Annotated in this window: 103 protein-coding genes (2 of these 103 cut by a window edge); 51 read left to right on the forward strand and 52 right to left on the reverse strand. The window is 64.1% G+C overall.

What is annotated here, in order from left to right; all coding sequences use genetic code 11:
* From J0H39_10990 to J0H39_11020, 7 genes are all read right to left on the reverse strand, one after another.
* Positions 1 to 339 carry the 5' end (the start) of an ABC transporter permease gene (locus tag J0H39_10990; protein MBN9497267.1) on the reverse strand. The gene continues 528 nt to the left of window position 1, outside the view, so 339 of the gene's 867 nt are visible here — the first part of the coding sequence; its start codon is at positions 337 to 339; its stop codon lies beyond the left edge, outside the window.
* Complete coding sequence (locus J0H39_10995) at positions 336 to 1,310, reverse strand: ABC transporter permease (GenBank protein MBN9497268.1); 975 nt, start codon at positions 1,308 to 1,310, stop codon at positions 336 to 338. The genes J0H39_10990 and J0H39_10995 overlap by 4 nt, the downstream gene beginning before the upstream one ends.
* The gene (locus tag J0H39_11000; protein ID MBN9497269.1) at positions 1,310 to 2,911 is read right to left on the reverse strand and encodes an ABC transporter substrate-binding protein; all 1,602 of its coding nucleotides are present in this window, start codon (positions 2,909 to 2,911) and stop codon (positions 1,310 to 1,312) included. The genes J0H39_10995 and J0H39_11000 overlap by 1 nt, the downstream gene beginning before the upstream one ends.
* A 24-nt stretch (positions 2,912 to 2,935) precedes the next feature.
* On the reverse strand, positions 2,936 to 4,057 hold the full coding sequence (locus J0H39_11005) for a mandelate racemase/muconate lactonizing enzyme family protein (protein MBN9497270.1): 1,122 nt from the start codon (positions 4,055 to 4,057) through the stop codon (positions 2,936 to 2,938).
* Positions 4,054 to 5,232, reverse strand: coding sequence for a mandelate racemase (locus tag J0H39_11010; protein ID MBN9497271.1), 1,179 nt, complete (start codon positions 5,230 to 5,232; stop codon positions 4,054 to 4,056). Before J0H39_11010 ends, J0H39_11005 begins: the two co-directional genes overlap by 4 nt.
* A 383-nt stretch (positions 5,233 to 5,615) precedes the next feature.
* Positions 5,616 to 6,134: a hypothetical protein gene (locus J0H39_11015; GenBank protein ID MBN9497272.1), complete on the reverse strand. Its 519-nt coding sequence runs from the start codon at positions 6,132 to 6,134 to the stop codon at positions 5,616 to 5,618.
* A gap of 20 nt (positions 6,135 to 6,154) precedes the next feature.
* Positions 6,155 to 7,768: a GMC family oxidoreductase N-terminal domain-containing protein gene (locus J0H39_11020; protein ID MBN9497273.1), complete on the reverse strand. Its 1,614-nt coding sequence runs from the start codon at positions 7,766 to 7,768 to the stop codon at positions 6,155 to 6,157.
* A gap of 153 nt (positions 7,769 to 7,921) precedes the next feature.
* Here J0H39_11020 and J0H39_11025 point away from each other — a divergent pair, with 153 nt between their 5' ends.
* The 7 genes from J0H39_11025 (at position 7,922) to J0H39_11055 (ending at position 15,382) form a co-directional block, all read left to right on the forward strand.
* Complete coding sequence (locus J0H39_11025; protein MBN9497274.1) at positions 7,922 to 9,349, forward strand: NAD(P)/FAD-dependent oxidoreductase; 1,428 nt, start codon at positions 7,922 to 7,924, stop codon at positions 9,347 to 9,349.
* Positions 9,350 to 9,535: 186 nt separating this feature from the next.
* Positions 9,536 to 10,537, forward strand: coding sequence for a D-2-hydroxyacid dehydrogenase (locus J0H39_11030; protein MBN9497275.1), 1,002 nt, complete (start codon positions 9,536 to 9,538; stop codon positions 10,535 to 10,537).
* A gap of 3 nt (positions 10,538 to 10,540) precedes the next feature.
* Positions 10,541 to 11,488 carry an ABC transporter permease gene (locus tag J0H39_11035; protein MBN9497276.1) on the forward strand — a complete coding sequence of 316 codons (948 nt, stop codon included), beginning with the start codon at positions 10,541 to 10,543 and terminating at the stop codon, positions 11,486 to 11,488.
* The gene (locus tag J0H39_11040) at positions 11,485 to 12,357 is read left to right on the forward strand and encodes an ABC transporter permease (protein ID MBN9497277.1); all 873 of its coding nucleotides are present in this window, start codon (positions 11,485 to 11,487) and stop codon (positions 12,355 to 12,357) included. Before J0H39_11035 ends, J0H39_11040 begins: the two co-directional genes overlap by 4 nt.
* A gap of 46 nt (positions 12,358 to 12,403) precedes the next feature.
* On the forward strand, positions 12,404 to 13,477 hold the full coding sequence (locus tag J0H39_11045; protein ID MBN9497278.1) for an extracellular solute-binding protein: 1,074 nt from the start codon (positions 12,404 to 12,406) through the stop codon (positions 13,475 to 13,477).
* Between the two features lie 33 nt (positions 13,478 to 13,510).
* A complete protein-coding gene (locus J0H39_11050; GenBank protein ID MBN9497279.1) occupies positions 13,511 to 14,578 on the forward strand; it encodes an ABC transporter ATP-binding protein in 1,068 nt (355 codons plus the stop codon).
* A gap of 24 nt (positions 14,579 to 14,602) precedes the next feature.
* The gene (locus J0H39_11055; GenBank protein ID MBN9497280.1) at positions 14,603 to 15,382 is read left to right on the forward strand and encodes a class II aldolase/adducin family protein; all 780 of its coding nucleotides are present in this window, start codon (positions 14,603 to 14,605) and stop codon (positions 15,380 to 15,382) included.
* Here the strand turns inward: J0H39_11055 and J0H39_11060 are convergent.
* The 3 genes from J0H39_11060 to J0H39_11070 are packed head-to-tail and all read right to left on the reverse strand — an operon-like array spanning position 15,372 to position 17,688.
* Complete coding sequence (locus tag J0H39_11060; GenBank protein MBN9497281.1) at positions 15,372 to 16,772, reverse strand: amidase; 1,401 nt, start codon at positions 16,770 to 16,772, stop codon at positions 15,372 to 15,374. The two genes, J0H39_11055 and J0H39_11060, sit on opposite strands and share 11 nt — an antisense overlap.
* On the reverse strand, positions 16,769 to 16,963 hold the full coding sequence (locus tag J0H39_11065) for a hypothetical protein (protein ID MBN9497282.1): 195 nt from the start codon (positions 16,961 to 16,963) through the stop codon (positions 16,769 to 16,771). Before J0H39_11065 ends, J0H39_11060 begins: the two co-directional genes overlap by 4 nt.
* Positions 16,960 to 17,688 (reverse strand): aspartate/glutamate racemase family protein, encoded by a 729-nt coding sequence (locus J0H39_11070; protein ID MBN9497283.1) that lies wholly within the window; start codon positions 17,686 to 17,688, stop codon positions 16,960 to 16,962. Before J0H39_11070 ends, J0H39_11065 begins: the two co-directional genes overlap by 4 nt.
* A gap of 53 nt (positions 17,689 to 17,741) precedes the next feature.
* Between J0H39_11070 and J0H39_11075 the strand changes: the two genes are divergently transcribed.
* Positions 17,742 to 18,548: a GntR family transcriptional regulator gene (locus tag J0H39_11075; GenBank protein ID MBN9497284.1), complete on the forward strand. Its 807-nt coding sequence runs from the start codon at positions 17,742 to 17,744 to the stop codon at positions 18,546 to 18,548.
* Between the two features lie 12 nt (positions 18,549 to 18,560).
* On the opposite strand, the gene J0H39_11080 is transcribed toward J0H39_11075, so the two are convergent.
* Genes J0H39_11080 through J0H39_11125 form a run of 10 tightly spaced genes read right to left on the reverse strand, consistent with a single transcriptional unit; the run spans position 18,561 to position 28,729 of the window.
* Positions 18,561 to 19,388, reverse strand: a complete 828-nt coding sequence (locus tag J0H39_11080; protein MBN9497285.1) for a phytanoyl-CoA dioxygenase family protein — start codon at positions 19,386 to 19,388, stop codon at positions 18,561 to 18,563.
* Positions 19,389 to 19,411: 23 nt separating this feature from the next.
* On the reverse strand, positions 19,412 to 19,915 hold the full coding sequence (locus J0H39_11085) for an aromatic-ring-hydroxylating dioxygenase subunit beta (GenBank protein ID MBN9497286.1): 504 nt from the start codon (positions 19,913 to 19,915) through the stop codon (positions 19,412 to 19,414).
* Positions 19,902 to 21,239 carry a Rieske 2Fe-2S domain-containing protein gene (locus J0H39_11090; protein MBN9497287.1) on the reverse strand — a complete coding sequence of 446 codons (1,338 nt, stop codon included), beginning with the start codon at positions 21,237 to 21,239 and terminating at the stop codon, positions 19,902 to 19,904. The genes J0H39_11085 and J0H39_11090 overlap by 14 nt, the downstream gene beginning before the upstream one ends.
* Positions 21,240 to 21,255: 16 nt before the next feature.
* A complete protein-coding gene (locus J0H39_11095; GenBank protein MBN9497288.1) occupies positions 21,256 to 22,242 on the reverse strand; it encodes an ABC transporter ATP-binding protein in 987 nt (328 codons plus the stop codon).
* 21 nt (positions 22,243 to 22,263) lie between these two features.
* Positions 22,264 to 23,322, reverse strand: coding sequence for an extracellular solute-binding protein (locus tag J0H39_11100; protein ID MBN9497289.1), 1,059 nt, complete (start codon positions 23,320 to 23,322; stop codon positions 22,264 to 22,266).
* Positions 23,319 to 24,164: an ABC transporter permease gene (locus J0H39_11105; GenBank protein ID MBN9497290.1), complete on the reverse strand. Its 846-nt coding sequence runs from the start codon at positions 24,162 to 24,164 to the stop codon at positions 23,319 to 23,321. The genes J0H39_11100 and J0H39_11105 overlap by 4 nt, the downstream gene beginning before the upstream one ends.
* Complete coding sequence (locus J0H39_11110) at positions 24,161 to 25,009, reverse strand: ABC transporter permease (protein MBN9497291.1); 849 nt, start codon at positions 25,007 to 25,009, stop codon at positions 24,161 to 24,163. The genes J0H39_11105 and J0H39_11110 overlap by 4 nt, the downstream gene beginning before the upstream one ends.
* Positions 25,006 to 27,372 (reverse strand): xanthine dehydrogenase family protein molybdopterin-binding subunit, encoded by a 2,367-nt coding sequence (locus J0H39_11115; GenBank protein ID MBN9497292.1) that lies wholly within the window; start codon positions 27,370 to 27,372, stop codon positions 25,006 to 25,008. Before J0H39_11115 ends, J0H39_11110 begins: the two co-directional genes overlap by 4 nt.
* Positions 27,369 to 27,860, reverse strand: a complete 492-nt coding sequence (locus tag J0H39_11120; GenBank protein ID MBN9497293.1) for a (2Fe-2S)-binding protein — start codon at positions 27,858 to 27,860, stop codon at positions 27,369 to 27,371. The genes J0H39_11115 and J0H39_11120 overlap by 4 nt, the downstream gene beginning before the upstream one ends.
* On the reverse strand, positions 27,857 to 28,729 hold the full coding sequence (locus J0H39_11125) for a xanthine dehydrogenase family protein subunit M (protein MBN9497294.1): 873 nt from the start codon (positions 28,727 to 28,729) through the stop codon (positions 27,857 to 27,859). The genes J0H39_11120 and J0H39_11125 overlap by 4 nt, the downstream gene beginning before the upstream one ends.
* 323 nt (positions 28,730 to 29,052) lie before the next feature.
* Here J0H39_11125 and J0H39_11130 point away from each other — a divergent pair, with 323 nt between their 5' ends.
* The gene (locus J0H39_11130) at positions 29,053 to 29,910 is read left to right on the forward strand and encodes a TauD/TfdA family dioxygenase (GenBank protein MBN9497295.1); all 858 of its coding nucleotides are present in this window, start codon (positions 29,053 to 29,055) and stop codon (positions 29,908 to 29,910) included.
* A gap of 7 nt (positions 29,911 to 29,917) precedes the next feature.
* Positions 29,918 to 30,961 carry an alpha-hydroxy-acid oxidizing protein gene (locus tag J0H39_11135; protein MBN9497296.1) on the forward strand — a complete coding sequence of 348 codons (1,044 nt, stop codon included), beginning with the start codon at positions 29,918 to 29,920 and terminating at the stop codon, positions 30,959 to 30,961.
* Positions 30,962 to 31,224: 263 nt separating this feature from the next.
* On the opposite strand, the gene J0H39_11140 is transcribed toward J0H39_11135, so the two are convergent.
* Both J0H39_11140 and J0H39_11145 read right to left on the reverse strand, forming a co-directional pair.
* The gene (locus tag J0H39_11140; GenBank protein ID MBN9497297.1) at positions 31,225 to 32,037 is read right to left on the reverse strand and encodes a hypothetical protein; all 813 of its coding nucleotides are present in this window, start codon (positions 32,035 to 32,037) and stop codon (positions 31,225 to 31,227) included.
* Between the two features lie 295 nt (positions 32,038 to 32,332).
* Positions 32,333 to 32,563: a hypothetical protein gene (locus tag J0H39_11145; protein ID MBN9497298.1), complete on the reverse strand. Its 231-nt coding sequence runs from the start codon at positions 32,561 to 32,563 to the stop codon at positions 32,333 to 32,335.
* 745 nt (positions 32,564 to 33,308) lie between these two features.
* Here J0H39_11145 and J0H39_11150 point away from each other — a divergent pair.
* Together J0H39_11150 and J0H39_11155 are read left to right on the forward strand one after the other, a co-directional pair.
* Positions 33,309 to 33,683: a response regulator gene (locus J0H39_11150; protein MBN9497299.1), complete on the forward strand. Its 375-nt coding sequence runs from the start codon at positions 33,309 to 33,311 to the stop codon at positions 33,681 to 33,683.
* A 4-nt stretch (positions 33,684 to 33,687) separates the two neighbouring features.
* A complete protein-coding gene (locus J0H39_11155; protein ID MBN9497300.1) occupies positions 33,688 to 35,079 on the forward strand; it encodes a hypothetical protein in 1,392 nt (463 codons plus the stop codon).
* Between the two features lie 161 nt (positions 35,080 to 35,240).
* On the opposite strand, the gene J0H39_11160 is transcribed toward J0H39_11155, so the two are convergent.
* From J0H39_11160 to J0H39_11225, 14 genes are all read right to left on the reverse strand, one after another.
* Entirely contained in the window at positions 35,241 to 39,158 is a 3,918-nt protein-coding gene (locus J0H39_11160; GenBank protein MBN9497301.1) for a PAS domain S-box protein, read from the reverse strand.
* Between the two features lie 265 nt (positions 39,159 to 39,423).
* Positions 39,424 to 41,865: a response regulator gene (locus tag J0H39_11165; GenBank protein ID MBN9497302.1), complete on the reverse strand. Its 2,442-nt coding sequence runs from the start codon at positions 41,863 to 41,865 to the stop codon at positions 39,424 to 39,426.
* Positions 41,862 to 42,236, reverse strand: a complete 375-nt coding sequence (locus J0H39_11170; protein MBN9497303.1) for a response regulator — start codon at positions 42,234 to 42,236, stop codon at positions 41,862 to 41,864. Before J0H39_11170 ends, J0H39_11165 begins: the two co-directional genes overlap by 4 nt.
* Complete coding sequence (locus J0H39_11175) at positions 42,233 to 43,678, reverse strand: PAS domain S-box protein (GenBank protein MBN9497304.1); 1,446 nt, start codon at positions 43,676 to 43,678, stop codon at positions 42,233 to 42,235. Before J0H39_11175 ends, J0H39_11170 begins: the two co-directional genes overlap by 4 nt.
* A gap of 676 nt (positions 43,679 to 44,354) precedes the next feature.
* Positions 44,355 to 44,954, reverse strand: a complete 600-nt coding sequence (locus J0H39_11180) for a cupin domain-containing protein (GenBank protein ID MBN9497305.1) — start codon at positions 44,952 to 44,954, stop codon at positions 44,355 to 44,357.
* A complete protein-coding gene (locus tag J0H39_11185; protein MBN9497306.1) occupies positions 44,951 to 46,369 on the reverse strand; it encodes an amidase in 1,419 nt (472 codons plus the stop codon). Before J0H39_11185 ends, J0H39_11180 begins: the two co-directional genes overlap by 4 nt.
* Positions 46,362 to 46,856 carry a heme-binding protein gene (locus J0H39_11190; GenBank protein ID MBN9497307.1) on the reverse strand — a complete coding sequence of 165 codons (495 nt, stop codon included), beginning with the start codon at positions 46,854 to 46,856 and terminating at the stop codon, positions 46,362 to 46,364. Before J0H39_11190 ends, J0H39_11185 begins: the two co-directional genes overlap by 8 nt.
* 9 nt (positions 46,857 to 46,865) lie before the next feature.
* Positions 46,866 to 48,275, reverse strand: a complete 1,410-nt coding sequence (locus J0H39_11195; protein MBN9497308.1) for an aminopeptidase P family protein — start codon at positions 48,273 to 48,275, stop codon at positions 46,866 to 46,868.
* A gap of 130 nt (positions 48,276 to 48,405) precedes the next feature.
* Entirely contained in the window at positions 48,406 to 49,248 is an 843-nt protein-coding gene (locus J0H39_11200; protein ID MBN9497309.1) for a TauD/TfdA family dioxygenase, read from the reverse strand.
* Between the two features lie 37 nt (positions 49,249 to 49,285).
* Positions 49,286 to 50,089: an ABC transporter permease gene (locus J0H39_11205; GenBank protein ID MBN9497310.1), complete on the reverse strand. Its 804-nt coding sequence runs from the start codon at positions 50,087 to 50,089 to the stop codon at positions 49,286 to 49,288.
* Entirely contained in the window at positions 50,082 to 50,912 is an 831-nt protein-coding gene (locus J0H39_11210; GenBank protein ID MBN9497311.1) for an ABC transporter permease, read from the reverse strand. The genes J0H39_11205 and J0H39_11210 overlap by 8 nt, the downstream gene beginning before the upstream one ends.
* Before the next feature lie 23 nt (positions 50,913 to 50,935).
* Positions 50,936 to 51,982, reverse strand: coding sequence for an extracellular solute-binding protein (locus J0H39_11215; protein MBN9497312.1), 1,047 nt, complete (start codon positions 51,980 to 51,982; stop codon positions 50,936 to 50,938).
* A 32-nt stretch (positions 51,983 to 52,014) separates the two neighbouring features.
* Positions 52,015 to 53,133, reverse strand: coding sequence for an ABC transporter ATP-binding protein (locus J0H39_11220; protein ID MBN9497313.1), 1,119 nt, complete (start codon positions 53,131 to 53,133; stop codon positions 52,015 to 52,017).
* A 312-nt stretch (positions 53,134 to 53,445) separates the two neighbouring features.
* Positions 53,446 to 54,183 (reverse strand): FadR family transcriptional regulator, encoded by a 738-nt coding sequence (locus tag J0H39_11225; GenBank protein MBN9497314.1) that lies wholly within the window; start codon positions 54,181 to 54,183, stop codon positions 53,446 to 53,448.
* A gap of 298 nt (positions 54,184 to 54,481) precedes the next feature.
* Between J0H39_11225 and J0H39_11230 the strand changes: the two genes are divergently transcribed.
* The 11 genes from J0H39_11230 (at position 54,482) to J0H39_11280 (ending at position 66,367) form a co-directional block, all read left to right on the forward strand.
* A complete protein-coding gene (locus J0H39_11230) occupies positions 54,482 to 55,042 on the forward strand; it encodes a TRAP transporter small permease (protein ID MBN9497315.1) in 561 nt (186 codons plus the stop codon).
* Entirely contained in the window at positions 55,039 to 56,310 is a 1,272-nt protein-coding gene (locus J0H39_11235; GenBank protein MBN9497316.1) for a TRAP transporter large permease, read from the forward strand. The genes J0H39_11230 and J0H39_11235 overlap by 4 nt, the downstream gene beginning before the upstream one ends.
* Positions 56,311 to 56,360: 50 nt before the next feature.
* On the forward strand, positions 56,361 to 57,350 hold the full coding sequence (locus J0H39_11240) for a TRAP transporter substrate-binding protein (GenBank protein ID MBN9497317.1): 990 nt from the start codon (positions 56,361 to 56,363) through the stop codon (positions 57,348 to 57,350).
* A gap of 76 nt (positions 57,351 to 57,426) precedes the next feature.
* Complete coding sequence (locus J0H39_11245) at positions 57,427 to 57,813, forward strand: RidA family protein (GenBank protein ID MBN9497318.1); 387 nt, start codon at positions 57,427 to 57,429, stop codon at positions 57,811 to 57,813.
* A gap of 10 nt (positions 57,814 to 57,823) precedes the next feature.
* The gene (locus tag J0H39_11250) at positions 57,824 to 59,302 is read left to right on the forward strand and encodes an aldehyde dehydrogenase family protein (protein MBN9497319.1); all 1,479 of its coding nucleotides are present in this window, start codon (positions 57,824 to 57,826) and stop codon (positions 59,300 to 59,302) included.
* Between the two features lie 207 nt (positions 59,303 to 59,509).
* Positions 59,510 to 60,781, forward strand: coding sequence for a 3-isopropylmalate dehydratase large subunit (locus tag J0H39_11255; protein ID MBN9497320.1), 1,272 nt, complete (start codon positions 59,510 to 59,512; stop codon positions 60,779 to 60,781).
* Complete coding sequence (locus tag J0H39_11260; protein ID MBN9497321.1) at positions 60,778 to 61,269, forward strand: 3-isopropylmalate dehydratase; 492 nt, start codon at positions 60,778 to 60,780, stop codon at positions 61,267 to 61,269. The genes J0H39_11255 and J0H39_11260 overlap by 4 nt, the downstream gene beginning before the upstream one ends.
* Complete coding sequence (locus tag J0H39_11265; protein ID MBN9497322.1) at positions 61,266 to 62,117, forward strand: isocitrate lyase/PEP mutase family protein; 852 nt, start codon at positions 61,266 to 61,268, stop codon at positions 62,115 to 62,117. Before J0H39_11260 ends, J0H39_11265 begins: the two co-directional genes overlap by 4 nt.
* Entirely contained in the window at positions 62,114 to 63,754 is a 1,641-nt protein-coding gene (locus J0H39_11270; GenBank protein MBN9497323.1) for a hydantoinase B/oxoprolinase family protein, read from the forward strand. The genes J0H39_11265 and J0H39_11270 overlap by 4 nt, the downstream gene beginning before the upstream one ends.
* Positions 63,751 to 65,781: a hydantoinase/oxoprolinase family protein gene (locus tag J0H39_11275; protein MBN9497324.1), complete on the forward strand. Its 2,031-nt coding sequence runs from the start codon at positions 63,751 to 63,753 to the stop codon at positions 65,779 to 65,781. Before J0H39_11270 ends, J0H39_11275 begins: the two co-directional genes overlap by 4 nt.
* A gap of 1 nt (position 65,782) precedes the next feature.
* Positions 65,783 to 66,367, forward strand: a complete 585-nt coding sequence (locus J0H39_11280; protein MBN9497325.1) for a cysteine hydrolase — start codon at positions 65,783 to 65,785, stop codon at positions 66,365 to 66,367.
* Here the strand turns inward: J0H39_11280 and J0H39_11285 are convergent.
* Positions 66,364 to 67,203, reverse strand: a complete 840-nt coding sequence (locus J0H39_11285) for a GntR family transcriptional regulator (protein MBN9497326.1) — start codon at positions 67,201 to 67,203, stop codon at positions 66,364 to 66,366. The genes J0H39_11280 and J0H39_11285 overlap by 4 nt on opposite strands.
* 26 nt (positions 67,204 to 67,229) lie before the next feature.
* Here J0H39_11285 and J0H39_11290 point away from each other — a divergent pair, with 26 nt between their 5' ends.
* On the forward strand, positions 67,230 to 67,739 hold the full coding sequence (locus J0H39_11290; protein ID MBN9497327.1) for a nuclear transport factor 2 family protein: 510 nt from the start codon (positions 67,230 to 67,232) through the stop codon (positions 67,737 to 67,739).
* On the opposite strand, the gene J0H39_11295 is transcribed toward J0H39_11290, so the two are convergent.
* From J0H39_11295 to J0H39_11305, 3 genes are read right to left on the reverse strand one after another with little or no spacing between them, the layout of a single operon-like run.
* On the reverse strand, positions 67,667 to 68,299 hold the full coding sequence (locus tag J0H39_11295; protein ID MBN9497328.1) for a hypothetical protein: 633 nt from the start codon (positions 68,297 to 68,299) through the stop codon (positions 67,667 to 67,669). The genes J0H39_11290 and J0H39_11295 overlap by 73 nt on opposite strands.
* The gene (locus J0H39_11300) at positions 68,296 to 69,138 is read right to left on the reverse strand and encodes an alpha/beta hydrolase (GenBank protein ID MBN9497329.1); all 843 of its coding nucleotides are present in this window, start codon (positions 69,136 to 69,138) and stop codon (positions 68,296 to 68,298) included. Before J0H39_11300 ends, J0H39_11295 begins: the two co-directional genes overlap by 4 nt.
* On the reverse strand, positions 69,135 to 70,526 hold the full coding sequence (locus tag J0H39_11305) for an FAD-binding protein (GenBank protein ID MBN9497330.1): 1,392 nt from the start codon (positions 70,524 to 70,526) through the stop codon (positions 69,135 to 69,137). The genes J0H39_11300 and J0H39_11305 overlap by 4 nt, the downstream gene beginning before the upstream one ends.
* Positions 70,527 to 70,695: 169 nt before the next feature.
* Here J0H39_11305 and J0H39_11310 point away from each other — a divergent pair, with 169 nt between their 5' ends.
* The 4 genes from J0H39_11310 (at position 70,696) to J0H39_11325 (ending at position 73,920) form a co-directional block, all read left to right on the forward strand.
* Positions 70,696 to 71,214, forward strand: coding sequence for a TRAP transporter small permease (locus J0H39_11310; protein MBN9497331.1), 519 nt, complete (start codon positions 70,696 to 70,698; stop codon positions 71,212 to 71,214).
* 3 nt (positions 71,215 to 71,217) lie between these two features.
* Entirely contained in the window at positions 71,218 to 72,510 is a 1,293-nt protein-coding gene (locus tag J0H39_11315; GenBank protein ID MBN9497332.1) for a TRAP transporter large permease, read from the forward strand.
* A gap of 36 nt (positions 72,511 to 72,546) precedes the next feature.
* Positions 72,547 to 73,536, forward strand: a complete 990-nt coding sequence (locus J0H39_11320) for a TRAP transporter substrate-binding protein (GenBank protein ID MBN9497333.1) — start codon at positions 72,547 to 72,549, stop codon at positions 73,534 to 73,536.
* 75 nt (positions 73,537 to 73,611) lie between these two features.
* Complete coding sequence (locus tag J0H39_11325; GenBank protein MBN9497334.1) at positions 73,612 to 73,920, forward strand: hypothetical protein; 309 nt, start codon at positions 73,612 to 73,614, stop codon at positions 73,918 to 73,920.
* Positions 73,921 to 73,922: 2 nt separating this feature from the next.
* On the opposite strand, the gene J0H39_11330 is transcribed toward J0H39_11325, so the two are convergent.
* Entirely contained in the window at positions 73,923 to 74,552 is a 630-nt protein-coding gene (locus J0H39_11330; protein MBN9497335.1) for a hypothetical protein, read from the reverse strand.
* Positions 74,549 to 75,274, reverse strand: a complete 726-nt coding sequence (locus tag J0H39_11335; GenBank protein ID MBN9497336.1) for a carboxymuconolactone decarboxylase family protein — start codon at positions 75,272 to 75,274, stop codon at positions 74,549 to 74,551. Before J0H39_11335 ends, J0H39_11330 begins: the two co-directional genes overlap by 4 nt.
* Before the next feature lie 93 nt (positions 75,275 to 75,367).
* Between J0H39_11335 and J0H39_11340 the strand changes: the two genes are divergently transcribed.
* From J0H39_11340 to J0H39_11370, 7 genes are read left to right on the forward strand one after another with little or no spacing between them, the layout of a single operon-like run.
* Complete coding sequence (locus J0H39_11340; protein MBN9497337.1) at positions 75,368 to 76,444, forward strand: class I SAM-dependent methyltransferase; 1,077 nt, start codon at positions 75,368 to 75,370, stop codon at positions 76,442 to 76,444.
* A complete protein-coding gene (locus tag J0H39_11345) occupies positions 76,399 to 77,673 on the forward strand; it encodes an aminopeptidase P family protein (GenBank protein MBN9497338.1) in 1,275 nt (424 codons plus the stop codon). The genes J0H39_11340 and J0H39_11345 overlap by 46 nt, the downstream gene beginning before the upstream one ends.
* On the forward strand, positions 77,670 to 78,410 hold the full coding sequence (locus tag J0H39_11350) for an SDR family oxidoreductase (GenBank protein ID MBN9497339.1): 741 nt from the start codon (positions 77,670 to 77,672) through the stop codon (positions 78,408 to 78,410). Before J0H39_11345 ends, J0H39_11350 begins: the two co-directional genes overlap by 4 nt.
* Positions 78,407 to 78,928: a hypothetical protein gene (locus J0H39_11355; GenBank protein MBN9497340.1), complete on the forward strand. Its 522-nt coding sequence runs from the start codon at positions 78,407 to 78,409 to the stop codon at positions 78,926 to 78,928. Before J0H39_11350 ends, J0H39_11355 begins: the two co-directional genes overlap by 4 nt.
* The gene (locus J0H39_11360; protein MBN9497341.1) at positions 78,925 to 79,263 is read left to right on the forward strand and encodes a hypothetical protein; all 339 of its coding nucleotides are present in this window, start codon (positions 78,925 to 78,927) and stop codon (positions 79,261 to 79,263) included. Before J0H39_11355 ends, J0H39_11360 begins: the two co-directional genes overlap by 4 nt.
* Positions 79,260 to 79,811, forward strand: coding sequence for an ureidoglycolate lyase (locus tag J0H39_11365; GenBank protein MBN9497342.1), 552 nt, complete (start codon positions 79,260 to 79,262; stop codon positions 79,809 to 79,811). The genes J0H39_11360 and J0H39_11365 overlap by 4 nt, the downstream gene beginning before the upstream one ends.
* Positions 79,811 to 81,427, forward strand: a complete 1,617-nt coding sequence (locus tag J0H39_11370; GenBank protein ID MBN9497343.1) for a GMC family oxidoreductase N-terminal domain-containing protein — start codon at positions 79,811 to 79,813, stop codon at positions 81,425 to 81,427. Before J0H39_11365 ends, J0H39_11370 begins: the two co-directional genes overlap by 1 nt.
* A gap of 13 nt (positions 81,428 to 81,440) precedes the next feature.
* Here the strand turns inward: J0H39_11370 and J0H39_11375 are convergent, their stop codons facing one another.
* On the reverse strand, positions 81,441 to 82,481 hold the full coding sequence (locus J0H39_11375) for a substrate-binding domain-containing protein (protein ID MBN9497344.1): 1,041 nt from the start codon (positions 82,479 to 82,481) through the stop codon (positions 81,441 to 81,443).
* A gap of 198 nt (positions 82,482 to 82,679) precedes the next feature.
* On the opposite strand from J0H39_11375, the gene J0H39_11380 reads away from it, so the two are divergent.
* The 5 genes from J0H39_11380 to ugpC are packed head-to-tail and all read left to right on the forward strand — an operon-like array spanning position 82,680 to position 88,384.
* On the forward strand, positions 82,680 to 83,960 hold the full coding sequence (locus J0H39_11380) for an extracellular solute-binding protein (protein MBN9497345.1): 1,281 nt from the start codon (positions 82,680 to 82,682) through the stop codon (positions 83,958 to 83,960).
* A gap of 27 nt (positions 83,961 to 83,987) precedes the next feature.
* Positions 83,988 to 84,920 carry a sugar ABC transporter permease gene (locus J0H39_11385; GenBank protein ID MBN9497346.1) on the forward strand — a complete coding sequence of 311 codons (933 nt, stop codon included), beginning with the start codon at positions 83,988 to 83,990 and terminating at the stop codon, positions 84,918 to 84,920.
* Position 84,921: 1 nt separating this feature from the next.
* Entirely contained in the window at positions 84,922 to 85,782 is an 861-nt protein-coding gene (locus tag J0H39_11390) for a carbohydrate ABC transporter permease (GenBank protein MBN9497347.1), read from the forward strand.
* A 3-nt stretch (positions 85,783 to 85,785) separates the two neighbouring features.
* Positions 85,786 to 87,306: an argininosuccinate lyase gene (argH, locus tag J0H39_11395; protein ID MBN9497348.1), complete on the forward strand. Its 1,521-nt coding sequence runs from the start codon at positions 85,786 to 85,788 to the stop codon at positions 87,304 to 87,306.
* Entirely contained in the window at positions 87,293 to 88,384 is a 1,092-nt protein-coding gene (gene ugpC / locus J0H39_11400) for a sn-glycerol-3-phosphate ABC transporter ATP-binding protein UgpC (GenBank protein MBN9497349.1), read from the forward strand. The genes argH and ugpC overlap by 14 nt, the downstream gene beginning before the upstream one ends.
* Positions 88,385 to 88,407: 23 nt before the next feature.
* Here ugpC and J0H39_11405 read toward each other — a convergent pair whose 3' ends face one another.
* From J0H39_11405 to J0H39_11415, 3 genes are read right to left on the reverse strand one after another with little or no spacing between them, the layout of a single operon-like run.
* Positions 88,408 to 89,361 carry an ATP-binding cassette domain-containing protein gene (locus tag J0H39_11405; protein ID MBN9497350.1) on the reverse strand — a complete coding sequence of 318 codons (954 nt, stop codon included), beginning with the start codon at positions 89,359 to 89,361 and terminating at the stop codon, positions 88,408 to 88,410.
* Positions 89,358 to 90,314, reverse strand: coding sequence for an ABC transporter ATP-binding protein (locus tag J0H39_11410; protein MBN9497351.1), 957 nt, complete (start codon positions 90,312 to 90,314; stop codon positions 89,358 to 89,360). Before J0H39_11410 ends, J0H39_11405 begins: the two co-directional genes overlap by 4 nt.
* Positions 90,311 to 91,408, reverse strand: coding sequence for an anhydro-N-acetylmuramic acid kinase (locus J0H39_11415; GenBank protein MBN9497352.1), 1,098 nt, complete (start codon positions 91,406 to 91,408; stop codon positions 90,311 to 90,313). The genes J0H39_11410 and J0H39_11415 overlap by 4 nt, the downstream gene beginning before the upstream one ends.
* A 111-nt stretch (positions 91,409 to 91,519) precedes the next feature.
* On the opposite strand from J0H39_11415, the gene J0H39_11420 reads away from it, so the two are divergent.
* Genes J0H39_11420 through J0H39_11435 form a run of 4 tightly spaced genes read left to right on the forward strand, consistent with a single transcriptional unit; the run spans position 91,520 to position 95,302 of the window.
* A complete protein-coding gene (locus J0H39_11420; protein MBN9497353.1) occupies positions 91,520 to 93,022 on the forward strand; it encodes an ABC transporter substrate-binding protein in 1,503 nt (500 codons plus the stop codon).
* Positions 93,023 to 93,078: 56 nt separating this feature from the next.
* Positions 93,079 to 94,041 (forward strand): ABC transporter permease, encoded by a 963-nt coding sequence (locus J0H39_11425; GenBank protein ID MBN9497354.1) that lies wholly within the window; start codon positions 93,079 to 93,081, stop codon positions 94,039 to 94,041.
* Entirely contained in the window at positions 94,038 to 94,859 is an 822-nt protein-coding gene (locus J0H39_11430) for an ABC transporter permease (GenBank protein MBN9497355.1), read from the forward strand. Before J0H39_11425 ends, J0H39_11430 begins: the two co-directional genes overlap by 4 nt.
* A complete protein-coding gene (locus J0H39_11435) occupies positions 94,856 to 95,302 on the forward strand; it encodes a GNAT family N-acetyltransferase (protein MBN9497356.1) in 447 nt (148 codons plus the stop codon). Before J0H39_11430 ends, J0H39_11435 begins: the two co-directional genes overlap by 4 nt.
* Here the strand turns inward: J0H39_11435 and J0H39_11440 are convergent.
* A complete protein-coding gene (locus J0H39_11440) occupies positions 95,299 to 96,051 on the reverse strand; it encodes a GntR family transcriptional regulator (protein MBN9497357.1) in 753 nt (250 codons plus the stop codon). The two genes, J0H39_11435 and J0H39_11440, sit on opposite strands and share 4 nt — an antisense overlap.
* Positions 96,048 to 96,938: an N-acetylmuramic acid 6-phosphate etherase gene (locus J0H39_11445; GenBank protein MBN9497358.1), complete on the reverse strand. Its 891-nt coding sequence runs from the start codon at positions 96,936 to 96,938 to the stop codon at positions 96,048 to 96,050. The genes J0H39_11440 and J0H39_11445 overlap by 4 nt, the downstream gene beginning before the upstream one ends.
* Before the next feature lie 82 nt (positions 96,939 to 97,020).
* Here J0H39_11445 and J0H39_11450 point away from each other — a divergent pair, with 82 nt between their 5' ends.
* On the forward strand, positions 97,021 to 97,896 hold the full coding sequence (locus J0H39_11450) for a DMT family transporter (GenBank protein MBN9497359.1): 876 nt from the start codon (positions 97,021 to 97,023) through the stop codon (positions 97,894 to 97,896).
* On the opposite strand, the gene J0H39_11455 is transcribed toward J0H39_11450, so the two are convergent.
* From J0H39_11455 to J0H39_11465, 3 genes are all read right to left on the reverse strand, one after another.
* Positions 97,893 to 98,756, reverse strand: coding sequence for an N-acetylglucosamine kinase (locus J0H39_11455; protein MBN9497360.1), 864 nt, complete (start codon positions 98,754 to 98,756; stop codon positions 97,893 to 97,895). The genes J0H39_11450 and J0H39_11455 overlap by 4 nt on opposite strands.
* A gap of 1 nt (position 98,757) precedes the next feature.
* The gene (murA, locus tag J0H39_11460; protein MBN9497361.1) at positions 98,758 to 100,017 is read right to left on the reverse strand and encodes a UDP-N-acetylglucosamine 1-carboxyvinyltransferase; all 1,260 of its coding nucleotides are present in this window, start codon (positions 100,015 to 100,017) and stop codon (positions 98,758 to 98,760) included.
* A 64-nt stretch (positions 100,018 to 100,081) separates the two neighbouring features.
* Complete coding sequence (locus tag J0H39_11465) at positions 100,082 to 100,792, reverse strand: DUF502 domain-containing protein (GenBank protein MBN9497362.1); 711 nt, start codon at positions 100,790 to 100,792, stop codon at positions 100,082 to 100,084.
* Between the two features lie 270 nt (positions 100,793 to 101,062).
* On the opposite strand from J0H39_11465, the gene J0H39_11470 reads away from it, so the two are divergent.
* Genes J0H39_11470 through J0H39_11495 form a run of 6 tightly spaced genes read left to right on the forward strand, consistent with a single transcriptional unit; the run spans position 101,063 to position 115,052 of the window.
* A complete protein-coding gene (locus J0H39_11470) occupies positions 101,063 to 107,983 on the forward strand; it encodes a DUF4347 domain-containing protein (protein MBN9497363.1) in 6,921 nt (2,306 codons plus the stop codon).
* A gap of 23 nt (positions 107,984 to 108,006) precedes the next feature.
* The gene (locus J0H39_11475) at positions 108,007 to 109,038 is read left to right on the forward strand and encodes an ABC transporter substrate-binding protein (protein MBN9497364.1); all 1,032 of its coding nucleotides are present in this window, start codon (positions 108,007 to 108,009) and stop codon (positions 109,036 to 109,038) included.
* Positions 109,035 to 110,792 (forward strand): TolC family protein, encoded by a 1,758-nt coding sequence (locus tag J0H39_11480; GenBank protein MBN9497365.1) that lies wholly within the window; start codon positions 109,035 to 109,037, stop codon positions 110,790 to 110,792. Before J0H39_11475 ends, J0H39_11480 begins: the two co-directional genes overlap by 4 nt.
* Positions 110,789 to 111,550, forward strand: a complete 762-nt coding sequence (locus J0H39_11485; GenBank protein ID MBN9497366.1) for an efflux RND transporter periplasmic adaptor subunit — start codon at positions 110,789 to 110,791, stop codon at positions 111,548 to 111,550. Before J0H39_11480 ends, J0H39_11485 begins: the two co-directional genes overlap by 4 nt.
* Positions 111,547 to 112,908, forward strand: coding sequence for an HlyD family efflux transporter periplasmic adaptor subunit (locus J0H39_11490; protein MBN9497367.1), 1,362 nt, complete (start codon positions 111,547 to 111,549; stop codon positions 112,906 to 112,908). The genes J0H39_11485 and J0H39_11490 overlap by 4 nt, the downstream gene beginning before the upstream one ends.
* A complete protein-coding gene (locus J0H39_11495) occupies positions 112,905 to 115,052 on the forward strand; it encodes an efflux RND transporter periplasmic adaptor subunit (GenBank protein MBN9497368.1) in 2,148 nt (715 codons plus the stop codon). The genes J0H39_11490 and J0H39_11495 overlap by 4 nt, the downstream gene beginning before the upstream one ends.
* Here the strand turns inward: J0H39_11495 and J0H39_11500 are convergent.
* Positions 115,049 to 115,343, reverse strand: partial view of an RNA methyltransferase gene (locus J0H39_11500; protein MBN9497369.1) — the 3' end only. Its footprint extends 428 nt past the window's final position; 295 of the gene's 723 nt are visible here — the last part of the coding sequence; its start codon lies beyond the right edge, outside the window; it ends in the stop codon at positions 115,049 to 115,051. The two genes, J0H39_11495 and J0H39_11500, sit on opposite strands and share 4 nt — an antisense overlap.

Consider the following 115,343-nt stretch of genomic DNA (forward strand, 5'->3'; position numbering starts at 1 on the left):
GTAGCCCGCCAGCATGCCGATGATCGTACCGAATACACCGGCAAGCAGCGGCGCCGTGATGCCCAGCGCCAGCGACGGGCGCGCGCCGTGCAGCACGCGCGACAGGATATCGCGGCCGAAACGGTCTGTGCCGAACCAATTGGCGTCCGACGGCGCGCGGCTCATCATCAGGATGTTCTGCTTCAGCGGATCGTAGGGCGCGATCCACGGCGCCAAGATCGCCATCGTAACGAACAGCGCGATGACCACGACGCCGATCAGCGTCACAGGCTGACGGATGAAGTCGCGCCAGGGATTGCTGGCGATCGCGACCGGGGTCGCGGCGGGTGCGGCACTCATCGGCCGGTTCTCCGCAAGCGCGGGTCGATCAAAATGTAGATGAGATCCATCGCGAAATTCACACCGACGACGAACATGGCGAAAACGAGGAGCGTTGCTTGAACCGTCGGGTAATCGCGCGACGAGATCGCGTTGACCAGCACGCTGCCCACGCCCGGCCGCGCGAAAACGAGCTCGATCGCGATCGAACCGGACAGCATCGTCAGAATGTAAATGCCGAAGCCCGTGACGACCGGGATCAGGGCGTTACGCAAAGCGTGCTTGTAGATGACGTAACGCTCGGGCACGCCTTTGGCGCGGGCGGTGCGCACATAGTCGCGCCGCAGAACTTCGAGCAGCGCCGAACGCGTCAGACGGCTGGTGAAAGCGGCCATGATGAAGCCCAAGGTCATCGCCGGCAGCACAAGATGCTTCACGCGGTCGGCGAAATCCGTGCCGCCGCCCATGATCGGCAGCAGATCGAGTTTGAGGCCGAAGACGATTAGAATCAGCGCGCCCAGGAAGAAATCGGGGATGCAGAACCCCGCAAGCGCGAGGAACCGCGCGGCGTAGTCGACCGCGCCGCCGCGCCGCGTGGCCGAGACGACGCCCGTCGGCACGCCGATCGCCATGCCGATCGCCATTGCCGCCAGCGACAGCTCGATCGTGTAGGGAAGATTGGTCGCCAGCATCCGCGCGATGCTTTGCCCCGAGATCAGCGAGGTGCCGAGATCGAGTGTCGCGATATTCACGAAGAACTGGATGAATTGCTGCCACAACGGCTTGTCGAGCCCGAACCGCTCCCGAAAGATTTGGAGCTGTTCGGGACTCGCATTGTCGCCGAGTGCGGTCACCGCCGGATCGCCCGGCAGCACCCGCATCGCCACGAACACGAAGCAGAGCACGAGAAACACCGTGATCAGCGCGTCGGCGATGCGGGCGGCCGGAACGAGACGTCCGTACTTTCCCAGGCGGGCGATGACCGATCCCATCACGAGACGAAGCGCGCCTTCGCCAGACGGTAACGCGCATAACCCGCCTTCACGTCGAAGCCGAGCTGCAGACGCGGATTGCGCGCGTAGACGAAGCCCAGCGTGCAGATCGTGAAGGCCGGCAGATCGGTCAGGATCTTGAGCTCCGCGTCCCGGACCAGATTCTGGCGGCGTTCCAGATTGGGCTCGGCCATCGCGGCATTGAGCAGATCGTCGACGCCCTTGCCGCCGATCGAACCGTAATGGCTATAGTTCTTGTTGCCCTTCCCGTCCGTGCGGACCTCGGCGGCGCTGTGATAATAGGCCATCGGGATCTGCGTCGAGACCGGCGCGAAGGTTTCCGAATGCAGGACGACGGCGTTGACGTCCTTGTCCTTCTCGGAATGGTAGGTGGTATGGTCGATCGTGCGGATCGACATATCGACGCCGATCGACCGCCACATGTCCTGCACCATCAGCATGATCGAGGAATAATCCTCGCGCTGCGTCATGATGATCTCGAATTTGAAGCCGTTGCCGAGGCCGGCTTCATTCAGCAGCGCCTTGGCCTTGCGCGGATCGTGGTGATAGCGCAGTTCCTCCGGCAGCTCGTTCTCCTTGAAGCCGCCGGGGAAGTCGGGCGGATTGATGCCCCAGGCAGCACCCGCCATGCCGCCGAAGGCCTTGACCAGGATGTTGCGGTCGATGCCGTAGCGCAGCGCCTTGCGCACGCGGATATCGTCGAAGGGCTTGCGGCCCATATTGAAGAAGAAGGTGTTGATGCTGCCCGGCATCGTCTGGTCGATGATGACGTCCGCCTTCTGGCGCTTGATCTGGTCGACCCAGCCCGGCAGGCGCGCGCCCTCGATGATATCGAGATCGCCCTTGATGAAGGCGAGCGTGCGCGCCGTGGGATCGGCCATGTAGCGGATTTCGATCTGTTCGATCGCGGGCTTGCCGCCGTGATACTTGTCGAACGCCTTCAACACGACGCCGCGATCGGGATCGATGCGGTCGAACTCGTAAGCGCCGGTTCCGACCGGATTGCGCGCGAAGGCTTCGGGCGTCGACTTTTCGGCGGCCGCGCGCGACACGATCGAGCCAATCAGCGAGATCAGGCCCGAGGCGTGGAAGGTCGGGTTGGGAATCTTAAGCGTGAAGCGGACGCGATACTTGTCGACGGCTTCCACGCTATCGACGTCCGACAGATAGATGCGTTGCGGCGAACCCCATTTCGGGTCGAGCATCGTTTCGTAGGTGTATTTGACGTCGTCCGACGTCATTTCGCCGAAGCCTTTGTGGAACTGCACGCCTTCGCGAAGCTTCAGCGTCCAGGTCTTGCTGTCGGCCGACACGTCCCAGCTTTCGGCGAGCGAACGCACGACCTTGTCGGCCGACAATTCGAACGTGCCGTCGGGCGGATCGAGCAGCGCGTCGAAAACCTGCCGCGACGAGAACTGGTCGGCATTCTGCACGCTGCGACGCGGATCGAGCGAGAACACGTTGGTCGCCGAGACGGCCACGCGCACCGGCCGGGCCTGGGCGGCGGCCGTGCCGCCGGTTGCCGCAACGAGCACGGACGCGGCCGCGGCTTTGATAACGTCACGCCGAGTTGCCTTCATGATTTCCTCCCAATTTGCTTTTGATTAGATCGGCCGCACGAGCGGCGCGAGTTTGGCTTCGTCGAGAACCAGCCCGAGCCCCGGATCGGCGCCGAGCTTGATGAGTCCCTTGTCGATACGCGGAAACTTGGAGAACACGGCGCTTTGCCGGTCGCTTTGATCGTTGAGTTCGCAGGGTTGCGTCGATTGGAACTGCGCCGCGACGAAATGGAGATTGGCGGCGTGCCCGATGGCGGGCTGCGTTTGGTGCGGCACGAGATCGACGCCATGCGCAAGCGCGAGCGCCTTGCACTCCAGCATGCCCGTGAAGCCGCCCATCTTGATGATATCCGGTTGCACGATCGACACGCCCGCGTCGATCAACGCCGCCACGTCCTGCAGCGTATAACTTTGTTCGCCCGCCGAAACGGGGATGTCGAGTTTGCGCGAAACCGTTTCGAGCGCCTCGAGATGATAGTGCTCGACCGGTTCCTCGAACCAAGTATAGCCCTCGTCCTCGAGGATGCGGCCAATACGGATCGCCGTGCCGACCGAGTAGCCGTTGCTGGCGTCGAAGGCCAAGCGCATCGAAGCACCCAGATGCCGGCGCGCGGCGCGAAGCTTCGCGATATCGCCGTCGACGTCGCGATCGCGTTCGCCGCGCCCGTGTTCCATCCGGATTTTGATCAAGGCCGGGCCGTCTTGCATGCGCTTGTCGATCGCACGCAGCATGTCGTCGACCGAGACTTTGCCAAGGCCGCCAATCGACCCGTAAAACGGCAATTCCTTGCGCCAAGCGCCGCCGAGCAGCGCATAGATCGGCCGCCCGACGATTTTGCCTTTGAGATCCCAGAGCGCGATATCGAGGGCCGCGAGCCCCGCCGTGACGATGCCGTGCGGCCCCAACTTCATCGCCTTGTTGAGCGCGCGCTGATAGATGACCGCCGTGTCGAAAGGGTCGGCGCCGATCAGGTCGGGCGCCACGTAGCCGGATAGGAACGACAGCGACAACGCGCTGTCGAGCATCGGCGAGGCTTCGCCAAGCCCGGCGCGCCCGGCCTTGTCGCGCACGCGCACCCAGGAGCTGCGCGCGGGGAATTGTTTGGGCCCGGACCATTCGACGTGGAAACACTCGATGGCGGCGATCTCGCATCCGTGGGTCGTCATGCGGCGAGCCTGTGTTCGTAGGTTTCGAGCGTTTGGCGCTCGATGTAATCCCAGTCGTATTTCACGCCGAGGCCCGGCCCCGTCGGAACGGGGAAGCACCCGTCGGCGCTCACCGCGTCGAGCTTGTCCGAATAGCCGCAGACGTAAAAATCGCCGGTGAAGCAGCCGCGCGACGGGCCGACCATCGACAATTCGTAGTAGTTGCTGTTGCGGATCGCCGACATGCAGGCGCGTTGCGCGGGGCCGGGCGCGTGCAACTCGACATCCAGGCCCAGCGCTTCGGCCAGATGCGCGATCTTCATCGCGCCCGTGATGCCCATGTCGAAATCGGGATCGGCACGCACGAAATCCGTGCCGTCGGCCAGGATAAGATTGGCCATCGCTTCGGGGCCGCGCACATGCTCGCCGATCAGCAGCGGCGTGCGAATCATTTCGCGCAGGCGGCGATGGGCGTGTGCTGCCAATCCGCCCTCGCCCATCGGGTCTTCGTACCAATAGAAATTCGCGTCGTCGCAAGCGCGTCCCACATCCAGCGCGTCGGCGAATGTCCGCAGATAGCAACCGGGATCGAGCATGAAGCGCATCTTGTCGCCCAGCGACTTGCCCAGCAGGCGCACGTTGCGCGATTCGATCGCCGGATCGCCGTCCTTCCAGCCATGCACCTTGAAGGCGCGATAGCCCATCTCGAAACATTCCTGCGCGAAGGCGACGTAATGCTCGGGCTGGTCCAGGCCGCCGCCCTCGCCGCCATGCCAGGTGCTGGCATAGGCCGGTAAACGGCCGCGGCTGCCGCCGAGAAGTTCGCTCACCGAACAGCCCAAACGCTTGCCGGCGAGATCCCATAGCGCGCTGTCGAAGACGCCCACGCCCATGCGGTCGGTTTTGCGCAGGTCGCGCTTCATATCCTCGTAGAAGCGCTCGCGCTCGAAACAGCCATAGCCCGGCATCTTGCGCGCCACGATGCGGGCCTGACCGAACATCGTGTCGTTCCCGCCGACATATTCGCCCACGGCGCCATCGGCGGTCCAAAGCCGCACGGCCAAGCGCACCCGCTTGCTGCGCGCGCCGGGCAAATCGATGCCGTCGGCCACGTTTTCCATTGGGAAGGAAAAGATGCGCAGCTCGACGCGCTCGATAACCGTCTCTGGGGCGGGCGTTTCCCGAATGGCGCTCATTGCCGTGAATTATTGTTTATCGATTATCGATTTATAGGTTTAGGCAAAGAGTCTGTCAACCTGTTTTGGCCCATGATTGCGCAAATTCGCTCACAAAACCCCAGGCGCGGCTTGAACATCCATTTTTGAGACTGCCGAGGATCGAGCGCCCGCGCGACGCCTGCGATGCAAACGCTCGCCTCGCGCCGCCCGAGCGAGCGCGCTATCGCAAAGCCACATCTCTGGGACGTTCGCCGCCGACGACGCTTCGACTCATTCCCGATCGCGAAGCGGCCAGCATCCAGCAGTTATCGTCTTCGTCACCGACGGCACGCCAACTTTTGCAATTGTTATTTAATATTTAAATATTCCATTTTTATCGCCGACTATCAGCTTCTCAATGCTTAAAGAGACGCTGATAATTTGTTGCGGAGTTCGAGCGCTTCGGACTCATTGTTGCCAATATTCAAGCGAATTATCGGGTGATCGGCGTTCTTCGTCGTGAGCCATAGCTGCCATTTTTCTTTATCTGCAAGAATATTGCGCTCATCGATTTCCAAAGAATCGAACCGCTTGGCTTCGATCTGAGCGATATCGGCGAAATCAAGCTCGAGCACTTTTACGGCGTCGCTATCGCCTTGGATCGGCCCGACCACAAACATCGTTCCGGAACTTTCGTCGACCAGAAGCGCTGGTCGGCTCGGCACTTCAAACGCAAATGGCCCTTTTTCGGACCTAAGCTGTTCAAGCGCCGCCTCGATCGCATTCGATTGTCGCCGATATCGAAAAACATATGCGATCACCAATGCCGGTAGGACGACAAACAACAGCAGCAAAAAGTAGGTGCTAAGTACGTTCTTGCCGATCAACGCCGCCATAGCGCCAAAGACGATGGTGCCTCCGGCGAAATAAAACAGCCTCATCTCCCCTCTATCCCCGTGCGTCAAACCGGACCTCCCGTATTGCGCGTTCCCAAAATGAAATCCGCCGCTCGTTCACCGATCATCATTGTCGGCGCGTTTAGATTCGAGCTCGCGATCGTCGGCATGACCGACGCGTCGGCGACGCGCAATGCGTCGATCCCCCTCACCCGCAAACGTGAATCGACAACGGCGCTGGCGTCCTCGCCCATACGGCACGTGCCGCAAGGGTGATAGGATGTCGACGCCGCACGGGCGATATAGGCATCGAGTTCGGCCGACGATCGCGGAATCTCCGCCGGCTCGACAAGATGCGCGCGATACGGCGCGAAGGCCGGGCGGATCATCGTATCCATCGCCATCTCGAAAGCGCGCCGCATCGCGACGCGATCGTATTCGTTCGACAGATACGCGGGATCGATCGCGGGCGCTCGGGCGGGATCGGCCGAACGCAACCGCAACCTGCCGCGCGATCTCGGGCGGCTCGGCTCCGCGATGACCTTGAAGCCGTGGTGGCCTTTGACCGGCGCGCCGTCCTTCATCAGAACGGGAAAGAAATGGAGTTGCGTATCGGGCCGCGTCAGTTCCGGCCGCGAGCGCAGAAACGCACCCGTCTGTAAAACCGGTTTCGCTGCGATTCCGCGCTTAAACAAAAACCAATCCGCACCCGCGCGCAGCATGCGGTGCGGGGCCATCAACGCATTATACGAAACGGGAAGCGGCGTTTCGAATTGGATGCCGATATGGAGATGGTCGTGTAAGTTCTCGCCCACACCGGGCAGATCGTGCACGGGCCGCGCCCCGATCCGGGAGAGCGCGTCCGCCGGACCGATCCCCGATAGCATCAGAAGCTGCGGCGAGCCGAAGACGCCGCCGCAAATGACGACCTCCTGCCGCGCCGCGAGCCTTCGCGTTTCGCCGCCGAGCGCAATCTCGATCCCGGCGGCACGGCCTTTCACGATCGCGATCCGCGTCGTCAAGGCACCGGTCAGGATCGACAGATTGCCGCGCGCGCGAACCGGATCGAGATAGGCTTGGGCAGCGCTCGCGCGCGTACCTTTGTTGACGTTGATGTCAAAGACGCAAAACCCTTCCCGGCTTGCGCCGTTGATATCCTCGGCGAACGGATGGCCGGCTTCGCGCCCGGCTCGCAAAAAGGCGCGCGCGAGTTCGCCTAGCGGGCCGGCGGGATGGACGTGAACGGGGCCTTCCCGACCGCGCAGAGCGGTCGCGGGTCCGTGGAAATTCTCCAAGCGTTTGAACACGGGCGCCACGTCTTCGAAGCGCCAGCCTGGCGCGCCGTTCGCCGCCCAATCGTCGTAATCGCCCGGATGGCCGGTCGCGAACACCATGCCGTTGATCGACGACGATCCGCCGAGCACGCGGCCGCGCGGATGCGCGATCCGCCGTCCGTCTAAATTCGGTTGCGGCTCCGTCAGGTACTCGACCGCGAAAGGCGTCGCGCCGCGAAACACGCCGCGCGCGGCGATCGGCATTCGCAGTTTCCAACTGCCGCCGCGCGGACCGTTCTCGACGAGCAGCACCTCGCAGGCCGGATCCGCCGACAGCCGGTTCGCGATCGCGCATCCGGCCGACCCGGCGCCGACGACGATGTAGTCGAAACTGTCGCGGCGCATCCCGCGGCCCTCCATACCGGCGGATCTTGCAAGCCACGGTCCAGATAGCGGCGTCAAAAAAACTGAACGCCGCTCATGAAAACATGAATCGACAAGGCCGTTCCGGCGGCGGCACGAATGATGCTTGGCGGACGTCGATATCGGAGGCGCCGCATGGATCTAGACGAACTGGAACGACGCATCCGTTTGGAACTCGAGTTCCTCGACTATCCGAACCGCCGATGGATGCCGGCCCACCCGCCGGGGCCGACGCCGAGCTTCGACGTCGTCATCGTCGGCGGCGGCCAAAGCGGATTGGCCGCGGCGTTCGGCTTGCTGCGCGAAAAAGTCGACAACATCATTGTGCTCGACCGCAATCCGCGCGGCAGCGAAGGTCCATGGACCAATTTCGCGCGCATGCCCACATTGCGCACGCCCAAACAATCGAGCGGCCTGGATTTCGGCATGCCGAATCTCACGCCGCGCGCGTGGTTCGAGGCGCGGTTCGGCCGGCCGGCATGGGACGAGATGACCAAGTTTCCGCGCGAAACCTGGCAGGAATATCTCGTCTGGTATCGCCGCGTTCTAGACCTGCCGGTGCGCAACGACGTCGAGGTTACGCTGTTGCGACCGCAGGGAAATTCGATCCTGGTCGAAACCCGCGATGGCGCCGCAATCCGGGCGCGCAAAGTGATCCTCGCCACGGGCATCGAAGGCGGCGGGCGCTGGTTTATTCCCAATCTCGTCGCGGGCTTGCCGAAGGACAAATACGCCCACACCGCCGACCGGATCGATTTCGCGGCACTGCGCGGCAAGCGCGTGGGCGTGCTGGGTGCCGGCGCATCCGCGTTCGACAACGCGTTCGTGGCGCTCAACACCGGTGCGGCGAGCGTGGATCTATGTTTCCGCCAACCGGATCTTCCGCGCATCAACCACAAGCGCTGGATTGAATACTCGGGCTTCGTCGCGTTCTACGCCGACCTGCCCCCGCTCGAGCGCTGGATGTTCAGCCGCCAGATTCAGCGCATGCGTGCCCCCCCGCCGCAAGACACCGTGTGGCGCTGCACGTCGCATGCGAATTTCGCCATGCATGCCGGGGCGGCCTGGCTCGACGCGGAAATGCGGGGCGAAACCGTCGCAATTCGCACGCCGAAGGGATTGTTCGAGTTCGATTTTCTGATCCTCGGCACCGGCCTGATCAGCGACCCGCATTGCCGGCCCGAGCTTACCTTGATCGCCGACGATATCGCGCTGTGGCGCGATCGCTTCACCCCTCCGCCGGGCGAGGAGGACGAACAACTCGCGAGCGAGGCCTATCTCGGCCCCGCCTTCGAATACCAGGAGAAGACGCCCGGCACGGCACCTTATCTGCGGCACATCCACAACTTCACCGCCGGCGCCAATATCAGTATGGGCCACGCGGCCGCGTCGATCTCGGGCATGAAATACGGCACGCCGCGTTTGGTTGCCGGTGTGCTGCGCAACCTTTTCCTGGAGGACTCCGCGCGCCATCTCGACGACCTCGTCCGCTACGACGATCCGGAAGTCGTCACCACGACGCCGCCGGATGGGTTCGTGGCGAACATACCGTCCAAAAAATAAACGATAGCCGTCGATCCTGCCCCGAATCAGGCAATTACAAGCCTCATACCATCATGATAAATCGAGTAAATCCGAAAATTGCATTATGAATTACCGATGGCATAACGCTTGCTATCTCATTTGTATGCCGCCCGTTTCCTTCCCTTCGCCGGCACGTCGTACGCAACGCCTGCAAAGGCCGACGGCATGAATTTGCGCGTTACCGTGCATGTCGACAACTCGGCGCAAGCGATCGCCGCGCGCTGCGCCGGACTGCAAGGTGCGGCCGTCGTCGTCGAGAACGATCCCGCGGCGATGCCGGCCCATCTCGCGCGCTCCGAAATCCTGATCACGCAAAACAGCCGCTACACCGCGACGATCGCCAGCGCTTGCGCCGCGTCGCCGACGTTGCGGATGATTCAATCCGTCTCCTCGGGCGCCGATGCTTTCACGCGCCACGGCGTGCGGCCGGGGTTGCGCCTTTCCACCAGCGGCGACATCTGGGCGCCGACCGTCGCCGAACACGCGATGGCGTTGCTGCTCGCCCTCGCCCGCCAAGTCCCGCGCCTCGAACGCCAACGCCAACGTGCGGCCTGGGATCGCCCGGGCTTGGGCGCGGACATGGTTTCGCTAACCGGCAATAATCTGCTGGTCGTGGGTTTGGGCGCCATCGGTCGTGCCGTCGCCGGCCTTGCGAAGGCCTTCGGCATGCGTGTCGCGGGCATCGCCAGCCGCACACGCGAACCGGCGGCGCACGAGAACGTGGAACGGATCGCCGGGACCGACGCATTGCGCGCCGAACTCGCCCAAGCCGATGCGATCGTATTGGCGCTCCCGCTCTCCCCTGCGACGCGACATCTGATCGGTCGTGACGAACTCGCCGTTTTGAAGCCCGGCGCGTTTCTGGTGAACGTGGCGCGCGGAGAGATTGTCGATCAAGCGGCCCTGGTCGATGCCATGAGGGCCGGTCGTCCGCGCGGCTTCGCGACCGACGTGGCGGCCGAAGAACCCTTGCCCGCGTCGAGCCCGCTTTGGGTGTTCGAGAACGCGATCATCTCGCCGCATGTCGCGGGCTACGACGACGGCAAGGTCGGCAAGCAGCTGGCCGCACTTTGCGTCGCGAACATCGAACGCTGGCGCGCGGGCCAGGAACTCGCGAATGAAGTTCCGCCTTCCGCTCCGGCCTTTTTCGCACCGGCGGGAGCCTAGTTCATGCCGACCGACATCGCCGCCCCGCGCGCACCCCGCTTCAAACCGCTCAACTTCGCCTTCCTGCGGCGCAAAGCGACGCCGGGCGACGAAGGCGACAGCCGCGTCTGGGCGTTGATGCTGGTCCCGTCGCTGATCGTGTTCGTCGTTCTGCTGGTCGCATCGCTCGGCCTATTCATCGAAGGCAGCCTGCATCGCGATCTCGGTTACGGCCGCACCGGCACCGAATGGGAGATCTCGAACTATCTGCGCGTCTTCACCGATTCATTCTATCTCAAATGCCTGTGGATCACGGTGAAGGTCTCGGCGATGGCGACGATCGGCACGATGCTGCTCGCTTTCCCCGTCGCCTACGTGATCGCGCGTTTGCGCTCGCGCTGGGCGATGCTGCTGCTGGCGGGCATCGTCGCGTCGACCTTCATCACCATCGTGATCAAGGTGTTCGGGCTGATGATCCTGTTCGCCAGCAACGGCTTCATGAACCGCACGCTCTTGGCGCTGGGAATCGTGGGCGAGCCGGTCGTCCTTCTCGGCTCGGAAGGCGGCGTCGTCGTCGGTCTGATGCAATTCACGCTCGGCTTCGCCGTCCTACTGCTCTACAGCGTTGTGCAGACGATACCACGCTCCTACGAGGAAGCCGCGCAAGCGCTGGGCGCCAACCGCTTGCGCGTCGCGCGTCGCGTGTTGCTGCCGCTCTGCCTGCCGGGCATCTCCGTCGGCGGATTAATGATCTTCAACATGTGCATGGGGGCCTTCACCTCGGCGGCGCTGATCGGCGGCGGCAAGGTCATGACGCTGCCGATCCTGATCCAGCGCACGATCATGATGGAGGTGAAATACTCCATGGCCGCCACGCTCGCCGCGTTGCTGCTATTCGCGGTCATCGCCGTCAATCTGCTCTCGATCTTCCTGATGCGCCGGATGCGCGCGGGCCGAAAGGTGATCGCATGATCTCCAAATCGCCGTTCAAGCGCCTGTGGTGGCGCCTGGAAACGCCGGTCGGCCAGACCCTGCTGTGGTCGGTGGTCGTGTTCGCCTATCTGTTCCTCCACGCTCCGACCATCATCGTGATGGGTGCTTCGCTCAACGCGTCGTCGCAATACGGCGCCATTTCCTTTCCGCCGACGAGTTTCACGCTCGCGCGCTATTGGGAAATTCCGGCCTCGCAATTCCATTCGATCCTGTTGAGCCTGAAGCTTGCCTTCCTGTCCGCGACCGTCGGCGTCGTTCTGGGCGTACCTGCCGCCTTCGGTCTGGTGCGCAGCCGCCTGCCGGGCAAGGGCCTCCTGGCCGCGATTTTCCGGGCACCCTTGCAAATCCCGACCGTCGTCATCGGCATCACGTTTCTGCAACTCGTCTACGCCGTCGGCGACGCGCTCGACCTCGACCTATCGGGCAGTTTCGTCGGCCTCGCCGTCGCGCATTGCTTCGTCGCGACCCCGTACGTCGTCGGCACGGTCACGGCGATCCTGCAACGCTTCGACGGAAGATTGGAAGAAGCGGCGGCGAGCCTTGGGGCCACGCCCCTGCGCACGTTCCGGCGCGTGACGCTGCCGCTCATCATGCCCGGTCTCTACGCCGGTGCGCTTTACGCCTTCATGGTGTCGTTCGGCGACGTGCCGATTTCGATCTTCCTGTCGGCCCCTGGCTACATGACCTATCCGGTCGAGATATTCATGGGGCTCGAACAGAATTTCAGCCCCACGATCCTGGCCTCGGCCACGCTCGTCATCATCTTCTGCTTCGCCTTGATGCTGCTCGTCCAACGCGTGGTCGGTCTCGAGACCTTGCTGCGGATCGGCGGCACCGGGCGTCGCTGATCGCCGCTCTCCCCTTTTCCCGCACCCAACGACGAGGAGTCCCAAGATGCCATCGATACTCGGTAACTTCCTCCGCCTTTCCGCAGCTGCGTTTGCCGTCGCCACACTCGCCGCTTCGCCGCTGTCGGCGCAACAACGCTTCGACGGCGTGACCCTGCGCGTCGCCACGTTCGGCGGCGTGTGGCGCGACATCATGGATAAGGAATTGTCGCCGAAATTTGCGGCGCTCGGCGGCAAGCTGGAATTCATCACCGGCAGTCCGCAGGTGAACTTCGCCAAGCTGATCGCCGCGCGCGGCCGGCCGCCCTTCGACGTGATGGAAATCCTCGACGCGCAAACCGGCGATTTCGCCAAGACCGACTTCCTGCTCCCGATCGACTACTCCAAAATTCCGAATGGGCAGTATCTGAGCGATTTCCAGAAGCAAAAAATGCTCATCGCCTCTTGGGCGACGCAGGAAGGCATTTGCTACAACGTCGACAAGTACAAGGAACTCGGCCTTCCCGCGCCGACGACCTACAAGGATCTCGCCAATCCCGCACTGGTCGGCAAGGTCATGATCCCCGACATCAATTCGGGCGGTGGGCTGGCCGGGTTCGGCGCGATGGCCTACGCCGCCGGCGGCGACGAGAAGAACGTGGCACCCGGCGTCGAACTGATCAAGAGCCTCAAGACGCTGAAGTTCTGGGCGCAGGGCGATCAAGTCGTATTGTCGTTCCAAAGCGGGGATATCGTCGCCGCTGTGGCGCATACCGGCTGGTGCTTGCGCACGTTCAAGCAAGGCCAGCCCGTCGCGGCCGTGCATCCGACGATCAATGCGAAAACAACCGGCGTGTCGAAGGACGGCTGGCTCGGCGTCATCAAGGGCACGCCCAACGAAGCGGCCGCCACTTGGTTCCTGAACCAGTATGTCGATGCGGACTATCAGCTCACGTTCTCGATCGTCGGCGGCGTCGTGCCCGTCAATACCAAGGCGATCCAACGGATGGGCGAAGATCCGGTCTTCGCGAAGATGATGCAGCTAAAGCCCGAGCAAATGGCCCAGCAGCTTCATATCGACTACACGAAGGTGAACATCCCCGAATGGGTCGATCAATGGAACCGCATGGTCGTGAAGTGAACGGCGGCACACGAAACACGGCGGTATAGCGACATGGCAAGCGTCACGCTCCGCGGCGTCTCCAAATCCTACGGCGACGTCGCGGCTCTCGAACCGCTCGATCTGGAGATCAAGCAGGGCGAATTCGTCACCCTGCTGGGTCCTTCGGGTTGCGGCAAGACCACGACGCTGCGGCTGATCGCCGGCTTCCTGAAGCCGACGCAAGGCCGCATCGTGTTCGGCGGCGACGACGTGACCGAACTTCCGCCGCATCGGCGGGAGTTCGGCATGGTCTTTCAGGACTATGCGCTGTTCCCCCACATGACTATCGGCGAGAACATCGCCTTCGGCTTGGTGGAACGCGGCCGGCCGAAAGCCGAGATCGACGCGCGCGTGCACGAATTGTTGCAACTGATCCAGCTGAAGGACGTCGAGAAGCGTTACCCGACCGAACTCAGCGGCGGCCAGCAGCAGCGCGTGGCCGTCGCCCGCGCGGTCGCGCATTCGCCGCAGGTTTTGCTGATGGACGAACCGCTGGGGGCGCTCGATCTCAAACTGCGCGAGTCGATGCAGTACGAAATCCGCTCTATCCAGCAACGCATCGGTATCACCACGGTCTACGTGACCCACGACCAGACCGAGGCGATGAACATGTCCGATCGCATCGCCGTGATGAACAAAGGCCGCCTGGAACAGATCGGCAGCGGCGTCGACATCTATCAGCGCCCGAGCACGCGTTTCGTCGCCGACTTCATCGGTCAGATCAATCTCGTGCCCGCGATCACAGCCGGTCCGGGACTGGAAACGTCGAATGTCACGATCGCCGGCCGCGACGCGCGCATCGCCAAAACGATGATGCCCGGCTTGCCCATCACGATCGGCATTCGCCCCGAGCAGATCGCATTACGGCGCGCGGACGAAGCGATCGCATCGGACGACAACGCGCTACCGGGTAAAGTCGCGTCGCGCCAATTCTCCGGCAACGTGATGAAAATCTGGGTCGATGTCGGCCTCGACGAACCGATCCTGCTCGACTTTCCGCCGCGCGCAGCACCGCCGGAGCCGGGCGACGCCGTCGCGGTCAGTTGGCCGGTCGAGGGTGCGGTCGTGCTGCCGGAGTAACGACGAATATCGGGGGGAGCGCAAATGAGCAAGATGGACACGGAATCCTATCTCGCCGAAGGTAATATGACCGACGCCGAATGGCAAACGCGGCTGGAACTTGCCGCGAGCTATCGCCTGATGGCGCATTTCGGCTTCCACGACATGACCTACAACCATCTGTCGGCGCGCATCCCCGATGCGCCCGATCGATTCCTGATCAAAGGCGAAGATCAGCTGTTCGAGCAAGTCACCGCCTCGAATCTCGTACTCTACGATTCGGCCGGGCGCAAACTGCGCCCCTCGCCGCACAAGGTGGCGCCGGGCGGGCTCGTCATCCATGGCGGTATTCTCGAAGCGCGGCCCGACATTCAAGCCGTGTTCCATGTCCACACACCCGCGAATATGGGCGTGGCCGCGCAGAAATGCGGACTTCTGATGGTGTCGCAGCATTCGCTGCTGTTCCACAACCGCATCGGCTATCACGACTTCAAGGGCTTCGAGTTCGACATGGAGGGCCGCGACCGGCTGGTCGCCGATCTGGGCCCGCATCTGTGCATGATCATGCGCAATCACGGCGTCCTCGCCTGCGGGCGCACCGTGCCGGAAGCCTATTTCCTGCACCATTATCTCGAAATGGCGTGCCGCGCGCAGATCGCGGCGCTGTCCGCCGGCGGGCCGGAATCGTTGATCCTGCCGTCGGACGAGATTTGCGAGCATGGCGCGCAGCAAATGGCGCGGCGCGGTGTGGTCACCGCCGAAGGCCGCGATTGGCGCGCGCTCTACGCTTTCGCCGAAAAAGCGATCCCGGAATTCAAGCTTTAGGCGACGGCAACAGACCGGTCGCGCGCTGATAGGCGTTCGCGGCGGCGAGCAGCGTCGCCTCGGCGAAAGGCGGCCCCATGAATTGGAATGCCAGCGGCAAACCCGACCGCGCCAGGCCGCAAGGCACGCTGATCGCCGGCGTGCCGAGATAATTCGCCGCCCGCGTGAACCGCGCCGCACGGGTGAACATCGTTTCGACCGCGCCGGAATCGTCGGTCGTCATCGCCGCGATGCTTGGCGCCGGCCCCGGCGTGACGGGGGCAAGGACGATATCCGCCGTTCGGCGATAAAGGGCCGCGACATGCGTTTCGAGCAGGGCCCCGCGCAACGCCAACGCCTCGATATAGCGCGTCGCGGGAATCAGCAGGCCTTCCTGGATCACGCTACGCGCCGAGAATCCGATCCCATCGGGATCTTCGCGCAGGCGCTTGCCGTGCAATGCCGCCGCTTCGCATTTCACCAGCACTTGCTGCAGATCGTTCAGCAACGCGACATCGGGAATCGCGACGGAAACGATCTTGGCGCCCAATCCGCCCAGCACGCCGATAACGGTATCGATCGAACGCGCCGTTTCGTCGTCGATCTCCGCATAGGGACCGTCGAGGGCAATGCCGATCGTCAGGCCGCTCAGATCGGAACGTCCGGCAAGGATGGCGGCATAGTCCGGAACCGGCATATCGGCGGTGGTGGGATCGCGCTTATCGCGCCCGGCGACGACCGACAGCAGCAAAGCGCAATCGGCGGCATCGCGCGCCAGCGGGCCCGTGCTGTCCATCGACCAACTGCGCGCCAATGTCGCGTGGCGACTGACCCGGCCATAGGTCGGTTTCAAACCGATCACGCCGCAGAAGGCGGCCGGTAGACGGATCGACCCGCCCGCATCCGACCCCAAACTCGCCGGTACCAGCCCGGCGGCGACCGATGCGGCCGAGCCGCTCGACGATCCGCCCGCGATATGATCGAGCGCGTAGGGATTGGCGCAGCGCTTGTAATGTTCGTTGATGCCGGTGCCACCCGCGGCAAGCTCGTCCATGTTCAAGGCGCCGATCGGAACGGCACCGGCGGCGATCAGCTTTTCCAGCACATGCGCGGTCTCGTTCGCCACGACGTCGGGCGGGATCGTGCCCGCCGTCGCGCGATAGCCCGCGCGGCGGAAGATGTCCTTATAAGCGAAGGGCACGCCATGCAGCTTGCCGCGCAACCGGCCCGAAGCGCGCTCGCGATCGCGTTCGTCGGCCATCGCCAAAGCGGCATCGCGATCGACCGACAGAAACGCGCCGAGTTGCGCATCAGCCAGATCGATCCGGCGCAAAGTCGCTTCGACCGCGTCGCGCGCGGAGCGCTCGCCCCGCGCGATCGCGCCGGCCGTTGCGACAAGGCCGGAACTCATCCGGCGTCGTTCCGGCGCAGCGCCGCCAGCGTGTGGAGATAGGTCGCCGGATCGGCCAGCGTTGCATGACGATCGGCGGCTGCGCACGTCGTATCATTGAGGCGCCTTGCGACCGCCGAAAGTTGCGCCGCGCGATCCGGCGTCACCGTCACGCCCTGCTCTTGCGTCAAACGCGCGGCGATGTCGGTCACTGCAACTCGCGGAACAACCGCCCCCAGCCTTTAACCAGCTTGGGATCGATCCCCGCCGTCTTCAGTGCCTTCCAAACGACGACCGAGATACTGTCGAGGATCGGCAGATCGATCTCGCGCTCCAATTCCTCGGCGAGCGGCGCCCCCATCAGATTGGTGCACAGCACCGTGATCGCCTGCGGGCGATCCTTGGCGACTTCGCGGGTCATGCGCGCGATCTCCGCCGGCTCGACCTCCGCGAACGCAAAGTTTCGCGAGATGCCGCAATGGCGCTCCGACACGACCTCGATCCCCGACGCCGCGAAGGTCGCCATGATCTTGGCCTGCACGTCGTCGATATAGGGCGAGACGAGGCCAAGGCGCGTCACACCCATCGCATTCAGAATCTCGACCAGCGCCAGCACCGAGGTGACCGCCTTGATACCCGTCGCCGCCTCGATCTCGCTGCACAAAGTCTCGTCGCGCTCGAAACCGAGCCAGCTCGCCGAGGTGCCGTTCCAGCCGATCACATCGACCTGCGCATCGGCCAGCAGCTTCGCGGCGGCGATCATCGGCGTCGTCTCGAACTGGCGCTGCGAACGTTCGCCCAGCGAAATCTCCGTCACCTCGAAGCGGCCGAAATGGGCGGTGACGCCCGGCAACCCGCGCAGCATTTCCGCGCAGACGGGCTCCAGCACCGTGTTCGAGGATGGCGTGAGCATGCCGATCCGGATCGGTTTGTTCATGGCGACGGTTTCTCCGACGTCCCGGCCGCGCCGGGGTGCCTTTTCGTTGTTGAATGAAAGATGCAGTTTCCGGAACGTTGCATTTATCCAGTTACTTAGCTAAAGATTTGGACGTCCGGTTGAAGCGATATCGAGGCGTCATCTTGCCCAGAACCACGACGGGAAAACCCATCGCACGGTTGATCCGCCGCCTGCCGTTGCACGACACGATCGTGACCGAGCTGCGCGCGATGATCCAAGCGAGCGAACTTGCGCCCGGCGCCAAGATCAACGAAGCCGAATTGTGCGAGACGTTCGATATTTCGCGCACGCCGCTGCGCGAGGCGTTGAAGGTTCTCGCCTCCGAAGGCTTGGTCGAACTGCGCCCGCATCGCGGCGCGGTCGTGGCGCCGATCGATCATGCAGAGATCGCGCATATCTTCCAGCTGATGGACGCGCTCGAACATCTCGCGGGCCGGCTCGCGGCCGAGAAGATCGGCGCGGCCGAACTCGCCGAGCTCGAAGGACTGCACGCCCAGCTCGTCGCTTTCCATCGCGCGGGAAGGCGCAACGACTATTTCCTCGTCAACCGGCAGATCCACGCGCGCCTCGTCGCCTTCGCCGCCAACCCCGCCCTCGAAGCGACCTACACGATGTGCAGCACGAAGCTCGTGCGCGCGCGCTCGCTGGTTAACTACGACGCCAAACGCTGGCAGGAATCGGTCGAAGAACACGAAGGCATCATGGCCGCCTTGCGCAAACGCGACGCCGCCCTCGCCGCCGAACGCTTCGCCGAGCACAATCGCAAGACCGGCGATGCCGCGATCGACGCGCTGCGCCGCCTGCCCGCGGGCGACGGTGCGCGCCATCGCGTGGGTTGAGCCCCGCGCCATTCAGCTTTCCTGGTGCTCGAGCGGGTTGTAGGCCTTCTCGAGGAAGGACTTCTTCCCCGCCGTCGGCTTGATGCCCGCTTCCAGGATCGCCGAATCCGGCACCTTGTGCAGCGGCGAATATTCCGGATGGTGATGCTTGATCACCGGCGAGTTCGAGCGTCCGTTGTAGCACGAGATCAAAACCCAGCGCCGCTTGGCCGATTTGTTCGCGTCCGAACCGTGCAGCATGTTGGCGTGAAAGAACAACACGTCACCCGGTTCCTGCTCGACATAGACGCGTTCGAGTTTCTCCAGCAGATGTCCGATACGCTTCTGATCGGCCGAAACCTGCTTGCCCGACAAGGCGTGATCGATCCGCCCGGCGTGATGCGAGCCCTTCAGCATCTGCAGGCAGCCGTTTTCCTTGGTGCTGGGATCAAGCGCCAGGATGCAGGTCGCCATGCGCGGAAACAGGCAGCCGCTGGCATACCAATAGCCGTAATCCTGATGCCATTCCCACGCCCCGCCTTCGAACGGCTCCTTGGCGTTGAGCTTGGAGTTGTAGTGGTAGACCTCCTCGCCGATCAGCGTCTCCATGCTGTCGACGATGCGTTCGCTGCGCGAGAACAAGCCGAAAATATCGTCGCCCGGCTCGTTCCACACGGTCATGCGCGTCTTCGAGCCGGTCGAATCGCTGCGGAAGTAAGCGGCTTTGTGCAGCGAATCGTCGACCTCCGCGGTGCCGCGGATCAGATCGGCTTCGGCGCGCGAGAACATTCCGCGCGCGACGACGAAGCCGTCGCGATGGAACGCGGCGACTTGTTCGGCATTCAGGGCGAGTGGCGACATGTTGAAACCTCCCGATACGGAATTCAGATATAGACGGCCATCGAGGTGAACGCGCCGTCGCAGTTCACAAGCGTGGCTTTCTTGAGGGCGATCCGGAATCCGGCGCCGAAGCTTTTGAGGCGATACTCGTATCGCCCCGCGTACCAGCGCGGCTCCGCGTTCTCGCGATACTCGGCGACCATGAACGCGGCGAAGACGCGGATATCCGCGTCGTCCGGCGGCACCGGATCGATCTCGATATTCGTCACGATATGGGTCGTGCGCGAGATCGGGATTTGGATATGGACGTCCGGATGGCGCAAACGCTTGACGCGCGCGGCCATCGTCACGCGATCGTCGTAGAACAGCGACACCGCTTCTTCCGGGCTTTTCTGGTCATGGCGCGTGGGCGCCCAATAGACGCCGTCTTCGGTGAATAGCTCGGCCCATTCCTCGAAGCGGCGCTCGTCCAGCATCCGCGCTTCGGTGAACAGGAACTGCTCGATCGCGCGGATGTCGTTGCGGCGCGCGGATTCAAGCGACAGCATTGCCCTGCCCTCCGCACATATAGGAAACCCAATTCTCGGCGTATTGGATGCGCGAGACGAATTCCGACGTGCCCGAGCCGCGCCAACCGCCTTCGTGCCATTCTTCGCCCTTGCCGGGATGGCCCGCGAACAGCACCCAATCGTTGCTGGTGCTGGCGAGACCGCGCTGCGCGCGCTCGAACACTTCGATGTCGTCGGTCTGGATCATCGACGCGGCCGAATGCGTCGCCGCGAGCGAGCGGATCGCCGCGCGGTTATAGGCTTCCGGCGCCCCCTTCAACGCGACGGGGTAGACGCGGATTTCGGTCTTGTCGACCGCGATCGGCCGCACGACGCGCACATGCTGACCGAAAGCCTGGAACGTGAAACTCGGATAGACGACGCTGTTGAAGCGATCGTATTTCAGGATCGCTTTGGTGCGTTCCTCGCCGTGACGCGCGACGAGACGGCCGACGTAATCCTCGTAGACGGGGCCGCTCGGCAGCGTCTCGACCGGCGGCCGGCCCTGATAGCCGTGACCGTAGGGAAAACCGACGACGCCGAACGGCTCCCAATCGATCGAGCGCTTGCCGTCGATCAAGATGCGCGGCCCGCCGCCATGCCGCGAGAACTGGCGACCGTCCGCGTCGAGTGTGGAGACGTGCGTATAGGTCGCGTGATGGAGATCGACACCGTTGTCGATCTGGGTCTTCCAATTCGCGCGCACGATATAGCGGCTGCACCCGCCGACGAACTCGATCTCGCCGTCGGGGGCGCGATCGACCAGATCGTCGATGCTGGTCTTGATGCCGTTGAGATATTCGTCGAGCGACGGCCCCGTCGGCGACAGGCTGGCGAACACGAAGCCGCGATAGATCGCCATACGCGCGACGGGGCGCAGGCCGTTCGCGGGATCGACGATCGCCGCCTTGCCGCCGTAACTGATTGCATTGGGCATCGAGGCAAGCGAACCGTCGGAACGGTACGACCAGCCGTGATAGGGGCATTTGAAATGCCGCGTCGAGCCGCTTTCGGTCGCACAGACCTGAAGCCCGCGATGCGCGCAACGATTGGCGACGACGTGAACTTCGCCGTTCGCGTCGCGCGACATGATCACCGGTTCCTTGCCGATGCGCGTGATCACGAAATCGTGCGGCTTGGGCACTTGGGAATCATGGCCGACCAGAATCCAGGCCTGCCCGAAAACCCGCTCCATCTCCAAATCGAACAGATCGGGGTCGGTATAAAGCCGCCGATGGATGCGATCGGGGCGGACCAGCGCGCGGATTTCCGCCTCGCTGATTCGCGGCGTCGTCTTGGCGCAAGCTTCGCGGATATCCGTCATCGTTCGATTCCCGTCCTCAATTGAGCACGATCGCGTTTTTGGGTTCCCACGAGACGCGCACCGTCTCGCCGGGATCGGGCAGCGCATCGCCGGGATGGGCATCGACCGACAAGGTGATCCCCTGCCCGACATCGACCAGCAAACTCACATGCGTGCCGACGAAGATCCGGTCCGCCAGCCGCCCCTCGATCGTGTCGTAGCCGTTGACCGCGGCACCCTTCGGCAGAATCCGCATCCATTCGGGACGCACGCCCTTCGCGGGACCGCCGCGATCGGGCAGCACGTTGATCCGCCCGACGAACGAAGCGACGAAGCGCGTCGCCGGATTCATGTAAATGTCGGCCGGCGCACCGATCTGCTCGGCGCGGCCCGCATTCATCACGACGATGCGGTCGGACATCGTCATCGCTTCGGTTTGATCGTGCGTCACGTAAAGCGTGGTGATGCCGAGCGCGCGCTGGATGGCGCGCAACTCGTGCTGCATTGATTCGCGTAGCTTGAGGTCGAGCGCGCCCAACGGCTCGTCCATCAGCAGCACTTTGGGCGGGTGTGCGACCGCGCGCGCGATCGCCACGCGTTGACGCTGGCCGCCCGACAACTCGCCCGGCAGCCGCCCGCCAAGGGACGACATCCGAACGAGCTCGAGCAACTCGCCCACGCGTTTGGCGATCGCGGCGGGATCGGCGCCGCGCTGTTTCATGCCGAAGCCGATATTCTCGGCCACGGTCATGTGGGGAAACAGCGCGTAGTTCTGGAACACCATGCCCACGTCGCGCTTGTTCGGCGGCAACGCGACCACGTCGCGACCGTCGATCAATACGCGCCCCGCCGTCGGATCGACGAAGCCCGCGAGGATGCGCAACGTCGTCGTCTTGCCGCAGCCTGAGGGACCGAGCAGCGTCAAGAACTCGCCTTCCCCGATCGTCAGATCGAGGGCGGCGAGCGCCGTCGTGTTGCCGTAACGGCGCTCGACCTTCTCGAAGGCGACTTTGGGGGCGGACATGGCGTTCGTGCGGGTCACCGGCTAACGCACGATCCGGCGGTTCCAGCGCTGCACATAGGCCGCTTCGTCCACCTTGCTGAAATCGATCTGGTACATGCCCGCAAGCTCCTCCGGCTTCAGACGCAAGAAGTCGTATTGCGGATCTTGGGCGAGCTTGGCGAGGGCCGTTTTCGCGACCGGCACCTGCCCGCCTTCATTCAGCGTGGCTTCCTGCATCGGCGTCGACAGGAACTGGTTGATCAGCCAGTCGACCGCAGCCGAGTGTTTCGTGCCCTTGATCTTGACGAGATAGCCCTGCTTCAGCACACCGTGCTTGCCGCCGACCGGCGGGAATACGATGCCGAGATCGACCTGGCCGCGCAGGCGCTGGACGTTACCGGCCTGCGCCGCCGCCGCCCAAACGTCGCCGCCCACCAGCGCCGTTTGCAAATTCGCCGACGACGACCAGAAATTCGCGGGCGCGATCTTGCGCACGAGATCGAGGCCGGAATCGATGTTGATTTCGGTACCGCCGGTCTCGCGCGTCATGCCCACAATGGCCGGCATGGCGCCGCCGGCACTGATGTCGGGCAGCGAGACTTTACCCTTCAGTTTCGGATTAGCAAGGTCGGCGTAGGATTTTGGAACCGGGATGCCTTGCTCGGCGAAGATCTTCTTGTTGTAGATGATGCCTTCCTGGGTGATCCAGATCATCACCTTGTTGGCGTCGTACATCGACGGGTCGAGGTCCTTGGCGTTCGGGACTTTCGACAAGTCGATCGGTGCGATGAAATCGCCCGCGACAAGCGAAGGCAATAGATTGTCAAGCACTTCGAGCACGTCGAACGGCGCTTCCTGACCGCGCGCGGCGATCAGCTTGGCCATATTGTTGGCGGGCTGACCCAGCACGTATTCGATCTTGCCGCCTTCGGCCGCGAAGGCCTTGGCGACATGCGTGTCGACGATGTCGCGCCATTTGCCGCCGAAGGTACCCAATCGTAGCGTCACGCCGTCGAACTGCCCGGCCGACGCCTCGCCGATTCCGATCATCGCGGCAAAGGCGATCGCGAGAGCGCTTTTGGCAATGCCCATCTTTCTCATTCCGCCGCTCCTTTATTGATGAAAATGTCCAACCCGATCGCGCGCTGCACGATCCACACCATCGCCAGCGACAGGATCGTCACCAGCGTCGAAATCGCCAGAATCACCGGCTCGAAATCGAACTGCATCGAATTGAAGATCTCGACCGGTAGCGTCACCAAGCGTCCGCTGGTCAGGAACACCGACATCGGCACTTCGCCGAACGAGATCATGAAGGCGTAGAGCGCGCCTGCGAAAATCCCCGGCCGCATCATCGGCAAGGTCACTTGGCGCAGCGTGCCCAAGGGCGTGGCGCCAAGGATCAACGCCGCTTCCTCGATGCTCGTATCGAAGCGTTGCAGGGAACTGACCAGCGTGCCGATCAGATAGGGCGTCGCCGCGAAAACATGCGCCACGATCAAGCCCGCGAAGGTGCTCGCCCCGTACCAGCCGGTTGCGGCACCGATCACATAATAGGCTTGCAAGAACGCCACACCCGCGACGACCGCCGGAATTTGCAGGGGCGCGCGCAGAATCGCCAGCACGATGGACTTGCCCCTGAACGTGCCGCGCACAATGCCCATCGCGGCGGGAATACCGATAAGGCACGCGATCACCGTCGTCGCCAGCGCCACGATCAGCGACACGCCCAGCGCGTTCCAATAACGCGATGGGATACGCAGATAGGCTTCGATCGTGAATTTCTCGGGCGGGAAGACGACATAGGCACGCTGGCCGTAGTCGAATGATGCGAGCGCCACATAGACAACGGGCCCGAGCAAAACGAGATAACCGAAGGCGAGAAAAATCCCGGCTGCGATCTTGCGGCGTAATTTGTAGGCGGGCATGGCGATCGCGGTCATGTCACGATGCCTTTGCGCCCGCGCGCGATCACCGCGACCGCCGCGACGTTGATCAGCAGCACGACCATCAGCAGCACAGCGGCGACCGCCGCGCCCATGCCGTAGCTGGTTTCGAGCAATACGGTACGCTGGACGACGATCGGCACGGTCAACACCTTGCCCGCCCCGATCAGCGCGGTCGACGAGAAGCCGCCCATGTTGACGTTGAAGATCATCAACGTGCCGGCGGCGAGGCCCGGCACGCAAAGCGGCAACACGACTTGGCGCATCACCTGCAAGCGCGAGGCGCCGTGGATTTCGGCCGCTTCCTCCAGCGAGCGCGGAATGGTGACGATCAGGCTGTAGAACAGCAGCACCGCGAAGCCGAACGTGTAATAGATCAGGCCGAGGACGACGCCGGGCAGCGTGCCGACGATCGATATCGGACCGTCGGTCAAGCCCAGGCCGGTGAGGAACTTATTGAGCGGGCCGTTGCTGCTGAAGATCAGCAACAGGCCCAGCACCTTGATGACGATAGTTACGAAGGACGACGCGACGACCGCCGCGAGCAGCGGCATCGACCAGCGACTTTCCATCCGCGCGATCAGATAGGCCATCGGGAAGGCCATCAGCAGCGTCAACGCCGTCGCCGTCGCGGACACGCCGAAGGACAGCGAGAAGGCATGGGTGAAATAATCGTCGGTCGCGATCTCGACGAAGTTCGAGAATGTAAGCACCGGATCGAGGCGCCCAAGTCCGATATCGCGATGGAGCGAGCCCCGCAGAAACGCCGCTTGCGACACGATCAACAGCAAGCTCGACAGCACGAGCGGCGGAACCAGGATCCAATTCCAGTGCAGCTTCATGCCGCCGCCCCCGTCGTCGTCCCCGCGTCGACGATCTCCAAGATGCGCGCGGGCTCGATCGGCACCGCATCGATCGACGCGCCGAACTCGCAAAGCGCGTCCTCGACGGCCGAAGCGATTGTCGCCGTCACGGGAATAACGCCCACTTCGCCGACGCCCTTGATGCCCAGCGGATTATGCGGCGACGGGCTTTCGTGCGTCAGGATTTCGATATCCGGAATCTCGGTCGATGTCGGCAGCAGATAATCGGCGAGCGTGGCGCTCATCGGCTGGCCTTGATCGTCGTAGCGCATGCGTTCGTACAACGCGTTGCCGATCCCGTGCGCAACGCCGCCTTGGATCTGGCCTTCCACGATTGGCGGATTGATCAGCTTGCCGCTGTCGTTGACCACGACATAGCGCAGCACGGTCACCGCACCGGTCTCGATATCGACCTCGACCTCGCAAGCGTGGAACGCGTTGGCGAAAGCGAGAGGATCGACGCGGAAATGCGCTTCGTTTTCGAGTCCGGCGCCGAGCCCCGCCGGGAACGCGTACCCGGGAAGGCCGCGCAACGCTTTGGCGATCTTGCCGAGCGTCACGCCGCTTTCCTTCGGCACACCGGCAACGTGCGCGTAGCCATCGGTAATGACGATATCGGCTTCCGCCGCCTCGAGCATGCCGGCGGCGGCTTTGATCGCTTTGGCGCGGACTTCGCGCGTCGCGAGCAGCACGGACGATCCGGCGGTGACGGTCTGGCGGCTGGCGAAGCCGCCGAATCCCATCGACACGAACCCCGTATCGCCGGTCACGACGTCGACTTTGTCGGGATTCACATCCAGCGTATCGGCGCAGATTTGCGCCAGCGCCGTTTTCAGCCCCTGCCCCATGGCGAGCGCACCGGTATAGACCGAGACGCGCCCATCGGGCATCACGCGCACCAGCCCGGACTCGAACGGCCCGCGCCCTGTGCCTTTCACCGCGTGCGCGATTCCGATGCCAAGACGGCGGCCTTGCGCCAACGCCGCCTTGCGGCGCGCGGCGAAGCCCGCATAGTCGATCGCGGCGAGGCCCTTCGCCTGGCAGGCCGGATAATCGCCGCTGTCGTAGACGATGGCCGCGCCCGCGCGCGTCTTCATCGGCGTGGCGTAGGGCATCATCTCGGCGCGCACGAGATTGCGCGCGCGCACTTCCGCGCGATCGAGCCCGAGCGCTTGCGCGACCTTGTCCATCAGCCGTTCCATCGCGAAACAGCCTTGCGGATAGCCCGCCCCGCGCACGGGAATGACGGGCGGCAGATTGGTGCGCGCGAGCGACACGTCGAGCTTGTAGTTGGGCACGACATACGCGCCTGGCATCGATACCGACGCGTTGAACGGCACGTTGATGCTGTGCGGCGCGTAGGCGCCCTGATCGTGGATCAATGTGCCGCGCACGCCCTGAATGCGAGCGTCGGCGTCGACCGCGATCTCGACGTTCCAGAACTGGTCGCGATCCTGGATCGCCGACACGAAATGCTCGCGCCGGTCTTCGATCCATTTGACTGAGCCGCCGAGGATCTTTGCCGCCGCCGCGACGGCGATATCCTCGGGATAGACCATGTATTTGGCGCCGAAGCCGCCGCCGACATCGGGGGCGATCACGCGCACCGCGTCTTCCGACAGGCCCAGCAGATGGGCCGTCGTATCGCGCAATTCGTGCGACATCTGGGTCGACGACCAAATCGTCAGCAGATCGGCGGCCGTATCGAAACGCGCCAGCGTGCCGCGCCCTTCCATCGGCTGCGCGCTACCGCGATGCTGCACCAGATCGGCGCGGATCACATGCGCGGCCTTCGCGAAGGCCGCGTCGCAATCGCCGTAGCCGGTGACGAAGCGCTTGAACAGATTGTCGCGATCGCCGACGCAGGCGATTGGCGCGTTCGCCAACAACGCCGCGTTCGGATCGACGACCGGCGGCAGCGGCGCGTAATCGACCGCGACTAGATCGACGGCATCTTCGGCGATCGCACGGCTTTCGGCGACCACGATCGCGATCGCCTCGCCCACATGCAGCACTTCGTCGCCCGGCAGGATGCGCGGCATCGCCTCGGCGGGCATTTGCCCTTCGGGGAACGCGATCGGCAGGCGCATCGCCGTCAACACGCGCGCAAGATCGGCCTCGATGAAGATCGCGCGAATGCCATCGACCTTCGCCGCTTCGGCCGTATCAATCGAAATCACCCGCGCATGGGCGTGCGGGCTGCGCACGAAGGCCGCATGCAGCGCGCCCGGCAAAGCAATATCGTCGACGAAACGCCCGCGCCCGGTCAGCAACGCCCGGTCTTCGAGGCGCCGCAGCCGCGCGCCGATTTTGGCATTTGCGCTTTCAATGGGGCCGGTCATGCCGCGACGCCTGTTCGCAACCGCGCCGCCGCATCTAGCGCCGCCGCAACGATGTTCTGATAGCCCGTGCAGCGGCAAAGATTGCCGGAGAGCACGACGCGCAAGGTTTCGGCGTCAGGCGACGGGTCGTCGCGCAAGTATGCGGTCAACGTCATCAGAATGCCGGGCGTGCAAAAGCCGCATTGCAGCCCGTGCCGGTCCCAGAACGCCTGCTGCAGCGGGTTCAACGCGTCGCCCGATGCCAAGCCTTCGATCGTCTCGACCGACGCGCCGTCGGCCTGAACCGCCAGCATCAGGCAGGATCGCGCCGCCACGCCGTCGACGATGACGGTGCAAGCCCCGCAGCTGCCGTGTTCGCACCCGACATGCGTACCGGTCAGCCCCAGATCGTGCCGCAGAAAATCAGCGAGATGCGTGCGCGGCTCCGTCGTGCCTTCGCACGTTTTGCCGTTGACCGTCAGCGCGATGGTGGCACGCGGCGCGATCATGCCACCCCCAACGTCGCGCGCGACAAGGCGGCGTCGATCGCGCGGCGCACGATGGCGGGCGCCAAACGCCGGCGATACGATGCGGGCGCTTGCGGGTCGTCCAGCGGATCGACATCTTGCGTGGCGTTCGCCGCCGCCGCGATACGCGCCGCGTCCGGCACAACGCCGGTCAACAAAGTCTCGGCCTTCGTCAGGCGCAACGGTGTCGGCGCCAGGCCCCCAATCGCGATGGCGATACGCGTGATCGCGCCATCGGCCGCGCGCTCGGCCAAGACACCGCAAGCGACGATCGCGAAATCGCCATGGCGGCGCGCGAATTCGACGAAGGCGCTGCCATGGCCGGCACGCCAGACCGGAAAGGAGATCGCGGTCAGCATCTCGTCACCATCCAGCGACGGCGTCAGTAGCCCCGCGGGAAAATCGACCATCGCGATGTCGCGCACGCCGCGCGTGCTTTCGACGTGCAGGCGCGCCTCGTGCGCCAACGCGACGACCGGCAACTCCGCCGCCGGATCGAGATGGCAAAGACTGCCGCCGATCGTGCCGCGCCCGCGTGTGGCGACATGACCGATCTGCGCGATCGCTTCGGCCATCAGCGGCAAACGCGCGGCGATTGCCGGCGATTTTTCGAGTTCGCGCTGGCGCGTCATCGCGCCGATCACGACTTCCGAGGGCGTATCGCCGATGCCGGCGAGATCGGCGATGCGATTGATGTCGATCAGATCGTCGGGCTGCGCCACGCGGAAGTTCAGCATCGGCATCAGCGATTGCCCGCCCGCGAGAATCCGCGCCGCCGGCAACGCCGACAGCAACTTCAACGCTTCGGTTCGCGAATTCGGTCGGTGGTAGCGAAACGCCGGCGCTTTCATGACGACGAGAAAAATCCCCCTTCCAGTGTTGGTCGGGACACCGAAACGAGGCGTACTCCGCAAGGAGCATGCCATCGCCGCGAGACACGCCGGAAAGCGCCTGAGAACCATACTGAATGATGAATTCAAAAATCGATTTAGCTATTTCATGCAGGGATTTAGTTTGTTTGTTCCCGTGTTTTCCTGGCGCAATTTTAGGCGTCGAGGCAGGTCATGCATATTTTTGGCGCAAGCGCGCGGCGCGATCGAAATGTATGCCCGGAAAATGCCGGGCATAACGATTGCTACGTCCTCCCGCGTAACCGAAAGGGGCGTGGCCGAGAATGACCGATCTCCACGATGGACTTAAGATACGGCCGCTGGACGCGGGCTATGGCGCGCGCATTTTCGGTCTCGACCATCTGCCCGACGACAGCCAACGAGCGGCGATCCAAGCGGCGCTCGACGAATACGGCGTCGTTGCGATCGACGGCCAGCAACTCGACCGTGCGACGCTTGTCGCGTTCACGCGCCAATTCGGCGAATCGGTGCGCCATCAAGTCGCCGAGTATCTCGCCGGCGACAATCCGGAAGTTATGATCCTATCGAACAATTTCAACGCGGACGGAAAGCGATTGGGCGCGCCGAATAACGGCATTTTCTGGCATTCGGATCAGATCCATCAGGCCACCCCGGTAACCTACACGCTGCTCTACGGCCATGAAGTGCCGCGCGACAGCGGCGACACGCTATTCGCAGACATGCGAGCTGTGCACGACGCCCTGCCCAACCATATCCGGGAGAGATTGGCGGGACGCAACGTCGTCCATAGCTTCCGCGCGAGCTACGAGAAAAACTATATCGAGGCCGAGCCCTTGACCGAAGCGCGCCGCGCCGCCAATCCGGACGTGGCGCATCCCGCCTTGCGCACCCATCCGACGACAGGTCGGAAATCCGTCTATATCGATCCGGATTCCGCGATCGCCATCGACGGTTTGGCGAAAGACGAGAGCGACGCGATACTCGCCTTCGTCTTCGATTTCCTCGAACGACCGGAATTCGTCTATCGCCATCGCTGGAAGCGCGGCGATCTGGTCGTCTGGGACAATCGCTGCTTGATGCACCGCGCGACCGGCTACGACGACACGGTCGAACGGCGCATCATGTGGCGCACTCAGACGAAGGGCGCGGCGCCGTTTTGAGATCGCCGTGGAATTCCTGACCATCCCCGAGATCGTCAAGGCGGCGACCGCCAAACTGCCGCCGGCGCATTGGCATTATCTGTCGGGCGGCGCCGACAGCGAAGCGACGCTGCGCCGCAATCGCGCGGCGCTCGAAGCGATCGGCTTCCGTCAACGCGTTTTGCGCGACGTTTCGAAGATCGATTGCCGTGCCGATCTTTTCGGTCAGAACTGGCGCTTGCCGGTCGTGCTTGCCCCGATCGGCGGGCTCGCCCTCGTTGATCCGGAAGGTGGCCTCGCCGCGGCGAAAGCGGCCGAAGCGTTCGGTATCCTGCCCTTCGTCAGCGTGATGGGCTTTCCGGCACTCGAGGTTGTCGCCGCGAATACCCGCGTGCGGCCGGTGTTCCAGCTCTACGTGCGCGGCGATCGCGGCTGGGTCGCAGATATCGTCGCCCGCGCCCGCGCAGCGGGTTTCCGGGCGCTTTGCCTGACCGTCGACACCGCACTCTATGGCCGGCGCGAGCGCGATCTCGAAGCGCGGTTCTCGCCCGCGTCGGCGATCGATCGGCCGGACGTCGCGCATCTTTTGGGTCGCGATGGCGACCTGCATCAAGCGGCCGTCGATTGGGACATGCTCGCCTATATCGTGTCGATCGCCGGGATGCCGGTCGTTCTGAAAGGCGTGATGGACGCGGACGACGCGCGCCGCGCGGTCGACGCGGGCGTGCACACGATCTACGTCTCCAACCACGGCGGAAGGCAGCTGGACTTCGCGCCCGCGACGATCGAAGTGCTACCGGAGATCGCCGACGCCGTGCGCGGGCGGGCGCATCTGATCGTCGATGGCGGCGTGATGCGCGGCAGCGATGTCATCAAGGCAGTGGCGCACGGTGCAGACGCGGTCGGCCTTGGCAAGCTGCAAGCCTATGCGCTGGCGGCGGGCGGCGTGCCCGCTTTGATCCGTGCGCTGGAGATCCTGGAGATCGAAATCCGCACGACGCTTGGATTGATCGGCATGACGTCTTTCGGCCAACTCTCGCCGGACGCGTTGCGTCCTTTACGTTTAATTTGAAATACTCAACATCTCCAACTCGATCCTCACGCCAGAGGTCATTCTCTGAGTAGCGTCAAGAACCAACAGTTCTCTTCTTCGTCGCCGATGGCACGCCATTTCGCGAAGGCCTATTTTTTCTCAATAAAATCAATAATAAGATCGGGGACGCCGAAGGTATTTCCCCACACGTTCCCCCACATCTTCCCCACACGCTTAACGCCACCAGCATATTCTTGTGAGAAAAGTTTCAGACACACCGGCACCTTCAGGCACACTGGCATCTAAGGCTTCTTCCAAAGCTCGTTCCACCGGTTTGCTTCTGCTTCGAATTCACTAGCTCGGGCCGTCAACTCCTTCTCAAGCTCTACTAGCGAATGCGCGCGCGTGAGCAACAGGTCTGACAACTCCGCTACAGTCAGCAGCGCCCGTATATAACGAGCAACAACCAGATCAAATGAGGTGACGCTTAACGCCAAAGTCGTAGTGGCACCGAGAACCATTTTAATAGCGAACGAATCCGTTGGGTTTGCCTCCAGGCGAACTTGATCTTCGCCTGACTCGCGCAACTGTGCCCGAAAGCGATCCGCTAGTTCATCTAATTCCGCTCGGCGAATAGCAACCGACGTACTCAGTATGGCAATTTGTCCTAAAATAGACGTGTCAATGCGGCGAAAGAGCGACGATATCGAGCGCAGGCTGGATAGAGCATCTTTTAGTGAGCTTTTTTGTAAAGCGGCTAGTGCGGCCTGAAAGTTTGGACGCGCAACAATGCAAGTGCTTTCAATTGAGGTCGATAAAGCCTCAAGAACCTCACGAAGCACCATTTGTTTATCGGATTTATCTTTCCTGAATTGCTCTCGAAGTACGTAGATCGCCACAAACGCAGCCGCAGCCGCGCCAACTAGCCCGATCGCTCCTCCGGCGATATTTCCCCAAAAGCCAATCCACGCCACACGATCTAAATCCGCAAGCTGACCGAGGATCGAAAGGAGTATTTGAGAGAATGCAATTAGGGTCAGAGTTAGAAGCAGCAATCCGAATGCGACCCGAAGGCTCATTGTCAGCGCTGTAGACCACGGTGGCTCTTTTTCCATCGGACAAACCTTTTCGACTTCAGTTGTTTGATGCGCGTACGCGAAGCGCCTAACGCATAGTCCGACGCTTCAACGTTCCCCCCGGTGCCCCCTTGCATCCAACACCCAGGTAAACCGCAAGCGTCACCCACCGGCCCTCTAGACGCTTGCCTCACGCTGCGCCGCGCGTTGCCGCCTTGCGTCCACTCGGTCTGCGGCCGTCCCCGGTGCGATCAGGGATGGAGCCGCGCTCTTAATGCCGCAGCGCCTTCGCGCTGTACCCTTTGATGGCGAGTTGACCGAGCGGGCGCGAGTGTTAGGCGGCCGTCACCTCCGTGCCAGCGCGCGCCGCCACGGGTAGCCCCTGGAGCCACACAATGCGGTCCCCGTGGCGCACCAGCACCGAGCCGTCCCACAGCGTGCGGGACTGCCCATGCTCCATCCCTTCCGCTTCAACGCAGTCGGTGGCGTGCGTCACAAACACCTCGGTCGCGTCATCAAGGGACACGATCAGGTCAGCCGATAGTTCGGATACGTCGATCTTCATTTCGCACCTTTCGGGTCGGTAGCCAGCAAGAGCGCGGGCACCGGAACGCTAGCGGTGGCGAGTCAACTGGAGCAAGAACTTTCCCGCCGGAGATTCCCGGCCGTGCGGGCGTGTTCATAATCCCCCACCGCGCGGCGGGGCAGAAAAGTGAGTCAGATCAATGGGCCGCGTGTACCGAATTGCCCGTTCATAAAACAGTCCCTTTTCCGCCGCCTGGCACGCAGTCGGAGAACCGCGTTTCGGGAGCGAACGGCGGCTCGATGTCCCATACGCTTCCGCGACACGTTTTTATCTTCATCGAGATCCCGGCGCGCTTGCGCGAGCGATACCTCGCGCCCCTTCCTCGGCCGGAAGTTTCAGTTTAAAACTTTTACTTGAATTTGTTATCTGATTTTTCGTCACTCATCGGATTCCGTTTGATACCCGATAGCGCTCCGGGATCGCTCATCCGAAAGCGTTCCGATCGCCACTTCAAGTATCTCCATAGGGCGACTGTCAAATCCCAAGCATCTCTAGAATATTCTGCGATGGTCTTATCGACCGACAATAACGACGAACGCCGTATCCCAGTACGAGGCGGAGAAGATCAGCTAGCGATCAAATCCGATAAACTGTCGAAGCCGCGACATGTAAACACTCCAATCCGAGACATCAGCATTGAAACTATCGCAGAGCATCATTCTGCCAGTTCCGCTTGTTCAATATGCTATTGTGATTAAACACATCGTCGGGGGCAGCTTCGAATATGGCCAGGATCGTTCTTATCGACGATGACCAACTTGTAAGGGAGACACTTCGTTTGGCCCTAACAAGAGCAGGGCACGAGGTTTTCGTGTCCGCAAATGGCACGCATATCGAAGGGCATCTTTTTCATAACTCACCCGACGTCGTCGTGACCGATCTGTTGATGCCCGAAACCGATGGACTTGAAACGATACGCAGAATTCGGAAGAACAACGCGAAAGTGAAAGTCGTCGCGATATCCGGCGGCGGACGCCTCAAGAATCTAGACTTGCTGACTTTCGCGAAAAGCTTCGGTGCCGATGCGGCACTCGCCAAACCATTCCTGCCGGGCGAACTTACGGATCTTATCGGCAAACTCATTCATCCGGAGGGCTGATCGGATGAATGGCGGACTCCTGCAAAGTTTGAAACGCGTGCTGGGATTCCGAACTGACTCTCATTCACAGAATGCGGCGCAGGAACAGCCTTCACTCCAGAAAGAAAACGCATCATCCAATCCGGCCCTGGGGGCTGATTTTCTCAAGCGCCTTAACCAAATTCATGGCGAACAGCGCAGTATCCTATCGGGCAAAATTCAGCTTGTTGGTCTCGAAAAAATACGCGATCGCCTTGGACCCGATTGGCCGCGAAACGCCGAAAAAGCGCAAGTTATCGCCAATCACTGCATTCGAAGGTCGCTTTCCGCCGACGATATCTATGTCCGTTACGATGAATTGCGGTTTTTGATCGTCTTCGCCAATCTCAGCCGCGAGCAGGCTCAGGTAAAGTGTCTGCGGATCGCGGAGGAAATCGGGCAACGGCTTTTGGGTGAGGATTTCGACGCGTCGGCGACGCAAGTCGAAACAGGTGTTTTCGAGAGCGACGGCTCGCTCGTTTTTTCGGCTTTGAACAAGTCGGATCTGATTTCCCGCCTCGAGGGCGCCGGCGCTCCATCGAGCGCAAGCACGTCCGAGCCCTCGACGACGGCGCAAACACAACCCGCGCCCCCGCTTCCCCAACCGCCAACCCCGGACTTTTCGATAGCTCGAATCGATAAGGCGAAAGCGCTTTCCCTGATCCGCATCGACTATCGGCCGATGTGGAGCTTGAAACAGAAAGCCATCACCACCTACTTCGCGTCGACGACGGCGGTCAGCGTGTTTGGAAGGAGCCTTCGGGACGACGAAGTCCGCCAAGAATTTGCGAGCGTCGTCAGCACGCTCGAGTTCGATTCGTTCGTCACGCGTAGCGCGCTGTCGGGTTTGACGGAGGCGCTGTCGCATGGATCGAGAATGATGCTGTGCTGGTCGATTGATTTCGAGACGATCGCCACCCGCCAAACCCGTCACGATTACCTGGCGATCTGCCAAGAGATTCCAGAGCCGATTCGCAAGCTGTTGATACTCGAAATAAATCATCTTCCGATCGGCGTGCCGCAAAGCCGCTTGGTCGAGGTCATCATCAATCTGCGGACATATTGCCGCGCGATTTTCATTCGCGTTCCGCCGGATTTCCGCAGATGCGCCGCGATCGCCGCAAGCGGCGCCTTCGCGGCGGGATTTTCATTGAACACCGGCGGGACCGAAGAAGAAAAAATCCGGCACATAAATGAATTTGCCGAACAATGCACAAAGTTCGGCCTGAGGAGCTATATCCGCGGCGTGCCAAGTCGCGCACAGGTGCTTGCGGCTTTGGCCGCCGGCATCGACTATATCGACGGGCCCGCGGTCGCGAAGCCATCCGAGCTTCCCGGCGCGATGCGCCGCTTCGAGATCGACGAGATATATCGCTAGCGAGCCTGGGCGCTTGACGCTTAAGGCTTTTACGTATCCGTCGCCGCAACGGCCGTTCATCTCCGCCGATGGACATCGTCGAGGGGACGCAAGTGATATCCGGACGAAGATTGAAGTTCTGATCAAGCCGGCGATATGGCCTCCGGCGGATACGACCGGAGCTAAGAGTCCAGGACCTTTCTGACTTTCGTCGCCAATTGATCGCGCCGATATGGCTTGCTCAACAACTCGACGCCTGAGTCCAACCTGCCGTTATGGACGATGGAATTCTCCGTATAACCCGAAGTGAAAAGAACTTTAAGATCGGGCCGGCGTTTTTTTGCCGCTTCGGCAAGGTCTCGTCCCCCCATCTGCCCCGGCATGACGACATCCGTAAAAATAAGATCGATCATTTCATTCTTCTCGATTTGGGCAAGGGCATCGGCGCCGTTCTCAGCTTCCAATACGTCATATCCCAAATTTTTGAGCGAACTTACGACGTGCTTCCGGACAAGCGGATCGTCCTCAACGACGAGTATCGTCTCCCGGCCTCTCGGCACACGCTTGCTCCGAGATTCGGACTCCATGTCTTGGGCCGGCGCATCGACGCGCGGAAAATAGAGCTTGAACGTGCTTCCTACGCCGACCTCCGAGTAGACCTTGATGTGACCGCCGGATTGCTTGACGAAACCGTACACCATGCTCAGGCCCAAACCGGACCCGCGCCCGACTTCCTTCGTCGTGAAAAACGGTTCGAAGACCCGATCGATTATTTCGGGAGGCATGCCGGTGCCCGTATCGCTCACCGCGACCATAACATAATGACCTGGCTCGACGTCGCGCTCCCGCGCGCCATACTCATCGTCCAGTATGGCGTTCATCACTTCGATCGTTATATGTCCGCCGCGCGGCATCGCATCGCGCGCATTGATGGCCAGGTTAAGGATCGCCGTCTCGAGCTGCCCCGGATCGACTTCCGCGCGCAACGGCCCGACGACTTCCGGAAACACGATCACGACGCTCTCCGGCAAGGTTCGCCGCAGAAGCGTTTCCATGTTCCGCACCACGACGCCTAGGTCAATCACCTTTGGACTTAAAGCTTGTTGCCGTGAAAACGCCAGCAATCGGCTCGTCAACTCCGCACCTCGTGCGGCGGCGGTAAGCGTCATTTCGGCGAGCTGCTTGAGTTGCGGTTTGTCGGTCAACTCTTCGCGCAAGAACTCGCTGTTCCCTAGAATGACCGTCAAAAGATTGTTGAAATCATGCGCGATACCGCCGGTCAACTGCCCGACGGCTTCGAGTTTCTGCGCTTGCCGAAGCCGGTCTTCCGTTTCCCGATGCTGGGAGATGTCGATCATACTGCCGAGCATTCTGGTCGCCCGGCCTTGCGCATCGCGGATCGTGAACGCGCGATCGATGACGGTCAGCGTGCGTCCGTCGGAATGCAAGAAGCGATACTCGTCTTTCCAAAAGCTCTCCGAGCCGGAAATGAAACGCGCGACGTCGCCGAGTATCCGATCCTTATCCTCCGGATGTATGAACTCCGACCAGGCGGAGGACGTGCGGGAAACATCCTCCGGGCTTCGCCCGAAGACGGTACGCAAGTTGTCGTTCCACCACAGTTCGTCCGTCTCCAAATTCCAATCCCAGACGACGTCGTTGGTCGCGCGCGCGAGCAGCCGAAAGCGCTCCTCCGTATCGCGCAGGGCTTTCTCCGCGCGACGGCGCTCCGTCACATCGCGCTCGACGGCGACCCAATGCGTGAACCAGCCGGTGGGATCGGCGACCGGAACGATGTCCAGCTCCAACCAAAACTCCTCGCCGGATTTCGTATAGTTGATCAGCTCTCCGCGAACCGGCTCCCACCGTTCCAGGGAGCGGCGTATGCGATCGAGCTCGCTGCGCTGGGTGTTCGGACCCTGTAGAATGCGCGGAGTACGGCCCAGAACCTCCTCTCTGGCGTAACCGGTACGGCGTTCGAAAGCATCGTTGACGTAAATGATCTTCGGGCCGGATGGCCCGTCGATCGGCTCCGCCTCCGTGATCATCAGGATATCGGTCTGGCGGGCGACGGCGGCTTCCAGTAGCCGAAGCTGTTCGTCGTTCGCCCGCTGAATCGTGATATCGCGGAAGTAAACGGCAAGGCCGTCCGGTGTGGGATAAGCGCTCACGTCGAACCACTTCCCGAGCGGGTCGAAAAATTCCTGAAATTGAACCGTTTCGGCGTGATCGACCGCAAATCGGTAATTCAATTCGAATTTGCTGCCCACCGCTTCGGGAAATTCCTGCCAAACATTCTTCGACAGGAGACTTCTACGATCTCGCATCAACAACTGCTCGGCCTTCTCGTTGAGAAAGTCGAAGTTCCAATTGTCGTCGAGCAAGATGAAGGCGTCGCTGATGTGATCGAGGGTCTGCGTTAGCTTGATCGACAAGGCGCTCGCCGCATCCCGCGCCGCGATCAGGTCCGAGATATCCTGAAACGCGCCTTGCAGCGCCACGACGCTTCCATCGTCCGCCCGCACCGCCTCCCCTATCGCGCGGACCCAAATTTTCTTTCCTTTGGCGGTCACGATTTGCAAAATCTCGTCGAACGGCGCGCCATTCTCCACGCAGAGACTGACCGCTTTTCTGATTCGCTCCCGATGCTCGGGCACATAGAATTCGATGCCCTGCTCGACGGACGGCGAGAAGCCGACGGGCTTTTCGTGGATCGCCGCGGTTTCCGCGCTCCACTCGATCGAGTTTTCCTTGAGGTCGAAGCTCCAACTCCCGAGTTTCGCGATCTCGCCCGCCATCGCCTGGAGCCGCGTGGCTTTGGCGAGTTTCTGATCGATTTCGACAAAACGGGTAATGTCCTGCACGACGCCGATAACCAAGTCTTGATCTTCGACCCGCTGGCGTACGCCGACTCCCCTAACATGGACAACGCCGCCGTCGGGCCTGATCATTCGATGTTGAAACTCGAGATGCGGCAGTTCTTTCTGAATGAACTCGCCGTACTTCGCCAGCATGGTCTGACGATCGTCCGGATGAACCAGCGCCACATAGTCGGCAAATTTCGTTCGGCGGCGATCTTGGCGGACGCCATAGATATCAAATACCTTCCCCGACCAACTCAAGGCGCCATCTCCAAGCCGGAGCTCCCATGTCCCCATGTCCATGAGTTTTTCCGCCGTGAGAATTCGCGCTTCTTGCCGCTGCAGCGCCGCTAACGTGACGCTCATCTCCCTGAAAAGAAGGTCCCGATCCGCATCGATGCCGTCGAGATTCCGGCCGGATTTGAGCACGCTCGTGACGTCTTCAACACGATGCACGATAAAGACGACGACGCCATTCTCATCGAGAATCGGCTTGTTCCGCGGAAGCCAAAATCGCTCTTCGAATTCTCCGCCTGACCGCCTGATCGGATAGCGCTGCACCGGCATTACATCCGTAACGCCCAGCGTTTCCGCCCGCTTCAGCGAGACCGCGAGATTCACGGCCCCGGTCGCTTCGGAATCTGCCGGATCATCGGGAAAGATATCGAAAACCCTTCGCCCCACTAAGCTTTGACGCTTCTGCATGACCGATTGCGCGTATGCATCCGTCGCCGCAACGATCCTGTAATCGTTCGGCGTCAATACCAGCATCTTTTCGGGAAGCGCATCGAACAGCATCGCAAGATGCTCTCGCGATAACGTGATCTCCTTCCGCAAGGCCGCGACTTGCTCTTTTAATTCGGAAGATTCGGAGCTTATTTTGATTTCCTGCGTCACGTCCCGAACGCTTGCAGCGATCGCCTCGATTCCGTCGAGCATGACGCGGTGCCAATGAAAAGAGGCGGCCACGCGATCCCCCGATCGCTTGACGATCGTCCATACGCCGGCATCTCCCGCGATACCCTTGAAATTTCGGATCGCCTCTTTGAGGCGCTCATGTTCGGAACGGAGGCGAATATCCGCAATTGTCATGCGCGCCAACGCTTCGGCATCATGGCCGAGCCATGACTGTGCGGCACGATTGGCCTGCAAGATCTTCAATGTCGCTGGCGAAAAAATCCAAACCGGATTCGACAGGACATCGAATGCTTCGGCCGATTCTCTTTTGAGATTGATCATTTTGCCAGTCGCCTTCTTAAGCGCGGATTTGATCTACCGATCCAGCCGGTGTGTCTCGCGGCCAAAGATATGTCCTTATTCGATGGTGCGCTTCTCGTGCCCGAATGCCTATTTCTTTCTGTTGTTCGCGATTAACCGCTTGCCGCGCTCGAAGATTTACACACCGAGATGTTGTGAATCGTTTTTGCGTCCGCGAAGCGGTCGAAGGCGCGTCGTCTTTTTCTTCTCAATCGAGATCGAAGGCGCGGCGCGCCGTCGTTGACGCTCAAGTCTTGTCGATGACGTGTCGGATCATTTTGGCGAGATCCGCGCGGCGATAAGGCTTGCTCAGCAGGTGGACGCCGGGGTCGAGGCGCCCCTGATGCACGATGGCATCCTGCGTGTAGCCCGAGGTGAAAAGCACCTTCAGCCCCGGTCGCTGCATCTGCGCTTCATCCGCCAATTGCTTGCCGTTCATCCCCCCGGGCATGACCATGTCGGTGAACAGAAGGTCTACGGCGATACCTTCCCGCAGCAACATCAGTGCGACAGGACCGCTATTCGCGGTCACTACCCGGTAGCCGAGCGAGCTTAGCAAGCCCTCGACATGGCTACGCACCAAATCATCGTCTTCCACGACCAGGATTGTCTCTGCGCCCCGCGTCACTTGGTTATCCGCGACGCTCTCCGCCGCCGGCGCGCCTTCGATCGTCGCGCGCGGCAGATATAGTTTTACCGACGTGCCCCGCCCGACCTCCGAGTAAATCGTCACGTGGCCGCCCGACTGTTTGGCGAAGCCGTATACCATGCTCAACCCGAGCCCCGTGCCCTTGCCCGGCGCCTTCGTCGTGAAAAACGGCTCGAACACCTTTTCGATGTCGGCCGGCGCGATGCCCGTCCCCGTGTCGGTCACCCCGAGCATCACATAGGCCCCCGGCGTTACGTCGGGATGCAGTGTCGCGTAGTCCGCACCCAGCCAAGCGTTGCTCGCCTCGACCGTCAGCCGCCCCCCTTCCGGCATCGCGTCCCGCGCGTTAATCGCTAGGTTCAGCAACGCCGATTCGATCTGCGCCGGGTCGGCGAAGGCGGGCCATAGACCTTGCGGCAGGATGAAGCGCATCTCGATCGATGCCGTCAGCGTTCGACGCAACAGATCCCGCATTCCTTCAGTCAGCGCCGCTACGTCCACGATCGCCGGCGCCAACGCTTGCCGCCGTGAAAACGCCAGCAGCCGTTGGGTCAGGTCGGCGCCGCGCGATGCCGCATCGCCGGACATCTTCGCCAACTGCGACAGCCGCTCATTCCCCGCAAGCTCCTCCGACAGAAGCTCCGCGTTCCCAAGAATAACTGTCAGCAGATTATTGAAGTCGTGCGCGATTCCGCCCGTCAACTTACCGATCGAATTGAGGCGCTCGGACTGCTGCAGCGCCTTCTCCATATTGACCCGCTGCGTCACATCCAACAGCATGGCGCATACCGCAGGCTCGCCGGCCCAATCGATCACGAACGCGCGGTTCTCCATGATCATCGTGGCGCCGTTACGATGCCGCGCTTTGATCAGGTAAAAACTCGGCACATCCTCGCCGCGCAGCCGCGCGCTATTCATCTGTTCGATGCGCGGCCATTCCTCCTCCGCGAACAGATGAATGCAACTCTCGGCGCGCAAAATGTCGTCGGGGCTTTCATAACCGAGCGACTTCGCCAAATGTTGATTGGCGAGCACCGGCCGGAACCGCCGATGCACCAGAATTCCCACGCTGGCCTGATCGATGAGCCGCTCCAGACGCTTGCCCAGATCCTCCGCCAGATACTGGGCGCGGACGCGCTCGCTGATATCGTAGTGCATAACCACCGCGCCGCGCCGCCCTTCGCCGCCGGTCGCCGTGACGGCAAGCCCAAACCAGCGTTTCTCGGTCGGGGAATGGCATGGATATTCGGTCGTAAAGCGAGGTAGCTCTCCGGCGATGACCGCTCGGATTCCTTTGGCTATGGCCGATCCCGGCGACTTTCCTGCTCGCCCCAATCGTTCGCAATGTGCGAGATAGTTTTCGCCCACCCCGCTGTCGGTCAGCCGCAGATCGTTCTCGCGGCCAAACCGGCGCCAGGCTTCGTTGACATCGACAATCCGTCCCGTCTCGTCCAGCAAGGCGATGTTGGCATGCAATGCATCAAGAATGGCGCGCTGGATGGTTTCGAGCCGGCTGCGTTCCGCGATCTCCGTGCGCAGCGCCGCGTTCGCCGCCTCAAGCTCGCTCATCTTCTGCTCGAGCTTTCCGACCAGCCGCTTGCTGTATTGGGCGAACAGCGAATTCGCATTATCGGCACGTTCGCCCGCAACGGGTTCCCCCGTCCGTGCCGGCCGGGCGAGAACCTCGCGTACGCTCGCGAGCAACGCATCCGGCTCCATCGGCTTGATAAGAAAAGAATCGGCGCCCAAGCGGCGCGCCAGTTGCTCATCCTGCGGCGACGTATAAGTCGCGGTGTAGACAATGAACGGGATATCGCGCAATTGCTCGTCCGACTTCCAAACTTGCAGCAACGCGTAGCCGTCCATGCGCGGCATCAGAAGGTCGGAGACGATCAATGCCGGGGGTGCTGCATGGGCACGCTCCAGTGCCTCGATGCCGTCGCTTGCCGCCTCGACCGTATAGCCATGGGCGCCCAGCAAGGATTGCAGGAAGTACCTGTTATCCTCGCGATCATCGACGACCAGGATTCTGATATTCAACGGGGCGACGTTAGAAATTTTGAAACCTCCGCAACAAAGGTGTCGGGATCGATCGGCTTCTCAATATAGCCGTCGCAACCTGCAGCCAGCGCCTTTTCCCGGTCACCCGGCATCGCGTAGGAGGTAACCGCGATGATAGGAACGGCTCGCAGGCCTTCTTCGCCGCGCAGCAGGCGCGCGACATCGTGACCGCTCATTAACGGCAACTGGATATCCAACAAAATGATATCGGGCCGCAGCGACCGCGCGAGCGGCAAGGCGGCGACACCATCCGATACCGAAACGACCTTGTATCCGCCCTTTTCCAAAAGGAAGGTGGCGAGATAGCGATTCTGCTCGTTATCCTCGATCAGCAAAGCCGTATAGCTCATGTCCGGGCCGTGGCGCACGAACGCGGAAGTATCAGCGTGAAGGTACTGCCCTGCCCCCAGACGCTTTCAACCTCCACGTTCCCCCCAAGAATTTCGGACAGACGACGGCAAATGGCCAAGCCAAGGCCCGTGCCCTCATGGCTGCGCGCGAGGCCGGTGTCGACCTGGCGAAAAGGCTGGAACAGCAGGGGCACGTTTTCCGCCTTTATTCCAATGCCGGTATCGATAACGCGCAGGCGCACAAGGTCCCGCTGCAGTTCCCCCGGAACTGAATCGACGACGAGAGAGACGCTGCCCGTGTCGGTGAACTTTACCGCATTGTTCATCAAGTTCAGCAGCATCTGCTCAAGGCGTCGCTGATCCGTCGTCATCTTCCCGTCGGCAAGCCTGAAATCGACCAAAAGACGAAGTCCCCTCCGGTCGGCCAGCGGTTGGATCATAGCGCCGATCTTATCGACGACCTCGTTCAGATCGAATTTCGACGGCTGGACCGTCACCTCGCCCGCCTCGATCTTGGAAATGTCGAGCACGTCGTTGATCAGGGCTAGCAAGTGACGTGCGGCGGCGTGCACCATGCCCAATTGCTTCGACTGCTCCTCGGTCAAAGGGCCCGCCAATTTTTGCCGCAAAATTCCGGTAAAGCCGATGATGGAATTTAGCGGCGTGCGCAACTCATGGGACATGGCGGCGAGAAACGCGGACTTGGTGTTGTCCGATTCCTCCGCCCGGCGCAGCGCAATCTGAAGCTCGCGCGTGCGCTCAGCCACCATTCTTTCGAGACCTTCGTTCAGATCAAGCAGCTTACGTTCGCTGGCTCGCAGCCGTTCCTGCGCGCTTCTGAGAGCGGAAATATCCAGTCCCATCCCGACGAGACAGTTCTTGCCGTCGTAGACCGTACGTCGTCCGGTGAAATAGTAGGGAGTTAGGGTACCGTCCTTGGATTGGAAATTTGCCTCGAGGAATGAGTCTCCCGAAGAGAAGACATCCTGAACGCGTGCATTCAAGGCGCCCCATTCGGACTCGGGGAAGAAGTCGCGGGGATGCATGCGCATGATTTCGATCCCCGAATAACCCGATACGACTTCAAAGTTCTTATTCCAGCGCAGGAAGTGTCCGTCCTCGTCATAGAGGTACGTAATTCCAGGCATGGACTCATGCAACGCGTGGGACAGGTTTCGCTCTTCGGCGGCGATCTCGGTGGCCTCCCGCATTCGCTGTTCGGCGGTATCGCGCCGGCGCAATTCGTGTCCGATCAGAAAAGCGATGATCGCAGCCGTGACCAGAACGAACGTGACGCCCTTCAATGTCTGGATATTCGGCCGCCACGCGACCGACATCTCCGCCTCAACCACCCAGTCCGATCCAACGATGTAAATGATGCTGATCACGCCATAGATGACGGCGACCTTGACTGGGATGGGAAGTCGGCGACGTTCCACCATTTGTCTGGCTCTCTGGCCTGCTCCGGGGGGGGGGTGGAGGGCGCGATTGAGCTAATCGCATCTTGGCCTCAAACGCCATCCAACTCTCGTCGCTGATTGTCGATTGATGGAGAAGCCGACGGCAAAGAGCGCCCAAAATCGAAAACCGCGTTTCCGGTTACCTAATTCTCGACCTGTCTTGATCAGGCGCGGCCTGAGACAAAAAATTGTCCAGTTGAAAACTGGAATTGGTTCGCTATCGCGCTGAAATCGAATTGTGGGTCGTCAATGGGCGACGTTTTCGCATCCGACATTTTGGCGCCCCATGCGTTCTCGAACTCGGGCGCTGAGGTCCCTATTCGCCCGAATATTCATTGTGGGGAATTGCATCGCTGTACTGTGCGGCGCCACCAGTACTCATCTTCTTCATCGAGGGCACGACAATCTTTGAGATTATTTTTTAATATATTTTTGCATGACGGCGGCAGTCGCCGGTAAACATTCTTCGCTGCATGAGGCAAGGCCGATTCGATGCCATCCGATTTCTGGCGATTCGGATAACTCACGCGATCGCTGACACCGGCAGGACGAAGAACAACAAAAGATGAGAAAGCGCGCTTAGCACGGCGCTACCGATCCGCGCCGTCATCGCTTCAAAGCAAGCGGATCTTCGGTCGAAGTGGGACGACACGCGCAGCTAATGAACCTGCGGCGTGTTGACCCACAGCATCCGCGCAACGACCGTGCCGGGATTGCGATAGCTGCTTGTCAGATGATTTTTATATGAGAAGGAGTCGCCCGCCGACAGTGTGTAGGGCGAATTCTCGATCGTCAGCTCGATCTGCCCTTCGATCACGTAGCCGAAGGTTTCGCCCTGATGGGTCACGCGATCCTCGCGCCCGCCGCCCGGCTCGACGATATGGATATTCGCTTCGAGAAGATTGCCGGTGGCGAACGAGATCATGCGTTCGTACTTGATGCCCTTCCCGTCGCGGATCGGATCGGTCAGCGCCACCACGCGCTGCCCGGCGCGCTGGATGATCGCGGGCGCATCGAGGTCCGCGCCGAAGAACGACGACAGATCGCGGCCCAGCGCCTCGACGATACGCTGCAACATCGGCAGCGACGGCACGACATGGCCGCTCTCGATCTTGGAAATCGAGCTTTCGGCGCAACCGATCCGCTCGGCCAATTCGCGCATCCGAATGCCGGCGAGGATCCGCGCATGGCGCACGCGCGCGCCGATCTGCAGATCGCGCGACGCCGGAATCTTCTCGACCTTTGCAGCCTTGCTCATACCGGCGACGCCCCCAATGCGCGATTCGCAGCGGCGATTTTTGGCCGAAGCGCCGCCCAAGGCAAGATCGCCTCGAAGGCCGCGCAAGCGCTCAATACTTGGGCATCGGCGAGATGCCGCCCGACGATTTGCAGGCCGACGGGCCGGCCGTCGCCGGTGAGCCCTGCCGGAACGCTCGCCGCCGGTTGCCCGGTCAGGTTGGCGAGCGCCGTGAACGGCGTCCACCCTTTCGGCTCGGGCGCTTCGAGCGGATAGGCCGCGCACGCGGTCGTCGGCGTCAACAACAAGTCGAACCCAGTCATGAAGCGCGCCATCGTCCGGGCGACCTTCTTGCGCGCCATGATCGCGGCGGTGAATTCGCCGGCGGTCCAGTCGCGCGCCAACAATCGGCCGAGCGCGCCGTCGAACACATGGTCTTGCGCCGCCGCCATCCGCCGGAGGCCATCGCGATCGGTATCGAGCGCCACCAGCGCGTCGAACGCTTCGTGCGTATCGCCCACCGGTGGATCGGCCTCGATCAGCGTGGCGCCGACGTCGCGCGCGAATTTGATGGCCGCCGTCGCGCAGCGTTCCGCGACATCGCGCTCGACCTTCGCGAAACCCAGCGTTCCGCTATAGGCGATGCGCAAGCCCCGCAACGTTTCCGGCGGCGCGATCGAAAACGCGCCGGGCTCGAGCGGCAGGGAATGCCTGTCATCCGATGTGGGCCCGCCGACGACGGACAGGCATAAAGCGAGATCCGCGACGCAAGCCGCCAGCGGGCCGATATGTTCGAGCGACTCCCAGCTCGACGCGCCCGGTTGCGATTCGTCGCGGCATCCGGGGAAAAGCGGCACGCGCCCCCACGATGCTTTCATCCCCGCGACACCGCAAAGGGCGGCCGGAATGCGGATCGAGCCGCCGCCGTCGCTGCCCAAGCCGAACGGCACCATGCCGGCGGCGACCGCCGCACCCGTTCCGGCACTCGACCCGCCCGTCGTGAGGGCGGGATTCCAAGGATTGCGCGTCGTCGTGAACAGCTTGTTACGTCCGACGGGGCCATACCCGAATTCCGACGCGTTGGTCTTGCCGATCACGATGGCACCGGCCGCGCGCAATCGCGCGACGCTGACATCGTCGATATCGGGGACGTATTGCGCATAGAGCGGCGACGCGAAGGTCGTGCGAAGCCCCTTCGTGAGAATTAAGTCCTTGATCGCGACGGGGACGCCCGCCAGCGGCAAGGCATCGCCCTTCGCGATACGGTCATCGACGTCGCGCGCCTGCGCCAGCACATCGTCCGGATCGACCGTGCAGAAGGCATGTATCTCGGAATCGGCCGACGAAATCGCCTCGAGCGTCGCCGAAGCGCTTTCGACGGCACTCAGCCGGCGTGCGCGCACATGCGCGGCGATCGTGGCGGCGGAATCAGCCACGGACCTTGTCCGGATGCGAGCCGCGCACGATGCCCGTGTCCTCGGCCCCCATCGGCACGAAATTCTCGAACATATCCGCACCGTCGATCGCCGCGGCACCCGCCCGCGCAACGGCGAGGTCCTGCGCCCCAGTCCCCGATCCGGCCGCGACGGCCCCGACCACGATGCCGCCCACACGGATCGGCAGACCGCCGATCAGATTCGTCCATTTGTTCTCCGACGCCAGCGCGATTTGGATCTCGACGTCCGCATGCGCCCCGCCGGTCGGCTCGCCCGACAAGGCGGCGGTACGCGCCTTGTTGGTGGCCGAGATCACGCTGATCGCCTTCGACCCGTCCATCCGCGCCATTGCCACGATATTGCCGCCGAGATCCACGACGCAGATGCACATCGGCTGGCCGATCTTCTCCGCCGCCGCGATCGCCGCGTGGAGAACCTTGAGCCCGCCCGCGTGCGTGAGATTGCGCGTGTCCTTGAGATCGTCCATCGCCCGCCCCTATGCGCGATGCAGATCGAGCGGCGTGTGGCGGCTCAAATTCTCGAACCCGTCTTTGGTAACGGTGTAGAGATCGCCCACGTTGCAGCCCGCGTTCAACGGCTCGATCCATTGCGTATGCAGGACGAAGACCATGCCTTCCTCCAAGCGATCGTAATTGTGGGACGAGACGTTGAAGCTGTTCCCCGCCCCCGCCATGCCGATCGAGTGGCCGAGATTGGGATTATGCGGCCCGTATTGCGCGGGATAGACATGCATCAGCTTGCGGCCTTGCGCTTCCCAATCGATGTCGCGGACATATTGCCGCTTCACCAAGCGCGGACTGCCGTCATCCGCCGGCGCCCAGATATAGGGCATGGTGCGCGCTTCCGGCGACGTCAAAAGCCCCGCCTCGATATAAGGCTCGAACGCCGCATTGTTGATGTCGCGGAACAAGGCGCCGGGCTTGATCAGCTTTTCCGCGCGCTTCACGCCCTCGACGCAAGCCGCGATCACCTTCTCCTGATGCTTGGTGATCTCGCCCACCGCGACCATGCGCGCGGTCTGCGCGGTGTAGCCGCGGAACGTGACGTTCGAGATATAGAGATTGATCAGATCGCCGGGCCGCACGACATGACCATAGGGTTTGCCGCAATGCGTGCCGAACTCGTTGATGCCGATCTGATACCCGTCGCCGGTTTCACCGCCGCGCGACATCTGCGCGAAGGTGAAGGCGCCGAAAATCTCGTGGTCGGTGACGCCGGGCTTGGTCACGTGATAGGCGGCTTGCGTGGCGATATCGATCAATTGGCCGGCGGCGCGGAACATGTCGATCTCGCGCGGCGAGCGCACGCGCTGCATGCGATCGATGATGCCGTTTTCGACGACGAATTTCGTCTTGGGCATCAATTCCTGAAGCTGCGCCCAGAACTTGACCGACTTGCCGTCGCCGATGCGGCCGATCTGAGCGCTCGGCCCGAACTGATCGAGCAGGAATTTGGCCGCCGCCTCGCCCGCCTTCTCGTCCGACGTGCCGGGACGATCGGCGTATTCGCGGCCGATCGCGCCGACCTGCCAGATATCGTCGACCAGCACGGGCTCGCCGCCCGGCGGCAGGATCACGGATTCGGTGAAGAAGGTCAGAAGCGTCAGCGGCTTGTCGTTGTCGCACGGAATGATCAACACGCCTTCGCGCATCCAGTCGATCATGTAGCGCAAGTATGCGTTGGACGCGTGGAACCAGCCGACCATGCCGGTATGGATGACGATCGCATCGTGCCCCGCGACGACCGCTTCGCGGCGCACCCGGCGCAGACGCTCCTCGTACTCCGCCACGGGCAACGGCGGCGGCGGCACGAAGTCGAAATTCGGCGCGAAATCGGCCATCAGAGCTTCGATGGTGGGGCGCGTCGATTTGGTGATGATCGTCATAACAAGGGTTCCTTCCGGTACTTTTTTTATGAAGCGCGCGTCGGCTCGAGGACGCGGCGGGCGAAAAACAGACCGACGAAAACGACGCCGATGAGCACGCCCGAGATCGCGGCGACGGCTGAGGATGCGCTCACCGCGACAGCACGGCGCCGGGGTTGGCGAGATCGAGCGTCCCGCTCGGTACGGCAATTGCCTCCTTCGTCCATACCCAAAAAGCGTGGACTTGCCGGCCCGGATCGTCGAACGAGTCACGGCCGTGCAGCATTCGATAGTTGTCGAAACAGATGGCGTCGCCTGCCTCCATTTGAAACATTGCACCGCGATCCCGGGAATCGCGAAGCGCCTGCTGCCAACGTCCGATACTGCGTGCGTCGGCATCCTCGCTGGCCCCAGGCCGCGCAGCGATGTTGTGATGGTTGCGGATCTGAAGCCGTCCGTTCGGCAGCCGCCGGGCGATCGGTGCCTCGTGTTGCTGCGGACTCGACGGATCGGAGTGATCTATGTCAACGTCCCAGCAAAATCGGGCAAGATCGGCCGTTTCGGGATCGTCGCCGAGCAGGCGGACCAACGCGCCGCCATCGATGAGAAACGATTCGCCTCCAGCAGGCTGGGCAGGCCGTTTGCACCACAAGAACATGTAGTCGGGCGCTAGGTCAGCGAATAGAAACCCATCGTTGTGGGCGATCATTCGCTCCGAGGGGCCATAGAAGTACGGTTTACGCCCGCGCGCATCCGCCGAGAGTGCCGCAATCCGCGCCCCCTCCTTCACATCGACATCCTTGGTTGTCTCGAACTGCCGTTCGATCCGGACCAAGTTCGGCCCGAATAGCGTCGCCGCCAGATCGATGATCGCCGACTCGCTCGCGATGCCTCCGAGTAATACGGCGCCATCGCGCGCAAGAATCGGCCGGGCAGCTTCGGTATTCGGCGCGCGTTCCGGAACTATGGACGCATTCGCGACATCGATCGGCATGGAGCGGCTCCTTGGATCAAGCTGGATTGTCGAGTTTTCAAATTTGGCGCGATGGCTCAAGCACGCGGCGGGCGAAGAACAAGCCAACGAACACGATGGCGATCAGCACGCCGGAGATCGCAGCGACGCGAACGTCGAGCGACTCCTCGATCATCGCGAACATACGCAGCGGCAAGACCGAGGTCCGCGCGTCGGCGAGGAAGAGCGACACGGAGACGTTGTCGAGCGACTGCATGAACACGAGGAACGCGCCCGCCAGAATGCCCGGCACCATCAGCGGCAGCGTGATGCGCAAGAAAGTCATGAAGGCGCCGACGCCGAGCAGCGTTGAGGCTTCCTCCAGACTGGGGTCGAGGCGCTGCGCGATGGCGATGCAGGCGCGATACATCAATGGCCCGAAGACCACGACATGCCCCAGCACGACCAGCGGCAGCGACGGGCGCAAGCCGATATTGCTGAACGCGATCAACGCCGCGAGACCGTAGACGAGCGTGGGCAGCACCAGCGGGGCCAACATCAGCGGCTCGACGATCGCCGAGACTTTGCCTTTGAGGCGCGTGGCGCCATACGCCGCCGGCATCGCGAACAGGAATGCGCCCAACACCGTCAGCACCGCGATCTGCAATGAGTTCCAGATCGCAGTATGGATCGGCGCCGAGCGAACCGGGTCGAACAGGGCCGTGTACCAGCGCAGCGAAAAACCGTCGGGCGGAAATTTCAGCGTCTGCCCGGCGGTGAAGGACATGACGAGGCCGACGGCGACCGGTGCCACCATGAAGGCGACGGCGAGCCAGCCCAGGCCGAATACGACGGCGCGATAAAGGCGATCGCTTTTAGCCATGCGACGCGAGCCTCGGGTGGCGCGACAGCATCGCCATCGCCGCCATGATGATTCCGGTCGTCGCCAGCAACACGAAGGCGATCGCCGCCGCCGACGGCCATTGGAACAGCACGCCGACTTCGCGATAGATATATTGCGGCAGATAGATATGCCGCGCCCCGCCGATCACCGACTGGGTGACGTAGGACGTGGTGGCGCTGGCGAAGACCAAGACCCAGCCCGCCAGAATGCCAGGGGCCGCCAACGGGAGGATGACGGTCGCGAGAATTCGCCAAGGGCCCGCCCCCAGCGTCTCGGCTGCCGAAACCAAGCTGCGATCGGTGCGTGACAGCACCGCCATGACCGGCAGCAACAGCAACGGCAATTCGATCTGGCTCAACACCACGACGATGGCCGTCTCGTTGAACAACAGGCTGCGCGGTGCCGGAATGAAGCCAAGCTGCGCCAGCGTTTGGCTGACCGGCCCTTGGCGGCCGAGGATGACGATCCAGGCGAAGGTGCGCACGACGTTGCTGACCAGCATGGGCAGCAACGTCAGAAAGACGATCAAGCTGCGCTCGCGCGGGCCCGCATGCCAGAACAGCAGAATGATCGGCAGGCCGATCAAGGTCGTCGACGCCACGACCTTGAAACCCAGCGCCAGCGTGTCGAACAAAACTTGCAGCGCCAGCGGATCGGCGAACAGCTTGGCGTAGTTCGCCAAGCCGAAGCCGCCCGCTGGATCGCTGAAGCTGAACGCCGCTAGCACGACGAGGGGTACCAAGAAACCCGCGATCGACAGCGCCAGCATCGGCGCCACGAACGGAACTCCGCCGCGGGTCATCCTGCGTTCCCCTCTTCGCCCGGTTACTTCTTCACCACGCGGTCGAACTCGGCCGACCACGCCGCGCGGTTGGGATTGATCTTCGCCCAGTTGGGATAGATCAGATTCTTGATGTCGGCGTCGCTGATGAACGACTTCAAGCTGTCGGTCAGCGGCACGTCGGTGTTCGTCGGCAAAACCTCGTTCGGCGGCATCGACAATTGGCGCTGCACGTCCGCCGAGATCGCCGCGTCCATATATTGATAGACCCCGTCAGGATTGGGGGAGCCTTTGACCAAGTGGAGCGCAACCGGCAAGGCGGGTGAGCCCGTCGTCGGATGTGCGAAATCGCACTCGACGCCACGGCCCCTTAGATTCGCGACATTGCCGACGGTGGAGATGAAAACCGCAATTTCGTTTTGCTGGTAGAGCGCCATCTGCTGCTGATTGTTGCTCGTAATGACGGCACCCTTGTTGAGATGCTCGGCAAGGATCTTGAAGGCGGGCGAGAGATTGTCCTCGCTGCCGCCGAAGGCTTTAGCGATCTCGACCCATGCAATAGTCGCGGTGTTCGACCCGAAGCCGCTCCACCCGACCTTGCCGTGATAGACGGGATTGTCGAACAGCTCGCGATAGGTCTTGGGCTTGGGCACCAGTTTCGGGTTGTAGGCGATACCCGTGATCTCGACCGTCACGTTCGGGCCCCACTCGGTCTGCGCGGCCGGCAGCAGCTTGCTCCAGTTCTTGAGCTTGCTCGGGTCGATCTTCTCGATCAAACCGTGCGCGATGGCGTCGGTCGTCTGGCCCGGCGAGACCATCATCGCATCATATGCGGGCCTGCTCTGACTCTGACTCGCGCGCAACCGGGCAAGTTGGTCTTGCGCCAAGGCCGGGGCGAGCACCAACTCGGTGCCTGCCGACTTCACGACTGGCCCGACAATTGTACGGTAACTGTCCTCCCACGAACCTGGGAAGGCGGCAGCAACGATCGAGCCCGCCGCGCGGGCGCGCGAGACGCCCAGCATCGGCGCGGCCACGAGGCCGCCGAGCCCCGCCATGACGGAACGGCGGGAGAGTTTGCGATTGAGCATGATGATCCTTCTCCTGTTCGGACGGTTTCGGGTTATGACGACGGATAGAGACGGCAGTGATCGAGCTCGAAAGTGACGTGAACGGTGCCGCCCGGCGGCGCGTCGGAGGCGCCGGGCGCCCGGCGCTCCGCCGCTTTCAGCGGCGTGCCGTCGGCAAGCAGCAAGTCGTGCAGGCGCAGCGGGCCCTGCGGCACGGCCATCATGCGGCGCGCCGGAATGGCGCCGGGCGCGGGCTTCTCGTGCAGCACGACATGCTCCGGCCGCACGGCGATGACGACGTTCGTGCCGCGCATGAAGCCGCTGCGGCGCGGCAAATGGATCGCGTCGCCGGTCGACAGGCGTAGCGTCGATTCGGTCTCGCTTTCGGCCGCGACGCTCGCTTTGATCACCGACGCCTGGCCGACGAAGGTGTTGACGAACAGCGTTTTCGGCCGATCGTAAAGTTCCGATGGGCTGCCCGCCTGTTCGACCTTGCCCGCGTTCATCACGATCAGGCGATCGGCGACGGCTTGCGCTTCCTCCTGGTCGTGCGTGACCAGGATCGTCGTGATGCCGAGTTCGCGTTGCAGGCGCAGAAACTCGAATTGCATATCGGCGCGCAAGGCGCGATCGAGGGCGGCGAACGGCTCGTCGAGCAACAGCAAAGTCGGACGGGGCGCCAGCGCGCGGGCCACCGCCACGCGCTGCTGCTGGCCGCCCGACATTTGGCGCGGCAAACGATCCGCGAACTTCTCGAGCCGCACGAGAGCGAGCAGCTTGTCGACTTCGGCGCGCTTCTCCGCCCCCTTCAGGCCGGACAAACCGTAGCCGACGTTCTCGCGCACCGTCATATGCGGGAACAGCGCGTAGTTCTGGAACACCATGCCCACGCGCCGCTCGCGCGCCGGCATCCGTGTCACATCGCGCGTGCCGAGGCGGACGACGCCCGCCGTCGGCGTGACGAGGCCGGAGATGATCCGCAGCATCGTCGATTTGCCGCAACCGCTGGGCCCCAGGATCGCGGCGACACCGCCGGCCGGCACATCGAACGACACGTCGTCGACAGCCGGTGCCCCGCCATAAACATGCACGATGCCCGCGACCGACAGCGCCTCGCCCAGTCGAGCCGATGCGGAAATGGTGACGTCGTTGAGGGGAAGCGTGGCGTCCAAATGGACCTCGGCGGATTGGCGGACGATCGCGACGGATCACCCCTGCAGGAAAGATACTTTCCTGATAATCAAGTTATGTGCCAATCCAAAAATACTAGTAAATATACATTAATAACAATATTTTAAACAAGCACATTAATGTATTTATGCAGATGCCATATAGACATAAACATGATTATGTATCAACTTTATGCACTCGCCGCATGCGAACTGGGCAGACGCTGCGAAACCGCGTCCACCGCCCAGGGCACGCCAATGGCGGCCGATCGATGATCCGCCGACGCGCATTGCCTTCCCAACGCGCTGCCCCGATCAGGGTTCTTCGTTGATCCGATCGATATAGGCGACCGTGTCGGCCAGCAGCCGATCGATATGCGCGCGCATTCGGCGCTCCGCCACGACGGGATCGCGCTTGCGGATCGCCTCGGCGATCGCCTCGTGATCCTGTGCGAGGGCTCGCGCCTCGCGCTCCGTCTCGCGCTTGCTGCGCCGGGCGACGGCCGGGTTATGCGCGATCTTGTCGAGCAGCGGCGTATCGTTCTGCTCGATCGCCAGCAAACCGATCTCGATCATCAGCTTATGATGCGACGACCGGACGAGCTGACAGTGGAAACACACCGCCGGCTCGACGCGGCGTCCGTCTTCGGTCGGGGCCGCGCAATGCGCGCGCGCGAAACTTTCAAGCTGGCGGATATCGTCTTCCGACGCGCGCAACGCCGCCAGGCGCGCCGCCTCCGGCTCGACCGCGCGGCGCACGAGCAGCATGTCGCGCAACGATTCGGCGCTGCTGATCGATGCGACATCCACAAGCCGCGCGGAACGCTGCCGGCGGCTCATCTCGCTGCGCAATTCCGCGAGCTTCGCTTCGCCCGCCGGCGTCAACACGCGCCCGCGCTTGCCCAAAGTACGCGCAAGTCCGCGCGTCACCAATTCGCGCAACACGCGGCCCGCCGTGGCCTCCGCGACCGCAATCCCAGCTTTCCGCAACGCGCCGACGAGTTTGTTGTTGCCGACCGGACCGTCGTTACGGCGCAGCAGTTCGAGCGCCACGACATCGATCGCGGATCCCCGATCCCGTTCGGCACCCAAAACCCCGGATCGCTCCCGTTTCGCTCGCCGCATTTGACCGTTGTTCCTTCGACCACATATCGCAACGCGCCGGCGACTCCTCGCCGCCGCGAAACCCGAGATTGATAAATCAACGCCGCCTCGACGCGCAATGACGGCGGCACCCGGCGTATTCCCGCCGCATCGCACAAAAGGGCGTTGACACACTATCGTACTCTGTTCATCATCAATGATGATCGACACGTGAACGAATGTCGAGCCCTCCCGAACAGCGAGCCGTATGCCTCAGCCGAATCTCATTCCGCCGTTTGGCGCCGCCTTCGCCCGTCTCGTGGACGGTATGAACGCGACGATGCGCGCGGCGATCGCCGTTCTGCTGGCGGGGATGAGCGTCTGCGCGATCATCCAGGTGATCGTACGGCTCGCTCTCGACACGCTGGGCGCCAATTTCTCGGTGCCTTGGACGGAAGAGCTGAGCCGCTACATGATGGTCTGGCTCATCTTCCTAGGGGCGGCTTACGCCTGCCGGCGCGCGCAACTGATTTCGCTGACCATCGTCGTCGATCGCTTGCCCGCGCGCGCCCAAGCCGCCGCGATGGCGGCCTGCGCGCTGGTTTGCGTGACGTTCTACGCCCTGCTCGTCCAGGTCGGTATTGCGGCGTTTCGCACCGGCTTCATCGAGATGAGTCCCGTGCTGCAATTCCCCAAAGCCTATGTCTACGCGGCCATGCCCGTGGGTGCCGCGGCGATGATAATCAACACGCTGGCATGCCTCGCGGAAAGCCGGGGCTGGATCGGCCGCCCGGCCGGCGACGACATCGCGCCGGATCAAACGCCATGATCGCCGCCATTGTCATTCTGTTCGGCTTGTTCGCGCTGGGCGTTCCCATCGCCGTCGCGCTTGGCGCCGCCCCGCTCGCGGCGATCGCCGATCGCGGCATCTCGCTCGTCATCGTGCCGCAGATCGTGTTCGAATCGCTCGACTCGTTCACGCTGATGGCGATCCCGTTCTTCATCCTGGCCGGTCGCCTGATGCAGGCGGGCGGCATCGCGCGGCGCCTCGTCGATCTCGCCGTCGCCCTCACCGGCTGGATGCGCGGCGGCCTTGCCAACGCGTCGATCGTCACCGCGATGCTGTTCGCCACGATGTCGGGCTCGTCCTCGGCCACTGCCGCGGCGGTCGGCACGACATTGATCCCCGCGATGGCCAAGACGCGCTATCCGCGCCCGTTCGGCGCCGCGACGATCGCGGCGTCGGCGGAACTCGGCGCGATCATCCCGCCCTCCGTGCCGATGATCGTCTACGCGGTCGTCGCCAATGTATCGATCGCCGATCTGTTCCTGTCGGGCGTGTTCCCTGGCCTGCTGATCGGCTTCTCGTTGATCCTGTTCGTCACGGTCATCTCCACCCTGCGCGACTACGGCGTGGTCGAGCGGCCGGGCATGGGCGCTTGGGCATTAGGCGTCGTGCACGCGACCAAACGCGCGGCGTTGTCGTTGTTGATGCCGGTGATCGTGCTGGGCGGCATTTATGGCGGCGTGTTCACGCCGACCGAGGCGGCGGTCGTCGCGGTCGGCTACGCGCTGGTGCTGGGCCTGTTTGTCTATCGCGAGATCCGCTGGAAGGACTTGCCGGAGATCTTCTTCGTCAGCGGATTGAGCGCGGCCGTCGTTCTGCTCATCGTCGCCTTCGCGGCGGTCCTCGCCTACGCGCTGGCGATCTACCAAGTGCCGCAAACGCTCGCCGCCGGCATCCGCGCGCTGACCGACAGCCCCGTCGTGTTCCTGCTGATCGTCAATCTACTGCTGCTCGTTATGGGCATGTTCATCGAGACGTTGGCCGCCATTGTCGTCGTGACGCCCATTCTGGTGCCGATGGCGATGGGGCTGGGCATCGATCCGATCCATTTCGGCGCCATCGTCATCGTCAATCTCGCCATCGGGATGGTGACGCCGCCGGTCGGCGTCAATCTCTTCGTCGTCTCCTCGATCTCGGGCCTGAAGATCGAGGAGATGATCCGCCCATTGCTCGGGTTCCTCGCGGTGCTGCTGATCGATCTGGCGATCATCACCTACGTGCCCGCGGTCACGCTCGGCCTCGTCCGTTAGGCCGCAATCTCGCAAACCAATCGAACCACGAACAGGAAGGAGTCTCCGTCATGATGAAACGTTTCGCCGCGGCCGCTTTCGCCGGCCTCGTCGCCCTGCTGCCCGGCCCCGACGCCGCGGCGCAGACCTATCAAATGAATATCGGCCACGTGCTTGCCGATACAAGCTCGTACCAAGTCGGCATGAAGTACTTCGCCGACGAGATGGCCAAGCGCACCAATAATCGCGTCAAGGTCAATATCTTCCCGGCGGGCGGCCTGGGCGGCGAGCTGCGCTTGGTCCAAGGCGGCACGACCGGCACGGTCGACGGCTTCATCATCGGCCAGCCGTCGCTGGAAGCCACGATCCCCGAGTTCAAGATCCTGTCGCTGCCCTATCTGTTCGACAGCGAGGCCGAGGCGATCAAGGTGCTGCGCGGCAGCTTCGGGCAGAAATTCCTCGACCTTCTGCCCAAATACAACATGGTCGGCCTGGGCTGGGCGGGCGTGTTCACGCGCGGCATTCCTGCGACGCGCGCCGTGGAGACCGCCAACGACCTTCGCGGCTTGAAGGTGCGCGTGATGCAGTCGCCCGGCTACATCTCGACCTTCAACTCGCTTGGCAGCCAGCCCACGCCGATCCCGTTCGGCGAATTGTTCATGGCGCTGCAGACGCGCGTCGTCGACGCAACCGATCTCAGCCCCGATCTCGTGATCTCCGGCCAGTTCCTGAAGGCAATCACGCATTATTCGCAACCCGGCATCCATCAACTACCGTCGATCTTCGTGATGTCGAAGGCGAAGTACGATTCCTTCCCCGAGGACATCCGCAAGATCGTGCTGGAAGTCGGCCGCGACGGCGCCGCCGCCGCGACGACCGAGCAGACGCGCGTGATGGCCGCCGGCCTCGAGGAAATGCGCGCCGCCGGCATCAAGATCTCGACGCCCAATCCCGCCAGCTTCCGCGAGGCGGCGATGAAGGCGTGGCCGTCGATCACCCAGGGCGTGCCGAATGTCGACGCCTATCTCGACGAGTTGAAGAAGGCGAAGGCAGCACCCTGACCGGCGGGGGCGCCGCGCACCCCCCGGCGGCGCCCCTTCCCGCCTTGCGAGTAGCACGAAGAAAGGAAACGCCACGATGCGCACCGCCGTCCAAACGCCATTGCCGCCGATCGACGCGCCCCTGGAATGGGCGACGATGTCGAACGGCGTGTTCTACACCGCCGTCATCGGCACGCTGCCCGATGGCACGATGGACACCGGCGATATCCGCTCGCAGACCAAATACACGCTCGACAATCTGAAGCTCTGCGTCGAAGCGGCCGGCGGCACGATGGACGACGTGACGCAAGTCTTGGTCTATCTGACCAAGCGCGCCGACGCGAAGGGCATGAACGAAGTTTACGCCCAGTATTTCAAGGCGCCCTATCCCAATCGCGCGACTGTCGTGATCTCAGAACTTCTCGTTCCCGGCTGCATCGTCGAGATGGTCGCCTACGCCCATATAGGCAAGGCCAAGGCCTGACCGGCGACGGATGCGCGACCTTCTCCATATCGATGGAAAATGGGTGAAGCCCGTCGCGGGCGGCACGATCCCCGCGATCGACCCCGCGACGGGTGAAACCTTCCATCGCATTGCCGCTGCAACGGCACCGGATATCGATGCGGCCGTGAAAGCCGCGCGCGCCGCCTTCGATACAGGCCCGTGGCCGACCCTGTCGGGCAAGGAACGCGCCAGCGTGCTGCGCAAGATCGCGGCCGCGATCAAGGCACGACAATCGGAACTCGCCGCGCTCGAAACGCGCGACAACGGCAAGCCGCTGCCCGAAGCCGAATGGGATATCGGCGATGCCGCCGGGTGCTTCGACTATTACGCGGGCCTCGCCGACGCGCTCGACGCGAATTCGATCGAGACGATCGCGCTGCCCGATGCGCGCTTTACGTCCAAGGCGGTGAAAGAGCCCGTCGGCGTATGCGGCGCGATCGTGCCGTGGAACTATCCGCTGCTGATGGCGGCGTGGAAAGTGGCGCCCGCCCTCGCCGCCGGTTGTACGGTCGTGCTCAAACCGTCGGAGCTTACCTCGCTGACGGCGCTGGAACTCGCGGCCATCGCGCAGGATGCGGGCTTGCCGCCGGGCGTGTTGAACGTCGTTACGGGCCTCGGCCCGCAAGCGGGCCAGCCCCTCGCCGACCATCCGGGCATCGACAAGCTCGCTTTCACCGGCTCCGAGATCACCGGCAGCAAGGTGATGGCCGCCGCCGCGCGCGACATCAAACGCGTCAGCTTGGAACTCGGCGGCAAGTCGCCCTTCATCGTATTCGACGACGCGACGATCGACGACGCCGTCGAATGGATTCTGTTCGGCGTGTTCTGGAATCAGGGCCAGGTCTGCTCGGCGACCTCGCGCGTGCTGATCCATGACGCGATCTACGACAAGCTGCTCGACCGGTTGATCGCCGAGACGCGCAAGATCAAGATCGGTGCGGGGACGGAACAAGGCGTGCTGCTCGGGCCGCTCGTATCACAAAAGCAGCTCGACCGCGTGCTCGGTTATATCGAACGCGCGCGCGCCGATGGCGCCACTATTCGCTGCGGCGGCAAGCGCCCGACCGGGCGCGACGCCGGCTACTTCGTCGAACCGACGATCCTGACCGAAGTCCCGCTCGACAGTGCCGCGTGGCGCGAGGAGATTTTCGGCCCCGTCCTATGCGTCCGCCCCTTCAAGGACGAGGCGGAGGCGTTGCGCCTCGCCAATGACAGCGTCTTCGGCCTCGCCGGCGCCGTGATGTCGGCCGATGCGGCGCGCGCCGAACGCGTCGCGGCAAAACTGCGCGCGGGCATCGTGTGGATCAACTGCTCGCAGCCCACTTTCACCGAAGCGCCCTGGGGCGGATTCAAGCGCTCCGGCATCGGGCGCGAACTCGGCAAATGGGGTCTCGACGCCTATCTCGAGGTGAAGCAGATCACCCGCTATGCCAGCGCCGATCCTTGGGGCTGGTACATCAAGCGTTAATCGCGCCCGGCAAAGACCCGGCGTCGCGACATTGGACGCGGTGGGAACGGCCGATTTTTCCGGCCGGCGGGGACGCTTGCCTTGGCGAAAGCGGCGGCTAGACAAAAAGATATAAAGCTATATCTTTATAGCTAGTCCGACGGCGGGACGAGCCCCCCGCCCGATTCGCCGGCCCGGACACAAGAAACAAAGGTCCCGCGAACAGGCATGAACAGGCCGCAAACTCTTGCCCAGAAAATCGTCGCGCGCGCCGCCGGGCGGGCGCATGTCGATGTGGGCGAAGTCGTAACCTGTGCCATTGACCTCGCGATGATGCACGATTCCGGCGGCCCGCGTCGCTTGCAGCCGATGCTCAAGCGCCTCGGCGCCAAGATATGGGATCCCGATAAAGTCGTCGTCGTCAGCGACCATTACGTGCCCGCGGTTGACGCCGAAAGCGCCTCGATCCTGAAACTCACCCGCGAATTCGTGCGCGATCACAAGATCGAGCGCTTCCACGACATGCAGGGCATTTGCCATGTCGTGCTGCCGGAGAACGGCCATCTGCGCCCCGGCTTGTTCGTCGTCGGCGGCGACAGCCACTCGCCCACCGGCGGCGCGTTCGGCTGTTTCATGTTCGGCGTCGGGGCGACCGAAATGTGCGGCGCCGTCGTCACCGGCGAAATCTGGCTGAAAACCCCCGCCACCATTCTGCTGAATTGGCACGGCAAGCTCGGGCCGATGGTCTCGGCCAAAGACATGATGCTGGCGCTGTGCAAGCGCCTGGGTATGGGCGGCGCTGAGTATCAGGTCGTGCAATACGCCGGCGACGCGATTTCCGGATTGCCGATGTTCGAGCGTATGACCTTGTGCAACATGGCGGCGGAGCTGGGCGCGCAAGTCGGCCTGATCGCGCCCGACACCGTGACCGAGTATTTCCTCGCCGAGCGCGGCGTGACCAACATCGACACCGCACGCTGGCAAGGCGATGCGGGGGCCGAATATCTACGCGTCGAGAATTTCGACGCGAGCGACCTGGCCCCGCAAGTCGCCGCCCCGCACAGCCCGGCGAATTCCGGCCCTGCCGCCGAGCAGCGCGGTGTGGCCATTCATCAAGCCTATATCGGCGCCTGCACGGGCGCGAAGATCAACGATCTTCGCATGGCCGCCGCCGTGCTGCGCGGCAAACGCGTGGCGCCGAATGTGCGCTTGCTGGTGGCACCCGCGACCGCGCGCACGACAGCCGAAGCCGCCGCCGACGGCACGCTCGCGGCGCTGGCCGAAGCCGGCGCCATCCTGATGCCGTCGGGCTGCGGGGCGTGTGCCGGCTATGGTGCGGGCGTGTTGGCGGAGGACGAAGTCTGCATCGCGTCGACCGCGCGCAATTTCAAAGGCCGCATGGGTGCGTCGAGCTCCAAGGTTTATTTGGGCTCGCCCTACACCGTCGCGGCCGCCGCGATCGCGGGCATGATCGTCGATCCGCGCGAGGTGGCGTCATGACCGGGCGCGTCTGGCTGTTCGGCGACGATATCGACACCGATATGCTCGCCCCCGGGCTTTACATGCGCGGCGGCATGGACGAGCTGATCAAGCATTGCTTGGAAGCTGCCGATCCCGATTTCGCAAAGAACGTGCGTCCCGGCGACGTGGTCGTCGGCGGGCGGAATTTCGGCATCGGCTCGTCGCGCGAACAAGCGGCACAGGCGTTGGTCATGCTCGGCGTCAGCGCCGTACTCGCCGTGTCTTTCGCCGGCATCTTCTATCGCAACGCCCTAAATCTCGGCTTGATGGCGCTGGTCTGCCCGCAAGCGAAATCGATCCGACAAGGCCAAGCTTTGACTGTCGAGCCCGAGAATGCGCGCGCGATCGATCCCACGACCAACGAAAGTTTCGCCTGCGAGCCCCTCCCCGCGCACCTGATCGCCATGGTGCGCGCGGGCGGGTTGCTGGCGCATTTGGAACAACGGCTGAAAGCGTCACACCTATGAGTTTGAAGACGAAAATCGGCAACGGCCTGGTCGTCGCCCCGGGCGTATCGGACGCGCTGGGCGCGCTGATCGCGACCGAAGCGGGCTTCGACGCGGTTTATCTTTCCGGGGCGAGCATCGCCTACACGCGCTTCGGGCGGCCGGATGTCGGCCTCGTTACCGCGACGGAAGTCGAAGCGTGCCTTGCCGCGATCTGCGACCGCGTCGAGACGCCGGTGATCGTCGATGCGGATACGGGCTTCGGCAATGTGCTGAACGTACAGCGCACCGTGCGCGCCTTCGAGCGCGCGGGTGCGGCCGCGATCCAGATCGAAGATCAAAGCTTCCCGAAGCGCTGCGGCCACCTTGCCGACAAGAAGGTCGTGCCGGCCCAGGAAATGGTTGGCAAGATCCGCGCGGCGGTCGACGCGCGCGTCAGCGCCGATACGCTGATCGTCGCGCGCACCGACGCGATCGCCGTCGAAGGCTACGATGCGGCGGTCGAGCGTATGGAGCGCTACGCCGAAGCGGGGGCTGACGTGTTGTTCGTCGAAGCGCCGCAAGACGTCGCGCAACAACGCGACCTGCCCGCCAAGCTCGGCCATCTCGGGCCGCTGCTCGCCAACATGGTCGAAGGCGGACGCACGCCGATCGCCGACGCCAAGACGCTCGCCGCCATGGGTTATCGCGTCGCGATCTTCCCCGGCGGTTTGGTGCGCGCGGCCGCGCACATGACGCGCGCCTATATGGCGTCGTTGAAGGCCAACGGCTCCAACGAGCCGTTCCGCGACCGCATGCTCGACTTCAAGGAATTGAACGGCCTTGTCGGCACGCCCGAATTGCTCGCCTTGGGAAAGAAGTACGAATGAGCCTGGATCCGATCACGCTGGCCGTACTCAAAGGCCGCCTGGAGCAGATCGCGGACGAAATGGACGCGACGCTGTTCCGCAGCGCCTTCAACCCGATCATCGCCGAAGCGCACGACGCGTCGCACGGACTTTATCATGCGACGACCGGCGAAACGCTGATCCAGGGCAAGTCGGGCCTGCCGGTTTTCGTCGGCGCGATGTCCTTCGCGGTGAAGGCCGTGATCGACAAGGCGGCGCAAGACGGCGACCTCGCCGACGGCGACGTCTATATCTTCAACGACCCGTATGACGGCGGCACGCATCTTTCGGACTTCAAGCTGGTGCGCCCCTATATGCGCGACGGCAAAGTGTTCTGCTGGCTCGCCTCGGTCGGCCATTGGCACGACGTGGGCGGCAACGTGCCGGGCAACTACAACCCCGTCGCGACCGAATGCTTCCAGGAAGGCATGCTGATTCCGCCGGTGAAGCTTTACGCCGCCGGGAATCTGCGCGGCGATATCGTGTCGATCCTGCGCAGCAATTCGCGCCTGCCGACCAGCCTGTATGGCGACATGAACGGCCAGGTCGGCGCGCTCGATCTCGGTATCAAACGCATGGACGCGCTGCTCGCCGAATACGGTGCCGCGTCCGTCCAAGCCGCGTTGGGCGAGTTGCGTGCGCGCGCGGCCAAGATGATGCGCGCCAATATCGCCGACCTGCCCGACGGGCGTTACAGCGCGGAGGATTGGCTCGACAACGACGGCATCGTCGACGAGCCGCTGAAGATCGGTCTCGACATCACCATCGCCGGCGACAAGATGACGCTGGATTTCTCGCGCACGGCGAAGGCTTGCGCGGGTCCGGTGAACATCGCCTATTCGACCGCCGTCGCCGCCTGCTACGTGGCGCTGAAGCACGTCTTCCAGGACGTGCCGGCGAATGCGGGCGTGCTCGACCCGATCGAGTTCAAAATTCCCGAAGACTCGCTGCTGTCGGTCAAGGCGCCCAAGCCGGTCGGCGGTTACACCGAAACGATCCTGCGTTTGATCGACGTCGTGTTCCAGGCGATCGCGCAAGCCGCCCCCGAACGCACGAATGGTTGCGCCTACGGCACGATCAACGCGCTGTCGCTGGCGGGCTGGCGCAAGAACGGCCAGCGCTGGGTGATGTTCAGCTTCTTCGGCGGCGGCCATGGCGGCCATCCGCAGGGCGACGGCCTCAATCACGGCAACGCGCCGATCTCCACCGCGACGATTCCGCCGGTCGAAATCCTCGAAGCCGCCTACCCCGTCATGTTCACCCAATGGGCGTTGCGCCCCGATTCAGGCGGCCCCGGCAAACATCGCGGCGGTCTGGGGGCGATCTACGAAATCGAACTGCTCGAAGAAAACGCCGACGTGTTCCTGTTCGGCGAGCGCGGCAAATTCGCACCCCCCGGCGTCGCGGGCGGCCAAGCGGCCGCGCGCAACCGCTTCCTCTACGCCGAAAACGGCGTCGAGCGCGAACCGCCGCAGATTTCCAAAATGGTCGGCCTCAAGCTCAAGCGCGGCGAACGCCTGCGCCTGGAAACGCCGGGCGGCGGCGGCTACGGCAATCCCGCCGAGCGCCCGAAGGAAGCCATCGAACGCGACCGCACACTGGGTTACGTGACGAAATGAATCGCAAGCATGTCATCGGCGTCGATGTGGGCGGCACGTTCACCGACGTTTTCGTTCTCGACGAGTCCACCGGCAAAGTCGAAATCTCCAAGGTTCCCTCGACGCGCGGCGACCAATCGGTCGGCTTCATGGCCGGTATCCGCGCCAAGGTTCCCGATCTCGCCACCGTCGCGACCGTCGTCCACGGCACGACCGTCGGCACCAACGCGCTGCTGGAGCGCAAAGGGGCGAAGACCGGCGTCATCACCACGCGCGGCTTCCGCGACGTGCTGGAAATGCGCCGCCGCGACCGGCCGACGACCTGGGGGCTGTGGGGCACGTTCGAGCCCGTCGTCCCGCGCGATCTGCGCTTGGAAGTCGCCGAGCGCACGCTGGCCGACGGCACGATCCACACGGCCGTCGATCTCGATCAGGTGCGCGCGGCCGCGAAAACGCTGATCGAAAAGGGCTGCGAAGCGGTGGCGCTGATCTTCGTCAACGCCTTCGCCAACGACGCCAACGAACGCGCGGCGGCCGAAGCCTTGCGCGCAGTCTGGCCGAACCCGCATGTCTCGATCTCGACCGAGTTGCTGCCGGAGATCCGCGAATTCGAGCGCGCGTCGACGACAGCGCTCAACGCCTATCTTCAGCCGCCGGTCGGCTCGTATCTCCAGCGTTTGGAAAATCGCCTGAAGGAAGGCGGCTCCGACGCGCAGATCCTGATCGTGCAATCCAACGGCGGCGTCATGAGCGTCGAGTCCGCGCGCCGCCGCCCCGTGCGCACGGCGCTGTCGGGCCCGGCCGCGGGCGTGATCGCGTGCCAAGCGGTCGCGGTCGCCGCCGGGTTCCCCAACGTCATCACCTGCGATATGGGCGGCACCTCGTTCGACGTGTCGCTGATCGCCAACGGCGAAGCGGCTTTGGCGGCGCAGACCTCGATCGATTTCGGCATGGTCGTGCGCACGCCGATGATCGAGATCGTGACCATCGGTGCCGGCGGCGGGTCGATCGCGGGTTTGGATCGCGGCGGCTTGCTGCAAATCGGCCCCGAAAGTGCGGGCTCCGACCCCGGCCCCGTCTGTTACGGCAAGGGCAATACGCGCCCGACCGTCACCGATGCCAATGTCGTGATGGGCCGCATCGACGCCGAACGCCCGATCGGCGGCGGCAAGAACAAGCTCGACGTCGCCGCGGCCAAAGCCGCGATCGAAACCCATGTCGGCAAGCCGCTGGGCCTCGACACGATGGCGGCTGCGGAAGCGATCATCCGTGTGGCCAATGCCCGCATGGCGGGGGCGATCCGTCTCGTCTCCATCGAACGCGGCTTCGATCCGCGCGATTTCGCGATCATGCCTTTCGGCGGCGGCGGCTCGCTGCATGTCAGCGCCCTGATGCGCGAAGTGGGCTTGGGCCGCGCGCTCGTGCCGCGCTTCCCCGGCGTCACGTCGGCGCTGGGCTGCGTCATCGCCGATATGCGCCACGATTTCGTGCGTACGGTGAACCGCGTGCTCGACCAGATCGACATGGCGTCCCTCGCCCAGCAGGCGAAGGATGCGGCCGAAGAAGGCGGCAAGCTGCTGGATGCGGCCGGTGTCGGCTTCGCGTCGCGCAGCGTACGCCTGTCGCTGGACATGCATTATCTCGGGCAGACGCACACGCTGTCCGTGCCGCTGGAAGCGAACGAATTCACGACCAAGGGCGTCATGGCGGCGTTCGAGCGCGCTTACGAAGCCGCGTTCGGCCGCACGCTGAAGGGCGTCGCCGCGAAGGTGTTGAACCTGCGCGTCGCCGCCATCGGCCATCGCCCGAAATTCGATCTGCGCACCATGGCGCCGACATCGACGACCATGCCCACGCCGCGCCATCGCGACGTGTGGATGGAAGGGGCCTGGCACAAGACGGCGATCTATCCGCGCATGGAATTGCCGGTCGGCGCCAAGATCGCCGGACCTGCGATCTTGGAACAGCCCGATACGACGATCCTGGTCGAGCCGGGCTTCGCCGCCCAGGTCGACGCGTTCGGCAATCTAGTCATCGAGCGAGGTTGATATGGCGGACGCGCTGCTGCTGGTCGATCTGCAGAACGACTTCATCCATCCCAACGGCGCCTATGCACGTGGCGGGGCGAAGTCGGCGGATATCGCGGCGTTGCCCGCACGGCTGGTTCCGCTGGTTCAGGCGATGCGCAAGCGCGGTGCGTGGATCGTCTCGACGCATTTTACGCTTGTACCCGGCCGCAACGGCGAACCTTTCATCGGCGCGCATTTGAAGAAGCTGCGCCCGTTCCTGGGCAAAGGCGATTTCGCGCCCGGCGCCTGGGGCCATGCGTTGCTCGACGAATTGGCGCCCAGCGATATCCAGGTGGATAAAGTCGCCTACTCCGCCTTCTATCAAAGCCGGCTGGAATTCGCGCTCGCCAAGGCGGGCATCAAGTCGATGCTGGTCGCGGGCATCGTGACCAATGGCGGTGTGGCCTCGACCGTGCGCGACGCGCATGTGCGCGACATGTCGGTGACCGTGCTGGAGGATGGCTGCGCCGCCTTCGATCCGGCCGTGCATCGCGCGTCGATCGAATCGTTACGCAGCGTGGTGGGCGTCACCACCATCGCGGCGGCAATGGAAAGCCTCGGCTAACCGTGGCTGTGGTGGCGGCCCGACACACCAACATCGATCGATTTGACGGTCTGGTCGGGCGACAGCACCATTTCCATCTGGTAGCGATCGGGCCGATAGAACGCGGTCAGGAATTCGATCGGACGATCTTCCTTGTCGCGCACGACGCGTTGCAGCTTCAACAAGGGCGCGCCGATATCGGTCGCCAGACACGACGCCGCGCGCTGGTCGGCCAGCGTTGCCGTAATCACCTGACGCGCCTGGCCGATGACCGTGCCGTTGCGCCGGATCAATTCCAGCATCGGATGCTGGGCGAGATCCTTCGCGTCGAAGCCCTGCCCGACATCGGCGGGCAGCACGGTGATGAGCATCGAGATCGGCTGCTTGCCGATGCTGCGCACGCGCAGCGAACGCTGCACTTCGGCGCTTTCGGGCAGTTCCAGCGCTTCGCTTTCCGTGACCGTCGCGGGGCCATAGGCGAAATCCAGCACCGCCACTTCGGTGCTGCGGCCCATCGCTTCCATCGTTTGCAGCCAGCTGCCGACGGGCGCGCGCAACGGCGCCGCCGGGGCGCGATATTGCACCGTGGTGCCGCGCCCGCGCGCGCGCGTGACGAGGCCGGCATTCGCAAGCTCCGTCATCGCGTGTTTGGCGGTGATGCGCGACACGCCGTAACGCCCGGCCAATTCATGTTCGGAGGGCAGCACGTCGCCGTAGCGATAGCGCCCGTCCAGAATGCCGTCGCGCAACACCAGGAATATCTGGTGATAGAGCGGCGCCTTCAGGCGCGCGTCGATGCCGCCATTGTCGGCCATCGTCGGAACGGATTTGCGCAAGGCGGCGCCTTTACGGGTCATGGCGGGCTGCGATCCTTCGGAACGGCGTGCGACGAAAACTCTATCGAAGCGTTGGGGAGAGCGTCCTTATGACACAAATGGTTGAGAGCGGGCCAGCGGCCACGGCCATACGTTTTTTGCGGTCGCTCGAAAACGGCGATCTCGCCGCCGTCAAAACGCTCATAGCGCCGGAATTTACGATGCAATTTCCCGGCGGCGTGGAATTCGCGGATTTCGACGCGCTGTTCGCCTGGGCGCGCGGCCGCTACACCGGCGTGCGCAAAAAATTCGAGCGAATCGACGCGGCCGAGTCGAACGGCACGGCCATCGTCCATGTCAGCGGCACGCTGTCGGGACGCTGGCTGGACGGCGATGAATTTTCGGGCATTCGCTATATCGACCGCTTCGACTTGAAAGCCGGCCTGATCGTTCGCCAGACGGTCTGGAACGATATGGGTGAAGCCAAGTTGAAGCGGCAGACGGGTCATGGCGCAGCGATCAACCCCGCCGACAAAACCAGCTCGGCTTCCGGCACCTCAGGGGCGTCGGGCGTGTAATCGACGCGCAGCCATTCGAGACCCAGCGGATTGCCCTCCGCGATCGGCCAATTCCACTTGGCGGAGCCCACGCCCGCGAAATGCTTGGCGAGCACGTCGGTCACCGCGAAGGTCAGATCGCCGCCCGATGGCGGCTTGCCTTGCCCCGCCGACAAACGCAATTTGTCACGCGGCGCGGCGTTACTGCGCGACACGCGCCGGCAGAGATAAGCGTGGCGCAGCACCGGCGGCCGTTCGCCGGGGCCATAGCCCCACAGGCGGATCCATTCCTTGCGGAACCCGTCGAGATCGGGATTGAACCAAACGCGCTCCAGATCGCTTTCGTCGGCGAGGCCCTGGAAATCGTAATAGGTCCACGAGAGCGGCCCGCCCTTCGACACGCCGTCGACGATCCAGTTCGCGTAATGATGCACGCCGGGAATGGCGTTGAAGAACGGATTGTCGGTTTCGACCAGCCAGGGGTGATAGCCCTTGGCGACGGCCTCCGCGCCCACCGTGTAGGCGATGAAGATCATCACCGGGCAATCGGCGATCAGGCGCGGTTTGGCTTGTCCGGTCATTGGCGATCCAAAAATTCGGCGATGGTCGCGGCCGTGGCCGCATGGAAATCGGACGCCCCCCAGCGCGGGGTCGACGCGCGCGTGGCGCCGGGGATCAGCGCCGCGACTTCGGCCGCGTAGCTGTCCAGCATGTCCGACGGCGAGGTCAGCACCAGCACCGGCAGGTTCAGCTTCACCAAGCTGTCGCGCTTGGGATGGCGGAACGCCGCGCGATACGAACGATGATAGGTGCGCATCGCCTTCAAAACTTCGACGACGAAATCGTGGAACTCCTCGGCGTCGGGCAAGCCGTTGGGCAAACGCCCCTCGGCGGTGCGGTTGTAGTACGGCCAGAACAGATATTGGTCGCGGCAGAAATGCCAGACCTTCAAAAGATGCGTGCCTTCGAGGTCGGGGGCGATCTCGCGCGCGTAGTTGCGCAGCACATCCGATTGCTCGTCGGCCGCGTAAAGCCCCATGCCGTCGATCACCAAACGGCGCACCTTGTCGGGGGCCGCCAGCGCGATTTCCATCGCGATCGACGCACCGGTATGGCTGCCGTAGAGATCGATCTTCCCGTCGACGATTTTGTCGATCGCCGCGCGCGCATGGGCGGCGAGATCGGGGATCGCGGGGGTCGGATCGGGCAACGCATCGGAATCGCCGTTGCCGGCCGTGTCCGGCGCCACCACACGACGTCCATTCGCGAGCAACGCCGCCAACGAGGCGACTTGGCGCGAGGCGCCGGGCGATGCGTGGATCATTACCAGCGGCGTGGCGTCGCCCGCACCGCCTTCGCGATAATGGACTTGCAGCGCGCCGACATCGGCGAAGCGGCGCTTGAGTTTCACCGGATTCATGCGGCCTCCAACAAATCGCGGCCGGCGAGCTTGGCGCCCAACCAGCGGCCGAAACCCAGAGCGGGCGTGACGCTCATCCCGCCGACGAAGGCGTTGCCCGACAACGTGGCGCCGCCCAAGGCCTCGCCGATCGCATAGAGGCCGGGGATCGGCGAACCGTCCGCGCGCACAACGCGCAACGCGCGATCGACCGTCAGGCCCGACGGCGTTTTCAGCACCATGCCGTGCATGCGAATGGCGCGGAACGGCGCCTGCGCGATCGGCAGCGGGCGCGATTCGCGGCCCAGCGGATCGGGTTTGCCCGAACGCAGCGCGTCGTTATAGGCGGCAATAGTCGCATTCAGCGTGGCGGCATCGCAGCCGATACGCGTGGCGATCGCATCGAGCGTTGGCGCGATCACGAAATTCTCGTGCGACGTCCACGCGGCGGCGAGTTCGTCCGGCTTCCAGCCCGGCAACAGCGGCGGGGCCTCGCGCCAGATGCGCTCGTCGAACACCGCCCAGAACAACGCGTCGGGCAATGTGTTCAGCGCGCGCTCGCGCGCATCCACGCTGTCAATGTCTTCGCGTACGAAGCGCTTGCCTTCGCTGGACACGAAAACTTCCCAGGGTGCGCGCACCTGGGGTGTCAGCGACGGCAATTGATCCCACAGGATTTGATGCCCGCCCGACTGCGCGGGGATGCCCGCGAAGGTCGGCAGATAATGTTCGCCGCCGCGCAGAACGCCACCGACAGCGAGGCCGAGTTCGATCCCCGCCCCCGTCGCGGTCGGCAACGCCGCCGTATGAAGTTTGCGCCCGCCGGTCCAGCGCGCGAAGCGTTCGGCGTTGCCGCCATAGCCGCCGGTCGCCAGCACGACATGTTTGGCCGCGATGGTTTGTTCCGCGCCATCCTTGCCGCGCACGACGATGCCGGTGACCGCACCGTCTTTCGCTTGGCGCAGCGCCACGACTTCGCTGTTCAGCAGCAGCGTCGCGTTGGGTTGGGCCATCGCCGAGTCGAACAGCGGCTTGACGACTTTCAGCACAGACCGGCCGCCGGCCACACCCCAGAACGTGCGCGCGGTGCGGTACGCTTCGTGGAAATGCAGGATCGCGGGCGTCACCGGATCGAATTCGAACCCGGCCGCTTCCAGCCAATCGATCGTGCTGCCGCCAAGCTGCGTCGCCAATTCGACCAGATCCGCCTGGCACGTGCCCCGGCTGATGCGCAAAACATCATCAAGATGCGTGCGCCAATCATCGGCGATTCCACGCGATTTCTGGCGCTTCGCACCCGCACCGCTCATCTGTGCCGCCGAAACATGCAAGGCGCCGCCGATGCGTTCGGCCTGTTCGATCACGACGACCTTGGCGCCGGCCCGGACCGCTTCGATCGCGCAAGGCATTCCCGCCGTGCCCGCGCCTACAATCGCAACATCGACAGTCAGCGAAGAATTGACCGGCAGCCCCATCTGTCTCCCCTTGCTCAAATGGCTTTTTAATATATCATTATATCAAGTGGGCTCGGCAAGAGAACCGATCCTCCTATTTGCGGGGCTTCGACTTGGGGGACGAATGGCTGGTGCGAAATCGCTTACCGACCGCCTGAAAACGGCGCGGACGGTTTTCGAATGGGCGTGCGGTGCCGTTTTGGCCGCCTTCACCATTCTCGTCCTCTACTCGGTGATGATGCGTTACTTCTTCAACAATCCGCCGATGTGGGGCGAGGACATCCCCAAGCTGCTGTTCGTCTGGCTCAGCTTCGTCGGCGGCGGTCTCGCCTATATGCTCGGCTACAACATCCGCATGACGAGCTTCGTCGAATCGCTGCCGCGCCCCGTGCAGGTCGCGATCGAACTCGCGATGCGCGTACTCACCGTCGCGATGCTCGTCGTCATCGTCTGGTACTCCATTCCGATTATCGAATTGTCGATGTATCGCCGCGTTCTGGCGACCGGCTTGTCCGACGGCTGGACGTATATCGCCCTGCCGATCGGCGCCGTGCTGATGATCGGCAACGAAATCGTGCGCATGTGGCTCGCGGTTTTGGGCGAGCACACCGACGACGATAGTTCCTTGCATTCGGGCATGTAATCGATGCTTCTTCTTTCCATGATTTTGGTGCTGTTCGTCCTGATCATCCTCGGGATGGACATCGCCTTCTCCATCGGCGTCGCGTCGCTTTTCTACATTCTGATCACCCAGTTCGGCGACCGGCCGATCAATCCGGTGCTGTTCGTCCAGGAATTGACGGCCGGCGTGGACAGCTTCGCGCTGCTCGCCATTCCGATGTTCATCTTCGCGGGCGAATTGATGACCAAGTCGGGCGTCACGCAGCGCCTGATCAATTTCTCGTCCAGCCTCGTCGGGCATAAGCCCGGCGGTCTCGCGAATACCGGCATCACGGCGAACCTGTTCATGGCCGGTATTTCCGGATCGGCCGTCGCGGACGCCGCCGCCGTCGGCTCGGTGCTGGTGCCCGAGATGAAGCGCCGCGGCTATTCGTCCGCCTACGCCGCGGGCGTCATCGCCGCCGCCGCGTCGATGGGCCCGATCATTCCGCCGTCGATACTGTTCATCCTGCTGGGGTCGATCGTCAATATCTCGGTCGGGCAATTGTTCATCGCGGGCATTTTGCCGGGCTTCGTGATGTATTTCGCGATGCTGGCGACCAGCGCCTATATGTCGCGCCGCTTGAATCTGCCGGTCGAAGAACGCGTGACCGGCGACGCCAAGCGCCGGGCGATCCTGGGCGGCATTCTGCCTTTGGGCGCGCCCGTGATGATCGTTCTGAGCAAGATCTTCGGGATCGCCACGCCGACGGAATCGGCCGCCCTTGTCGCGCTCTACACGCTGGTGCTGGCCGTCGTCGTCTATCGCAGCCTTAGCCCCAAGGCATTCATGGAAGCCGCCGTCGCCTCGGCGCTGACCACCGCCGTCGTGATGATGACGGTCGCGACCAGCCAAATCTTCGGTTCGCTCGCCGTGCTCGCGGGGCTCGGCGAAACGCTGACGACCGCGATGCGCGCGATATCCGACAATCCCTACGTCCTTCTGCTGCTCATCAACATCGCGCTGCTGGTCCTCGGCACGATCATGGAACCGCTGCCGCTGATGCTGATCCTCGCCCCCATTCTGTTCCCGATGTTGACCGGGATGGGCGTCGATCCGATCCATTTCGGCGTCGTGATGGTGCTGAACCTCGTCCTCGGCATGGTGACGCCGCCGGTCGGGCTCACGCTGTTCGTCATGGCGCGGATCGGCAAGGTCGGCGTCTGGGAACTCTTCTGGGCCGCGTGGCCCTACTTCCTCGTCCTCGTGGCGGTGCTCCTGGTGCTCACCTATGTGCCGTGGTTCTCGCTCGCGCTGGTCGATCTTTGGATGCGTTGATTCACCCCCAAGACCTAGAAAACAGGAGGCAACACAATGAACACCAAGATTTCACGCCGTGGTTTCGTCGCCGGCACCGCGGCACTGGGCGGCGCTTCGCTGCTGCCGGGCATGTCGGCGGCCCAGCAGAAGATCGTGCTGCGCTACGGCAACGCCGGGGCGCCCAACACGCTGTCGAACACCTTCAACGCCAAGGTTTCCGAGGCGGTCTCGCGTAAAACGAACGGCGCCGTGTCGTTCGAAATCTTCGCGGGCTCGCTGGGCGGCGAGCAGAAGCTCATCGACTCGATGGCGCTGGGCAGCCTCGACGTCTACAACGGCGCCTACACGGGCACGCGCGAATTCGACATCATGTACAGCCCCTATTTCTTCCGCGACGGCGCGCATGCCGGCCGCGTGATGAAGGGCCCGATCGGCGCCAAGGCGTCGGCCGTTCTGCAAACGCGCTACCGCGCGCGTCTGCTGGGTGCGGGCCGCTTGGGCGGCTACAACCTGATGCTCAAGCAGCCGATCAAGTCGCTGTCGGAACTGCGCGGCCGCAAGATCCGCGCGGCGCAGATCGAAGGCTGCATCGAAGGCCTGAAGTTCTTCGGCGCCATCCCCACCCCGATCCCGTTCAACGAAATCTACCTTGCCCTTCAGCAGGGCATCGTCGACGGCGTGCTGACCGCGCTGAACCCCGGCGTGGCCGGCAAGTTCTTCGAAGTTTGCAAATACGTCGTGACGAACGATTTCGGTCTGGCGCTCGACAAGGAAGTGATCTCGGTCGCCGCCTGGAACCGCCTGTCGCCCGCGCAGCAGCAGGCGCTGCAATCCAGCTTCGACGAGCTGGAAGGCCCCGAGTACTACGAAGTCGGCGTCAAGCTGAAGGATTCGGACATCGCCACCTGGCGCAACTCGCAAGGTGCGGACAGCATCATCACGCTGCCGGGCGACGGCCTCGCCGCCGAGTTGGAGCCGCTGAACAAGAAGCTCGCCGACGAAGTGTTCGGGGCGGGTTCCTGGGACACGATCAAGGCGGCCTAAGCGGGCCGGAAATGGGGCCGTGCGCTTCCCGCGCACGGCCCTTTTTCATTCGGATAGATACGAACGGAGCAGCACATGGCGGCCGATAGCGTCCCCGAACAGACTTTCTTCGAAGACCCGGCTCTCGACCGTGCCGTGGCGATGATCATGACGCTGGCGGCCGAACTTGCCGTCACTAAGGATCGTTTGCGCGCGATGGAAGTGCTGCTCGTGCGCCAAGGCGCTTTGCAAGCCGAAGCACTCGACGGCTACCAGCCGGATGCCGAGGAAGCCAAGAAGCTCGCCGCCGATCGCGACGCCTTCGCGCGCCAGATCATCGAAGCGGCCAAGGGCACCCAGGCTTCGCTGGGCGCCCCCGCCGACGTCAATCAGCGCTTCGCCTAAGATCAGAACGGCGACGGGATTTTCCCGTCCGCCGCCGCCTCGGCCCAGGCGTCGACCGCATCGATCAAGGTCGGCCCGCCGCACGGCAACAGCAGGAACGCCAAAGCCTCGACCAACGCTGCCGGCTTGCCGCCGGCCGCGAAGAAGCGCTTGATGTGCAATTGCAGCGACGCCGCATCGCGCTTGGATGCGTGCGCCGTCGCCAGCGCCAGTTCGACCAGCGCTTCGGGCACGTCGCCGCGCGCGGCGGCGATGTTGGCGAAGTAAAGCGCGTCCATGTCCGCGTCCGGCGCCCAATCCTTCCAATAATGCTTGGCGAAGGCGGTGGCCGGCCGGCTTTCGGCGATGCCCGCCAGATTGATCGCGATATGCATGTGTGCACGCGGCAAACCGGCGGCATCGGCACGGCGCAAATGCAGCGTGCCGTGGCCTTCGCGCACCGCGACCAGCAACGTGACCCACACGAATTCCTTTTCGCGGTCGGTCAGGGTCTTTTGCGTCAGCGTCAGGCGCGTATAGAACGCGTCGTATTTGGCGAGTAGTTCGCCGTCATAGGCCGCCAGCATCTTGTGATAGGGCAGCAGATAGCCGCGCTTGCCGCCGACTTGTTCGAGCGTCTTCGTATCGGTCATTTCTTCACCTTTCCGCTGGCTTCGTCGTGCCCGCCCTGCCCTTCGAGCGAGGCCCAGGCGCGCAATCGGGGCGAGGCCGGAACGCGGCCGTCGCGAATAAGTTCGAGCCACACGCCCGCCGCTTCCACGAAGCGCGGCACGCCGGCCGGGAACATGGTCAGCATCAGTGCTTCGGCGATGCGATCTTCGCTTTCGCCCGCCGCCACGGCTTCGACGATCGCGTCGGCGAGTTGCGTCCATTGGTCGAGGCAGGTGCGCGTGGCGATCTCCGCCAGCAGCGCTTGGCCCGGCGTCACGCTGCCGCCCGCGATCAACGCGGCGCGCGCATCGCCCCGAGCCTGGCGCCAATCGAAGCCCGCCATATGCGGCGACCAGATTTTGTCGGCGAACGCGACCGCGCCCTCGCCGCGCGCCCAGGCGGCGAGCCGCACCGCGATCGCGATCTGCGCGTCCGTGCCGCCCGCGTTGCGGAACTTCGCGATATGATGCGTCGCGGCGGCTTCGTCGGTCGCAGCGAGGATCGCGAGCCACACGAACTCTTTGGTGAATTCGTCGAGATGGCGTTTGCCCAAAGTCAGCGCGCGGTACAAGGCGCCATAGGCGTCCAGCACGTCGGGCGCCATCGCGGCCAGAAGCCCGTGATGGGGCAGCAAGTAACCGCGCTCCGCCTTCAGCGCGGTGAGCTTCGCGACCAGTTCGTCGACGCCGTTTTCCGCCGCCATTTTGCCCCCGCGCAAAAAACCTATTGATATATGTTTAGTACAATTACACACTCATGCCAGAAAACCAATCGCGGACAGGAGTGGAGGCTTCGCATGCGTACCGATCCCCCGACCCATCGGCCCTTCGAAGCGTTCCAGGAATTCCTGCTGTCCTGCAAGCTACAATGGACGCGAAACCTGTATCCGGAAGTGGCGCAGCGCTATCGCGCGGCGGCGGAAGCGGCCCCCGCCAAGCCCAAGACCGTCGACGACGTCGAAAAGCTAATCGCGAACGACACGACCTATCGCTATTTCGCGTGGTTCGAACGGCATCTGCAAAAGATGAAGTATTCGGGCCGCTACGGTCTGGCCAATCATTACGGCGCGCATCGCGACGAATTGGCGCCGATGATCGAGCCGACGAACAACGAACGCCTCGTCATCCCGCCGGATTTCGTGCCGCCCGAATATTATCCCGCCATCGACATCCACCAGCACCCCGGCGGCGTGCATGGCGATTCGGTCGCCGGCATGGTGTACGAGCGCGGGGCCCGCACCACGACGCCGCTGCTCGACAAGCATGGCGACCTGCATCAGCGTTTCACCCGTATCGCGATGGAACGCCTGGGCAAGCAGCCCAAGCGTATCGTCGATATGGGCTGCGGCTTCGGCAAAAGCACGCGCCCCTTCTATTCGTCGAGCCGCGACACGGAGGTCGTCGGTGTCGATCTCGCTGCCCCGTGCGTGAAGCTCGCAGCACACACGGCGGCCGAGGATCAGGCGCGCAACGTCCAGTTCCGCCAGGGCGACGCGGCCGACACGAAGCTGCCTGCCGGCAACGCCGATCTCGTCACCAGCACGATGATGCTGCACGAAATGCCCGTCTCGCATATCGAGAAGGTGCTGCACGAAGCCCATCGCCTGCTCGCCCCCGGCGGCTGGTCGATCCATCTCGACTTCCTGGCGGGCGACGATCCGTTCAACAAATTCATCCATTACGGCCATAGCGCGCGGAACAACGAGCCGTTCATGCCGCCGCTCGACCAGATGGATCTGGCCGCCGCCCATCGCCGCGCGGGTTTCGACAAAGTCGAGATCACGCGTTTCGAGGAAATGACCGGCGCCTTGTCGCCCGAGAACAAGGCGTGGCGTTTCCCCTGGGTCGTCATCGCCGCGCGCAAGACCGCCTGATGTTCCTCAATCTCGAACGCGCCCGCCGCTTGTTGCGCGAAGCCGGTCTCGACGGCGCGATCCTCGCCACACCGGTCAACGTTTCCTACGCCTCCGGCTTCGCGTCGGAATATCTGCTCGGCGGGTTCGAGGATTGGTCGGCGGCGGTGATCCTGCCCGCCAGCGCCGACGCCGAACCCGTACTCGTGATCCAGGAATTCGATCTGCCTACGCTGGCGGAACGGCCGAGCTGGATCAAAGAAGTCGAGATGTTCGGCAATCCGTGGAGCTCGGTCGGCGTCTATATGGGCGAGACGCTGGAGCGCAATCTCTCCAACGATCTTCGCCGCAATCTCGCCGCCAAACGCGCCGAATTGCGCCCGACGCAGAAGGCCTCGTTCGTCGATGCGGTGATCGCCGCGGTCGAACGCGCGGGTCTCAAATCCGCGAAGCTCGGCTGCGACGATATGCGCCTGGCCCAGCGCCTGTCGGGGCGTGGGCTTGGCGGCAATGCGCCCATCGCCGATATCCTGCAACTCATGCGCCGCATCCGCATCGTCAAAACGCGCGACGAAATCGCGCTGATGACCAAGGGTGCGGAGGTCAACGCCAAAGCGCTGGAAGCGGTCATCGCCAACGCCAAGCCCGGTATCGCCGAAGACGATCTGATCCGCGTCTATCGCCGCGTGCTGGTCGATCACGACGCGGCCTTCCTGGGCGAGCGCGGCATGATGTTCGGTGCGGGCGACGCTTCGGCGATGAGCCTGCCCGCAAGCCACGAGCGCCGCCTGACGCCGGGCGACGCGGTCGTGCTCGATTGCCTGGGCACGCTCGGCGGCTATCACATGGATCTTGCGCGCACCGGTGTCGTCGGCGAACCGACCGCGGCGCACAAGCTGCGCTACAAGGCCGTCGTCGCCGCGCTGGAAGCGGTCGAAGCCGCGATCAAGCCCGGTATCAACACCGAAGATCTGCGCAAGCTGACGCGCGACACGATCGAAGGATTCGGCCTGCGCCGCGACCTCGTCTCCGTCACCACGCACGGGATTGGGCTGGAAGTGTTCGAATTCCCCGAGGAAGATAGCCTCGTCAAAGGCTACGCCCTCGAGGAAAACATGATCGTGAACACCGAAGTCTTCTATCGCGATCCCGATCTCGGCAGCTTCCATCTGGAAGACAGCGTCGAGGTCGAGGCGAAGGGCTGTCGCATGCTGCGGCCCATCGACCGCGATTTGGTCGTGATCGCATGACCGCGATGCTGGTCGATCTGCGCGGCCTTCGCCTGCTGATCGTGGGCGGCGGATCGGGCATCGGCCAGTCTTGCGTGCGCCTTGCGGCCGAAGCCGGCGCGATCGTCGCCGCGACGACGATGCCGGGCACGGCCGAAGCCGTCCCCGAAGCCAAATTCGTTTGCGCCTGCGATACGCGCGACGACGGCCAAGTCGCCGCCGCCGTACGCGGCGCGCACGAAGCGCTTGGCGGCATCGACGCCGCGATCGTCACCGCCGGCGTGTTCGAGCATCGCAATATCGGCGAAACGGGTCCCGAGGATTGGGAGCGCGTCGTGTCGATCAATCTGGGCGGCGCCTATCGCGTGGCGCGGCATGTGGCGCCGATTTTCGAAAAACAGCGCGGCGGATCGCTGGTGCTGTTCTCCAGCCAGATCGGCCTGATCGGCCATCGCCGCGCGACCGCCTATGCCGCGTCCAAAGGCGGCGTCAACGCGCTCGCCAAAACCCTGGCGGTCGAGTTCGCTTCGTTTGGCGCACGCGCCAACGCCGTCGCGCCCGGTCCGATCGCCACGCCGATGACCGCGATCGCGCGGGCCGACGCCACGCGCGCCGCCGGTCTGGTCGCCAGCATTCCGCTGGGCCGCTTGGGCGAAGCCGACGAAATCGCGCGCGCGGCCTTGTTCCTCGCCTCACCCGCCGCATCGTTCATCACCGGCCATATTCTGGTCGCCGACGGAGGAGTCACGGCCGTATGACGAACCCGCCCCGCATCGATCCCTTCTACGTCCAGCCCGAAGACCATCTGGACGAGATGCAGGAGCGCTTGAAACAAGCGCTGGAATTCACCGACGACGAATTCGAGCGTCTGTCGCCCGAAGTGCGCAACCTGTTCGCCGCACGCCGGCATCTCGGGCATCGCTGGCTCGATGACTACCAAGTCGTGGTCGAGGTCACGAGCAACGGCGGCGGCTGCAAATGCGGTGTCAAGCCCGGCCAGAAGATCGTGTTCGACATGCGCCACAAGGTCGTGCCGGCGTTGACCGACGCGCCGGTCTGCGTGCATCTGCTCTCGCCCATTCTGTCGATCTTCTACATGACCTTCGACCGCGCGGCCGAAGGGCTCAATCCCATGACCTGCGTGTGGCGCTATCACGAATGCCCGCACACGGGGTCCGACGAAGGCAAGTCGAAGGCGCGTTGCCAAGTGCATCTGCGCCGCGCCGACACGCACGAACCCGTTACCGAACGCATTCTTCCGAAGGCGGTGTCATGAACAAGGAAGATATGGAAATCGTCGCCGAGGTGACGGGCGCGCATCACTGCGCGAATTTCATCCGCAAGGGCGAAACCTTCGTGTTCTCGACCGACGGCTTGCTCGATACATCCGCGTCGACCGCGCCGTTGTGCCTGGGCGTGATCGCCAAGCTGCAACCCGCGCTGTTGCTGGCGCAAGACCGGCTGGAAGCGGGACTTCACCCGATCAGCCCGCGCTTCAACACTTTCGATTGCTTCGATACCGGCATCGATCATGGCGGGACGGGTAAGGTTTTCGTCAAACTGCGCCTGCGCGACAAGAAGACGGGCGCCTTCGTGGAGCCCGCGCCATGACCGCGACGACGATCCAACGCTTGCGCATCGAAGACGCGACACCCGAGAACGTGGCGCCGTTCGGCTGGCTGCTCGGCTCCAACGTGCCCGAGCCGGGCAATCGCCTGCATTTCTACGATGGCGTGTTGCGCAAGCCCACGCGCTTCGAATCCGACGAGCAGACCGAGTTGACCGTCGCGACCTTGCGCCGCCGCCCCCTCGCCGTGCGTTGGATCGAACGGCATTTCAAACATACGCAGACTTTCATCCCGCTGAAGGGCAAGCCGTTCGTCGTGGTGCTGGGGGCACCCAACGACCAGCCGATGCCGGATCTGGGGGCGCTGAAGGCGCTGCGCTTCGACGGCAGTGCTGGTTTCTGCATGAAGATCGGCTGCTGGCACGAATTCCCCTTCGTGCTGGAAGACGAGACCGACCTGATCGTCATCCTGCGGCGCGAGACGCACAGCAATCTGCGCGACGTGCGCGGCACGGAAGCCGAAGGCGACGATCTGGAAAAGCGCGATCTGTGGCAGCGTCTGGATCTGTCGATCGAACTCGATTTGAATTGATGGCGGACGTTTTCCACGAAGCCGACTTCGTCGTCGTCGGCGCAGGTTCGGCCGGTTCGCTGCTTGCGGCACGCTTGGCGTCGGACGGCAAACATAAAGTCGCCGTGATCGAAGCCGGACCGCCCGGCCGCGATCCGCTATTGTCCGTGCCCTTGCTGACCGGCTGGTTCCTGCGCGGCACCAAATATACGTGGCAGTTCGAGACCGAACCGCAGACGCATCTTGGCGGGCGGCGCCTCAAATGGCCGCGCGGCAAGCTCGTCGGCGGCTCGGGCGCCATCAACGGCATGGTGTGGGTGCGCGGCCTGCCCTCCGACTACGAACATTGGGCGCAAACCGGTTTGCGCGATTGGTCGTGGGAAAAGGTCGAGCCCGTCTATCAAGCTTTGGAGAACGAGCCGAGCGGCGACGGGCGCAAGACGTTGGGCATCGAGCAACCCGATTGGTGGACGCCGCTTTACGACGCCTATCTTTCGGCTGCCGAGAGTGCCGGTTATGGCCGCACCGACGATTTCAACGGCCCCAACCCGTCGGGCGCCGGGCGCTATCGTTTCAATATTCGCGGCGGGCGGCGCGCCAGCACGGCGCGCGCCTATCTGCGCCCCGCTTTGGCGAACGGCACGTTGCGTTTGATCGCCGATGCGGAAGTCGTGCGCCTGACCTTCGAAGGTACGCGCTGCACGGGCCTGATCCTGCGCCAAGGCGGCGTCGAGCGGGTCGTCAAAGCGCGCCGCGAGGTGATCGTCTGTGCGGGCACGGTCGGCTCGCCGCATTTGCTGCTGCGCTCGGGCATTGGTCCGGCGGTCGAACTCTCGGCGCTGGGCGTGCCCGTCGTCGCCGATCGCGCGCAGATCGGCGCCAATCTGCAGGACCATCTACTGATCCGCGTCGAGCATGCGGCGCTGAAGCCCGGTGGGCTCAACGAACTTCTGCGCGCCGATCGCGCGGCCTTCGCCCTGCTGCGCGCGCTGATACAGGGCAAAGGCCCGGCGGCGTGTTTCCCGCTGCTGGTCGGCGGCTATTTCAAGTCGGAGCCCGGCCTGGCCGAGCCCGATCTGCAAAGCCATTTCATGCCCGCACTCACCAGCGCTACGATCCGCGTCAATCCGTTCCGCGATCCGCCGGGGGCGCGCGCCGAGAACGGCTTCTTCGCCAATATCTGCCAGATGCGGCCGGAAAGCCGGGGCCGCATTTCGCTGGCCAGCGCCGATCCGTTAGCGGCCCCGCGCATCGATCCCAATTACCTCTCGGCCCCGCGCGACAAGCGCGTGTTGACCGCGGGCGTCAAAATCCTGCGCGGCCTGTTCGCTCAGCCGGCTTTCGATGGCTGGCGCGGCGGCGAGCTGATGCCCGGCCCCGACGTGCGCAGCGACGCCGAAATCCTCGACTGGATCGCGCAGAAAGCCGATACGGTTTTCCACCCCGTCGGCACCTGCCGCATGGGGGCGGACGACGCCTCCGTCGTCGACGGGCGATTGACGGTGCGTGGCGTTCAGGGTTTGCGCGTCTCCGACGCGTCGGTCATGCCCGCCATCACCTCGGCGAACACCAACGCGCCGACGATCATGATCGCCGAGCGCACCGCGCGTTTCGCGCTGGACGACGCGCGGACCTAGCGCGGGCCCGTCGTCAGGCGACCCGGACCGAAGCGCGCAGGATCAAATCGAACGGCATGATCGTGCGCGACGGCGCGCCGCGCTTGCCCTCGATCAAATCGATCAGCGTCGCCGCCAGAAATTCGCCGCTCTTGCGAATGGGCGTATAGGTCGCTGTCAGCGGCGGATTCAGTTCCAGCGCCGTCAGACCGCGAACGCCGTCGTCGTGTGCGACGACCGAGATATCCTTGCCCACGGCAAGCCCGCACGCCGCGATCGCGCGATAGACGCCGCGCGCCTGGAAGACCGAGCCGCAGACGAACGCGCTCGGCCGCGTTTTGCTTTGCAGATGCCGCAGGGCGGTTTCGTAACCCGTCTGCTCGGTCATCGACACGAACTCGACCGCTTCCGGCGGTGCGCTCAACCCGCGCGCGGCGAAAGCGCGGTGGAACGCCGCCGCACGCGCGGCGGCATAGCGGAAATGCGCGAGCCCGTTCACGGCCACGATATGGCGATGACCGTAATCGAGCAGCAACCCGGTCAGGCGCTCGAAGGAATTGTCGTTGTCGGTATCGACATAGGAGAACGGCGCGTCGACTTCCGTTCGCCCATGCACGACGTAAGGCAAGCCGAGCGAATTCAGCAACGCGATGCGCGGATCGTCGACCAGCGGCCGCGTGATGATTACGCCATCGACCGCCTTCGACGAGGCGAGTTTGCGCAAAACCGCCGCCTCGTCGTCCATGAATGGCGACAGCAGCAGCGAATAGTTCCGCTCGGTGACGGCGGTCGAGATTCCGGCGAGGACATCGACGAAATTCGTCTCGGGCAATTGCAGACGTTCGAGCGGAAAGACGAGGCCGATCGCCTCCGCCCGGCCGATCGCGAGGCTGCGCGCCCTGACATTCGGCCGATAGCCTGCGGCGTCGGCGGCCGATTGCACGCGCCGTCGCGTCGTTTCGGGGATCGCGGGATGGTCGCGCAGCGCCCGGCTGACGGTCGATTGCGAAACGCCCAGCTGCGCCGCCAGGGATTTCAAGTCGGTCGCCGATTTACGCAAGCGCTTGCTCGACACGATGTTTTTCGCTTTCCGCCGCCGGTTCGTATTATTGCCGCCGGAATGCCGATAATATCGATATCCGACAGAATTCGACGTCGATGAGGTTAGCGTATCTCGATCGGGATTGACAACCAATCCGAGTCATTTTATGCAAGCGCTTGCGTAACTTTCCCCAAAACGCTCGCAGAGGCGTAGACCCACAGGAGGATGCCCATGACCTTCTTGCCGAATTTCCGGAACCTCGTCCGCGCGCTCGCCGTCACGGCGACGGCGGCCGGCGCGCTTCTGGGCGGCCACAATCCGGTTGCGGCGGTCGAAATTCAGTACTGGCAGTACGTCTTCGACACCCGCGTCCAAGCGATGACCGAAGTCATCAAAACCTTCGAAGCCGAAAACCCCGGCATTACGGTCAAGCAAGTCACCTTCCCCTACGCCGATTATCAGACGCGCCTGATCGCCGCGCGCGCCGCCGGCCGCAGCCCCGAAGTGATGCAGCTCTTCTACGGCTGGCTCGATACGTTCATTTCCGGCCGCCTCGTGCAGCCGCTGTCGCCGACCGCGTTCAAGGCCGACGAAATCGAGAAGGAGTTCTTCCCCATCGTCTCGGCGATGAAGCGCGACGGCAAGTATTACGGGCTGCCCACGGCCGTTCGCTCGATGGCGCTGTTCTACAACAAGGACATGTTCGCCAAGGCCGGGCTCGATCCCGAAAAGCCGCCGCGCACGATCGAAGAACTCGTCGCCGCCGGCAAGGCGATGACGAAGCTCGACAACGCCGGCAACTTCACCCAGGTCGGCATGGCGCTCGACATCGCGCGCCAGGACCATAATTGGTGGCGCGAAATCCTCGTGCGCCAATATGGCGGCGAGTCCTATTCGGCCGACGGCAGCAAGGTCGCCTACAACACCGAGGCCGGCCGCAAATCGCTACAGTTCTATGTCGATCTGCAGAAGGTCCACAAAATCGGCCGCGAAGGCTTCATGGACGAAGGCCAAGCGGCGTTCCGTGCCGGTCTCGCCGGCATGGTGGTCGACGGCACGTTCCGCATCGCGTCCTATAAGACGATCAAGAACTTCACCTGGGGCGTGGTCGAATTGCCGACTGTGAACGGCAACAAGGCGAATTTCGGCAGCTACTTCGCCAACGCGATCAGTGCGGGCGCCACGGGCGAGAAGCTCGCGGCGGCGGAGAAGTTCCTGGCCTTCGCGTCGTCGCCCAAGGCGATGGCGATCTGGCTGGAGAAGGTCGGCGAGTTGCCCGCGCGCCGTGCGGTCGCGTTGACCGACGCGAACGTCAACGACCCGATCTACGGGCCGTTCATCCGCGCGCTGGATTATTCGTCCACGCCGCCGATGACCGACGAACTCGCCCAGCGCCAGGTGTCGATCGATCTGATCAACACGGTCCTGCTGAAGGACACGCCGATCGCCGACGCGCTGAAGGTCGCGGCCGAACGCGAACAGGCCGTGCTCGACAAGGCGAAGGCCAAGTAACGCAGCACATCGCGGCGGAAACGAGCTATGGCCCACACGAATATGACCGGACCGAGCGGCGTCTTCGGACGCCTATGGGGGCGCTTGTCCCTCTCCTCCCGGCAAGTCGTGTGGGCCTGGACGTTCCTGGCGCTGCCGCTCGTCTTCTTCACGGTCGTGCGCTTCTATCCCACGATCGACTCGTTCTTCCTGTCGGTCACCGATTGGGATCTGTTGAACCCGGCGAAATTCGTCGGGCTCGAAAACTACCGCCGCCTGTTCGCCGATCCGGTGTTCTGGCAGGTCTTCCGCAACACCTTCGCCTATCTCATTCTCGGCACGCCGATCTCGATCGTGCTGTCCTTCGCGATCGCCTACTACCTCGATCGCGTCGTATTCCTGCACGGCTTCATCCGCGCGCTTTATTTCCTGCCTTATCTCACGACCGCCGCCGCGATGGCCTGGGTGTGGCGCTGGTTCTACCAGCCGCCGCCGATCGGCGTGATCAATAGCACGCTCAGCGTGTTCGGCGTGCCCGCACAACCCTTTCTGCGATCGATCGAACAGGCATTGCCCGCGATCATGACGACGTCGATCTGGGCGCATCTCGGCTTCCAGATCATCATCTTCCTCGCGGGCCTGCGCGCGATCCCGACGAGCTATTACGAAGCCGCGCGTGTGGACGGGTTGGGCGAAGGTGCGATCCTGACGCGCATCACCATTCCGTTGCTGAAACCGACCACGGTGTTCCTGGTCGTGTTCTCGTCGATCGGCTTCCTGCGGATTTTCGACCAAGTCTACAACATGACCAGCAACGATCCCGGCGGGCCGCTCAACTCGACCAAACCACTGGTGCTGATGATCTACCAGACCGCGTTCGGGTCCTACCAAATGGGCTACGCGGCGGCGCAGACGGTCGTGCTGTTCGTCATCCTGTTCACGATCTCGATGGCCCAGCTCTGGATCCTGAGGAACCGTTGAGATGACCGGCACCGTCCACGCCCTCCCCGCAACGGCGCCACGCCGGCTCGCGACGCGTCCCGGCCGCATCGTCGCTTGGACGATCCTGTTCCTGGGCGGCGTGGTGATGATGACGCCGCTGCTGTTCATGTTCTCGACGTCGCTCAAAACGGCGGGCGACGTCTACGATCTGCGCCTGATCCCGCAAGCGCCGACCTTCGCGAACTATATTCAGGTGCTGGCCGACGGCCGCTTCGCGCGCTGGTTCTTCAACTCGATCTTCGTCGCGACGGTTGTCACGCTGTCGTGCCTGTTCTTCGACAGCCTCGTCGCCTATACGCTGGCCAAGTTCCAGTTCCGCGGCCGCCAAGTCGTATTCATCGCGATCCTGTCGACGCTGATGATCCCGACCGAGATGCTGGTGATCCCCTGGTATCTGATGTCCAGCCAATTCGGCTGGCTCGACACCTATTGGGGCATCATGTTTCCGGGGCTGATCACCGCATTCGGCGTGTTCCTGCTGAAGCAATTCTTCGAGACGGTGCCCAACGACTTCCTCGAAGCCGCGCGCATCGACGGCCTCAACGAATTCACGATCTGGTGGAAAGTGGCCTTGCCGCTGGTCACACCCGCCCTTTCGGCGCTGGCGATCTTCACCTTCCTCGGCAATTGGACCGCGTTCTTCTGGCCGCTGATCGTGACGACGGATCAGACGCTCTACACTCTGCCGGTCGGGCTTTCGAGCTTTGCGGTCGAACAATCGATCCAGTGGGAAATGATCATGACGGGTGCCGCACTCGCGACCGTGCCCACGCTACTCATCTTCCTCTTCTTCCAACGCTACATCGTGCGCGGCGTAATGCTGGCCGGCGTAAAGGGCTGAACAATGGGTATTCTGCAAGCCAACGACAAATCGATCTTCCCCGATCCCGTCTATCGTAAGACCGTGCTGAAGCCGCTGTTCGACGGCGCCAAGAGCCATCACGCGGACGCCCTTGCCCGCATCGACCGTGCGCATCTCGTGATGCTGGTCGAGACCGGCATTCTCGACAAGCATCAAGGCAAGACGATCGCGCGCGCGTTGCAGGCGATGGCGCGCGAGATCGACCCCGCCGGCCTCAATTACGGCGGCGACGTCGAAGATTACTTCTTCTATATGGAGCGCGAGTTGAAGGCGCGCGCGGGTGCGGATATCGGCGGGCGCCTGCACACGGCGCGTTCGCGCAACGATATCGATCACACTTTCCTGAAGCTCGCGCTGAAGCCGCGCATAGACGCCCTGCTCGCGGCGTCGCGTTCGTTGCTTGCCGCGCTGATCGAGGCGGCGCATCGCGATCGCGACGTCGTCATCGTCGCCTATACGCATGGCCAGCCGGCCCAGCCCACGACGCACGGGCATTACCTGTCCGCGATCATGGAAGTGCTGATCCGCGACATGGAACGCGTGGAAGCCGCGCGCGGGATCGTCGATCTGTGCCCGCTGGGGGCCGCCGCGATCACCACGTCGGGCTTCCCGATCGACCGGCATCGCGTCGCCGCGCTGCTCGGCTTCGCCGCCCCCTTGCGCAATTCCTATTCCTGCATAGCCGCGACGGATTACTTGACGTCGGTCTATAGCGCGCTGGGGCTGATGTTCCTGCATCTCGGCCGCCCCGTTCAGGATTTCCAATTCTGGTCGAGCTTCGAAGTCGGGCAGCTCTATCTGCCCAACGCCTTCGTGCAGATCTCGTCGATCATGCCGCAGAAGCGCAACCCGGTGCCGTTCGAGCATCTGCGCCATCTCTCGGGCCAAGCGGTCGGCCGCGCGCGCGCGGTCGTCGACGTAATGCACAACACGCCCTTCACCGACATGACCGACAGCGAGGCCGAGACCCACGAGATGGGCTATCAGGCGTTCGACGTCGCGCATCGCGTGCTTGAGCTGCTGACTGCGACGGTCGGTGCGGGCCGGATCGATCCGGAACGCGTCGCCGATATCCTGAACCGCTCCTGCGCCACGATCACCGAACTCGCCGATTGGCTGGTGCGGACCGAGAATCTCTCGTTCCGCGAGGGCCACGAGATCGCCGCCGATGTGTCGCGCGCGATCGTCGCACGCGCGGGCGATTTAAAGCGCGACGGCTACGAGGTCTTCGCCGCCGCCTTCCGCGAACATACGGGTCGCGTCCCGCGCGCGGGCAAGGACGAATTCCAGCGCACGGTGTCGGCCGAGAATTTCGTCGCCGTCCGCGACCGCTTCGGCGGCCCCGCCCCCGCCGCGATGGATGCGGCGATCGCCGATTATCGCTTGGCGCTGGCCGGTTTCGAATCCCGCGCCGCCGCCCATGCGGCGCGCGAGAAAGCGGCGCAAGTCGAGCTCGACCGCCGCATGGCCGAGATCGCGGAGATGTCGAATGGCGCGGATTGAGCTCGAAAAGATCGTCAAGAACTACGGCAAAGTCGGCGTCGTCCACGGCATCGACCTTGCGATCGAGGACGGCGAATTCGTCGTGCTGGTCGGCCCGTCGGGCTGCGGCAAATCGACGACGTTGCGCATGATCGCGGGGCTGGAGGAGATCAGCGGCGGCACGCTGCGCATCGGCGGCCATGTCGTCAACGATCTGGAACCCAAGCAGCGCAATATCGCGATGGTGTTCCAGAACTACGCGATCTACCCGCATCTGACCGTCGCGCAGAATATCGGCTTCGGCCTTTACACCGCCAAGATGTCGAAGGCGGAGAAGCAAGCACGCGTGCTGGAGACGGCGCGTGTGTTGGGCCTCGAACCCTATCTCGAGCGGCGCCCGGCGGCGTTGTCCGGCGGGCAGCGCCAGCGTGTGGCGATCGGCCGCGCGATGGTGCGCGATCCCGTCGCCTTCCTGTTCGACGAGCCGTTGTCGAATCTCGACGCGCAGCTGCGCGGTCAGATGCGTTTGGAGATCAAGCAGCTCCACCAGCGTTTGGGCCGCACCATCGTGTTCGTGACGCACGACCAGGTCGAGGCGATGTCGCTCGCCGACCGGATCGTCGTCATGCGCGACGGCCATATCCTGCAGGTCGGCGCGCCGATGGAGCTCTACAACAATCCCGCCGATATGTTCACCGCGCGCTTCATCGGCACGCCGGAGATGAACATGATCGACGCGGCGGTCGCCAATAACGGGCTGGATTTCGGCGCGAACAAAGCCGCCGTCGCGGTTCCGGCGAATATGAAACTGCCGAACGCCCTCGCCGCCGGACAGAAAATCGCCGTTGGCGTGCGACCGCAGGAATTGCAGATCGTGACCGACCACGCGCCGGCCGGCGCGATGGTGCTGACCGGTAAGGTGCGCGTCAGCGAGCCGCAAGGCTCCGAAACCTATGTGATGCTCGATCTGGCCGACGGCCAGGCGATCGCCCGCGCCCCGTCGAGCATTTCGTTCACGCCGGGCCAGATCGTGCGCTTCGCAGCCCCGGCCGACGGCTTGCGGATCTACGATACGCGTAGCGGCAAGCTGGTTCGTTAGCCGCCGCGCGCGGCAGGCGCCGATCAATCGTTGCGCAGCGCATGATGGCACGCGACGGCGACGACATCCGAAGTGACGTGCGATGGCGGTTCGGCTTGCGCGCAGAGCGCACTCGCGCGCGGGCAACGGCGATGGAAGCGGCAGCCCGGCGGCGGATCGGCGGGATCGGGGATCTCGCCGTGCAGCACGATGCGCGGCTGGACCGGCACCGTCGATCCCGGCGGGCGCGGAATGGCGGAGAGCAGCGCTTGCGTATAGGGGTGACGCGGGGCGGCGAAAATCCGTTCCGTCGCGCCGATCTCGACGATCTTGCCCAAATACATCACCGCCACGCGGTCGCAGACATGACGCACGACCGACAGATCGTGGCTGACGAACAGCATCGACAGGCCGAGCCGTGCCCGCAGATCGACGATCAGATTGATGATCTGCGATTGGATCGACACGTCGAGCGCCGAAACCGGCTCGTCCGCCACGATCAGCTTGGGCGACAGCGCCAAGGCGCGCGCGATGGCGATGCGCTGACGCTGCCCGCCGGAAAATTCATGCGGGAAGCGCGTCGCCGCTTCCGCCCCCAGTCCGACGAGATCGAGCAACTCGCCGACGCGGGCGCGCGCGCCGCCGACGCCATGAACGGCGAGCGGTTCGCCGACGATCGTACCGACCTTGTGGCGCGGATTGAGAGAGCCGAACGGATCCTGGAAGATCATCTGCATGCCGCGCCGGAACGGCTTCAGCGCGCGCGGGCCCAGCTTGGCGATATCGGTTCCTTCGAAACGGATCGAACCCGCATCGGGGGCCAGCAAGCGCATCGCGGTGCGGCCGAGCGTCGTCTTGCCGCAACCGGATTCGCCGACGATGCCGAGCACCTCGCCCGTGGCGAGCGCGAAAGAGACGCCGTCCACCGCGCGCACGCGCCGCCCGCGCCGATCGAGATAGGTCTTCACCAGACCGTCGACTTCCAGAAGCGCGCTCATGCGGCGGGGTTCCAGCACGCCGCACTATGTTCGCCCGCGCGCACGAATGGCGGGCGATCGCCGGCGCATCGTTCGAGAGGTGCGGCACAGCGTTCGGCGAAGGCGCAGCCCGGTGCACGCCGCCCTGGGGCGGGCACGTTGCCCGGGATTGCGGGCAAGCGCTTTCCCGGCGGATTGGCAGCGGGGATCGTTTCGAGCAGCGCCTTGGTGTAGCGATGGCGCGGTTGCCCGAACACGTCCGCCGTCGGCCCCTGTTCGACGATCCGCCCCGCATACATGACGGCGACGCGCGCGCATGTCTCGCCCACCACGCCGAGATCGTGGGTGATGAGCAGACAGGCGAGCCCGAGTTCTTTGCGCAAGCGCTCGATCAAGGCCAGGATCTGCGCCTGCACGGTCACGTCGAGGGCGGTCGTCGGCTCGTCGGCGATCAGCAATTTAGGCTCGCACGCCAGCGCCATCGCGATCATCGCGCGCTGACGCTGCCCGCCCGACAATTGATGCGGGTAGCGTTCGAGCTGCGCGCGCGCGGCGGGAATGCCGACCAGGTCGAGAAGCTCGGCCGCGCGCGACGCGGCGGCACGCGCATTCATCGACCGATGGATCGTCAGCGTCTCGCCGATCTGATCGCCGATGGTGAAGACGGGGTTGAGCGACGTCATCGGCTCCTGGAAGATCATCGCGATCTCCCCGCCGCGCACGCCGCGTATTTCCGCGTCAGAAAGTTTCAGCAGATCGCGCCCGCCGAATTCGATCCGCCCGCCGGTGATCGCGAGCGGCGGCGAGGCGATCAGGCGCAGGATCGAAAGGGCGGTGACGCTTTTGCCGCAGCCGGACTCGCCGACCAAGCCGAACGCTTCGCCCGGCAGGATATCGAACGATACGTCTTCGACGAGCTTCACACCGCCAAGCGCGATCGTCAGCCCTTCGACCCGCAGAACCGGATCGGTCATGCGGCTTTGGCGAGCGATCCGCCGGTCATCGGATGTGGAACACCCGTCGTCGTGGGCAGGCTGAGCGACAGACCGCGCAGCGAACGCACGGCGAGGAAGCCGAACAATTCGGCTTCGAGATAATCGCCGTTCCACCCGACCGCCTCGACCGGCTCGACCGGCACACCCAAGCGGTGCGCGAGCCCATCCATGAAAAAGCGGTTGAGGCGCCCGCCCCCGGTCACCAGCCAGCGGGACGGTTTGGCGGGCACATGTTCGATCGCGGCGGCGGTCGCTTCGACCGTGAACGCGGCGAGCGTCGCGGCCCCATCCGCGTCGCCCAGCAGATCGACGATCTTCGCGCGCGCGTGAAAATCGTTGCGATCGAGCGATTTTGGCGGTTTCGCCGCAAAGAACGGATTGGACATCAGTTCCGCCAGCACGCGCGTATCGACCTTGCCGGAGGCCGCGAGTTTGCCGCCCTCGTCGAACGGCATGTTGCGCCGGCGGCGGACGAAATCGTCGAGCAGCGCCGAGGCGGGGCCGGTATCGAACGCGATCGTCGCGTCGCGATCGATATAGGTGACGTTGCCCACCCCGCCGAGATTGAGGACCATCAGCGGCTTGGCGAGCGGTTCGGCCAAGGCACGATGATAAAGGGGTGCAAAAGGCGCCCCCTCGCCGCCCGCCGCCACATCGGCATGGCGGAATCGCGTGATGACGTCGCGGCCCAACGCCTTCGCCGCGCGCGCACCATCGGCCAATTGGCGGGTGAAACGCTTCTCCGGCCGATGCCAGACCGTTTGCCCGTGCATGCCGACGATATCGACGGTCGCGAGATCGACATTGCTTTCGGCCGCGAAACGCTGGATCGCCGCGACATGCGCGTCGGTCGTGCGCGCCTCAAGCTCGGTCAGCGGATCGGTTTCCGCGCGCGCCGGATCGGCGAGGAATTCCAGCAATTCCGCGCGCAACGCCGCCGGATAGGGATAGGAACCGCCCTTGCCGCTGCGTTCCACGCGCGTTCCGTCGCTGCGCAGAAGCGCCACATCGATCCCGTCCATCGACGTGCCGCTGATCGCCCCGATCGCGGTTAGGAACTCGCCTGCCGGCATCCGATCCCCCTGCAAAGTGGATTGCAATTGGTATTGTAGAGGACTATACATCCGGATACTCACCTTATGCAATCGGCACGCGGAAACCCGCGGCCACGACGGGGGGCTTCCATGCGCAAGAACTGGATTAGCGCGCTCGCTTTGGCGGGGGCGATCGCGTTCGCGAACGGCGCGTCCGCGCAAACGATCGAATTGGCGGTCGACGGTTCGCCTGCCGGCCTCGATCCGCATATCGTCACCGCGTTCAACTCGGTGCAGGTCGTCAGCGGCACGATCTACGAATCGCTGACCATGATCGACAAGGATCTGCGCACGGTGCCGGGCCTCGCCGAATCCTGGCAGATCTCGGCCGACAACCTCACCTACACGTTCCGCCTGCGCGGCGGCGTCGCGTTCCACGACGGCAAGCCGGCCGAGGCCGCCGACGTGGTCGCGAGCCTCAAGCGCGTGATGTCGTCGGCGATCGCTTCGCCGCTCGCCTCGCGCCTCGCCTCGGTCGCCGACGCGACCGCGCCGGATGCGCGCACCGTGGTCGTGACGTTGAAGGAGCCGACCGCGCCGTTGCTGACGGCACTCGCCTCCATCGCCATCGTGCCGCGCGGCTTCGAAGCCGACAAGGACGGCTTGCAGCGCGCGCCGATGGGCACGGGTCCATTCAAGTTCAAGGAATGGCAGCCCAACGGCTTCATCGCGCTGGAGAAGAACGCGGGCTATTGGGACAAGGCCAAGCCGCGCGTCGACGGCGTGAAGTTCAACATCGTGCCGGAATCGGCGACGCGCCAAGTGGGCTTGACCAGCGGCCAGTACCAGATCCTGCCGAATATCGACGCGGCGACGGCGTTGCAGTTGCGCGGCCGCCCGAATGTGCGCTTGGTCGACACGCTCGAACTCGCCTACACGCTGATCGGCATGAACGTGTCGAAGCCGCCCTTCGACAATCCCAAGGTCCGCGAAGCGCTCAACTATGCGCTCAACCGTCCGGAAATCGTCCAGGCCGCGCTGTTCGGTGCCGGCGTGCCCGGCGGTTCGCTGTCGCCGGCCCTGAAGGATTGGGCGGTCGACGTCGCGAGCTTCCCGTGCTTCCGCCACGATCCCGCCAAGGCCCAAGCCTTGCTGCGCGAGGCGGGCATCACGGCGCCCATCGCGATCACGCTGCTGGTGCTGCCGCGCCAGGACATCCGCGATATTGCCCAGGTCGTGCAGCAGCAGCTGAATCGCGCGGGTTTCCGCGTCGAGCTGCGCATTCCGGAAATCGGCCAGTTCGTCCAGGATTGGCGCAACTCGAATTTCGACGCTTTCGCATCGACCAATGCGGGCTCGACCGATCCGGACGACTACTACTACCGCACCTTCCGCACGGGCGGTTCGACCAACGTGTTCAAGTATTCCAACCCGGAACTCGACACGCTGCTCGACACCGGCCGCCGCGAAACGGCGATGCCTGCGCGTAAAGCCGCCTATGACCGCGCGCAAGCGATCCTCGCTTGCCAAGGCCCGGCCGCGACGCTGACCTATGGTCAGCTCTACACGGCGACGCGCAACAACGTGCAAGGCTTCGACATCATCGCGAACCGTTCGCTGATGAGCCTGTCGAACGTCGTGCTCGGCCGCTAACGGCAACGGGGGCGGGTCGCCGCATATCGCGGCCCCGCCCCTTTTCTTTTCCCCGCATGTCGCGGAACTTCCTCGTCACCCGCATCGTCGATCTCGCGATCGTTCTGATCGGCGTGTCGATGCTCACATTCTTGATGATCCGCCTCGTCCCCGGCGACGCCGTGGCGATCATGCTCGGCGCCAATGCCGAGGTGACGGTCGAGCGAATGAACGAGCTCCGCGCGCGCCTCGGCCTCGACCAGCCGATCCCCGTGCAATACGCGCAATGGCTCGGCAACGCATTGCGCGGCGATTTCGGCAATTCGCTGTGGACCGGCAAGCCGGTCGTGCAGGAAATCGCCGTCCATCTGCCGCCCACGCTACAACTCGCGGGTCTGAGTCTGTTACTGGGCGCTGGCCTTGCCGTGCCGTTGGGGGTGGCGATGGCGCGCTTGCGCGGCGGCTGGCGCGAGACAGCACTTCAAATCGCTTCGGTCGTCGGCTTGACCGTGCCGTCCTTCTGGCTCGGCATCATGATGATCCTGGCGCTGACGAGTTTGGCACCCGAGCTTCAATTGCTCGGCTATGTGCCCTTCACGGAAGATCCGGCGGGCAATATCGCGCGTTTTCTGCTGCCCGCCATCGCCCTCGCCCTGCCCATCCTCGCCAATCTCGCGCGCCTCGTGCGCTCGGCGATGCTCGACGCGCTGGCGCAGGATTACGTACGCACGGCGCGCGCCAAAGGCGTGTCGGAACGTTCGGTGTTATTCAAACACGCGCTGCGCAACGCGCTGATCCCGTTCGTCACCAGTGTGGGCATCATGACCGGCTATCTGCTGGGCGGGGCGATCGTCGTCGAGCAGGTCTTCGCGATCCCCGGTCTCGGCCGCCTGATCCTCGGTGCGATCTCCGAACGCAATTATCCGCTGCTGCAAACGGCGATCCTGCTGGTGACGTCCGGCTTCGTGCTGGTCAATTTCGCCGTCGATCTGCTCTACGCGATCATCGATCCGCGCGTGCGGCTGGAAGCCGATCAATGAACGCGCAACGCAACAAACTCGTGACATTCGCGGGTGGGCTGACCGCGCTATTGATCGCCGCCGCGTTGCTGGCGCCATTGATCGCGCCCTACGATCCGCTGGCGCAGAACGTCATCCAGCGCCTGAAAGGGCCGAACGGATTGCACTGGCTCGGCACCGATCAATTCGGCCGCGACACGCTCTCGCGCATCCTTTACGGGATGCGCGCCTCGCTGGCGATTTCGGGCGGCGCCGTCGGGGCCGCGTTGATCGTCGGCGGCGCCATCGGTCTTGCCGCCGCCTTTTATCGCGGCTGGATCGAGCGCGTGCTGATGCGCGCGATGGACGTGCTGTTCGCCTTTCCCGTGATCCTGCTCGCCATCGCGATCATCGCCATTCTGGGGCCCGGGGCGATCACCACCGCCATCGCCATCGCGGTCGTCTACACGCCGATCTTCGCCCGGCTGCTGCGCGGGCCCGCTCTGTCGATCGTCGAAAGCGATTACGTGCTGGCCGCGCGCTCGATCGGCGCCTCGGATATCCGCATCGCGTTGCTGCATGTGTTGCCGAACCTCGCCAGCGTCGTGCTGGTGCAGACGAGCCTGCTGCTGTCGGCCGCGATTCTCGTCGAAGCCTCGCTCTCCTTCCTCGGCCTCGGCACACAGCCGCCCACGCCGTCGCTCGGCACGATGCTGTCCGAAGGGCGGAACTTCCTGATGCTGTCGGCGTGGAACTCGGTCTTCGCCGGGCTCGGCATTCTGATCCTATCCTTCGCGCTGAATCTGCTGGGCGACGCGTTGCGCGACGCGCTCGACCCGCGCTTGCGGCAGGCGGCATGAGATTGCGCCCCGCAACGCCAGCCGATTTCCCCGCTCTGGCCGAGATCGTCGCCAAAGGGTATCGCGACGCGTTTGGCGCGATCCTGTCGCAAGCCGCCCTCGCCGAGCGCACGGACGCGCATTTTGCGCGGCGTTTCGCGGCCGAGACCGTGCCGCCGGTTCTGGCGGAAGACGAGACGGGCCGGCCGATCGGCTTCCATCTGACCCATGGCGGCACGCTGCATATGCTGTTCGTCGATACGGAAGTCCAATCGCGCGGCGCGGGCGCGGCGCTGCTGGCCGATGCCGAGCGGCGCGGTGCGGTGCGCCTCGAATGTTTCCGCGACAACAGGGCCGCGCGCGAATTCTACGAAAAGCGCGGCTGGGTCCATGCGCGCGATTACACGCGCGAATTCGTCGGCGACGTCTATGCCTTCGTCGAATACGTCAGACCGGCCGGTTAAGACCCGGCACGTTTCAACTCGCGCGCTTCGGCGACGAAATCGTAGCGATCACCACGATAGGCCGAGCGCGTGAACTCGACCGGTGTGCCGTCGGCCAGGAACGCGCGGCGTTCGATGCGCAGCACAGCGGCCCCCGGCGGCACGCCCAGCAACGACGCTTCCTCCGGCGAGGCGAGCGAGGCCTGCAAACGCTGCAATCCGCGCACCGGCCGGAAGCCGCGTTTTTCGAGCGCGCTGTAGAGCGAGCCTTCGGCGGGCGCGAAGCCTTCGAGGAATTGCACCGGCACGCAAGCGCGCTCCACCGCCAGCGGTTCGCCGTCGGCCGTGCGCACGCGCGACAGGCGCACGATCTTCGTGCCCATGCCCAACGCCAAAGCCAACGCTTCTTCGGGCGTGGGCAAGCCGGTCGCGTGCTTCAGCACGGTGAAGCCCGGCGCCTTGCCGCGGCTTGCCATATCGGCCGAGAACCCGGCGAGCAACGCCGCCGATTGTTCGATGCGCGGCGCGATATAAGTACCCGAGCCGTGGCGGCGCGACAGCAAGCCTTCGCGGAACAACGCGTCGATCGCCTTGCGCACCGTGACGCGCGAAATGCCGGTCGTTTGGCTCAATTCGCGTTCCGACGGCAACGCGTCGCCGACTTTGATATTGCCGTCGGCGATGCGCGTGCGGATCGCGTCGGCGAGCTGGAGATAGAGCGGCGTGGGGCTCGTCTCGTCCAGCGTCAGTTTCGAAAAGGGCCGCTTCATGCGGGCGTGCCGATTGCGGCCAGCGCCAGGCGCAGATTGCCGCCGTTCTTGCGCAGCAAGGCGCGCGCTTGCGACAACGACGCCCCCGAGCGCAGCAACACGGCGGTCTTCACGTCGCCATTGGCCGCGTCGAGTGCTTTGCGCGCCGCCGCAACCGAGCAATCGCAAAGCTGGGCCACCATCGCCGCCGCGCGCTTGCGCAGCTTGTCGTTGGTCGGGCGCATATTGACCATCAAGCCGCGATGGATGCGGCCCAAGCGCACCATGACGGCGCTCGACAGCAGATTGAGCACGATCTTCTGCGCTGTCCCCGCCTTCATACGCGTCGAGCCCGCGATCACTTCGCTGCCCGTCTCCGCCAGGATCGGAAAAGCCGCCGCCTTCAGCAGCGGCGCGTTGCGGTTGGACGCCACCGCGATGGTCACGGCGCCGCGTTTGCGCGCTTCGCGCAGCGCCGCCAGCGTGAAGGGCGTCGTGCCGCTCGCCGCCACGCCGATCACCACGTCGCCGCGCCCCACGCGGGCCGCACGCATCGCCGCCGCACCGGCCTTATCGTCGTCTTCGGCGCCTTCGGCGCTGCGCGTCAACGCGCGCGGGCCGCCCGCCATCGCGAACACGACGCGGCTTTCCGGCCAATCGAAAGTCGGCGGCAACTCCGCCCCGTCCTGAACCGCGATGCGGCCCGACGTGCCCGCCCCGGCATAGACAAGCCGGCCCTTCGTTCCCAAGGCCGATGCGGCCGCATCGACCGCGCGCGCGAGGGCCGGCAATGCCGCGCGCACGGCAGCCACGGCACTCGCCTGGCCTTCCCACATCGCTTCCAGAATGTCGGCGACGGGCCAAGCGTCGAGGTCGACGAAGCGCGGATTGGAATTTTCGGTTGTCATGGCGTTGTCCGGAACCTAATAATACCACTATATAACCTTTCGCGATGCGCGACAATACCAGTCACCCGGGAGCGGACCGCCCATGAACATCGACGCCCGCTTCTTCGCGCTGGCCGTATTCGGCATCGCCTTGCTCACCGGCATGGATGCGCTCGCCAAAGCATTGGCCGGCGGTTACGGCACGTTCCAGATCGTGTTCTTCCGCTACGCCGTGTCGCTATTGCTATTCGCGGCGGCGATCCCGCTGCTGCGGCCCGAATGGCCGCGCCGCGAACGGCTCGGCGCGCATGCGGCGCGCGCAGTGCTGACGATCGTCACCGGCGCCACGTTCTTCTACGCGCTGGGCAAGCTGCCCTTCACCGAAGTCTTCGCCATCGCCTATACCGGGCCGATCTTCGTCGCGTTGTTCGGCGCGTTGCTGCTGGGCGAGAAAGTCCGCTGGCCGACGATGGCGGCGATCGCCTGCGGCTTCGCGGGCGTGCTGGTGATCGCGGCGGACGGCCCGGCGGGCGGCGGCGATACGCAGCAATATCTCGCCCTGGCTTGCGCCATCGCCTCGCCCGTCAGCTACGCGCTCGGCGTCGTTTTGCTGCGCTCGCAAACCTTGCACGAAAGCGTGCCGACGATCCTGATCGTCCAAGCGGCGATGATCACCCTCGGGTTGGCGATTGTCGCGGGGCCGAGCTTCACGATGCCCGACGGCGCCGATCTTTGGGCGATCGCCGGGATCGGCGCGTTGGGGGCGGCCGGCATCTACGCTTTCTCGGCGGCAATCGCGAAGCTGCAAGCAGCACAAGTCGCGGCGGCGGATTATTCAGGCCTGATCTGGGCCGCGATGCTCGGCTATGTCGCGTTCGACGAAACGCCGCGCCCGGCGATGTGGATCGGCGCGTTGCTGATCCTCGCGGGTTCCGCGACGATGCTGCTGGTCAAAGCGAAAGCCGCGAAGAAAGCCTAATTCGCGCGCGCGAGGCGAATGGCGCCCGACACCGCGTCCTTCAACGGCGGCGTCAAACGGCGGCGCACATCGGGCGAAAGCCAGGCTTCCAGCGCGCTCGCCAAGCCGCCGAGCAACGCGACGCGTGGTGCCCCTTGCGCGACAAGGGCGCGCACCAGACCGTCGATCTGCTCGGCCGCCCCCTGCACGATGCGGCGCGCGGCCGGATCGCCCGCATCGGCATGGCGCATCACCAGCGGCGCAAAGGTCGCGTATTCGGTGGCGCTTGCCTTGTCCATCCATTCGACGGCGGCGATCGGATCATCGCCGAAACGCGCCATCACCGCGCGCAGCAACGCGCTGGGCTCGTGGCGCCCATCATGGGCGCGCAACGCCACGCGCACGGACTGCAGACCGAGATCGGCACCGCTGCCTTCATCCGAAATCGGGAAGCCGTAACCGCCGACGCGCAAATCGCGCCCGGCGACGCGCCCGATCCCGACCGAGCCCGTTCCGACGATGACGATCGCGCCATCCGCCCCGTCATGCGCGCCCAAACACGCGGCCATCGCATCGGTATCGTAGGCGACTGACGCGAAGGGATGCGGCAAGGCGCGCAACGCCTCGGGAAAGCCTTTGCGGTTATAGCCGGCAATCCCGAATCCCGCGCGCACGCGGGCGAGATCGTCGTCGTTCAACCCCGCTTCTTCCGCCGCCGCGCGCCACGCGGTTTCGATCGCAGCCGAGAGTTTCTCGATCCCCAGCCGCGTCGTCGCGGGGCCGGCGATACCTTGGCCGAGCACGGTTCCGGCATCGTCTTCGAAACGCGCGCGGCAGCCTGTACCACCGCCATCCACGCCGAGGAAAATCGCGTCGCTCATTTCAATCCCGCACGCGTTCGATCGCGGCCCCGCAGCGCACGAGCTTGCGCGCGAGATCCTCATAGCCGCGATCGAGATGGTAGACGCGATTGACGGTCGTGCGCCCTTCGGCGGCGAGGCCCGCGAGTACGAGCGAGACAGACGCGCGAAGATCGGTCGCCATCACCGGCGCCCCGACCAGCTTGGGCCGGCCGCGCACCACGGCGGTCGAACCGCGCAATGTGATATCGGCCCCCATGCGCGACAATTCGGGCACATGCATGAAGCGGTTTTCGAAAATCGTTTCGCGGATCGTCGACGTCCCGTCGGCGATCGCCATCAAGGCCATCATCTGTGCCTGCAGATCGGTCGGGAAGCCGGGATAGGATTCCGTCGTCACGTCGATCGCCGAAATCTTGCCTTCGCGCGTGACCATCAATCCGCGATCGGTCGGGAAGATACGTACGCCCGCGGTTTCGAGGATTTGGGCGGGCGCGCCGAGATGTTCGAGGCGTGCCCCCGTGAGTTCAAGATGCCCGCCGGTGATCGCCGCGGCGATCGCATAGGTGCCGGCTTCGATCCGATCCGGGATCGTGTGATGGCGCGCCGCGCGCCATGTCGTCGGCCCCAGGATCGAAATCCGATGCGTGCCCGCCCCTTCGATCTTGGCACCCATTGCCATAAGGCACGCGGCGAGATCGACGACTTCCGGCTCGCACGCCGCGTTGACGATCTCGGTCTCGCCCTTCGCATAGGTCGCGGCCATCATCGCGGTTTCGGTGGCGCCGACCGAAGGCGACGGCAGCAGCACGCGCCCGCCCGTCAGGCCCGACGGGGCCGACGCGACGATCATGCCGCCCTCGACATTGGCTTGCGCGCCGAGTTGCGCCAGCACTTTCAAATGCAGGTCGATGGGCCGTGCGCCGATCGCGCAGCCACCGGGCAGCGAGACATGCGCCTTGCCGAAGCGCGCGACCAGCGGCCCCAGCACCAGCACGGTCGCGCGCATTTTGCGCACGACGTCGTAGGGCGCTTCGACATGTTCGGCGGCGCTGGCGTCGAGCGTCGCCTCATGCGCGCCTTTCGCCGCGATCTTCACGCCGTGCCGGCCGACGACCGACAGCATGTTCGTCACATCCGCCACGGCGGGCAGATTGGTGAGCGTCAAGGTCTCGGGGCTCAACAGCGACGCCGCGATCTGCGGCAAGGCGGCGTTCTTGGCTCCGGCGATCGCGACGGTGCCTTCTAGCCGCCGCCCGCCATCGATCAACAGCCTGTCCATCCGCCCCGGCCCTTCGTCGCATACCAAAACATGCCCGCGACTAAGTGGCTTTAGACTGGTGTTGTCAAGGGCCCCGCAAAGGCGCGGCGCCACCCTCGTTTTTCGGCGGCTTGCTATAGGCGATCCGGTCGGGCGCGCTGGAGCCGCCCGTCACGACGAAGGCCATCGCCTCGTCGAACGTCAAATCGACGAAGACGAGGTTTTCATACGGGACGATTTCGACATAACCCGAGGTCGGGTTCGGCGCGGTCGGCACATAGACGGCGGCAAGTTTCACGCCGGAATGCGCATCCGCCATGACCTTGGTGACGAAGCCGATCACCTTCATGTCGCGCGAAGGGAATTCGATCAGCACGACCCGGCGCTCGCCGCCGCCTTGCGTGCCGCCCGCGACGGTCAAAAATCGCTGCGTCGCGTGATAGACCTTATCGACGAAGGGAATGAGCGCGATCAGGCGTTCGAAGATCGCGATCAAGCGCCGCCCAATAACCCGGCTCGCCACCCAGCCGAGCAGCCAAAGCCCGACCAACACGGCCGCGACCGCGACGAGCGATTGGAACGTCTCGTCCAGCAGCAACTGCGCGGCCCCCGGATGATCCTGCGCGATGCCGCGCGCGATCGTCACGACCCACGGTTTCCCGAGCCGCGACAATTGCGCGAACAGAAAATCGACGATGATCCAAGTCACCGCCAGCGGCGCGACGGTCAGGATGCCGATAAGAAGATAACGGCCGAGCGAGCTTGCGTCGGCCGCGCGAGGTGCTGGATCGATCATGCGAACCTATAGACTTGGCGGATATTACAAAAACGACAGTTTTGCGCCCCGGACAAGCGCATTTTCGTCAGGCGGAATGACCGATGAATTGGCGGTCATTGTCAGAATGTAACTCGCAAATTGCAAATGGCCGGTGTCTCACAAGCTTAGTTCCATACGAATCGATCTTTAATTGAAAACACGCTTGCTTTGTAGTTCTTGCCGCCAATAAATGAATTAACGCATTGAATCGCGATTCTAGAAGCGCCGGGGCGTTCAGGAGAGTTGGTAATGTTTCTGTCGTCGGGGCGACGGAAGTCACCGTCTAATTCGGCCGAGAAGCCGGTTCGGCGCCGTTTGGCGCTGGCGCTCGAACAGCGTTTCATGTTCGACGCGGCGGGTGCCGCCACGGTCGCGGCGACGATCCCGACGGATGATTCGTCGTCGGGCGATACGCATCATGCCGACACGACAGATACGACGCACCATGCCCTGGCCCCCGAGGCACCTGCCGAGAACGCGCCCCCGCCGGCGACGCAAATCCTGTTCGTTGCCCCGGACGTGCAGGATTTCGACACGTTGACCGTGGCCGAAGGCGTGGAAGTCGTCCGTCTGCAAGCCGGCTTCGACGCGATCGCGCAGATTTCCAGCTATCTCGACGGGCGCAGCGGCATCGAAGCGATCAATATCCTGAGCCACGGCACGCCCGGCCAGATCCGTATCGGCGAGACGGTGCTGAACGCCCAGACGCTGGATAATTATGCGACCGCCCTGGCGGGCTGGGCGCAAGCGCTGACCGCGGACGCCGATGTGCTGATCTGGGGTTGCGATGTGGCCGCAACGCCCGGCGGCATCGCGTTGTTGGATCGCGTGGCCGAGCTGACCGGGGCGGATGTCGCCGCGTCTGACGATCCGACCGGGGCGGCCGTGCTGGGCGGCGACTGGATTTTGGAAGCCTCGACCGGTTCGATCGAGGCCGCCGCTCCCTTCACGGCGGCGGGGATGGAAAATTGGGGCCATATCCTGGCCCCAACGCCCGACGTCACGGGCTCGACCACGACACCCACACCCGAAATCGGTGCCAATGTCACGCTGACGCTGACTTTCGACAACACGGCCGCGAACAGCGCCGGCAATGTCGGCTTCGGCCCCTATGTCGATCTGTTCTTGCAATCGCGCGGGGCGGACGGCGACGGCACGGCCACGCGCGACGGGTTGATCTTCAACTCCGCCACGACGATCGGCGGCCAGGACCCGGTCGTGAAGTCGCTGCGCGCCGTCACAAGCGGCGGCGACGGCAACAGCACGATCAACATCACCGGCTCGGCCGGCGCCTATAGCTTCACCCATCCTTTCGCGGTCGATGGATCGGGCAATCCGTTGGTGGTCGCGCTGCCGACATGGTTCGCCGCCGGCGACCAGATCGTGGTGATGCGCATGCCGTTCGGCAGTTTCGGGCCGGACCATCCCACGGTCGATATCAGCGCCAATCTGACGATCAACCAATACGCCGATCCCGGGACGGCGCTGAATTGGGCGGCGCGCGCGGGCTTCGAATTCGGCGCCGACGCGCTCGACAACCCGACGGTCGACGCGCCGATCTACGAAACGCTGGGCCAAGCCGCCACCGGCACGTTCACGCCGCAGGCCTATAAGCTGGTCGTCACCAATACGGCCCCCGATCATGAAACCGCGACCGGATCGAACTATGTGCGCACATTGAGCGTGCTGGTCGATCCCGCCGACGGCACGACGTTGAGCCAGAGCGGCACAGATTATCTCTATATCCCCATCCCCGACGGCGTGATCGTCAACGCGCTGCCGACCGTCACCGGCGGCACGATCGAATTCCAGCGCGGCGACGACGGCACCTGGGAAAGCTGGGACCCGACCAACGCGTCCACCCCGGCCACGTCGTATCAGGCGATCCGCGTCCAATACACGACGACGATCCCCGATGCCGGCCGCACCGTCGCCATCGATTACTACGTCAACGAGTTCAATCGCGACGGCACGACGCGCGTGGTCAACGCCGCGTCGGGCGACGACGTCAATCTGTGGTCGGCGGCGAACGAGGTCACGTTCGCGGGCTCGTGGACAGGCAAGACCGGCGGCGGAATTCTGTCCGACACGACCCAGGCGGTTTCCTCGGCCGCCGATGCGCCGACCATCGTCGCCCAGTCGATCCATATCGACAAAGGCAGCGCCATCGTCACCGATACCGGCCCGACCGGCATCACGCCGGGCGACACGATGGAATACACGCTGCGCATCGATCTGTCGGATTACTTCCGCGGCGGCAATATCATCGTCGAAGATACGTTGAGCGACGGCCAGACCTTCGCCACCGGCTTCGGGCCGACGCTGCAATTCGATTGGCGCGACGTGTCCAACGGCAGCGACCAGTCGCGCAGCGTCGCCGCCTTCGCGGCCGTCAATATCGAATACGACAACGACGCGGGTGCGGGCACCAATTGGGTCGCCTGGGACGGCACCTCGCCGTTGACCAAGCAGACCGCCGACGGCACGACGCGCGTGCGCTTCCTCGTCTCCTCCGAAATCGCGCAAGCGATCATCAGCGGCGGGCGCGACGACGGCGCCGCGACGGCGGCGGGTTCGGGCACGGGCCAAACCACGGGCGTCATCAAGTTCCGCACGTCGATCGACGAAAGCTGGACCGGACCGTCGGGGACCTCCTACGTCGCCGGGCTCGGTTCGCAGTTGAAGGAAGGCGACAGCGTTTCCAACAACGTCTCCGCGTCGATGGATATCTACGACCGCACGAGCGGTTCGGCGACCGGCCAGAGCGAAGCGGATACCGACGGCGTCACCTCGAAAATCGCGCATGGCGCGGTGTCGCTGCTGATCACCAACATCAATGGTGCGGCCGCGACGGGGACCGAAACCCTGATGCCGGGCGACGAGGTCACGTTCAAGCTGACCTACGATCTGGTGATGGGCGATTTCGAGAATCTCTCCCTCGCCGCCTATCTGCCGCTGCCGATCTTCAAGGTCGCCGATCTTCAGGCGATGATGTATGACGGCGACAGCGGCACTGGCGGCGTCCAGGCCTCGAACCTGCCGCCGCTCAATCAATGGAGCATCGGCACGGGCACCAATGCCGGCGGCATGACCGGCGCCAATGTGCCCACGCTGTTCCAGGACACGGGCACGGGCGGCACGCTGGACCTTGCGACGAACGCCACGTCCAACGGCCTGACCTGGGGCGGGGCGGCGACCGATTTCAGCGAAACGACGACGGCCAGCCGCAAGGTCGAAATCTATTTCACCCTCGCCGTGTCGGCCGATCCGTTCGTCGATCGTTTGAAGCTCACCTCGCTCGGCCAGCAGACCGATTATTCGTCGCAGAACGTCGCGACATCGACCTCCACGGTCCAGCAGAACGTGCTGGGCCAGGCCAACGTCGTCGTCCACAAGGGCTATGTCGGCAAATACGACGCCGCGAGCGGCTCGGCCGTCGGTACGACCTTGTCGAACCCGGTCGCGGGCGACGTGGACAGCACGGTCTCGGCCGTGTCGCTGTCGCTGGGCACGATCACCTCGGGCAACATCGCCACGCAGATCACCAATTCCAACGCGACGGGCTTCGACGCGGGCGATTGGGTGCGCGTGGCCGTGGGCGTCGAAAACCAAGGCTCGTCGTCCAAGGGCGCGTTCGACGTGACCGTGCGCGACACCCTGCCCGCCGCGATCGACGCGAACACGGTGCGCAACCTCGCCTTCACGACCGGGGCCGGCACGGCGGTCAACAATGTCGAGATCTATACCGGCGTGGTCGATATCTCGACCATGACCGGCGGCAATTCGGTCAGCCAGATCGCGGCCGGTGCGACCAATCTGATGACCGGCACGGTCAATTTCACGACCGACGCGGCCACCACGGCGCAGGCGATCGTCGACAACATCAACGCCAACGCCGCGACCAGCGGCTATCGCGCCTCGGTCGAAGGCAATACGATCCTGATCGTGCGCGTCGATGGCGGCACGTTCGGCGCGCTTGCCACGACCGAAACGGGATTCACCGCGACCGATACGGCGGCGGCGTGGCGCTCGGTCAATCTGACGCGCACCGCCGACGGCGACAGCGACGGCATTCCCGACGTGACCGAACTGGCCCAGGCCGCGTTCTTCTCGCAAGGCGCCAATGGCGGCATTCGCTTTATCGACAGCACGAACGGCGCGCTCGGGGCGGGCAAGGATTCCGCCGGCACGACGATCACCACGGGCGCGAATATCATCGTCGCGACCTACGACGCGCGCCTGTCGAATTCGGTGCCGGTCGGTTCGGCCGCGCAATCGACCAATGCGGAAGTCACCAGCTTCGCCAACGCCGAGGGCGCCACGAACTTCCTGACCACCGCGCGCAAGGAAGCCGCGTCGATCGGCTTCGCGGCCCCGACGGTCGAGCTGCATATCGTCGATACCTCGGTCGATACGACGACGCCGGATTCCGACACCACGACCGGCGACGGCATCGCCGCCAACGTCACCGTGGGCGAAGTCGTGCGCATGCGCATGATCGTCCAGGTGCCCGAAGGCACGATGTCGAATTTCCAGGTCACGCCGAATTTGCCGGCGGGCCTCGCCTATCTCAACGACGGTTTGACCAAGGTCGCGTTCGTGTCCAACGGCACGGGCGTTACCTCGACCGATCCCGATGCCGGCGGTGCCCGCGTCGCGGTCTCCGGGGCCGGCCTCACCGGCACGGCCGGGACGGTCACGCCGACCGCGGTGCTCGACGCCAACAACATCGTCGTCGCCGACGCCAATCCCGGCACCGACCCGACCTTCTATCTCGGCAATCTCGTCAACGCCGACGCGGATTCCGGCAACGCGGAATATGTGGTCGTCGAGTTCAACGCGCTGGTCGTCAACGTCGCGGCCAACGTGCAAGGCCACGCGGCGGCGCAGCTGCGCACCAATTTCGGCGTCGTCGCCAACGGCAATTCGGCGATCACATCGAACAACGCGGATCTGACGCTGCAAGAACCCAAGCTCGCCGCGACACCGGTCCGTTCGGAATCGCGCACCGGCGCCATCGGCAGCGAAACGATCACATATACGACCGAATTCCGCCTGTCGAACGCGACCGGCACGACGACCGCCTATGATCTGCTGGTCGAAGACGCGCGCGTGGGCACCGCCAGTGCGGGCGACAATTTGGGCAACCGCACCGCATTGACGGTCGAAACCTCGACCGACGGCACGACCTGGACGACGCTGACCGCGGGCACCGACTACACCGCCGTCGCCAATCGCATGGACATCACGTTCAGCAACGGCGTGGCACCCGGCACCTATGTGCGCGTGACCTATACGGCCCCGGTCGAGGATTCGAACGTCGCCGTTTCCAGCGGCCAAACGGTCGTCACCTGGACCAGCACGCCGGGCACCCAAGGCCCCGCCGCCGCCGGCAATCTTTCGCAAACGCCGGGTGCGACGGGTGCCGCGACGGGCGAACGCAACGGTGCCAATACCGGCGTGAACACCTATTACGCCGAAGCGGGCCTCAACAATCCGCCGACCGGCACGGATTTCCATAAAACCCTGCCCGCCGGCGGCGTTGCCGTGACGCTGACAAGCGCCGATTTCGGTTACGCCGATCCCGACAGCGACACGTTTTCGCTGGTGCGTTTCGATACGGCCCCCGCTTCCGGCACCATGTTCGTCGACACCAACGGCAACGGCGTGGTCGATAGCGGCGAGCAAATCGTGGCGCAAGACGGCACGCTGGGGACGAGCAACAACCGCCTCGTCGCGATCGCCGACATCACCGCCGGGCGGCTCAAATACATCGCGGCGGAAGACGCGACGCCCGACAACAATCTGCGCGCCACGTTCTCGGTGCGCGATTCCCGCGGCGCCTTCGACACCGTGCCGAATACGGTTACCTTCGACGTGCCGCCGCGCGTCGATTTGAACGGCACGGCGACCGGCGTCAACTACACCGCCAATTTCGTGCGCAACGAAGGCGAAGCGGCCGTCCCCGCCGACATGGCGCTGACCAATTCGGTGCGCGACGTGGACAATACCAGCCTCGTCAGCGTGATCATCACGGCGGGCGATCTGCGCGACGGCGCGTCCGAGGAGTTGTCGATCGGCGGCGTGAAGGTGGCGCTCGACGAGAACGGCACCTATACGGCGACGCAAGGAGCGACGACCTTCCAGATCGCCGTCACGAACGCCAATACGGTCAATCCGATCATCACGATCACGCGCAATGGCGGCGGCTTGATCCCGCGCGACGATACGTCGTCGCTGATCGACGGCATGCGCTACACGAACACGAAGGACGTGCCCACCCAGGGCAATCGCACCTTCGATTTCGTGGCGCGCGACGCCGGCACGTCCAACACCGGCGGCACGAACGAGTTGAACAGCGCCACGGCGCGCACGACCGTCAACGTCACCTATGTGCCGAAGGTCGCCACACCGCCGTCCTCGCCGTCGCCGCCCGCCCCGCCGCCGCCAGCCCCGCCCGTCGGGCTGCCGCCGCTGCCGCCGTCGACGTTGATCGCCTCGACCACCGGCCCGAGCAATTCGGGCGGTCTGCCGCCGATCCCCGCCCCGCCAGCCGTGCTCGGCGTGCTGGAAGGAAGCTCGCTTTCCCAGGCGCTGGCGGCATTGCCGGACCCCAATCAAGCGGGCCGTTTGCGGCTGGACGGCGATCCGATCGATCGCATCGCCTCGCGCGACGGCACGGCGACGACCGACAAAGTCACCTTCACCCACGACAACCCGGCCGAGCTCGCCAGCCTGCAATACGACGCGCGTGCGGCGGGCGGCGATCCGTTGCCGAGCTGGGTGCAGTTCGATCCGACGAACCAGACCGTCTCCGCTTCGCCCGACGCCAATGTGGCCCCCGGCGTCTATCAATTCGTCGTCGTCGCGCGCGACAGCCAAGGCAACGAAGCGCGCGCCGAAGTCACGATCCGCGTCCCCACGCCCGAAGGCACCTTGCCCACCGGCGATACCCCCGCGCCCGCGATCGTGCTGCCGCCGGGCCAGGGCACTTCGGTACCTGGCGCACCGGACGCCGGCGCCCTCGAAGCGCGGATCGATTTGGCGCCGTCGCCGATCGCCCAGCCGTCGCTGACCAGCCAATTGGCGAAAGCCGCCGCCGCCGGCGAGATCGCCGAAATCCTGAATTTGATCGGCGATCTGGTCGAACACGACCGCGAAGCCGCCTGATGCAACGGAGCAAGACGAACGCGATGACACGACGCCCCACGCTGATCGCCCTGGCGCTGGCCGGATTATTCGCCGCCGGTCCGGTCGCGGCGCAAAGCCCCGCCGAACAGCAAGCCGCGCGCTTCGCCGTCGAATGGCAGTTGCAAAGCCTGCACGCTTTCGTCGCGGTCGCGGAAGCCAAAGGCGAATACGCCAAGCGGGGTACGCGCGTGGCGCTCGAACGCGGCTACGGCACGCTCAACACCGTCCAGCGCGTGGCGTCGGGCGAGGTCGATTTCGGCTTCGGCGATTTGAACGTGGCGCTCGCGCATAACCTGCAAGCGCCGCCCGCCCAGCGCGTGACGATCGTCGCGTCGGTGTACGACGAATCCGAAGCGGCCCTCATTACCCGCCACAAGGACATCCGCGTCGCCGCCGATTTGAAGCGCCGGCGCATCGCGGCACCGCCGGGCGTTTCGGCGCGCATCCTGTTCCCCTTGTTCGCGCAAGGGGCCGGCCTCGCACCGACCGACGTGGTCTGGCAGAACATCTCGCCGAATTTGCGCGAATTCGTGCTCGCCAAATCGCAAGTCGACGGCATCGTCGGCTCGATCTCGACCATCCTGCCCTCGCTCAAAGTGATGGGCACGGCGGAGAACGAGTTGACCGTTTTCCGCTACGCCGACTACGGCGTCGAATTGCTGGGCCTTGGTATGTTCGTGCACAACGACCGCCTGGAGCCCGATTCCGAGCGCATCCGCGCGGTGGTCGGCGGGTCGCTCGCGGGCATCCTGCGCATGCTGGAAAATTCGGCGGAAGGCATCGCGGCGCTGCGCACCGTCGATCCCTTCGTCGAACCGACGACGGAACAATATCGCTGGGAGATCGCGCGCGACCGCACGCTGCTGACGCCGCATACGCGCGTCGCCGGCCTCGCCACGCTGCAAACCGCGCGCGTCGAACGCCGGTTGGCGAGCCTCGCCGCCGCGACGAATTCGACCGCACAGTTGAAGGCGGCCGATGTCTACACCGATCGCTTCCTGCCGCCCGCTTCCGAACGCGCGCTCAAGCAATGACGGACGATAAAACCGCGATGAACCAGCCCAGCACCTTGCGCCGCATCGCCCTTCTCTGCGGCACCGCGATTTTCCTCGCCGGATGCGCGGTGGATGTGAACCCGATCACGACCGAGGAACATATTCAGCGCAGCCTCGCCGACCGGCCGCATCTGTTCTCCGAGCAGGAGCCGATCGTCGGCGCGATCTCGCTGGAGGAAGCGCTCGCGCGCGCGCTCAAATACAATCTCGACCAGCGGCTTTCGATGTTCGAACAGGCGCTGCAACTGCGCCAGCTCGACCTCGCCAGTTACGACATGCTGCCCAAGCTGACCGCGAATGCCGGCTACAAAGTCCGCGACCGCGAAGAAGTGAAGTGGAGCAAGGATTACTGGACCGGCGTGCGCACCGTGAACCCGACGGTGGGCGAAGACGAGCAGATCGGCACCGCCGATTTGACGCTGCAATGGAGCTTGCTCGATTTCGGCGTCAGCTACTACCAAGCGCTTCAGCAGGCCGACCGCGCGATGATCGCCAGCGAACGGCGCCGGCGCACGATCAACAACATCTTCCAGGAGGTGCGCGTCGCCTATTGGCAAGCGGCGGCCGCCCAGCGCGTGCGCGGCGATCTGAAGCCCGCCTTGACCGACGCGCTGTTCGCGCTGGAAACCTTGCGCGATCTCGACCGGCGCCGCGCCCAGCCGCCGGGCGCCAATCTGCGCCAGCAACGCCAGATCCTCGACCTTATCCGCCAGCTCGAAGGGCTGGAGGTCGAGTTGCTGACCGCGACCGCGCGCTTGGGTCAGTTGATGGGCCTGCCCGCCACGACGAATTTCGAGGTCGAGGTGATCGCGCCCTCGGCGATGCGCATTCCCGACGTGCCGTTCGACATCGAAACGATGGAGCGCATCTCCCTCGTCACGCGCCCCGAAGTGCGCGAAGAAGCCTATAACACGCGCATCGCCGCTTACGAGGCCAAGCGCGGCCTGCTGCGCCTGCTGCCCAATTTCAATTTCCTGGCGCAGGCCCAGCACAACGACAACAGCTATATCCACACGCAGAACTGGAACGAAGCCAGTGCGCGCGTGACGTGGAACTTGTTCAGCATTCTGCAAGCGCCCACGCAGATCAAAGTCGGCAAGGTGCAGCAGGAAGTGGCGGCATTGCGCCGCCAAGCGGTTTCGATGGCGGTGGTCACGCAGGTCAATCTCGCAGTGCGCAACTTCGCGCGCTCGGCCGGCGTGTTCCAGCGCGCGACCGAGATCGCGGATGTCGAGAAACGCCTGTCCGAACTGGGGGCGCAGCAAGCCCAGGCCCAGGCGGTCGCCGATCTCGACCGCATTCGCGGCCGCGCGGAATCGATCGTCGCGGAGCTGGAGCGCGACCGCGCCTACGCCGCGTTGCAGAACGCGCTCGCGGCGGTGTTCGTCTCGCTCGGCGCCGATCTGCTGCCCGAGGAGGTCGAAGCGCCCGATCTCGCCACGCTGACCGGCGCCATCCGCCGCGCCAATGGCGATCTGTTCGCGGGCCGCATCCGTCTCGCGGGCATGGAGATCGAGAAGGTTCAAGAGACGCTGCGCCAGGAAGCCGCCGTGCCGCGCGAGCGGCTGGAAGCTGGCGCCTTGCCGCCGCCCCCGCCCTCGGTCTTCGCCACCGCGCCGGCCGCCGCCCTCGAACCGGACGCGGCGGAAATTCCGCCGCCGCCCGCCGACAACCCGTCGATGTTCGCGCGGATCGTCCGGTCGATCCGGGTCGAGCGCGCCGATCAGCCGTGACGTCGCGGGCGCGGATCGGCGCCGCATGTCTGCTGGCGGCGTTACTCGGCGCCGCCGACGCAAGCGCGCAATCGCCGCCGCCGCTCGCCGCGCAAGGGGAGATACGTCTCCATCTCGTTCCGCGTCGGACGACGTTGCTGTCGACCGAAATCGCGGCGCAGATCGTCGAGCTTAGCGTGCGTGAAGGCGACGCGATCCAGGACGGTCAGCGCTTGGTGGCGCTCGATTGCGCGCCCTATCGCGCGCGCCTGGCGCGGACCGAGGCCCTGCTCAACCGCGCGCGCCGCCAGGCCGACGTGCAAAGCCAGCTCGATCGCCAGGGGGCGACCAGCAAGCTCGAATACGATCTGGCGCTGGCCGATGTGGCGGCGGCCGAAGCGGAAGTGACCGCTGCGCGCGTGCCCGTCGGGCGCTGCACGATCGCCGCCCCGTTCGGCGGGCGCGTCGGAGAGCTTCGCGTCCAGCGCTGGCAGTTCGCGCGCGAGGGCGAACCGATCCTGGAGATCATCGACGACCGCGAGATGGAAGTCGAAATGATCGTGCCGTCGGCCTTGATCGAGAGTATGCGCCCCGGCACGCGCTTCGGCGCGGAGATCGAGGAGACGCGCAAGACCTATCCGGTCGAGATCGTGCGTTTGGCCGCGCGCATCGATCCGGTCAGCCAGACCGTGAAGATTTTCGGGCGCATCGTCGGCCGCCATCCCGAGTTGCTGTCGGGTATGAGCGGGCGCGCCGTATCCGCACCCGCCACCCAGTGAACGCGCCCGTCCCGCCCGCCGGCAACGAAGCCGCCTTGCGGCGCCTATCCGCGATGCTGCAATTGCAGCGCCGCGCGCGCCGCGCCGCATCGGTCGAAGAACTTGGCTTCGTCGCGGTCAACGAGACGCATGCGCTGGTGCCCTATCGGCAAGCGGCCTTGTTCCGGCATACGACGCGCGGCGGGCGGATTGCGGCCGTCTCGGGCCTTGCCGCCGCCGACCGCGACGCACCCTTCGTCGTGTGGGCCGAAGGCGCCTTCGGCGCGTTCCTCGCCGCCAAAGATGCGCCACCAATCCGCACGCTGACGGCCGCCGATATTCCCGAGAAATGGCGCGATGGCTGGGCGGGGTTCCTGCCCGCCCATGCGGTGCTGATCGCATTGACCAATGGCGAACGCCGGCTGGGTGCGTTGCTGCTGGCGCGCGACGAAGTTTTCGCCGCCCCCGAGCTCGGCACGCTCGATCTGCTGGCCGAAGCCTATGCCCATGCATGGGACGGGCTCGCGCGCGGCGGCCGCCTGCGCGTCCCCCGCGAGACCGGGCGCTGGACGCGGGCTTTGAGCGTCGCGGGCGTGCTGGCCGTCGCGGCGCTGGGCTTCGTGCCGGTCAGCGAAAGCGTGCTCGCCCCGGCGGAGATCGTCGCGCGCGAGCCCGCGATCGTGCGTGCGGCCTTGGACGGCGTGATCGACCGCATTCCGGTGAAGCCCAATCAAGCCGTCGCCGCCGGCGAATTGCTCGTCGCCCTCGACGATCGCAAGCTGCAAAGCCAGCTCGACATCGCGCGCAAAGCGACCGAGACGGCGGAGGCCGAGTTGCGCCAAGCCCTGCAAGGAGCGGTGTTCGACGCGCGCGCGCGCGCCTCGGTTCCCGTCTTGCGCGGGCGCTACGAACAATCCGCCGCCGAACTCGCGTATACGCAAACGCTGCTCGAACGCGTCGAGATCCGCGCGGCCAAAAGCGGGATCGTCGTGTTCGACGATGCCAATGATTGGATCGGCCGCCCGGTGGCGCAAGGCGAACGGATCATGCTGCTGGCCGATCCCGCACAGACCGAATTCGAAATTCGCCTGCCCGTCGCCGACGCGATCGACCTGCCGCCGGGCGCGGAAGCACGCGTCTTCCTCAATGCCGATCCGCAGCGCGCCTTGCCCGCCACGCTCGAATTCCAGGCCTATCGCGCGCAGCCGGGACCGGACGGCGCGCTCGCCTATCGTTTGAAGGCGCGGCCCGATGGCGACATGTCGGCGACGCGCATTGGCCTGAAAGGGACTGCGAAGCTCTACGGCAAATCTGTGCCGCTGGCGCTTTATGTCTTCCGCCGGCCACTCGCGGCGCTACGCCAGGCGGTGGGATTATGAGCGCCACTGCCGCCGCCGCTGGTGCGAGAGGCGGAGACGAAGCCCCGCGTCTGCCGCCGCTGCGCGACGAGTTGCGCCTGGAACCGGGACCGACGGCGCGCGACGGCGCGCCGAGCTGGACGCTCGCCGATCCGGTTTCCGGCCGCTATTTCCGCATCGGCTGGGCCGAGTTCGAAATCCTGCGCCGCTGGCATTTGGGCGATCCCGCCGCCATCGCCGCACGCGTGGCGCGCGACACGACCCTGCGTCCGACGAACGAGGATATCCAGGAACTGGCGAAGTTCCTGATGAAGTCCGAACTCGTGCGCGGCGGCGGCGAGAAAAGCATCGAACGCATGCTCGCCCAGCTGCGCGCCTCGCGTAAAAGCTGGCCGGTCTGGGCGGTGAAGAATTATCTCTTCGTCCGCCTGCCGCTGTTCCGGCCCGACGCGGTCCTCGACTTCATGGCGCGCAATTTCGGCTGGATCTACACGCGCGGCTTCCTCGCGTTGACGCTGCTGTCGGGCCTGCTCGGCTTCTACCTCGCCGCGCGCCAATGGGAGAGTTTTGCCGGCAGTTTCGTCCATTTCTTCTCGCTCGAGGGCGCGTTGCTCGCCTTCCTGTCGGTCGCACTCGCCAAAATTCTGCACGAGTTCGGCCATGGCGTGACCGCCAAGCGCTTCGGCTGCGACGTGCCGACAACGGGCTTGGCGTTCATGGTGATGTATCCCACGCTCTACACCGACACGACGTCGGTCTGGCGGCTCAACGACCGGCGCAAACGCGTGGCCGTCGCCGCCGCCGGGATGGCGGCCGAACTCGGTCTCGCCTGCTACGCGCTGCTCGCCTGGAACTTCCTGCCCGACGGACCGCTGCGCAGCGTCGTGTTCATCTGGGCGACGTCGAGCTGGATATTGACCCTCGCTGTCAATCTCAGCCCTTTCATGCGTTTCGACGGCTATTACCTGTTCAGCGATCTGATCGACGTGCCGAATTTGCAGGAGCGCGCCTTTGCGCTGGCGCGCTGGCGGCTGCGTGAATTCCTGTTCGGCGGCAGCGAACCGGCACCGGAAGCCTGGCCGGCGCGCATGCGCCTGATCCTGCTCGGCTACGCGTTCGGCACGTGGATCTACCGCTTCACGCTGTTCCTGGGCATCGCGTTCCTCGTCTATCACATGTTCTTCAAGCTGCTGGGGATCGTGCTGTTCGCGGTCGAGATTTGGTGGTTCCTGCTGCGGCCCATCGTCATGGAGATCGTCGAATGGGCGAAGCTCGGCACCGCGCGGCGTATGGGCAAGCGCGCGATCGTGACCTTCGCCGTGTTCGGCCTCCTCATCGCCGCGTTGATCGTGCCGTGGCGCGCCTCGATCGGTGTGCCGGCCGTGCTGGGGGCCGAACAACGCGCCCTCGTCGTCGCGCCGGTCGGCGGGCGGCTCGTATCGGTCGATGCCGCGGCGGGCGACGACGTGGCCGCCGGCGCCACGCTGGTGCGTTTCGACTCCCCCGATCTCGATTATCGCCTTGCCCAAGCCGAACGGCTCGTCGCGCAATTGCGCCTGCAAGCCGCCAATGCGCTTCAGGAAGCCGACGGGGCGGCGCGCGCACAAATCCTGCGCCGCGAGCTCGACCGCGCGGAGGCTGAGCGTGTCGGGCTCGCCGGCGAGCGCGCAAGGCTGACCGTGACCGCCCCCTTCAAGGGCACGGTGATGGAGATCGGCGATGCGCTGACCCCGGGCGAATGGGTGCAGCCGGGCGAAGCTTTGGCCGTGCTGGCCGACATGTCGCATGTCGTGATCGACGCCTATATCGCGGAAGCGGATCTTGCGCGGCTGACGGCGGATGCGTCCGCTTGGCTGGTGCTCGCCGATCCGCAAGCGCCGCGCATCAAAGCGCGCGTGGTGTCGATCGCCGATACGGCGACGCGCGCACTCGCCGATGCCGAGCTTGCGTCGATCCATGGCGGGCATATCGGCGTGCGGCCCGGCCCTCAGGAAACGCTGATCCCCGAAACGCCGATCTATCGCGTGCGCTTGGCGCCCGAAGCGAGCGAGTTGCCGCGCCGCGTGGCCGTGGGCACGGCGTGGATCGACGTGGCGCCCGAAAGCATCCTGCGCCGCATCTGGAACATCGTGCTGGGCGTGCTGATCCGCGAAAGCGGATTCTAAAGCCGTTCGCGCACGGCGTAGAGCATCACCCCGGCCGCGACCGAAAGATTGAGCGATTCCACACCATCGCGCATCGGCAGTTTGACCAGCATGCCGCACGAATCGCGCATCGCATCGCTCAGGCCGCTTTGCTCAGTCCCGTTGACGATCAGCGTGGGTGCTGCGTAAGCGGCCTCGCGATAATCGACCGCACCTTGCAACGCCGTGCCGACCGACACGCCCGGCCAGGTGCGCACGAAAGCGAGTGCCTCGTCCGGCTCGGCTGTATAGACCGGGACGGCGAAGATCGAG

It is taken from the genome of Alphaproteobacteria bacterium (assembly GCA_017308135.1).
GTDB lineage: Bacteria > Pseudomonadota > Alphaproteobacteria > CACIAM-22H2 > CACIAM-22H2 > Tagaea.

What these genes read in the sequence shown, in the direction of transcription:
- J0H39_10995 (MBN9497268.1), bottom strand. Translation starts at nt 1,310, where the DNA reads ATGGGATCGGTCATCGCCCGCCTGGGAAAGTACGGACGTCTCGTTCCG.
- J0H39_11000 (MBN9497269.1), bottom strand. Translation starts at nt 2,911, where the DNA reads ATGAAGGCAACTCGGCGTGACGTTATCAAAGCCGCGGCCGCGTCCGTG.
- J0H39_11005 (MBN9497270.1), bottom strand. Translation starts at nt 4,057, where the DNA reads ATGACGACCCACGGATGCGAGATCGCCGCCATCGAGTGTTTCCACGTC.
- J0H39_11010 (MBN9497271.1), bottom strand. Translation starts at nt 5,232, where the DNA reads ATGAGCGCCATTCGGGAAACGCCCGCCCCAGAGACGGTTATCGAGCGC.
- J0H39_11015 (MBN9497272.1), bottom strand. Translation starts at nt 6,134, where the DNA reads ATGAGGCTGTTTTATTTCGCCGGAGGCACCATCGTCTTTGGCGCTATG.
- J0H39_11020 (MBN9497273.1), bottom strand. Translation starts at nt 7,768, where the DNA reads ATGCGCCGCGACAGTTTCGACTACATCGTCGTCGGCGCCGGGTCGGCC.
- J0H39_11025 (MBN9497274.1), top strand. Translation starts at nt 7,922, where the DNA reads ATGGATCTAGACGAACTGGAACGACGCATCCGTTTGGAACTCGAGTTC.
- J0H39_11030 (MBN9497275.1), top strand. Translation starts at nt 9,536, where the DNA reads ATGAATTTGCGCGTTACCGTGCATGTCGACAACTCGGCGCAAGCGATC.
- J0H39_11035 (MBN9497276.1), top strand. Translation starts at nt 10,541, where the DNA reads ATGCCGACCGACATCGCCGCCCCGCGCGCACCCCGCTTCAAACCGCTC.
- J0H39_11040 (MBN9497277.1), top strand. Translation starts at nt 11,485, where the DNA reads ATGATCTCCAAATCGCCGTTCAAGCGCCTGTGGTGGCGCCTGGAAACG.
- J0H39_11045 (MBN9497278.1), top strand. Translation starts at nt 12,404, where the DNA reads ATGCCATCGATACTCGGTAACTTCCTCCGCCTTTCCGCAGCTGCGTTT.
- J0H39_11050 (MBN9497279.1), top strand. Translation starts at nt 13,511, where the DNA reads ATGGCAAGCGTCACGCTCCGCGGCGTCTCCAAATCCTACGGCGACGTC.
- J0H39_11055 (MBN9497280.1), top strand. Translation starts at nt 14,603, where the DNA reads ATGAGCAAGATGGACACGGAATCCTATCTCGCCGAAGGTAATATGACC.
- J0H39_11060 (MBN9497281.1), bottom strand. Translation starts at nt 16,772, where the DNA reads ATGAGTTCCGGCCTTGTCGCAACGGCCGGCGCGATCGCGCGGGGCGAG.
- J0H39_11070 (MBN9497283.1), bottom strand. Translation starts at nt 17,688, where the DNA reads ATGAACAAACCGATCCGGATCGGCATGCTCACGCCATCCTCGAACACG.
- J0H39_11075 (MBN9497284.1), top strand. Translation starts at nt 17,742, where the DNA reads ATGAAAGATGCAGTTTCCGGAACGTTGCATTTATCCAGTTACTTAGCT.
- J0H39_11080 (MBN9497285.1), bottom strand. Translation starts at nt 19,388, where the DNA reads ATGTCGCCACTCGCCCTGAATGCCGAACAAGTCGCCGCGTTCCATCGC.
- J0H39_11085 (MBN9497286.1), bottom strand. Translation starts at nt 19,915, where the DNA reads ATGCTGTCGCTTGAATCCGCGCGCCGCAACGACATCCGCGCGATCGAG.
- J0H39_11090 (MBN9497287.1), bottom strand. Translation starts at nt 21,239, where the DNA reads ATGACGGATATCCGCGAAGCTTGCGCCAAGACGACGCCGCGAATCAGC.
- J0H39_11095 (MBN9497288.1), bottom strand. Translation starts at nt 22,242, where the DNA reads ATGTCCGCCCCCAAAGTCGCCTTCGAGAAGGTCGAGCGCCGTTACGGC.
- J0H39_11100 (MBN9497289.1), bottom strand. Translation starts at nt 23,322, where the DNA reads ATGAGAAAGATGGGCATTGCCAAAAGCGCTCTCGCGATCGCCTTTGCC.
- J0H39_11105 (MBN9497290.1), bottom strand. Translation starts at nt 24,164, where the DNA reads ATGACCGCGATCGCCATGCCCGCCTACAAATTACGCCGCAAGATCGCA.
- J0H39_11110 (MBN9497291.1), bottom strand. Translation starts at nt 25,009, where the DNA reads ATGAAGCTGCACTGGAATTGGATCCTGGTTCCGCCGCTCGTGCTGTCG.
- J0H39_11115 (MBN9497292.1), bottom strand. Translation starts at nt 27,372, where the DNA reads ATGACCGGCCCCATTGAAAGCGCAAATGCCAAAATCGGCGCGCGGCTG.
- J0H39_11120 (MBN9497293.1), bottom strand. Translation starts at nt 27,860, where the DNA reads ATGATCGCGCCGCGTGCCACCATCGCGCTGACGGTCAACGGCAAAACG.
- J0H39_11125 (MBN9497294.1), bottom strand. Translation starts at nt 28,729, where the DNA reads ATGAAAGCGCCGGCGTTTCGCTACCACCGACCGAATTCGCGAACCGAA.
- J0H39_11130 (MBN9497295.1), top strand. Translation starts at nt 29,053, where the DNA reads ATGACCGATCTCCACGATGGACTTAAGATACGGCCGCTGGACGCGGGC.
- J0H39_11140 (MBN9497297.1), bottom strand. Translation starts at nt 32,037, where the DNA reads ATGGAAAAAGAGCCACCGTGGTCTACAGCGCTGACAATGAGCCTTCGG.
- J0H39_11145 (MBN9497298.1), bottom strand. Translation starts at nt 32,563, where the DNA reads ATGAAGATCGACGTATCCGAACTATCGGCTGACCTGATCGTGTCCCTT.
- J0H39_11150 (MBN9497299.1), top strand. Translation starts at nt 33,309, where the DNA reads ATGGCCAGGATCGTTCTTATCGACGATGACCAACTTGTAAGGGAGACA.
- J0H39_11155 (MBN9497300.1), top strand. Translation starts at nt 33,688, where the DNA reads ATGAATGGCGGACTCCTGCAAAGTTTGAAACGCGTGCTGGGATTCCGA.
- J0H39_11160 (MBN9497301.1), bottom strand. Translation starts at nt 39,158, where the DNA reads ATGATCAATCTCAAAAGAGAATCGGCCGAAGCATTCGATGTCCTGTCG.
- J0H39_11170 (MBN9497303.1), bottom strand. Translation starts at nt 42,236, where the DNA reads ATGAGCTATACGGCTTTGCTGATCGAGGATAACGAGCAGAATCGCTAT.
- J0H39_11175 (MBN9497304.1), bottom strand. Translation starts at nt 43,678, where the DNA reads ATGGTGGAACGTCGCCGACTTCCCATCCCAGTCAAGGTCGCCGTCATC.
- J0H39_11180 (MBN9497305.1), bottom strand. Translation starts at nt 44,954, where the DNA reads ATGAGCAAGGCTGCAAAGGTCGAGAAGATTCCGGCGTCGCGCGATCTG.
- J0H39_11190 (MBN9497307.1), bottom strand. Translation starts at nt 46,856, where the DNA reads ATGGACGATCTCAAGGACACGCGCAATCTCACGCACGCGGGCGGGCTC.
- J0H39_11195 (MBN9497308.1), bottom strand. Translation starts at nt 48,275, where the DNA reads ATGACGATCATCACCAAATCGACGCGCCCCACCATCGAAGCTCTGATG.
- J0H39_11200 (MBN9497309.1), bottom strand. Translation starts at nt 49,248, where the DNA reads ATGCCGATCGATGTCGCGAATGCGTCCATAGTTCCGGAACGCGCGCCG.
- J0H39_11205 (MBN9497310.1), bottom strand. Translation starts at nt 50,089, where the DNA reads ATGGCTAAAAGCGATCGCCTTTATCGCGCCGTCGTATTCGGCCTGGGC.
- J0H39_11210 (MBN9497311.1), bottom strand. Translation starts at nt 50,912, where the DNA reads ATGACCCGCGGCGGAGTTCCGTTCGTGGCGCCGATGCTGGCGCTGTCG.
- J0H39_11215 (MBN9497312.1), bottom strand. Translation starts at nt 51,982, where the DNA reads ATGCTCAATCGCAAACTCTCCCGCCGTTCCGTCATGGCGGGGCTCGGC.
- J0H39_11230 (MBN9497315.1), top strand. Translation starts at nt 54,482, where the DNA reads ATGCCTCAGCCGAATCTCATTCCGCCGTTTGGCGCCGCCTTCGCCCGT.
- J0H39_11235 (MBN9497316.1), top strand. Translation starts at nt 55,039, where the DNA reads ATGATCGCCGCCATTGTCATTCTGTTCGGCTTGTTCGCGCTGGGCGTT.
- J0H39_11240 (MBN9497317.1), top strand. Translation starts at nt 56,361, where the DNA reads ATGATGAAACGTTTCGCCGCGGCCGCTTTCGCCGGCCTCGTCGCCCTG.
- J0H39_11245 (MBN9497318.1), top strand. Translation starts at nt 57,427, where the DNA reads ATGCGCACCGCCGTCCAAACGCCATTGCCGCCGATCGACGCGCCCCTG.
- J0H39_11250 (MBN9497319.1), top strand. Translation starts at nt 57,824, where the DNA reads ATGCGCGACCTTCTCCATATCGATGGAAAATGGGTGAAGCCCGTCGCG.
- J0H39_11255 (MBN9497320.1), top strand. Translation starts at nt 59,510, where the DNA reads ATGAACAGGCCGCAAACTCTTGCCCAGAAAATCGTCGCGCGCGCCGCC.
- J0H39_11260 (MBN9497321.1), top strand. Translation starts at nt 60,778, where the DNA reads ATGACCGGGCGCGTCTGGCTGTTCGGCGACGATATCGACACCGATATG.
- J0H39_11265 (MBN9497322.1), top strand. Translation starts at nt 61,266, where the DNA reads ATGAGTTTGAAGACGAAAATCGGCAACGGCCTGGTCGTCGCCCCGGGC.
- J0H39_11270 (MBN9497323.1), top strand. Translation starts at nt 62,114, where the DNA reads ATGAGCCTGGATCCGATCACGCTGGCCGTACTCAAAGGCCGCCTGGAG.
- J0H39_11275 (MBN9497324.1), top strand. Translation starts at nt 63,751, where the DNA reads ATGAATCGCAAGCATGTCATCGGCGTCGATGTGGGCGGCACGTTCACC.
- J0H39_11280 (MBN9497325.1), top strand. Translation starts at nt 65,783, where the DNA reads ATGGCGGACGCGCTGCTGCTGGTCGATCTGCAGAACGACTTCATCCAT.
- J0H39_11285 (MBN9497326.1), bottom strand. Translation starts at nt 67,203, where the DNA reads ATGACCCGTAAAGGCGCCGCCTTGCGCAAATCCGTTCCGACGATGGCC.
- J0H39_11295 (MBN9497328.1), bottom strand. Translation starts at nt 68,299, where the DNA reads ATGACCGGACAAGCCAAACCGCGCCTGATCGCCGATTGCCCGGTGATG.
- J0H39_11300 (MBN9497329.1), bottom strand. Translation starts at nt 69,138, where the DNA reads ATGAATCCGGTGAAACTCAAGCGCCGCTTCGCCGATGTCGGCGCGCTG.
- J0H39_11305 (MBN9497330.1), bottom strand. Translation starts at nt 70,526, where the DNA reads ATGCCTTGCGCGATCGAAGCGGTCCGGGCCGGCGCCAAGGTCGTCGTG.
- J0H39_11310 (MBN9497331.1), top strand. Translation starts at nt 70,696, where the DNA reads ATGGCTGGTGCGAAATCGCTTACCGACCGCCTGAAAACGGCGCGGACG.
- J0H39_11315 (MBN9497332.1), top strand. Translation starts at nt 71,218, where the DNA reads ATGCTTCTTCTTTCCATGATTTTGGTGCTGTTCGTCCTGATCATCCTC.
- J0H39_11320 (MBN9497333.1), top strand. Translation starts at nt 72,547, where the DNA reads ATGAACACCAAGATTTCACGCCGTGGTTTCGTCGCCGGCACCGCGGCA.
- J0H39_11325 (MBN9497334.1), top strand. Translation starts at nt 73,612, where the DNA reads ATGGCGGCCGATAGCGTCCCCGAACAGACTTTCTTCGAAGACCCGGCT.
- J0H39_11330 (MBN9497335.1), bottom strand. Translation starts at nt 74,552, where the DNA reads ATGACCGATACGAAGACGCTCGAACAAGTCGGCGGCAAGCGCGGCTAT.
- J0H39_11335 (MBN9497336.1), bottom strand. Translation starts at nt 75,274, where the DNA reads ATGGCGGCGGAAAACGGCGTCGACGAACTGGTCGCGAAGCTCACCGCG.
- J0H39_11340 (MBN9497337.1), top strand. Translation starts at nt 75,368, where the DNA reads ATGCGTACCGATCCCCCGACCCATCGGCCCTTCGAAGCGTTCCAGGAA.
- J0H39_11350 (MBN9497339.1), top strand. Translation starts at nt 77,670, where the DNA reads ATGACCGCGATGCTGGTCGATCTGCGCGGCCTTCGCCTGCTGATCGTG.
- J0H39_11355 (MBN9497340.1), top strand. Translation starts at nt 78,407, where the DNA reads ATGACGAACCCGCCCCGCATCGATCCCTTCTACGTCCAGCCCGAAGAC.
- J0H39_11360 (MBN9497341.1), top strand. Translation starts at nt 78,925, where the DNA reads ATGAACAAGGAAGATATGGAAATCGTCGCCGAGGTGACGGGCGCGCAT.
- J0H39_11365 (MBN9497342.1), top strand. Translation starts at nt 79,260, where the DNA reads ATGACCGCGACGACGATCCAACGCTTGCGCATCGAAGACGCGACACCC.
- J0H39_11370 (MBN9497343.1), top strand. Translation starts at nt 79,811, where the DNA reads ATGGCGGACGTTTTCCACGAAGCCGACTTCGTCGTCGTCGGCGCAGGT.
- J0H39_11380 (MBN9497345.1), top strand. Translation starts at nt 82,680, where the DNA reads ATGACCTTCTTGCCGAATTTCCGGAACCTCGTCCGCGCGCTCGCCGTC.
- J0H39_11385 (MBN9497346.1), top strand. Translation starts at nt 83,988, where the DNA reads ATGGCCCACACGAATATGACCGGACCGAGCGGCGTCTTCGGACGCCTA.
- J0H39_11390 (MBN9497347.1), top strand. Translation starts at nt 84,922, where the DNA reads ATGACCGGCACCGTCCACGCCCTCCCCGCAACGGCGCCACGCCGGCTC.
- argH (MBN9497348.1), top strand. Translation starts at nt 85,786, where the DNA reads ATGGGTATTCTGCAAGCCAACGACAAATCGATCTTCCCCGATCCCGTC.
- ugpC (MBN9497349.1), top strand. Translation starts at nt 87,293, where the DNA reads ATGGCGCGGATTGAGCTCGAAAAGATCGTCAAGAACTACGGCAAAGTC.
- J0H39_11405 (MBN9497350.1), bottom strand. Translation starts at nt 89,361, where the DNA reads ATGAGCGCGCTTCTGGAAGTCGACGGTCTGGTGAAGACCTATCTCGAT.
- J0H39_11410 (MBN9497351.1), bottom strand. Translation starts at nt 90,314, where the DNA reads ATGACCGATCCGGTTCTGCGGGTCGAAGGGCTGACGATCGCGCTTGGC.
- J0H39_11415 (MBN9497352.1), bottom strand. Translation starts at nt 91,408, where the DNA reads ATGCCGGCAGGCGAGTTCCTAACCGCGATCGGGGCGATCAGCGGCACG.
- J0H39_11420 (MBN9497353.1), top strand. Translation starts at nt 91,520, where the DNA reads ATGCGCAAGAACTGGATTAGCGCGCTCGCTTTGGCGGGGGCGATCGCG.
- J0H39_11425 (MBN9497354.1), top strand. Translation starts at nt 93,079, where the DNA reads ATGTCGCGGAACTTCCTCGTCACCCGCATCGTCGATCTCGCGATCGTT.
- J0H39_11430 (MBN9497355.1), top strand. Translation starts at nt 94,038, where the DNA reads ATGAACGCGCAACGCAACAAACTCGTGACATTCGCGGGTGGGCTGACC.
- J0H39_11435 (MBN9497356.1), top strand. Translation starts at nt 94,856, where the DNA reads ATGAGATTGCGCCCCGCAACGCCAGCCGATTTCCCCGCTCTGGCCGAG.
- J0H39_11440 (MBN9497357.1), bottom strand. Translation starts at nt 96,051, where the DNA reads ATGAAGCGGCCCTTTTCGAAACTGACGCTGGACGAGACGAGCCCCACG.
- J0H39_11445 (MBN9497358.1), bottom strand. Translation starts at nt 96,938, where the DNA reads ATGACAACCGAAAATTCCAATCCGCGCTTCGTCGACCTCGACGCTTGG.
- J0H39_11450 (MBN9497359.1), top strand. Translation starts at nt 97,021, where the DNA reads ATGAACATCGACGCCCGCTTCTTCGCGCTGGCCGTATTCGGCATCGCC.
- J0H39_11455 (MBN9497360.1), bottom strand. Translation starts at nt 98,756, where the DNA reads ATGAGCGACGCGATTTTCCTCGGCGTGGATGGCGGTGGTACAGGCTGC.
- murA (MBN9497361.1), bottom strand. Translation starts at nt 100,017, where the DNA reads ATGGACAGGCTGTTGATCGATGGCGGGCGGCGGCTAGAAGGCACCGTC.
- J0H39_11465 (MBN9497362.1), bottom strand. Translation starts at nt 100,792, where the DNA reads ATGATCGATCCAGCACCTCGCGCGGCCGACGCAAGCTCGCTCGGCCGT.
- J0H39_11470 (MBN9497363.1), top strand. Translation starts at nt 101,063, where the DNA reads ATGTTTCTGTCGTCGGGGCGACGGAAGTCACCGTCTAATTCGGCCGAG.
- J0H39_11475 (MBN9497364.1), top strand. Translation starts at nt 108,007, where the DNA reads ATGACACGACGCCCCACGCTGATCGCCCTGGCGCTGGCCGGATTATTC.
- J0H39_11480 (MBN9497365.1), top strand. Translation starts at nt 109,035, where the DNA reads ATGACGGACGATAAAACCGCGATGAACCAGCCCAGCACCTTGCGCCGC.
- J0H39_11495 (MBN9497368.1), top strand. Translation starts at nt 112,905, where the DNA reads ATGAGCGCCACTGCCGCCGCCGCTGGTGCGAGAGGCGGAGACGAAGCC.